Annotated in this window: 113 protein-coding genes, 1 tRNA gene, 1 pseudogene and 1 riboswitch; of the genes and pseudogenes, 38 read left to right on the forward strand and 77 right to left on the reverse strand. The window is 69.8% G+C overall.

All coding sequences use genetic code 11. The annotated features are described in order from the left end of the window. Positions 1-126: 126 nt before the first annotated feature. Positions 127-2,046: a translational GTPase TypA gene (gene typA / locus LV79_RS00820; RefSeq protein WP_253831256.1), complete on the forward strand. Its 1,920-nt coding sequence runs from the start codon at positions 127-129 to the stop codon at positions 2,044-2,046. Positions 2,047-2,138: 92 nt separating this feature from the next. Here typA and LV79_RS00825 read toward each other — a convergent pair whose 3' ends face one another. From LV79_RS00825 to LV79_RS00865, 9 genes are all read right to left on the reverse strand, one after another. Next, the gene (locus LV79_RS00825) at positions 2,139-2,972 is read right to left on the reverse strand and encodes a phosphoribosyltransferase (RefSeq protein ID WP_253831257.1); all 834 of its coding nucleotides are present in this window, start codon (positions 2,970-2,972) and stop codon (positions 2,139-2,141) included. 11 nt (positions 2,973-2,983) lie between these two features. After that, complete coding sequence (locus tag LV79_RS00830; protein ID WP_253831258.1) at positions 2,984-3,856, reverse strand: DNA-processing protein DprA; 873 nt, start codon at positions 3,854-3,856, stop codon at positions 2,984-2,986. 112 nt (positions 3,857-3,968) lie between these two features. After that, positions 3,969-4,139: a hypothetical protein gene (locus tag LV79_RS00835; protein WP_253831259.1), complete on the reverse strand. Its 171-nt coding sequence runs from the start codon at positions 4,137-4,139 to the stop codon at positions 3,969-3,971. Between the two features lie 61 nt (positions 4,140-4,200). After that, positions 4,201-4,398: a hypothetical protein gene (locus LV79_RS00840; RefSeq protein ID WP_253831260.1), complete on the reverse strand. Its 198-nt coding sequence runs from the start codon at positions 4,396-4,398 to the stop codon at positions 4,201-4,203. After that, positions 4,395-7,544, reverse strand: a complete 3,150-nt coding sequence (locus LV79_RS00845) for an RHS repeat-associated core domain-containing protein (protein ID WP_253831261.1) — start codon at positions 7,542-7,544, stop codon at positions 4,395-4,397. Before LV79_RS00845 ends, LV79_RS00840 begins: the two co-directional genes overlap by 4 nt. Before the next feature lie 182 nt (positions 7,545-7,726). Beyond that, complete coding sequence (locus LV79_RS00850) at positions 7,727-8,350, reverse strand: Fic family protein (protein WP_253831262.1); 624 nt, start codon at positions 8,348-8,350, stop codon at positions 7,727-7,729. Continuing rightward, on the reverse strand, positions 8,347-9,045 hold the full coding sequence (locus LV79_RS34315; protein WP_253831263.1) for a hypothetical protein: 699 nt from the start codon (positions 9,043-9,045) through the stop codon (positions 8,347-8,349). The genes LV79_RS00850 and LV79_RS34315 overlap by 4 nt, the downstream gene beginning before the upstream one ends. Before the next feature lie 27 nt (positions 9,046-9,072). Beyond that, positions 9,073-9,252: a DUF397 domain-containing protein gene (locus LV79_RS00860; RefSeq protein ID WP_253831264.1), complete on the reverse strand. Its 180-nt coding sequence runs from the start codon at positions 9,250-9,252 to the stop codon at positions 9,073-9,075. Continuing rightward, positions 9,249-10,124 (reverse strand): helix-turn-helix domain-containing protein, encoded by an 876-nt coding sequence (locus tag LV79_RS00865; RefSeq protein WP_253831265.1) that lies wholly within the window; start codon positions 10,122-10,124, stop codon positions 9,249-9,251. The genes LV79_RS00860 and LV79_RS00865 overlap by 4 nt, the downstream gene beginning before the upstream one ends. Positions 10,125-10,331: 207 nt before the next feature. Between LV79_RS00865 and LV79_RS00870 the strand changes: the two genes are divergently transcribed. Beyond that, the gene (locus LV79_RS00870; RefSeq protein ID WP_253831266.1) at positions 10,332-10,526 is read left to right on the forward strand and encodes a hypothetical protein; all 195 of its coding nucleotides are present in this window, start codon (positions 10,332-10,334) and stop codon (positions 10,524-10,526) included. Positions 10,527-11,122: 596 nt separating this feature from the next. On the opposite strand, the gene LV79_RS00875 is transcribed toward LV79_RS00870, so the two are convergent. From LV79_RS00875 to LV79_RS00930, 12 genes are all read right to left on the reverse strand, one after another. Further along, the gene (locus LV79_RS00875; RefSeq protein WP_253831267.1) at positions 11,123-11,371 is read right to left on the reverse strand and encodes a DUF6881 domain-containing protein; all 249 of its coding nucleotides are present in this window, start codon (positions 11,369-11,371) and stop codon (positions 11,123-11,125) included. Positions 11,372-11,407: 36 nt separating this feature from the next. Next, positions 11,408-11,830, reverse strand: a complete 423-nt coding sequence (locus LV79_RS00880; protein ID WP_253831268.1) for a DUF4240 domain-containing protein — start codon at positions 11,828-11,830, stop codon at positions 11,408-11,410. Between the two features lie 210 nt (positions 11,831-12,040). Then, entirely contained in the window at positions 12,041-12,463 is a 423-nt protein-coding gene (locus LV79_RS00885) for a DUF4240 domain-containing protein (protein WP_253831269.1), read from the reverse strand. 176 nt (positions 12,464-12,639) lie between these two features. After that, positions 12,640-13,026 (reverse strand): Hint domain-containing protein, encoded by a 387-nt coding sequence (locus tag LV79_RS00890; protein ID WP_253831270.1) that lies wholly within the window; start codon positions 13,024-13,026, stop codon positions 12,640-12,642. A 127-nt stretch (positions 13,027-13,153) separates the two neighbouring features. After that, the gene (locus LV79_RS00895) at positions 13,154-13,396 is read right to left on the reverse strand and encodes a hypothetical protein (RefSeq protein ID WP_253831271.1); all 243 of its coding nucleotides are present in this window, start codon (positions 13,394-13,396) and stop codon (positions 13,154-13,156) included. 359 nt (positions 13,397-13,755) lie between these two features. Further along, positions 13,756-14,247, reverse strand: coding sequence for a DUF4240 domain-containing protein (locus LV79_RS00900; RefSeq protein WP_253831272.1), 492 nt, complete (start codon positions 14,245-14,247; stop codon positions 13,756-13,758). Positions 14,248-14,270: 23 nt separating this feature from the next. After that, positions 14,271-14,909 carry an SMI1/KNR4 family protein gene (locus tag LV79_RS00905; RefSeq protein WP_253831273.1) on the reverse strand — a complete coding sequence of 213 codons (639 nt, stop codon included), beginning with the start codon at positions 14,907-14,909 and terminating at the stop codon, positions 14,271-14,273. A gap of 32 nt (positions 14,910-14,941) precedes the next feature. Then, positions 14,942-15,169: a hypothetical protein gene (locus LV79_RS00910; protein ID WP_253831274.1), complete on the reverse strand. Its 228-nt coding sequence runs from the start codon at positions 15,167-15,169 to the stop codon at positions 14,942-14,944. Between the two features lie 166 nt (positions 15,170-15,335). Further along, positions 15,336-15,911 (reverse strand): SMI1/KNR4 family protein, encoded by a 576-nt coding sequence (locus tag LV79_RS00915; protein WP_253831275.1) that lies wholly within the window; start codon positions 15,909-15,911, stop codon positions 15,336-15,338. A 106-nt stretch (positions 15,912-16,017) separates the two neighbouring features. Further along, positions 16,018-16,401 (reverse strand): (deoxy)nucleoside triphosphate pyrophosphohydrolase, encoded by a 384-nt coding sequence (locus tag LV79_RS00920; RefSeq protein ID WP_253831276.1) that lies wholly within the window; start codon positions 16,399-16,401, stop codon positions 16,018-16,020. 13 nt (positions 16,402-16,414) lie between these two features. Continuing rightward, the gene (locus LV79_RS00925; RefSeq protein ID WP_253831277.1) at positions 16,415-17,719 is read right to left on the reverse strand and encodes a sensor histidine kinase; all 1,305 of its coding nucleotides are present in this window, start codon (positions 17,717-17,719) and stop codon (positions 16,415-16,417) included. A 26-nt stretch (positions 17,720-17,745) separates the two neighbouring features. After that, a complete protein-coding gene (locus LV79_RS00930) occupies positions 17,746-18,480 on the reverse strand; it encodes a response regulator transcription factor (protein WP_253831278.1) in 735 nt (244 codons plus the stop codon). A 132-nt stretch (positions 18,481-18,612) separates the two neighbouring features. Between LV79_RS00930 and LV79_RS00935 the strand changes: the two genes are divergently transcribed. Genes LV79_RS00935 through LV79_RS00945 form a run of 3 tightly spaced genes read left to right on the forward strand, consistent with a single transcriptional unit; the run spans position 18,613 to position 21,555 of the window. Beyond that, positions 18,613-19,680 carry a LolA family protein gene (locus LV79_RS00935; RefSeq protein WP_253831279.1) on the forward strand — a complete coding sequence of 356 codons (1,068 nt, stop codon included), beginning with the start codon at positions 18,613-18,615 and terminating at the stop codon, positions 19,678-19,680. Positions 19,681-19,685: 5 nt separating this feature from the next. Continuing rightward, positions 19,686-20,675, forward strand: a complete 990-nt coding sequence (locus LV79_RS00940) for an ABC transporter ATP-binding protein (protein WP_301320371.1) — start codon at positions 19,686-19,688, stop codon at positions 20,673-20,675. Between the two features lie 40 nt (positions 20,676-20,715). Further along, on the forward strand, positions 20,716-21,555 hold the full coding sequence (locus tag LV79_RS00945) for an ABC transporter permease (RefSeq protein ID WP_253831281.1): 840 nt from the start codon (positions 20,716-20,718) through the stop codon (positions 21,553-21,555). A gap of 533 nt (positions 21,556-22,088) precedes the next feature. On the opposite strand, the gene LV79_RS00950 is transcribed toward LV79_RS00945, so the two are convergent. Then, positions 22,089-23,117 carry an ABC transporter ATP-binding protein gene (locus LV79_RS00950; RefSeq protein WP_253831282.1) on the reverse strand — a complete coding sequence of 343 codons (1,029 nt, stop codon included), beginning with the start codon at positions 23,115-23,117 and terminating at the stop codon, positions 22,089-22,091. 25 nt (positions 23,118-23,142) lie between these two features. Between LV79_RS00950 and LV79_RS00955 the strand changes: the two genes are divergently transcribed. Further along, positions 23,143-23,643: a hypothetical protein gene (locus LV79_RS00955; RefSeq protein WP_253831283.1), complete on the forward strand. Its 501-nt coding sequence runs from the start codon at positions 23,143-23,145 to the stop codon at positions 23,641-23,643. On the opposite strand, the gene LV79_RS00960 is transcribed toward LV79_RS00955, so the two are convergent. Next, complete coding sequence (locus LV79_RS00960) at positions 23,640-25,238, reverse strand: ABC transporter permease (protein ID WP_253831284.1); 1,599 nt, start codon at positions 25,236-25,238, stop codon at positions 23,640-23,642. The two genes, LV79_RS00955 and LV79_RS00960, sit on opposite strands and share 4 nt — an antisense overlap. After that, entirely contained in the window at positions 25,202-26,239 is a 1,038-nt protein-coding gene (locus LV79_RS00965) for a thiamine ABC transporter substrate-binding protein (protein WP_253831285.1), read from the reverse strand. The genes LV79_RS00960 and LV79_RS00965 overlap by 37 nt, the downstream gene beginning before the upstream one ends. A 19-nt stretch (positions 26,240-26,258) precedes the next feature. Continuing rightward, a riboswitch (TPP riboswitch) is annotated at positions 26,259-26,369 on the reverse strand. A gap of 34 nt (positions 26,370-26,403) precedes the next feature. Between LV79_RS00965 and LV79_RS00970 the strand changes: the two genes are divergently transcribed. The 3 genes from LV79_RS00970 to LV79_RS00980 all read left to right on the forward strand — a co-directional run bounded on the left by LV79_RS00970 (position 26,404) and on the right by LV79_RS00980 (position 30,088). Next, entirely contained in the window at positions 26,404-26,697 is a 294-nt protein-coding gene (locus LV79_RS00970; protein WP_253831286.1) for a 4a-hydroxytetrahydrobiopterin dehydratase, read from the forward strand. 662 nt (positions 26,698-27,359) lie between these two features. Then, positions 27,360-29,036, forward strand: a complete 1,677-nt coding sequence (locus tag LV79_RS00975; protein ID WP_253831287.1) for a hypothetical protein — start codon at positions 27,360-27,362, stop codon at positions 29,034-29,036. Beyond that, positions 29,033-30,088: a hypothetical protein gene (locus LV79_RS00980; protein ID WP_253831288.1), complete on the forward strand. Its 1,056-nt coding sequence runs from the start codon at positions 29,033-29,035 to the stop codon at positions 30,086-30,088. The genes LV79_RS00975 and LV79_RS00980 overlap by 4 nt, the downstream gene beginning before the upstream one ends. Here the strand turns inward: LV79_RS00980 and LV79_RS00985 are convergent. From LV79_RS00985 to LV79_RS01010, 7 genes and pseudogenes are all read right to left on the reverse strand, one after another. Next, positions 30,065-30,712, reverse strand: a complete 648-nt coding sequence (locus LV79_RS00985; protein WP_253831289.1) for a Clp protease N-terminal domain-containing protein — start codon at positions 30,710-30,712, stop codon at positions 30,065-30,067. The two genes, LV79_RS00980 and LV79_RS00985, sit on opposite strands and share 24 nt — an antisense overlap. A gap of 73 nt (positions 30,713-30,785) precedes the next feature. Further along, positions 30,786-31,595: an ATP-grasp domain-containing protein gene (locus LV79_RS00990; protein WP_308208915.1), complete on the reverse strand. Its 810-nt coding sequence runs from the start codon at positions 31,593-31,595 to the stop codon at positions 30,786-30,788. Between the two features lie 74 nt (positions 31,596-31,669). Further along, positions 31,670-31,831: pseudogene (locus LV79_RS34755) on the reverse strand (Imm1 family immunity protein); the annotation flags it as partial. 80 nt (positions 31,832-31,911) lie between these two features. After that, on the reverse strand, positions 31,912-32,787 hold the full coding sequence (locus tag LV79_RS00995) for a hypothetical protein (RefSeq protein WP_253831291.1): 876 nt from the start codon (positions 32,785-32,787) through the stop codon (positions 31,912-31,914). 20 nt (positions 32,788-32,807) lie between these two features. Beyond that, the gene (amcA, locus tag LV79_RS01000) at positions 32,808-32,969 is read right to left on the reverse strand and encodes a multiple cyclophane-containing RiPP AmcA (RefSeq protein ID WP_253831292.1); all 162 of its coding nucleotides are present in this window, start codon (positions 32,967-32,969) and stop codon (positions 32,808-32,810) included. Then, the gene (gene amcB, locus LV79_RS01005) at positions 32,966-34,093 is read right to left on the reverse strand and encodes a cyclophane-forming radical SAM peptide maturase AmcB (protein WP_253831293.1); all 1,128 of its coding nucleotides are present in this window, start codon (positions 34,091-34,093) and stop codon (positions 32,966-32,968) included. Before amcB ends, amcA begins: the two co-directional genes overlap by 4 nt. A 58-nt stretch (positions 34,094-34,151) precedes the next feature. After that, a complete protein-coding gene (locus tag LV79_RS01010; RefSeq protein ID WP_253831294.1) occupies positions 34,152-35,345 on the reverse strand; it encodes a helix-turn-helix domain-containing protein in 1,194 nt (397 codons plus the stop codon). A 95-nt stretch (positions 35,346-35,440) separates the two neighbouring features. On the opposite strand from LV79_RS01010, the gene LV79_RS01015 reads away from it, so the two are divergent. After that, complete coding sequence (locus tag LV79_RS01015; RefSeq protein WP_253831295.1) at positions 35,441-36,112, forward strand: haloacid dehalogenase-like hydrolase; 672 nt, start codon at positions 35,441-35,443, stop codon at positions 36,110-36,112. On the opposite strand, the gene ychF is transcribed toward LV79_RS01015, so the two are convergent. Continuing rightward, positions 36,102-37,175: a redox-regulated ATPase YchF gene (gene ychF, locus LV79_RS01020; RefSeq protein ID WP_253831296.1), complete on the reverse strand. Its 1,074-nt coding sequence runs from the start codon at positions 37,173-37,175 to the stop codon at positions 36,102-36,104. The two genes, LV79_RS01015 and ychF, sit on opposite strands and share 11 nt — an antisense overlap. Before the next feature lie 340 nt (positions 37,176-37,515). Between ychF and LV79_RS01025 the strand changes: the two genes are divergently transcribed. Together LV79_RS01025 and LV79_RS01030 are read left to right on the forward strand one after the other, a co-directional pair. After that, complete coding sequence (locus LV79_RS01025) at positions 37,516-40,737, forward strand: S8 family serine peptidase (RefSeq protein WP_253831297.1); 3,222 nt, start codon at positions 37,516-37,518, stop codon at positions 40,735-40,737. A gap of 134 nt (positions 40,738-40,871) precedes the next feature. After that, positions 40,872-42,335, forward strand: coding sequence for an AlkA N-terminal domain-containing protein (locus LV79_RS01030; protein ID WP_253831298.1), 1,464 nt, complete (start codon positions 40,872-40,874; stop codon positions 42,333-42,335). A 491-nt stretch (positions 42,336-42,826) separates the two neighbouring features. Here LV79_RS01030 and LV79_RS01035 read toward each other — a convergent pair whose 3' ends face one another. Both LV79_RS01035 and LV79_RS01040 read right to left on the reverse strand, forming a co-directional pair. Continuing rightward, positions 42,827-45,790 (reverse strand): AAA family ATPase, encoded by a 2,964-nt coding sequence (locus LV79_RS01035; protein WP_253831299.1) that lies wholly within the window; start codon positions 45,788-45,790, stop codon positions 42,827-42,829. Continuing rightward, a complete protein-coding gene (locus LV79_RS01040) occupies positions 45,787-46,929 on the reverse strand; it encodes an exonuclease SbcCD subunit D (RefSeq protein WP_253831300.1) in 1,143 nt (380 codons plus the stop codon). Before LV79_RS01040 ends, LV79_RS01035 begins: the two co-directional genes overlap by 4 nt. A 124-nt stretch (positions 46,930-47,053) precedes the next feature. Here LV79_RS01040 and rmuC point away from each other — a divergent pair, with 124 nt between their 5' ends. Together rmuC and LV79_RS01050 are read left to right on the forward strand one after the other, a co-directional pair. After that, the gene (gene rmuC / locus LV79_RS01045; RefSeq protein WP_253831301.1) at positions 47,054-47,989 is read left to right on the forward strand and encodes a DNA recombination protein RmuC; all 936 of its coding nucleotides are present in this window, start codon (positions 47,054-47,056) and stop codon (positions 47,987-47,989) included. A 104-nt stretch (positions 47,990-48,093) separates the two neighbouring features. Beyond that, the gene (locus tag LV79_RS01050; RefSeq protein ID WP_253831302.1) at positions 48,094-48,756 is read left to right on the forward strand and encodes a DUF6542 domain-containing protein; all 663 of its coding nucleotides are present in this window, start codon (positions 48,094-48,096) and stop codon (positions 48,754-48,756) included. A gap of 498 nt (positions 48,757-49,254) precedes the next feature. Here LV79_RS01050 and phoH2 read toward each other — a convergent pair whose 3' ends face one another. Both phoH2 and LV79_RS01060 read right to left on the reverse strand, forming a co-directional pair. Continuing rightward, the gene (gene phoH2, locus LV79_RS01055) at positions 49,255-50,622 is read right to left on the reverse strand and encodes an RNA 5'-3' helicase PhoH2 (protein WP_285470548.1); all 1,368 of its coding nucleotides are present in this window, start codon (positions 50,620-50,622) and stop codon (positions 49,255-49,257) included. A gap of 494 nt (positions 50,623-51,116) precedes the next feature. After that, complete coding sequence (locus LV79_RS01060) at positions 51,117-51,893, reverse strand: isoprenyl transferase (RefSeq protein WP_177215635.1); 777 nt, start codon at positions 51,891-51,893, stop codon at positions 51,117-51,119. Between the two features lie 49 nt (positions 51,894-51,942). Here LV79_RS01060 and LV79_RS01065 point away from each other — a divergent pair, with 49 nt between their 5' ends. Both LV79_RS01065 and trhA read left to right on the forward strand, forming a co-directional pair. Beyond that, a complete protein-coding gene (locus LV79_RS01065) occupies positions 51,943-52,380 on the forward strand; it encodes a CoA-binding protein (RefSeq protein WP_253831303.1) in 438 nt (145 codons plus the stop codon). Positions 52,381-52,496: 116 nt separating this feature from the next. Beyond that, the gene (gene trhA / locus LV79_RS01070; RefSeq protein ID WP_253835655.1) at positions 52,497-53,120 is read left to right on the forward strand and encodes a PAQR family membrane homeostasis protein TrhA; all 624 of its coding nucleotides are present in this window, start codon (positions 52,497-52,499) and stop codon (positions 53,118-53,120) included. A 1-nt stretch (position 53,121) separates the two neighbouring features. On the opposite strand, the gene LV79_RS01075 is transcribed toward trhA, so the two are convergent. The 7 genes from LV79_RS01075 to LV79_RS01105 form a co-directional block, all read right to left on the reverse strand. Beyond that, positions 53,122-53,328: a helix-turn-helix domain-containing protein gene (locus tag LV79_RS01075; RefSeq protein WP_253831304.1), complete on the reverse strand. Its 207-nt coding sequence runs from the start codon at positions 53,326-53,328 to the stop codon at positions 53,122-53,124. Then, positions 53,328-53,807 carry a DUF2975 domain-containing protein gene (locus tag LV79_RS01080; RefSeq protein WP_253831305.1) on the reverse strand — a complete coding sequence of 160 codons (480 nt, stop codon included), beginning with the start codon at positions 53,805-53,807 and terminating at the stop codon, positions 53,328-53,330. The genes LV79_RS01075 and LV79_RS01080 overlap by 1 nt, the downstream gene beginning before the upstream one ends. 64 nt (positions 53,808-53,871) lie before the next feature. After that, complete coding sequence (locus LV79_RS01085; protein ID WP_253831306.1) at positions 53,872-54,420, reverse strand: hypothetical protein; 549 nt, start codon at positions 54,418-54,420, stop codon at positions 53,872-53,874. Positions 54,421-54,521: 101 nt separating this feature from the next. Further along, complete coding sequence (locus LV79_RS01090; RefSeq protein ID WP_253831307.1) at positions 54,522-55,304, reverse strand: ABC transporter permease; 783 nt, start codon at positions 55,302-55,304, stop codon at positions 54,522-54,524. Next, positions 55,301-56,362 carry an ABC transporter ATP-binding protein gene (locus LV79_RS01095; RefSeq protein ID WP_253831308.1) on the reverse strand — a complete coding sequence of 354 codons (1,062 nt, stop codon included), beginning with the start codon at positions 56,360-56,362 and terminating at the stop codon, positions 55,301-55,303. Before LV79_RS01095 ends, LV79_RS01090 begins: the two co-directional genes overlap by 4 nt. Positions 56,363-56,430: 68 nt before the next feature. Next, on the reverse strand, positions 56,431-57,867 hold the full coding sequence (guaB1, locus tag LV79_RS01100; protein WP_253835657.1) for a GMP reductase: 1,437 nt from the start codon (positions 57,865-57,867) through the stop codon (positions 56,431-56,433). Between the two features lie 5 nt (positions 57,868-57,872). Further along, positions 57,873-58,826: a hypothetical protein gene (locus LV79_RS01105; protein ID WP_253831309.1), complete on the reverse strand. Its 954-nt coding sequence runs from the start codon at positions 58,824-58,826 to the stop codon at positions 57,873-57,875. Between the two features lie 185 nt (positions 58,827-59,011). On the opposite strand from LV79_RS01105, the gene LV79_RS01110 reads away from it, so the two are divergent. Both LV79_RS01110 and LV79_RS01115 read left to right on the forward strand, forming a co-directional pair. Next, the gene (locus tag LV79_RS01110) at positions 59,012-59,575 is read left to right on the forward strand and encodes a papain-like cysteine protease family protein (protein WP_253831310.1); all 564 of its coding nucleotides are present in this window, start codon (positions 59,012-59,014) and stop codon (positions 59,573-59,575) included. 5 nt (positions 59,576-59,580) lie between these two features. Continuing rightward, positions 59,581-60,321: a hypothetical protein gene (locus LV79_RS01115; protein WP_253831311.1), complete on the forward strand. Its 741-nt coding sequence runs from the start codon at positions 59,581-59,583 to the stop codon at positions 60,319-60,321. Positions 60,322-60,578: 257 nt separating this feature from the next. Here LV79_RS01115 and LV79_RS01120 read toward each other — a convergent pair whose 3' ends face one another. The 4 genes from LV79_RS01120 to LV79_RS01135 are packed head-to-tail and all read right to left on the reverse strand — an operon-like array spanning position 60,579 to position 62,996. Further along, positions 60,579-60,782 carry an exodeoxyribonuclease VII small subunit gene (locus tag LV79_RS01120; protein WP_253831312.1) on the reverse strand — a complete coding sequence of 68 codons (204 nt, stop codon included), beginning with the start codon at positions 60,780-60,782 and terminating at the stop codon, positions 60,579-60,581. After that, positions 60,779-61,171, reverse strand: coding sequence for a sugar ABC transporter substrate-binding protein (locus LV79_RS01125; protein WP_253831313.1), 393 nt, complete (start codon positions 61,169-61,171; stop codon positions 60,779-60,781). The genes LV79_RS01120 and LV79_RS01125 overlap by 4 nt, the downstream gene beginning before the upstream one ends. Positions 61,172-61,179: 8 nt before the next feature. Continuing rightward, on the reverse strand, positions 61,180-62,418 hold the full coding sequence (gene xseA, locus LV79_RS01130) for an exodeoxyribonuclease VII large subunit (RefSeq protein WP_253831314.1): 1,239 nt from the start codon (positions 62,416-62,418) through the stop codon (positions 61,180-61,182). Continuing rightward, positions 62,415-62,996: a lipid droplet-associated protein gene (locus LV79_RS01135; protein WP_253831315.1), complete on the reverse strand. Its 582-nt coding sequence runs from the start codon at positions 62,994-62,996 to the stop codon at positions 62,415-62,417. The genes xseA and LV79_RS01135 overlap by 4 nt, the downstream gene beginning before the upstream one ends. Before the next feature lie 124 nt (positions 62,997-63,120). Between LV79_RS01135 and LV79_RS01140 the strand changes: the two genes are divergently transcribed. Then, positions 63,121-64,083 (forward strand): 4-hydroxy-3-methylbut-2-enyl diphosphate reductase, encoded by a 963-nt coding sequence (locus LV79_RS01140; RefSeq protein ID WP_253831316.1) that lies wholly within the window; start codon positions 63,121-63,123, stop codon positions 64,081-64,083. Between the two features lie 8 nt (positions 64,084-64,091). On the opposite strand, the gene LV79_RS01145 is transcribed toward LV79_RS01140, so the two are convergent. Continuing rightward, positions 64,092-64,631 (reverse strand): DUF4245 family protein, encoded by a 540-nt coding sequence (locus tag LV79_RS01145; RefSeq protein ID WP_253831317.1) that lies wholly within the window; start codon positions 64,629-64,631, stop codon positions 64,092-64,094. 154 nt (positions 64,632-64,785) lie between these two features. Between LV79_RS01145 and glpX the strand changes: the two genes are divergently transcribed. Both glpX and LV79_RS01155 read left to right on the forward strand, forming a co-directional pair. Further along, on the forward strand, positions 64,786-65,847 hold the full coding sequence (gene glpX / locus LV79_RS01150) for a class II fructose-bisphosphatase (protein WP_253831318.1): 1,062 nt from the start codon (positions 64,786-64,788) through the stop codon (positions 65,845-65,847). Between the two features lie 188 nt (positions 65,848-66,035). Further along, the gene (locus LV79_RS01155) at positions 66,036-66,689 is read left to right on the forward strand and encodes a L,D-transpeptidase (RefSeq protein ID WP_253831319.1); all 654 of its coding nucleotides are present in this window, start codon (positions 66,036-66,038) and stop codon (positions 66,687-66,689) included. A 63-nt stretch (positions 66,690-66,752) separates the two neighbouring features. Here the strand turns inward: LV79_RS01155 and LV79_RS01160 are convergent, their stop codons facing one another. Continuing rightward, a complete protein-coding gene (locus tag LV79_RS01160; RefSeq protein ID WP_253831320.1) occupies positions 66,753-67,727 on the reverse strand; it encodes an NAD(P)/FAD-dependent oxidoreductase in 975 nt (324 codons plus the stop codon). 113 nt (positions 67,728-67,840) lie between these two features. On the opposite strand from LV79_RS01160, the gene LV79_RS01165 reads away from it, so the two are divergent. Beyond that, positions 67,841-69,232 (forward strand): class II fumarate hydratase, encoded by a 1,392-nt coding sequence (locus tag LV79_RS01165; protein ID WP_253831321.1) that lies wholly within the window; start codon positions 67,841-67,843, stop codon positions 69,230-69,232. Here the strand turns inward: LV79_RS01165 and LV79_RS01170 are convergent. Next, positions 69,138-70,076 (reverse strand): DMT family transporter, encoded by a 939-nt coding sequence (locus LV79_RS01170; protein WP_253831322.1) that lies wholly within the window; start codon positions 70,074-70,076, stop codon positions 69,138-69,140. The genes LV79_RS01165 and LV79_RS01170 overlap by 95 nt on opposite strands. 99 nt (positions 70,077-70,175) lie before the next feature. Here LV79_RS01170 and pdxR point away from each other — a divergent pair, with 99 nt between their 5' ends. Continuing rightward, complete coding sequence (gene pdxR, locus LV79_RS01175; RefSeq protein ID WP_253831323.1) at positions 70,176-71,558, forward strand: MocR-like pyridoxine biosynthesis transcription factor PdxR; 1,383 nt, start codon at positions 70,176-70,178, stop codon at positions 71,556-71,558. Here pdxR and LV79_RS01180 read toward each other — a convergent pair. Next, a complete protein-coding gene (locus tag LV79_RS01180) occupies positions 71,545-71,730 on the reverse strand; it encodes a hypothetical protein (RefSeq protein WP_253831324.1) in 186 nt (61 codons plus the stop codon). The two genes, pdxR and LV79_RS01180, sit on opposite strands and share 14 nt — an antisense overlap. Before the next feature lie 119 nt (positions 71,731-71,849). Here LV79_RS01180 and LV79_RS01185 point away from each other — a divergent pair, with 119 nt between their 5' ends. Then, positions 71,850-73,367 carry an ATP-dependent DNA ligase gene (locus LV79_RS01185; protein ID WP_253831325.1) on the forward strand — a complete coding sequence of 506 codons (1,518 nt, stop codon included), beginning with the start codon at positions 71,850-71,852 and terminating at the stop codon, positions 73,365-73,367. A gap of 392 nt (positions 73,368-73,759) precedes the next feature. Here LV79_RS01185 and LV79_RS01190 read toward each other — a convergent pair whose 3' ends face one another. Then, complete coding sequence (locus LV79_RS01190; RefSeq protein WP_253831326.1) at positions 73,760-74,299, reverse strand: GNAT family N-acetyltransferase; 540 nt, start codon at positions 74,297-74,299, stop codon at positions 73,760-73,762. 76 nt (positions 74,300-74,375) lie between these two features. On the opposite strand from LV79_RS01190, the gene abmR reads away from it, so the two are divergent. Then, on the forward strand, positions 74,376-74,879 hold the full coding sequence (abmR, locus tag LV79_RS01195; protein WP_253831327.1) for an ATP-binding transcription factor AbmR: 504 nt from the start codon (positions 74,376-74,378) through the stop codon (positions 74,877-74,879). On the opposite strand, the gene LV79_RS01200 is transcribed toward abmR, so the two are convergent. Beyond that, complete coding sequence (locus LV79_RS01200; protein WP_253831328.1) at positions 74,876-75,172, reverse strand: hypothetical protein; 297 nt, start codon at positions 75,170-75,172, stop codon at positions 74,876-74,878. The two genes, abmR and LV79_RS01200, sit on opposite strands and share 4 nt — an antisense overlap. Positions 75,173-75,714: 542 nt before the next feature. Between LV79_RS01200 and LV79_RS01205 the strand changes: the two genes are divergently transcribed. Beyond that, on the forward strand, positions 75,715-77,046 hold the full coding sequence (locus LV79_RS01205) for a 3' terminal RNA ribose 2'-O-methyltransferase Hen1 (protein WP_253831329.1): 1,332 nt from the start codon (positions 75,715-75,717) through the stop codon (positions 77,044-77,046). Further along, the gene (locus LV79_RS01210) at positions 77,047-79,557 is read left to right on the forward strand and encodes a polynucleotide kinase-phosphatase (RefSeq protein WP_253831330.1); all 2,511 of its coding nucleotides are present in this window, start codon (positions 77,047-77,049) and stop codon (positions 79,555-79,557) included. 12 nt (positions 79,558-79,569) lie between these two features. Here the strand turns inward: LV79_RS01210 and LV79_RS01215 are convergent, their stop codons facing one another. Together LV79_RS01215 and mca are read right to left on the reverse strand one after the other, a co-directional pair. Then, positions 79,570-79,842: a hypothetical protein gene (locus tag LV79_RS01215; RefSeq protein ID WP_301320510.1), complete on the reverse strand. Its 273-nt coding sequence runs from the start codon at positions 79,840-79,842 to the stop codon at positions 79,570-79,572. 5 nt (positions 79,843-79,847) lie between these two features. Next, positions 79,848-80,729, reverse strand: coding sequence for a mycothiol conjugate amidase Mca (gene mca, locus LV79_RS01220; protein WP_253831331.1), 882 nt, complete (start codon positions 80,727-80,729; stop codon positions 79,848-79,850). 127 nt (positions 80,730-80,856) lie between these two features. On the opposite strand from mca, the gene LV79_RS01225 reads away from it, so the two are divergent. Beyond that, complete coding sequence (locus LV79_RS01225) at positions 80,857-81,297, forward strand: DUF4307 domain-containing protein (protein WP_253831332.1); 441 nt, start codon at positions 80,857-80,859, stop codon at positions 81,295-81,297. 175 nt (positions 81,298-81,472) lie between these two features. Further along, a complete protein-coding gene (gene greA / locus LV79_RS01230; RefSeq protein WP_253835661.1) occupies positions 81,473-81,967 on the forward strand; it encodes a transcription elongation factor GreA in 495 nt (164 codons plus the stop codon). Positions 81,968-82,122: 155 nt separating this feature from the next. On the opposite strand, the gene LV79_RS01235 is transcribed toward greA, so the two are convergent. Together LV79_RS01235 and LV79_RS01240 are read right to left on the reverse strand one after the other, a co-directional pair. Next, positions 82,123-83,343, reverse strand: a complete 1,221-nt coding sequence (locus tag LV79_RS01235) for an acetyl-CoA C-acetyltransferase (protein WP_253831333.1) — start codon at positions 83,341-83,343, stop codon at positions 82,123-82,125. An 83-nt stretch (positions 83,344-83,426) separates the two neighbouring features. Then, complete coding sequence (locus LV79_RS01240) at positions 83,427-84,239, reverse strand: SGNH/GDSL hydrolase family protein (protein ID WP_253831334.1); 813 nt, start codon at positions 84,237-84,239, stop codon at positions 83,427-83,429. Positions 84,240-84,408: 169 nt separating this feature from the next. Between LV79_RS01240 and LV79_RS01245 the strand changes: the two genes are divergently transcribed. The 4 genes from LV79_RS01245 to LV79_RS01260 all read left to right on the forward strand — a co-directional run bounded on the left by LV79_RS01245 (position 84,409) and on the right by LV79_RS01260 (position 89,526). Next, positions 84,409-85,788 carry a cystathionine beta-synthase gene (locus LV79_RS01245; protein WP_253831335.1) on the forward strand — a complete coding sequence of 460 codons (1,380 nt, stop codon included), beginning with the start codon at positions 84,409-84,411 and terminating at the stop codon, positions 85,786-85,788. A 119-nt stretch (positions 85,789-85,907) separates the two neighbouring features. Continuing rightward, entirely contained in the window at positions 85,908-87,179 is a 1,272-nt protein-coding gene (locus LV79_RS01250) for a hypothetical protein (protein ID WP_253831336.1), read from the forward strand. Positions 87,180-87,261: 82 nt separating this feature from the next. Beyond that, entirely contained in the window at positions 87,262-87,765 is a 504-nt protein-coding gene (locus tag LV79_RS01255) for a hypothetical protein (protein ID WP_253831337.1), read from the forward strand. A gap of 603 nt (positions 87,766-88,368) precedes the next feature. Further along, on the forward strand, positions 88,369-89,526 hold the full coding sequence (locus LV79_RS01260; RefSeq protein WP_253831338.1) for a cystathionine gamma-synthase: 1,158 nt from the start codon (positions 88,369-88,371) through the stop codon (positions 89,524-89,526). A 75-nt stretch (positions 89,527-89,601) separates the two neighbouring features. On the opposite strand, the gene LV79_RS01265 is transcribed toward LV79_RS01260, so the two are convergent. Beyond that, entirely contained in the window at positions 89,602-89,853 is a 252-nt protein-coding gene (locus LV79_RS01265; protein WP_253831339.1) for a hypothetical protein, read from the reverse strand. Between the two features lie 124 nt (positions 89,854-89,977). Further along, on the reverse strand, positions 89,978-91,180 hold the full coding sequence (gene hppD, locus LV79_RS01270; protein ID WP_253831340.1) for a 4-hydroxyphenylpyruvate dioxygenase: 1,203 nt from the start codon (positions 91,178-91,180) through the stop codon (positions 89,978-89,980). A gap of 154 nt (positions 91,181-91,334) precedes the next feature. Between hppD and LV79_RS01275 the strand changes: the two genes are divergently transcribed. Continuing rightward, on the forward strand, positions 91,335-91,823 hold the full coding sequence (locus LV79_RS01275; protein ID WP_253831341.1) for an Lrp/AsnC family transcriptional regulator: 489 nt from the start codon (positions 91,335-91,337) through the stop codon (positions 91,821-91,823). A 76-nt stretch (positions 91,824-91,899) separates the two neighbouring features. Here LV79_RS01275 and LV79_RS01280 read toward each other — a convergent pair whose 3' ends face one another. Then, positions 91,900-92,973, reverse strand: a complete 1,074-nt coding sequence (locus LV79_RS01280; protein ID WP_253831342.1) for a terpene synthase family protein — start codon at positions 92,971-92,973, stop codon at positions 91,900-91,902. Between the two features lie 401 nt (positions 92,974-93,374). Between LV79_RS01280 and LV79_RS01285 the strand changes: the two genes are divergently transcribed. Then, entirely contained in the window at positions 93,375-94,385 is a 1,011-nt protein-coding gene (locus tag LV79_RS01285) for a polyprenyl synthetase family protein (protein ID WP_253831343.1), read from the forward strand. 753 nt (positions 94,386-95,138) lie between these two features. Here the strand turns inward: LV79_RS01285 and LV79_RS01290 are convergent. The 5 genes from LV79_RS01290 to LV79_RS01310 form a co-directional block, all read right to left on the reverse strand. Then, positions 95,139-96,011: a coiled-coil domain-containing protein gene (locus LV79_RS01290; protein WP_253831344.1), complete on the reverse strand. Its 873-nt coding sequence runs from the start codon at positions 96,009-96,011 to the stop codon at positions 95,139-95,141. A gap of 145 nt (positions 96,012-96,156) precedes the next feature. Then, a complete protein-coding gene (locus LV79_RS01295; RefSeq protein ID WP_253831345.1) occupies positions 96,157-97,116 on the reverse strand; it encodes an ATP-binding protein in 960 nt (319 codons plus the stop codon). Positions 97,117-97,203: 87 nt separating this feature from the next. Beyond that, entirely contained in the window at positions 97,204-98,331 is a 1,128-nt protein-coding gene (locus tag LV79_RS01300) for a polysaccharide deacetylase family protein (protein WP_253831346.1), read from the reverse strand. Positions 98,332-98,470: 139 nt separating this feature from the next. Beyond that, positions 98,471-99,232, reverse strand: coding sequence for a class F sortase (locus LV79_RS01305; RefSeq protein WP_253831347.1), 762 nt, complete (start codon positions 99,230-99,232; stop codon positions 98,471-98,473). 6 nt (positions 99,233-99,238) lie between these two features. Further along, positions 99,239-100,711, reverse strand: coding sequence for an MSCRAMM family protein (locus tag LV79_RS01310; protein ID WP_253831348.1), 1,473 nt, complete (start codon positions 100,709-100,711; stop codon positions 99,239-99,241). Positions 100,712-101,121: 410 nt separating this feature from the next. Between LV79_RS01310 and LV79_RS01315 the strand changes: the two genes are divergently transcribed. Continuing rightward, entirely contained in the window at positions 101,122-101,931 is an 810-nt protein-coding gene (locus tag LV79_RS01315) for a Bax inhibitor-1/YccA family protein (RefSeq protein ID WP_253831349.1), read from the forward strand. A 72-nt stretch (positions 101,932-102,003) separates the two neighbouring features. Then, on the forward strand, positions 102,004-102,390 hold the full coding sequence (locus LV79_RS01320; RefSeq protein ID WP_253831350.1) for a hypothetical protein: 387 nt from the start codon (positions 102,004-102,006) through the stop codon (positions 102,388-102,390). A 4-nt stretch (positions 102,391-102,394) separates the two neighbouring features. On the opposite strand, the gene LV79_RS01325 is transcribed toward LV79_RS01320, so the two are convergent. The 10 genes from LV79_RS01325 to LV79_RS01370 form a co-directional block, all read right to left on the reverse strand. Beyond that, positions 102,395-104,149, reverse strand: coding sequence for an SDR family oxidoreductase (locus tag LV79_RS01325; protein WP_253831351.1), 1,755 nt, complete (start codon positions 104,147-104,149; stop codon positions 102,395-102,397). A 72-nt stretch (positions 104,150-104,221) separates the two neighbouring features. After that, positions 104,222-104,971 (reverse strand): MerR family transcriptional regulator, encoded by a 750-nt coding sequence (locus LV79_RS01330; RefSeq protein ID WP_253831352.1) that lies wholly within the window; start codon positions 104,969-104,971, stop codon positions 104,222-104,224. 434 nt (positions 104,972-105,405) lie between these two features. Beyond that, positions 105,406-105,482: transfer RNA gene (locus LV79_RS01335), tRNA-Leu, on the reverse strand. A 90-nt stretch (positions 105,483-105,572) separates the two neighbouring features. Next, positions 105,573-106,898, reverse strand: a complete 1,326-nt coding sequence (locus tag LV79_RS01340) for an NAD(P)/FAD-dependent oxidoreductase (RefSeq protein WP_253831353.1) — start codon at positions 106,896-106,898, stop codon at positions 105,573-105,575. Between the two features lie 102 nt (positions 106,899-107,000). Then, positions 107,001-107,510, reverse strand: a complete 510-nt coding sequence (locus LV79_RS01345; protein WP_253831354.1) for a hypothetical protein — start codon at positions 107,508-107,510, stop codon at positions 107,001-107,003. After that, complete coding sequence (locus tag LV79_RS01350) at positions 107,507-108,832, reverse strand: DUF58 domain-containing protein (RefSeq protein ID WP_253831355.1); 1,326 nt, start codon at positions 108,830-108,832, stop codon at positions 107,507-107,509. Before LV79_RS01350 ends, LV79_RS01345 begins: the two co-directional genes overlap by 4 nt. Continuing rightward, a complete protein-coding gene (locus LV79_RS01355) occupies positions 108,829-109,776 on the reverse strand; it encodes an AAA family ATPase (protein ID WP_253831356.1) in 948 nt (315 codons plus the stop codon). The genes LV79_RS01350 and LV79_RS01355 overlap by 4 nt, the downstream gene beginning before the upstream one ends. Positions 109,777-109,810: 34 nt before the next feature. Then, positions 109,811-110,290, reverse strand: coding sequence for a hypothetical protein (locus LV79_RS01360; RefSeq protein WP_253831357.1), 480 nt, complete (start codon positions 110,288-110,290; stop codon positions 109,811-109,813). Then, entirely contained in the window at positions 110,287-110,964 is a 678-nt protein-coding gene (locus LV79_RS01365; RefSeq protein WP_253831358.1) for a DUF4129 domain-containing protein, read from the reverse strand. The genes LV79_RS01360 and LV79_RS01365 overlap by 4 nt, the downstream gene beginning before the upstream one ends. Before the next feature lie 44 nt (positions 110,965-111,008). Continuing rightward, entirely contained in the window at positions 111,009-111,182 is a 174-nt protein-coding gene (locus tag LV79_RS01370; RefSeq protein WP_253831359.1) for a DUF397 domain-containing protein, read from the reverse strand. Positions 111,183-111,558: 376 nt separating this feature from the next. Here LV79_RS01370 and LV79_RS01375 point away from each other — a divergent pair, with 376 nt between their 5' ends. Beyond that, the gene (locus LV79_RS01375; protein ID WP_253831360.1) at positions 111,559-112,404 is read left to right on the forward strand and encodes a helix-turn-helix domain-containing protein; all 846 of its coding nucleotides are present in this window, start codon (positions 111,559-111,561) and stop codon (positions 112,402-112,404) included. A 78-nt stretch (positions 112,405-112,482) separates the two neighbouring features. Here LV79_RS01375 and LV79_RS01380 read toward each other — a convergent pair whose 3' ends face one another. Further along, on the reverse strand, positions 112,483-112,737 hold the full coding sequence (locus LV79_RS01380; RefSeq protein WP_253831361.1) for a hypothetical protein: 255 nt from the start codon (positions 112,735-112,737) through the stop codon (positions 112,483-112,485). A gap of 45 nt (positions 112,738-112,782) precedes the next feature. After that, positions 112,783-113,478: a uracil-DNA glycosylase gene (locus tag LV79_RS01385; RefSeq protein ID WP_253831362.1), complete on the reverse strand. Its 696-nt coding sequence runs from the start codon at positions 113,476-113,478 to the stop codon at positions 112,783-112,785. Between the last annotated feature and the right edge of the window lie 7 nt (positions 113,479-113,485).

Consider the following 113,485-nt stretch of genomic DNA (forward strand, 5'->3'; position numbering starts at 1 on the left):
TCACACCACCCGACGGGGTATCCTGGTGTACGCCATCAGCAGCTGATCAGCTGCGCGGGCGCCCTGCCACGTGACACATGCCCGGGCCGCCCTCAACCGCCAGAGCAAGGAACCGGGAGCACGCGCGTGCCCACAGCGACCGCATCCGCCGAGCAGGCCACCGCAGGCCTGCGCCGCAACGACCTGCGCAACGTCGCCATCGTCGCGCACGTCGACCACGGCAAGACGACCCTGGTCGACGCCATGCTGCGCCAGTCAGGCGCCTTCGCCGCACGCGCCGAGCTCGTCGACCGGGTCATGGACTCCGGCGAGCTGGAGCGGGAGAAGGGCATCACGATCCTGGCGAAGAACACCGCCGTGCGCCGCCAGACGCCGGACGGGCCGATCGTGATCAACGTCGTCGACACCCCCGGCCACGCCGACTTCGGCGGCGAGGTCGAACGTGGACTGGCCATGGTCGACGGTGTCCTGCTGCTGGTCGACGCCTCCGAGGGCCCGCTGCCGCAGACCCGGTTCGTGCTGCGCAAGGCGCTGGCCTCGAACCTGCCGGTCGTGCTCGTGGTCAACAAGGTCGACCGCCCGGACGCGCGCATCGCCGAGATCGTGGAGGAGACCCACGACCTGCTGCTCGAGCTGGCCTCCGAGCTGGACAACGTGGACGAGTCCGTGCTGGACCTGCCGGTCGTCTACGCCTCCGCCCGCGCGGGCATGGCCAGCCTCAACCAGCCCGAGGACGGCGGCCTGCCCGACAGCGAGAACCTCGACCCGCTGTTCGACCTGCTGATGGACAAGGTGCCCGCGCCGCTGGCCGACGCAGGAGGCCCGCTGCGCGCCCTGGTCACCAACCTCGACGCGTCCAGCTTCCTCGGCCGCATCGCGCTGTGCCGGATCCACTCGGGTCGGCTGCGCAAGGGCCAGACCGTGGCCTGGATGCGCGAGGACGGCACCACCGCCAACGTCCGCATCACCGAGCTGCTGGTCACCGAGGCGCTCGACCGGGTCCCTGCCGAGGAGGCCTCCGCCGGTGAGCTCGTCGCCATCGCGGGCATCCCGGACATCACCATCGGCGACACCCTCGCCGACCTGGACAACCCCGAGGCACTGCCCCGGCTGACCGTCGACCTGCCCGCCATCTCGATGACCATCGGGGTCAACACCTCCCCGCTGGCCGGGCGCAACGGCGGCAACAAGCTCACCGCGCGGATGGTCAAGGCCCGGCTCGACGCCGAGCTGGTCGGCAACGTCAGCGTGCGCGTGCTGCCCACCGAGCGCCCCGACGCCTGGGAGGTGCAGGGCCGCGGCGAGCTGGCGCTGGCCATCCTGGTCGAGCAGATGCGCCGCGAGGGCTTCGAGCTGACCGTCGGCAAGCCCGAGGTCGTCACCCGCACCATCGACGGCAAGCTGTGCGAGCCGTTCGAGCGGCTGACCGTGGACGCCCCCGAGGAGCACCTCGGCGCCATCACCCAGCTGCTGGCCAACCGCAAGGGCCGCCTGGAGCACATGGGCGGGCACGGCACCGGCCGGATCAAGGTCGAGTACGTCGTCCCGTCGCGCGGCCTGATCGGCTTCCGCACCGACTTCCTCACCGAGACCCGCGGCACCGGCATCGCCAACGCCATCTTCGAGGGCTACTTCCCGTGGGCCGGTGAGATCCGCAGCCGCCACACCGGCTCGCTGGTCGCCGACCGCCAGGGCCCGACCACCGCGTACGCCATGCTCCAGCTCGCCGACCGCGGCACGTTCTTCGTCGACCCGGGCGCCGACGTCTACGAGGGCATGGTCGTCGGCGAGAACCCCCGCGCCGAGGACCTGGACGTCAACGTCACCAAGGAGAAGAAGCTCACCAACATGCGCTCCTCCTCCGCCGACGTCTTCGAGACCCTGGCGCGGCCGCGCAAGCTGAGCCTGGAAGAGGCCCTCGAGTTCTGCGCCAACGACGAGTGCGTCGAGGTCGCCCCCGAGGTCGTCCGCGTCCGCAAGGTCATCCTCGACGCCACCACCCGAGGCCGCCAGCGCTCCCGCGACAAGGCCCGCGACCAGCGCTGACCCTGTCTTCGGCGGGTTTCACACTTCGGGCTTGGGTCACCGACTGTGGTCGGTGACCCAAGCCCGAAGTCGCTGCCGTGCGTGCGTGGCTGTCAGGCGCGGGTCGTCGGCCCCATCTGGCACATCCCGTCCGCCACTGGGCAGATCGCCGGATCGTATGGCTCGGTGAGGTCGGTGTAGAACGCTCGCGCGTCAGCAGGGCCGTCCTCGCGAAGCCAGCGGGCCAGGCACAGGATCGTCACCGCTGTCGCACCGCTGTCCTTGAGCGCCAAAGCTGCTGACTGCGCGCTTCCCCCGGTCACCCACGTGTCCTCGACCAGCAGCACGTGCTTGCCGCGAACCTGGGACGGTTCGCTCACACCGAACAGCCCCTGCCGCACCTCGCGGACATCAGCGGAATCCTGGGCGAGGACGAGGTCCGCGCGCGGGACGTTGATACCGGCGGCGTTGCCGAAGTAGGCGTTCCGACACAGCCTGACCAGCGGATGCTCACCGAGTCGGGAGTGCTTCGCCGAGGGCACTGTGGTCCACGCCTGCCAGGGCAAGCCCGTCTGCGCCTCGGCACAGCGCCGGTGCCACATGGCGGCGACGAAAAGCATCAGTCCGAGATCTGTCGTACAGCCCGGGCCTGGCTGTGGGTTCTTGTACGACCACATGTGCTGCTCTGACTGGTGCCGCCCGATCAGCGAGATCTGCGCACCCGACCTGCGATAGGCATACGCGAGAATTGCCGTGGCGTCCGCGATGTCGCCATTCCACCGGAGGTGGTTCTGTTGGCAGGTGAAACATCGTTCGTAGCCGGAGGTCGGCGTGGCACACACTTTGCAGGTGCGACCAGGCAGCCATTGCGCGTTGCGGAAGACGCTGCCGACTCGTTCTTGGACCGCGATCCGAGCCGGGTTCGACGCGACGTCGTCACGACGCATCGAACCTCCCACTAAGCGCCCGCGCGGAGCAGGTCCCGGATGACGGAGTCCGTGTCCTGCGTGCGTTCGAGGACTCGGAGAACATCGGCCAGACTTGACACAGCGTATACGCCCGGCTTGTCCAGCATTTCCTTCGCCCAGTTCGTGCTCTCGACCACTCGGTCGGCGAGGAGAACCGGTCGACCGTGCTCCACCGCGTTCCTCGCCTGGATCCTGGTCCCACTGCGCTCGGCGGCTTCGATCACCACAGTCGCGGCCACATAGCCCGACATGACGGCGTTCCGCATCGGGAAGCTGGCCTTGCTGGGCGCGGACTCCGGCCAGAACTGCGACATGATCATGCCGCTGTCGGCGATTCTTTCGTGGAGCTGTTTGTTCTCCGGTGGGTAGTGATTGTCGAGTCCCGTACCGATGACGGCGACAGTGCGAGCGCCACAGGCCAGGGCGGCTGTGTGGGCGGCGCTATCGATACCTGCGGCGCCGCCACTCACGATCGTGTAACCACGTTCCCCGAGCCCTGTTGCCAGCCGGGCGGCATTGAAAAGTCCTTCGGTCGACGCCTGACGGGATCCCACGATGGCGACCGCGCGAGCGTCATTCACCAAAGTGCCACGGGTGAACACAATGGGCGGCATGTGCAACACATCGCGCAGTTGAGGGGGGTAGGTCGCGTCCAACATCGTGTGGACCCCGTACCCCTTGCCCTCCCAGGCGTCGATTTCGCCGAGCGCTCGCTCAAAGCGTTGGTCCTGGTCAGCTCCGTGGTCGAAGAGGTCGGTCGGCTGCAACCGCCGGTACACCTCGACGGCCCCGCCCTGGTCGGCCACGAGATCCGCGATCTTCCTCCAGGTGACGTCACCGGGCCGATCCCGCAGCAGGGCCACGAGTGCTCCCCGCTCAGTTCGGCTCGTCATAGTCACACAGTATCTGCCTGGGCCGACAGGTCCGCCAGGGTGCGTCGCCGCAACTGGGCAAGGCCTAAGTGGATCAACTCGATCAACAGGGGAGTTGGTCACCGGAGATGCCGCACAGGAGGACCAGGTCGGCTTCGACGGCGTTGTTCGGTGTGGCCCCCGCGTCGCCGGTGATGATCTCCACGTCGAGGCCCTGGGCAGCGGCTGCGGCGAGGCAGCGGTCCTGGGGCGCTCCCGCGGCGATTGAGGACAACGGGCCGAGGGGCTGGAGCCGCCGGTCAGCGGGTCCAGCCCCTCAGCGCGCGGTGGGTGGTTCAGTCAGCGCGGTTCCGGCGCTTGGTGAGGTCGAGGATGGCGTTGAGGATGAAGCCGCCAACGAACGGGCCGGAGAGCACCAGGAGCCAGGGGGCGCGGTCGATGAGGGTGATGGCGACCACGAGCACCACCGCCAGCACCGTCCCGGAGATCAGGTAGTACCGCTTGCCCCTGGCGGGGTGGTCCGGTGAGGTCACGAGAAGAGCTTCCCGATCGGGCCGCGCAGCTTGCCCAGGCCCTTCACCAGACCGCCCGCCACGCCGAGCAGGCCGTCGTCGCGGACCTCGCTCCGGCTGCCACCGCCGATCGTCGACCCGAGGCCCGCACCAGCGCCCGCGGTGAGGCCGCCGACGACCGCGACCGCTCCCGCACACCCGAGGCCCGCTGTTGCCGGGCAGCTGGCGACGAGCGCGCCGCCGATCACGGTGCCTGCGAGACCACCGAGGAACGCGCCCACCGACGACCCCGTGCTGGCGCCGGTCGGGTCGCTGTTGTTGATCGGGTCGGATTGGGCGTACGCGTAGGCGTTGCGCTCCTGGCTCGTCGGGTCGGGACTGGTGAACCGGGCCCAGCTGGAGTTGTAGTACCGGTAGCCGAGCAGCGTCAGACCGCCGTCGAGGGTGTAGCCGCTGAGGTAGCGGAAGGGGTTGGCGGTAGCGGCCGCGCCGCTGGGCGACACACCGCCGTACGGGGTGTAGGTGTAGCTGCCCGCGAGGGTTCCGCTCGTGTCGACCAAGCCGAGGACGGAACCCTGCGGGTCCACGACGACGTTGTAGCGGGCGGTGCCGACCTTCTCGGTGACGAGCTTGCCGTCTGGGTCGCGGGACACGCTGGTGCGGGTTCCGTTGCGGGTCGCGGTTGTCACACCGAGCGCGGTCTGGGTGAACACGTGCGCGGTGGTCGTGGCGCCGTTGGTCTCCGTGATGGTGCGCGGTTGGGCTTGTGTGGTGGTGTCGTAGCCCGCGGCGAAGGTCTGCGTGCCGCTGGTCGTGCCGCGCACTAGTTGGTTGGTCGTGGAGTACTCCCACGTAGTGGTGGGGTTGGCCGACGCGGTGACGTTGCCCGCGTTGTCGTAGGACAGGGTGGTGGCACCGATCGCGGTGTGCTGGTTCGCGGCGTTGGTCGGCTGGGCCGTGCCGTTGTTGCTCGTGATGTTGTCGGCCTTGTCGACGGTGTAGGTCACCGCACCCGCCTTGGTGAGGTGGCGCTGCGCGTCGTAGGTGTACGCGGTGGTGACACCGGCGATCGTCTTGGACTGCAGGAGGTCGCTGTCCGCGCCGCCGGAGGTGGTGTAGCTGTAGGTGGCCTTGAGCAGTTCGGTACCACCGGTGTTCTTGGCCACCAGGCTCGTCTGCCGCCCGGCGTTGTCGTAGGTGTTGGTCTGGGTCCCGCCCCCGGGCCACGCGGTGCCGGTGCGGCGATCAGCGTTGTCGTAGGTGAACGTGGTCGTCTGGCCGAACGCGTCGGCCAGCGTGAGCAGCCGGTTCGCCGCGTCGTACCCGTAGGTGGTGGTGCCGGACGGGTCGGTCAGCGTCTTGAGGTTGCCCGATTTGTCATAGGTGTAGGTGACCGTCTCGGACGTGCCGCCTTGGGTGCGCTTGACGCTGGTGGGCTGGCTCCCGAAGGTGAAGACGTCGTAGGTGAGGGTCGTGGTGACCGTCGGCGTGGCACGGGTGAGCAGGTTGCCGAGCGCGTCGTAAGTGTTGGTCTGCGACACAGTGCCGCCGGAGCTGATGGCCACGACGCGGTCGAGTTTGTCGTAGGCGTAGTCGACCTTCTTGCCCGCGCCGTCGGTGATGCTGGTGACGCGCGAGAGCGAGTCGTAGCCGTAGCGGGTCACCCCGAGTGGGGACGGCGGCGTCACGGAGGTGAGGTTCCCCGGGCCGTCGTAGCCGAATCGGGTCACGGTGCCGTTGGCGTCCTTCTGCGTGGCCAGCAGGCGCTTGGGGCTGGTGTAGGTGCGGACGTCGAGGTCGGCGGCCAGCGGGGTGGACCGGATCTTGGTGAGGTTGCCCGCCGCGTCGTACTCGTGGGTCAGCTCGTTGCCCGCCGGGTCCTTGATCGAGGTCGGCAGGCTCGGCAGCGCGGTGTTGGTGTACCCGACGGTGGACTCGGCGCCGGTGGGCAGCTTCGTCGAGATCAGGTTGTCCGCCGTGTCGAAGGTGGCGGTGGTCGAGTTGGTCAGTCCGTCGGCCACCGACTGCACCTGGCTGCTCGCCGTCCAGGTCTGCGCCTTGCTGTGCCCGAGCGCGTCCTTGGCCGAGAGCTGCCTGCCCTGGGTGTCGAAGGTGTAGGTCGTGGTGTTGCCGTTCGGGTCGGTCTCGGTGCCCGTGCGGGTGTCCCAGTCGTTGGTGAACCGGGTGTCGATCACGCCTGCCTGCCGGGGCGTGACGACCTTGGTGATGTCGCCCGTGCTCGCGTCGTACTCGAAAGACCACTGCCTGCCCAGGGGGTCAACCAACGCGCTCGCCTGGTAGAAGTTGCCGGTCAGGGTGATCTGGTAGGTCTTGCCGTCGCGGTCGGTGATGGTGGCGTTCGCGGTGCCGAGGCCGTCGTAGCGGGCGGCCACCGTGCCGGTCGGGTCGATCACCTGCGCGACGTCGCCGTTGCTGTCGTTGACGAACGTGGTGACCCGGCCCTGGGTGTCGGTGAGCGAGGCGAGGCTGCCGTCACCGTTGTAGTAGTAGGTGATGGAGTTGCCGTTGCGGTCGGTCCGGTTCAGCGGCCAGCCGAACGCGTCGTAGGACCAGGTCTCACCGCTGTCCTGGTAGCGGGCGGTGAAGGAGCCACCCGGGTTCTTGGTCAGCTTCACCCGGACACCGCGGCCCTCGGTGCGGTAGCTGCCGTCGGCGTTCTTGCGGAACGTGACGCACCCGCCGGAGTCGACGCGCATGATCACGGTGTCGAGGAAGGACAGGTCGAGCGCCATGTCCCGGCCCGCGTTGAACAGCCACTGGTCGCCGTACGGCGCGCTGTGGGTGTAGACGTAGCCGAGGTCGAGGTTCAGGCCGGTGCCGCGCACGGTCAACCCGCGGTGCCGGAACCACAGGTAGCCGCGGTGGAGCTCGACCGCGGCCTGGAACCGGTCGCTGACCTTGAACCGCTCGAACGGCTGGTCCGGCAGGACCCCTTCCGGCGACGAGATGCACGACGCCCGCGCGACCGATGCCGCGGTGGCGGGCGGAGCACCGCCGCTGGGTGTCCGGTCGACCGTCGCGGGTGCGGCCCACGCGGTCGCCGGGAGCTTGGGCGCGGCCACCGCTTGGGGGTTCGCCACGATCATCGAGCTCACGACGGCGGCGGCCACGGCGCACGCGCGCAGCCTTCTTCCAGTGTTGCTCAAGGTATTCCTCCCCAGGAACTTCCCCAGTGACGCGACACGGCGTCGAGGACATCAGACCAGTTCGCGCGGCTGCGGCGCGTCCGCCGGGGGATGGTGAGGAGGGTCATCGACGACCACCCCGTTGCGTGGTTTGGCCACGGTGTGCTGCTCGTCGCCGCGGCAAACGCCAACGATGAGGTGGACTAGCACCCGCGGCGTTGGGTGCTTTCGATCAGCGTGACAACGAGGTCGGCCAGTCCCCTGGCGCTGTCCGGGTCGTCGGCGGAGCGGTGGATGGCGAGCGGGCCGACCTGGTCCAGCACGATGTTCGCCTTGGCGAGTACGAAGGCGAGTGCCAGGAGGGCCGAGCGGGCGTTGCCGTCGGTGAAGGGGTGGAAGAAGCAGACGTCGAGGTAGGCGCGGGCGGCGCGTGAGGCGATGGGCAGTGTGTGGTCCTCGGTGCCCGCGAGGCAGATGTCGAACCGCGCCGGGGTGTCGCTGTCGAGGCCGTAGTGCTCACGGCCGCCCTTGGCGAATGCCGGGCCGCTGCGGAACGGCGCGTGGTCCACGGCCAGGACGGTCCGCTGCCATTGTGCGAGCAGCGCGAAGTCGAGAGGACCGGCGGTACCGGTGCGCACTTGGTCGTAAGCGGCCAGGAAACGCCGTGCCCGCACGGGGTCACGGGCGTGTTCCACCGTCGTGATCCGGTGGACCAACCCGTCGCGACGCCCCAGGACCCGGCCGTGCGGCCAGCCGGGACCGTGGCGGATGTCGTGCCAGGGAACCTGTTCACGGACCTCGCACCAGATGCGCAGGTGGTCGATCACGGGCTGGGGTTGGCGGCGGTGGCAGCGCGGGCGATGTGCTCGGCGACGTCGTCGACCAGCGTGTCGGCGGGCACGATCCAACTGTCGAACCTGCCACCGATCGCCCCGTCGACCATCCCCGCCGCGACGTCGCCCGCCACGCCCCAGCGCGCCAGGAACCAGGTCAGCACCTGTGCGCAGTGCCGGTACCAGGCGTCGCCCGCGGCGGTGCGCTCCACGACGTGGTGCACCAGTCGGACCGCGCCGCGTTCCCATGCCTGGAGCCGTTCCGGTTCGGGGAGGTCCGCCAACGGGTACTGGTCGAAGCACTCGGCGAGTTCTTCCAGCCAGCCGCGCCACTCGACCAGCGCGTCGGCCACCCTGGCCACGGTGTCCTCGGTGCTGGCGAGGGAATGCCGCGCACAGCACCAACTCCCCACCGGGCCGCCGCCGAAGTCGCCCTCGTCCTTGGCCCAGCGCCACCCGGCGGCCCAGGACCCGTAGCGGTCCATCAGGCTCGCGGTGACGGAATCCGCCCACGCCTCGCCCGGATGGTCCCACCAGTCGCGCGCCTCTTCTTCCGCGGCGGTGAGCCGCGCGGGCACAGTCGGGGCAATGCCTCGGACGAAGTCGCGCACCGGGCCGCCGTCGAACGGGTGGTGGCCCGGATCGACCTCGTCCCAGCGCAACACCCACGGCGACACGGTGTGGTCCACGCCGCCGAGGATGCCACGCCTTCCCGGTCAGCGGGTGAGCGAGGAGAGCAGGGGGCGCAGGGTGGGGATGGAGAGGGTGGCGGTGGGGTTCTTCGAGTCGCGGATGGCGACTGGGTTTCCTTGGGTGAAGCGGACTTCCACGCAGTTGTCGTTGGAGGTGTTGCTGAAGCTGCTCTTGAACCAGCCGGTATCGCGGGGACCGTTCATGGTGTGCCAAACCCTTCCTGTTTCGCGGCGATCAGCCTCTGGGACTCGTCGCGGGTGAGCGTGAGATCCCGCAACCGATCGAACGCGCGCGCCATGCGCGCGGTGTCTTCATCCTTGTCCAGGTAGGTCGATGGTCCATACTGGACGGACTGGAAGCCGATCGGGCGGAGCCACTCTCCGAAGCCGAACAGGATGAGGCTGTTCGTCAAAGGGTTGTCCCAGCTGGGACTCGGGATGATGCGGATCTCCAGGTTCGCGTGGGTCTCCAGCAGCGAGATCATGTGCGCGCACTGGGCACCCATGACTTCCTTGCTGCCCAGCCCGGCGTTGAAGGTGTCCTCGTTGAAGAAGACGCTCACCGTCTTCGTGCGGGGATCTTCGAACACCCGCCGCTGGCGCTCCAGCCGAGCCGCGACCGTGCTCGCCCGCGCGCGATCATCCATCGGATCGAGCCAGACACCGTCGTTCACCAGCGTCTGCGCCGTGATGTACTCGCCGCTCTGCACGAGGCCGGGGAACACACCGTTCTCGTAGGCCTGGATCGAAGTCGCGCCCGCCTCCAGGTACGCCACCCGGCGCCAGGACTCCGGGCCGATGTCGGTGTACGGGTCGCCGGTCGGAGACTTACGGGCCTCGGCGCCCAGAGCTTCCAGCTCGGCCAGGCGTTCACCGGTGGCGCCCAGGTACTTGGCCAGCTCGCTCAGTTCGTGCTCGGTGAAGGTGGCGCGGCCCTCGAGCAGGTTCATCAGGCGCTGGCGGGGCTTGCCGACGTGCTTGGCCGCCGCTTCCAGGGAGATCCCCGCATCGGCGCGCAGTTGGGCCAGGGCCACGCCGAGGAAGACGCGGGGCATGGTGGCCGCGCCCTTCGCCATCACGTTCTCCTGTCGTCGCGGGCACGGCTGCAGCCATCCCACCATGGTGTTGAGCCCGGGGAAACTTCCCCCGATCGGGGGTCTGCCACGGGATGCATGTACCCCCTATCGTATGGGATACATGTAACCCACAACCCCGAGGTCGCCTCCGCAGCGTAGCCAGGCATCACCGGAGCGCGATCTTGACCCCACTAACCAGGAGAAACCATGCGCCAGGGCCCCGTCATCGTCGACACCTTCGTCACCATCACCACCGACTGCCCCATGCGCCTCGAGACCGACCCTGAGGGCATCGACGTCCACTTCAACGAGTCCATCACCGGCCAGGACCTCACCCTCCGCTTCACCCACGACGCCCTGGAAGCCCTCATCACCCTCGTCAAGACCGAACTCTCGGCATGACCCCGGTCCACCGCAGCCCACCCCCACCGCTGCGGTGGACCTCCCTAAGCCGTGTCCCCCGCGGCCCACACAGCCCAGAACACCGGCCCACCCACTCCCCCGATCGCGCCCCCAACCCCGGCACCACATCCCCCAACATCACCGCCACCGCCACCACGACATGCACCCCCACCGCCACAACCATCCGCCCCCACCGCCGCCCCCGAGGCACCACCCGCTGGTAGACCCACGCTGCGAGAACCGCAACCCCACCACACGCCAGCGCGACCGCACCCGCCATCAACCAGGGCACCGACCGGAACAACAACACCGCCGCCACCACATACCCGACAACGCCCGCGCCCCCAGCCCACACCCACCATCCCCGCATGATCACCAAGTGCCCCGCCACCCCCACCCCCACACCTGGCGGCATCCCGACGAACAAGGTCACCCAGGCACCCTCAAGCCGACCTGGGCCCCAGCGCGACTCGCCCCCGCCATCCCAGGATCACCAGGTGCCCCACCCAGCTACCACGTCACCTCGACCCGACCGCCTTTATCGAGGCCGCCCAACCTCATACCGCCCACTCTCCTTCGCCGCCTGCCACACCACCTCAAAATCCTCCGACGAACCGTACCAGGCCCTGAACTCCGCTTGCTCGTTTAATGAATTCCAATGACGGCACTGCCACCTCCCCCAGCCCGATCTCGTCCGTCTCATGCCCACCATCCGCCCACGCCGCACGACCATCGCGGTAAACCTGAACCTTTCGCACCTCGTGACGGTCCCCATCCAATTCACTGATCAACAAAACCGGCTCCTTCGCTTCGTCATGAATCCACTCGGCCCATAGATAAAGCACCCCCACCTCCTCTCGCGACCTAGAACCCCTTGATCGTTACTTGGGCACCGGAACACCTCTCATCGCCTTCCCAGTACGACGTCGATACTCCGCCCGGGCCAAATACAACAACTCTTCAGCCGACAGCATTGCGGAGTCGACAAAAACAGCAAACCGCTCAGGCTCCGAGAAAACCCGCCGAGACTCCTCCTTCCCCGCGAGCATGCACGCACATCTGGCATAAAGAAAGCCGTCGATCGACTGCTCCCAAACCTCACCCCCCGGGCGCCGGACCGGCATGGAGGCCAGTTCATCGCGGTCCAGCAACTCCAACTTGACAACAAGCTGACGATGAAACATGACAAGTTCTTCCGGACTCAGCGACCGCAACCGACCTTCAATGCCCCGCAGAGCGGCATCAACGCCAGCCTCATCAAACGTCTCACACGCACCGATCACCTTCCAGAAATCGAGCCTCACAAGTAACCCCATCTCTCCGCGCCTGGCCACATCGGCTGACAACGCCTTTGAAGAATACTCTTACCTGGAGAGGCTATTCGATTAGAGATTGGAACGCCTTGTCGCAAAGCTTCCATGCGAAGATACTCAGCGCTCCCTGGAGCCGGACACGGGTTGCGACAACGAGATGGCTGCCCAATTCGAGCTTGCAGCCTGTTCAACTAGCTCTTCTCAGTCCGGCATTTGCACGACCTTCATCGCCTCACCAGCCTGCAGTTCATATTCTCTATCAGCCAGGTACATCAACTTTTCAGACGACTGAAGATTAGGCACAACGAACGCAGCAAACCACTCAGGCTCGCCAACAACTCGACGAACAGCCTCCTGTCCAGCAAGTAAACAAGCACACCTAGCGTAGAGAAAATGGTCTTCAGTTTGCCAGTAAATTGCCCCGCCCCGCGCCTCAATGGGGAGAGCCGCCAAATCATCGCGACCGAGCCTCTCCAACTGTATAGCGAGCTGCTCTTGGAATGCGACCAGGTCCGCAAGATCAAGCGACTGTAGACGAGCTCCGACCTCACTCAATGCGACATGCACGTCGGATGCGTCTCTCATAGGAGATGAGCCAATAACCGACCAAAAATCGAATGTCATGCCAAACACCCCATCCCTCGGCGCCTGGCAACATCGGCTAACTACGCCTCTCGTAAATAGCCTTCCCCGGCGACTCGATCTTATTCGACAATGAGACACCTTGACTTCGCGATTTCTCATACGAAGGTACTCGACCTCCAAGACGTCATTTTTACATCCACATACGTGGGTCACCTCTACATCAACTGTAAGGTCATAGACAGGCCCGACGGAAACCTCATCTTGTCTGGCAGAGACCTTAGCCTGTTCGCCGCTGGCGGCAAGTAGGCGAGTGCCGGGGGTGATGTCGCCGAGGTTGATCCAGCGGTTCTGGTCGACTGACCAGATGGGTGCCAGTTGGTGCCGGTGAGGGTGGCGCCGTTGGTGAAGGTCAGTTGGGTACGTTCGGGTTCGTCGTCGTGGACCCAGGTGGCGACGACCTTGCGGGCGGCGGACTGGCCGGTGGCGGGATCAGCGGCCAGGACCTCATCGCCGAGGCGGATGTCTTCGATGGGTTTGCTGGTGCCGTCGGCGAGCAGGACGCGGGTGCCGGGAACGAAGCTGTGGGTCGGTTGCCGTCGCAAAAGTACCCGGGTACGCCGGGCAGTGGTGCAACCATTCGCTCCGCAGGTACAACGCCACCCCGACGGGCTCGACCGCCGGTTGGATCAGCTGTTCGACGATCCGACCCAACCGGCGGGTGAATCATGGTCAGACCGAGCCCAGATAGATCTCGACGAAATCCGGGAACTTGCCCGAATCAGCGAAAACGGTGACCGTCAGGTCGCCGAGTGGGCGCCGGAAGGACAGCTGAACCTCCTCGTTCGGATCATGCAGGATGATCTTCCTGGCCGAGATGGGCAGAGAAGCGGTGAAATAATGGATACCACTGGGACCATTCGGTTCCCCGTCGAACACGCTGACGTGCACGGGACCGTCGACCGCCGCATTCACAGCGAAGATCAAGGAGTCATCGATTACTTCGAAGGGCGCGGCGCCAGGGTCCCATCTACCGTGGCCTGTCTGCGTATCCCCGTCTCGAAGTATCAGGCACCCGTGGTGGATTGGCGCCACGAATGACGCGAGGAAATTATCATCTTGACTCATCAGTCCACCCTTGGTTGACAGCGTTCACTTGTCCACCCTGCCTGCGAGCACACTGCAGGCAGTGAGGATATGCGGTTTGCGGCGTACACTACGCGATCCCCATAGCGGCTGCGGACTTCTCTGGACGACCAGTTCGAAGCAAAGTATCCAACATCACACGCGACAGCTTTGAGACGCGCGAGGTCCGCGACGTCCCAGCCCGCGTACTAATCAGGCAACAGCACGGCCTGCATCGCCCCGCCGGTGCGCCGCTTGTATTCATAGCCAGCCAGGTACATCAACTCTTCCGCTTGGACACCCGGGGAAACAAATTTGGCAAACCGCTCAGGCTTCGCCATGACTCGACGGACCGCCTCCTGGCCCGCGAGCAAACATGCGCACCTCGCGTAGAGAAAATGGTCATCGCTTTGCCCGTAAACCACACCCTTGATCTCGACAGGAATAGAAGCCAGGTCGTCGCGATAAAGTGCCCCCAGCTGGATCGCGAGCTGCTCTTGGAACGCAACCAACTCTGCCGGTTCCAACAGCCGCAGACGACTCTCAACACCGGCCAATGCGGCACGCGCATCGGACGAGTTCGACATCGGAGATGAGCCCAGGATCTCCCAGAACTTGAGCACCACATCAGGCACCCACCGCTCCGCGCCCGGCAACATCGGCTGGACCACGTCCTCCTCCGAGGCCATGTCACCTGCCATCGAAACCCCCATCGTCGCGCGTTTTACTCGATCTGGAATTCGATTCGAGCACCATCCGGCAGGTCTTTGATCTGAACCGCTATGCTCCCCCGGGCTCGCATCCCGGTGACGGCGTCGCTGGCGTACAGGTTCTCGATTTCGTACTTACCGCCCGCGAAGAACGGCAGTTTGGGGAACAGCCGGGTGCCTGCGGCGAGGGCACCATTGCGCTCCTGCCAGGCTCGTGCCAACGGGAAACCGGTCCGGTACTCGGGCTCCTCCAGGATCACCTCCGCCCAGCCATCAAGGCTGTCGGCGACCTCCTCGACCTGACCCGTTTCCGAGTCGAACGCCACCACAGCCTCCCCACCCGCCGCGATCGCGAACTGGAACCCGAATACGTCCTCCGCGAAGTACAGGCGCCCATCAGCGAGACCAGCAAACGTCTCCCGCCAACACCCCGCCGAGTTCCACCCCACCAACCCCGCCGGCGTCTCCCCACCGAGCCCCCGCAGGTGCAACGCCGACAAGAACCCATAGAACCCGTTCCGCCACCCAAGCAACGAGGCCAGCTCCCCACCGACCCGCCCCCACTCGGACAGCAGCTCCGCTAGATCGTCACCCGACGCAGCTGGGCAAGTCGGCCCACTGGCCGCACGGAGAAGCTTCTCAAGATGGTCCACCCCGCCACCCTATAACCGCATCGAGCGGTCGACTAAAAGTCGACCTCCCGCCTGCGCGTCGACTCACCAGGCTCGCCGTACCTCAGGACGGCATGCCCGGAGTAGGAGGAATCACGGCGCAGTATCGGCTCGACGACGGCGAACAACTTGTCGGCATCGGCTCCGTACATGAAGAGGACCACTTTGCCGCCACCAAACTCATCCCCGTCGAACTCCCCAACACCAGCTGACTCGACCGCTTGCCGAATATCCTCCTCCAACGCACGAACCTTGCTCCTGTCATCATCCGTACCGAAATTCCCACCACTCAGCACAAGGGTGACAACACCGCATACTCACTCAACCCAATGCCCTTTCTCGAAACTTCAAGATCCACGAAACAACTCGGCCGATAGTCCCCTAATTGGGACTGGTCACCGACAAGGTTTATGCCGTCCGGAAATTGTCGGATGCGGACCACTCCCAGGCAATGCCTGCCAACCGGGAGATCCACAACAACGCGGGCGGCTCAGGTTCATCGAACAGGACGTGGAGCACTCCCCGGTCAACGCTCGACGTGATCCAGTCGACGATCTGGAATGATCCACAGTCGCGTAGAATACCCAAGAACTCGGCGAAGGTGTCGGCGACTCTGCGGGGGACCCGGTCCTCGTCGACATAGACCACCGCAGGTTCACCGCCCGGGCCGCACTCCCGATAGTCGAGCATGACCATGTCATGTCCACCAGAGGGCAGGTCGCAGATCACGATGCCTACGTTGGGGTACTCCCATTCTTCGATCATGTACTTGCTGCCGAATCGCGTGTCTATCCCGCGTTCGCCGCCGATGCCGACTAGCGATCGGATTTCGAAGTGATCCGGCGCCCAGGAGGTCGGAAAGGTGACAGGGCAGCACCGGCGCTTGAACAGTCCGCCGTTCGTCTGTCTGATCAACTCGACGTACGAACGTGGCAGGACATAGCCGAGTTCGGCTTCGGCTGCCAAGACCATCTCGTCATCCACAGGCGGACCTGTGCGAAAGTCCACACCCTCGAAATGGCTGTTCATTGAGCCTCTCCCACTGCCTGCGGCGCCTGCGCCAGCTCCCCAGGGATCCGCACGCTATCGGTTACGGGAGTAGGGCGCGGAGGGCGGGGAGTAGGGCGCGGTCGGCGGGGAGCCAGTTGACGGTGGGGAGGTCGGTGGCAGTTAGCCAACGGAGGGTTCGGTGTTCGCGGGGTTCGGGGGTGCCCGAGAGGACTTGGGCGGCGTAGACGCGGAGGACCAGGTTTTCGCGTAGGGGGATGTCGGGGCCTACGCGGGGGCCTACGGTGACGGTGATGCCTAGTTCTTCTTGGCACTCGCGGCGGACGGCCTCTTGCTCTGTCTCCCCAGGTTCTACGCGGCCGCCGGGGACTTCCCACATGCCGGCTTGCTCTGGGGGGAACGCGCGCTCTTGGGCCAAGAGGCCTTGGGGACCGATGATGGCGGTTCCCACTACGACGGAAGTCACGGCTGGCAATCTGTCACGTCAGAGTCGTAGTGCGCCAACTAACCAAGAAGCGCGCCCCACCTTCCGGCGACTCCGACACCCGCACGGTCCCCCCACGCCGACGGACCACCTCTGCCACTAGAGCCAATCCAAGCCCGGTACCCCCACTGCTGCGCGCGCGGTCGTCCTGCACCCGATAGAACCGGTCGAACACGCGCCGACGGTGCCCGGGAGGGATACCTGCGCCGTCGTCGTCGACCACGAGGCGTGTAACCGTCGTGCCCGCGATAACCGTGACCGTGATCAGTGAGCTGGCATGCCTAACAGCGTTGCGCAGCAGGTTGTCCAAGACCAGGTCCACCTCGCTGTGCGCCGCCCACACCCAGCACAACCCAGCCGGGGTGTGCACCACGACCTCGGGCCCGTCCTCAGACGAGCACCGAGTGGCGGCAGCGTGAGCGGCGGCAAATAGGTCTACCGGCTCTGCTGGCGGTACCTCTCCCGCGTCGGACCGGGCGAGCGTGAGGAGGCCGTCGACAAGAGACGACAGGCGCTCGGACTCGTGGACTACCTCAGTCAGCACCTCTTGCGACAGTTCTGGGTCTGGGTGCCGGACCGCGACCTCCGCCTGCACCCGGATCGACGCGACTGGGGACCTCAGCTCGTGCGCCGCGTCGCCGGTGAAGCGGCGCAATCGGTCAGCAGCCTCGTCGCGGCGGGCCAGCAGGTCGTTAAGCGCGCCAGCCAAATCGCGCAGCTCATCGTGCGACGGTGGCAGGGGCAAACGTTTGCCTGCACCTAGCCGGGTCGCCGCGGCGCGCATTCGTTGCACGGGCCGAAGCGCCGATCGCACCGCGAACCACGTGGCCAGAGCCCCAGCCGCGGCGACGATGATCGCGGCGACCAAGAGCCACTGGAGAGCGCTACCGTGCGCGGCCGCGTAACCGGGCAAGCCAGCACCGACGACCACCAGACGCTGCGACCCGTCCGGGCTGGTCGCGATAGTCCCCTGCCAGCGCGTAGGCGGGGTGTCCGACAGCCGCAAGACTGGCGTACCGGCCTTGAGGACCCTCACGTCAGCAGGTGAGAGCACCGGCGCCGGACGGTCATCCACCGGCGTCCCTGCGGTGTCGAGTACGTGCACGTTGATGTTCGGCGTACCGGACGAGGGCGCCTTACCTTCCGCGACCGCCGTAAGAGCAGCAGACAGCACTGGTGCGAGCTCGTCGTCGGTCGACTTGACCAGCAACGGGCCGATCATCCGGCTGGTCAGCAGCGCTAGCACTACCAGCACCGCGAGGGTGACGGCCGTGGCGACGGTCGTGACTCGGAAGCGCATAGAGCGGCGCCGCCACAGCAGGCCGATCACCGGGGCGGAGCCGCGGCCGGGTCTATGGCGGCGTCCAGCTCGGTCGTCGAGGCCAGGTAGCCGTGTCCGCGGACCGTGCGCACGATGCCGTCCGCACCCGCGGCGTCGAGCTTGCGCCGCAGGTAGCCGACATAGACCTCCACGGCGTTGCGCGTCGCGGCCTGCTCGTCGCCCCACACCGCGCGCAGCAGCTCGTCCTTGGTGACCACCGACCCTGCGCGCCCGGCCAGCGTGTCCAGCACCGCGAACTCCCGCGGGCTCAGCGACACCTGCACCCCGTCGAACCGCACCTGGCGAGTCCCCCGGTCGACCTCCAGCCTGCCCAGCCGCAGCGTCCGCCCGCTCCCCTCGTCCGACCCGCGCCGCAGCACGGCCCTGACCTGGGCGACCAGCACGACGAAGGAGAACGGCTTGACCAGGTACCCGTCGGCGCCGAGGTCGAGGCCGTCGGCCTGGTCGACCTCGCCGTCCTTGGCCGACACCAGCAGCACCGGGGTCCGCACGCCGTCGGCGCGCAGCCGCTCCAGCACCCGGTAGCCCGAGAGGCCGGGCAGCATGATGTCGAGCAGGATCACGTCGAACGCGCCGGTCAGCGCCACCCGCAGGGCACTGGGCCCGTCGGCGGCGACGACCACGTCCATGCCCTCGGCGGTCAACCCGCGTTGCAGGGCGCGCCGCACACCCAGCTCGTCGTCGACCACCAGCACCCGAGGCTTCACAGGTGCCATCATGGCGCTACCGACCCACCAGGGGCGCGGACTCTCAGCCGACTCTCAGCAGGCAGGCCGCTCTCAGCGCCATCTCAGCGGCCGTGGCGCAGTGTTCTCGGTGCGGGAACGACAACCCGAACAGGGGAGAGAGCAATGGACAGGAAGAGGACGGCGCTGACCGTCGCGGCGGCGGGGACGGCGGCGGGGGTCGCCGGGTTGGTGCTGATCGCCAGCCCGGCCGGGGCCAACGAGGCGCCGCCCGTGCTGCCGCCGGTGAGCGCGGAGGCGCTCGTGCAGTCGGTCATCGACGCCGACACCCCGGCGCTGGCCGGTGCGGTGGAGCTGCGCAACAACATCGGCCTGCCCATCCCGGGCCTGCCCGCGGGGTCGAGCGACGAGGAGCTGGCCCGGGTCTACACCGACGGCCAGGGCCGCGGCCGGATCGCGCTCAAGCAGGGCGGCGGTGAGCGGACCTTCGTCCAGGACGGCACCACGACCTGGCTGTGGAACTCCGCGGACAAGTCCGTCACCAAGTACACCAGCGAGGGCAAGGACGACGCCGAGGAGAAGCTGGCCGACCCGGCGACCGCGGCCCGCGACCTGGTCGAGCTGATCAAGAAGGACAGCACGGTCACCGTCGACGGGACCGCGCGGGTGGCCGACCGGGCCGCCTACCAGCTGGTGCTGACCCCGAAGCCGACCGAGCGGACACTGCTGCGCGAGGTCCGGATCGCCATCGACGCGCAGACCAGGGTGCCGCTGCGGCTGGAGGTGCTGGCCAACGGCCAGTCCGACCCGGCGCTGCGGATCGGGTTCACCGAGTTCAGCACCGGCGCGCAGGACCCGGCGCTGTTCACCTTCACCCCGCCGCCCGGCGCGAAGGTGATCGAGGGCAAGAAGGACGACACGAACAAGGAAGAGCACGAGGAGCTGTTCAGGTCGGCCGACCTGAAGGTCGTCGGCGAGGGCTGGGACGTGGTCGCGACCGGTCGGGTGCCCGCGGCGCTGCTGTCGGCGCAGATCCCGCAGTCCGGTGAGCGCGGCGGTCCGCTGGACGCCACCAGCATCCTCAAGAAGCTGGGCAAGGAGGTCTCCGGGTCCTTCGGCACCGGGTACGTGATCTCGACCAAGGTCGGCACCGCGCTGGTGACCACCGACGGCCGGGTCGCGGTCGGTGCCGTGCCGCAGCAGGTCCTCGTCGACGCCCTCGGGCAGAAGTGAGCGGCTTGACCGAGCAGGGGGCGGCCGCGGTGACCACCGCGGCCGCCCGCACCAAGGGCCTGCGCAAGGTCTACCGGGGAACGGTCGCCGTGGACAACGTCGACCTGGAAGTCCCGACCGGCGCGGTGCTGGGGATGCTCGGCCCCAACGGATCAGGCAAGACGACGACCATCCGGATGCTGCTCGGCCTGGTGACGCCCACTGCCGGTGAGGTGGAACTGCTCGGTCAGCGGATGCCGGACGGGGCGGCGTTGGCGCTACCTGAGGTGGGAGCGCTAGTGGAGGGGCCCGGGTTCTATCCCTTCCTCTCCGGCCGCGAGAACCTGCTGCGATTCGCGGCAGCGGAACCGTTGCTCGCTAGTGCAGACATCCCCAACGCCGTGGGGACGGCGCTGGAGCGGGTAGGGCTAACGGGGGCGGCAGGACGGCGGTTCCGGGGGTACTCGCTGGGCATGAAGCAGCGGCTCGGGTTGGCAGCGGCGCTTCTAGTACCGCGCAAGTTCGTAGTGCTGGACGAGCCGACCAACGGTCTAGACCCGGCCGGCACCCGTGAGATCCGCACGATCATCGCGGACCTGCACGCCGCGGGGACGACGGTGCTGGTGTCGTCGCACCTGCTGACAGAGGTAGAGGCCACCTGCACGCACGTGGCGGTCTTGAACCAGGGGACGGTGGTGGCGCAGGGGGAACTGTCGACACTGCTGGAAGCCGGTAGCGCCAACCTGTTGGTGAGCACGCCGGAGGTCACGCTGGCTGTGGACGCACTACGCGAACAGCGAGTGCCCGCGCGGCCAGTGCCGGAGGGGGTCCGGGTAGACCTAACTGCCACGACGGCGCCTGCCGTGGTGGAGGTACTGGTGCGGGCGGGGGTACCGGTGCATGAGGTCCGACGGCAGCGGACAGGGCTAGAGGATCTGTTCGCGCGGTTGACGGAAGACACGGCTACCGCTGAGTTGGCCGAGCTAGACCCGTTGGTGACGGAGGAAGCGCGATGAGGGCGCGGCTTGGGTTCGACTTGAGCACGGGGGGTGTCCGATGACCACGATGACTGTGCGCCGGGCGCCGATCACGCGGGTCCTGCGGTCCGAGCTGCGGATGGTCCTGCGCAGGCCGCGGACGCTGGTGGGGCTGGGGCTGCTCGGGCTGGTGCCGGTGGTGATGGGCATCGGCATCGCGATCGCGGCGGCGTCGGGGGAGACGGGGGAGGGCGCCGAGGGGATGGCCGCGCTGGTGATGGGCAACGGGATGCTGTTGCCGATCTTCGCGCTGTCCATCGCGGTCGCCATGCTGCTGCCGCTGACCGGGGCGATGCTGGCCGCCGACGCGCTGGCCGGGGAGTCGTCGCACGGGACGCTGCGCGGGATGCTGATGGCCCCGGTGAGCCGGGGTCGCCTGCTGGCGGTGAAGGCGTTCGGGGTGGCGTCGGTGACGCTGCTGGCCGTGGTCCTGATGGCGGTCACCGGCATGATCGCGGGCGTCGCACTGCTCGGCGGCGACGGGATGCTGACCGCGTCGGGGACGTCCCTGCCGTTCGCGGACGCACTCGGCCGGGTACTCATCACGGTGGTCTATGTGACGCTGCAGGTATGGGCGTTGTCGGCTCTAGCGCTGGCCGTGTCCGCTTATACCGAGCACCCGCTGATCGTGGTGGTGGTGACGCTGGGAGTCGTGATCGTGTCGGGCGTGCTGAGCGCGATCCCGGCCCTGGACTGGATCGACCCGGTCCTGATCACCACCAGCTGGGAAGCGGTCGGCGAGGTCATCAGCGACCCGATCTCGTGGAGCCCCTTGGTCGAAGGCGCACTACGCGCCGCCTGCTACATGCTGATCGGTGGCTCTATCGCTTACAGCCGCATGCTCACGCGCGACGGCTGACGCGCTTTGGGGGTAGGAACGGCGACGCTCAGATCTTTGGGCGTCGCCGTTGCTGTCTGTTGTGGATCTTGTCGCCGGGTGTTGCCGGGTGTTGCCGGGCGACTTTTCGTTGGCGGCGATGGGTTGTGTCGCGTGGACGGCGTGAGCTGGGGATCTGGTGATGAGACCTGGTTGAAGTTCATTCTGCTGGGGGACAGGAGTTATCCACATGTGGATCTCTGCGGGGGTCGGTTCAAGATCGAATGTCGGGGGGTCCTTGTAGACTGGACCAGGGCCGCCCCCCGGAGAGGGTGGGGGCTGGGCGGGGGAGGGACCGCGCGCGGGCGCGAAGCGGGCGTTGCGGGGTGGGGGGTGTTGCGAGGCCGGGTGGGCGTTGCGGGGTAGGGACGTTTGCCGGGCGGGGGGGCGTTGCGTGGCCCGGGGGCGCTTCTGCAAAGGGGTTACCTCAGCAGCGGGGGCACTGCGGCGGCGGAAACGCCTCTTGCGCGTAGGAGCTCCGACGCGCGGGGCTGTGATGGGACGAGGAATGCGGCCTAGAGGACGTCGTGGGCTCGTGGGGTTTTCGGGGTTGGGGTGATGATGGCTAGGCCGTCGGGGGCTAGGGAGAGGGTGGTGGGGGTGCCGGGGGTTGGGGGGGTTGTGATGCTGGTGATGGCGTCCACTTGGCCTGCGGATGTGGTGACCGTGAGGCGGATGTGGTCGCGGCGGTGGACGGCCGTGAGGATGGTTGCGGGGGTGGGGCCGGGGCCAGCGTGGAGGGCTGTGGGGCGGAGGCCCAGGCGGACAGGGCCGTCGGGGGCGGTGAGGGGAGCGGGGCCGAAGGGGGTCTGGATGGTGCCGTTCAGGGCGGTGCCATCCATAAAGGTGGTGCAGCCCAGGAAACGGGCAGTGTCCTCGTCCGTCGGATAGCGCCAAACCTGTTCAGGGGTACCGGTCTGGACGATCCGACCAGCGCGCATCACGGCCACGCGACTGGCCAGGGTGAAGGCTTCGTCGTGGTCGTGGGTGACGACCAGTGCCGTCGTACCGGAGTCGCGCAGGAGTCGGGAAAGGTCGATGGCCAGCTGCTCCCGGAGCGATCTGTCCAAAGCAGACAATGGCTCATCCAGCAGCAGCAACCGAGGCCGGGGAGCCAAAGCGCGAGCCAAGGCGACGCGTTGTTGTTCGCCGCCTGAAAGTTCCGTCACCCGCCGCGGGCCGAAACCCTCAAGGCCGACCAGCTCCAGCAGCTCATCCACCCGACCTTCGACGCGCCGCTCCCCCGCCATGCGCAGCCCGAAGGCGACGTTCCCGGCGACCGTCCGGTGCGGGAACAGTTGCCCATCCTGGAAAACCAGCCCGAAACCACGGCGGTGCACCGGAACGCCACTCAGATCGACCCCGTCCCACGAGATCACCCCGTCCGCCGGTTCCAGGCCCGCGACCGCGCGCAGCAGCGTCGACTTACCGCAGCCGGACGGCCCCAGCAGCGCCAGCACCTCACCGTCGGCGATCTCCATGTCCACAGAGGACACAGCAGGCACCCTGCCGTACCGCACGGTCACGCCCTCAACGCGGAGCATCGGACTTCCCTCCATACTGGGTGGCGTGCTGACCTTGCTGCTCCCCGGCCACGGCTACACCGCGACCATGCCCCTGCTGGACTACCTCCGCGAGGCGACCACCCGCCGGGGCGCTGACGTCATGCCGGTGACCTGGCCCGACGGGTTCACGCCGGAACGAGTCCCCGCGCACGTGGCCGCCATCCTCGACGGCCTTGCCGAGCCGCCCTTGGTGATCGCGAAGTCGCTGGGGACGTTCAGCGCCGGGGTGGTCGCCGAGCGCGGGCTCACGGCGGTCTGGCTGACGCCTGTGCTGACCGACGCCGCCGTGGTCGCCGGGATCAGGGCCAACCCGGCGCCCGCGTTGCTGGTGGGTGGCACGGCGGACCGGTTCTGGGACGGCGAGCTGGCGAGGAGCCTGTCCCCGCACGTGCTGGAGGTCGACGGCGCCGACCACTCGATGCTGGTGCCCGGCCCGATGGCCCGCTCGGCAGCCGTGCTCGGCCAGGTCTGCACGGCGGTCGAGGAGTTCTTGGACGGGCACTAGAACTCCCCGACCGAGCCGACGCGCAGCCGGTCGACGGTGATCACGATGGCCACCGTGACCAGCATCAACAGCGTGCAGGATGCGTACGCCAGCTGGTTGTTCAGCTCACCCGGCCTGGCCACGAGCCGCCCGATGACCACCGGCAGCGTCGCCGACTCTGGTCGCGCCAGGAAGCTGGTCGCGCCGAACTCCCCCAGGGCGACGGCGTAGGCGAAGGCGGTCGCGGCGAGGAACGACCGGGCGGCCAGCGGGATGTCGACCTCGCGCCAGACCTGCCACGGCGCGGCGCCCAGGGTGGCGGCGGCCTGGCGGAGGCGGTCGTCGATCGACCGCAGCACCGGCAGCAGGGTGCGGATGACCAGCGGCGTCACCACCAGCGCCTGCGCGAGCGGGACCAGCAACGGGGACGTGCGCAGGTCGCCGGGCAGCGCGTCCAGGGTGATCAGGTACCCGAAGCCGACCGTCACGGCGGACACGCCCAGCGGCAGCATCATCGCGGTGTCGATGGTCTCGATGAGGCTCGGCCGGGCCCTGGTGCGACCCAACGTCACCAGTGCGACGCAGGTCAGCACGCCGAGCACCAGTGCGAGCCAGGTCGCATCGGTGGCGGCGCGCAGCGAGTTGAGCACCGCTTCCCAGCCCGTGACCTGCAACGACCCGCGAAAGCCGGTGCCGCCGATCGCACGGTAGCCGTCCAGGCCCGACTCGAACGACTTCGCGACCAGCGACACGATCGGCACCATCAACGCCACAACGACGCCCCATGCCGCCGCAACGATGCCCCACTCGCCCCCCACCGGACGCCGCGCGGTGTCGGCCCGGCCCCGCAGTCGCAACGCCGTCGACCGGCGGCGCAAAATTGCCCCGATCACCAGTACCGCAACAACCGAGGCCAGCTGCAACATCGACAACGCCGCCGCACCGGTGAGGTCGAACAGCTGCACGGTGCGCAGGTAGATCTCAGTCTCCAGCGTCGCGTACTCCCCGCCCCCGAGCAGCAGGACGACACCGAAGCTGGTGGCGCAGAACAAGAACACGACCGCGGCCGACGACGAGATCGCGGGCCGCAACACCGGCAGCGTCACCGAGAAGAACGTCCGCCACCGCGAAGCCCCGAGCGACCGCGCCGCGTCCTCCGCCCGTCTGTCCACATGCGACCACAACGCCGCCACCGTGCGCGCGACGACGGCCACGTTGAAGAACGCGTTCGCCAGGATGATCGCCAGCGGCCCGCCGTCACCGAACAGCGACCGGAACGCGAGGCCAACGACCACCGTCGGCAGCACGAACGGCACCATCACCGCAGCGCGAACGAACCCGTTTCCCCACAACGACGTCCGCGCCAGCAAGAACGCCACCGGCAACCCGGTCAGCACCGCGACAGCGGTAGCGGCCGCCGCCTGGCCGAGGGTGAAGCCGACGATGGACCAGGTGTCCGGACTGGACAAGACCGCGCCGACGCCGGGGCCCAGGCCGAGGCGGACGATCGCCACCACCGGCCACAGGAAGAAGACAGCGAGGAACCCCAGCGGCAGCGCGGCCGTGGCCAGCGCGCCGGTCAGGCCCGGACGGCCGTGCGCCACTGCTCGATCCACCGCTCCCGGTTCGCCTGGATGTCGTCGGCGGGCAGCGTCGACGGCGCCTCCGGCCGGGGCGAGGCCTGCTGCCAGGCCGTGGGCAGCTCGACGCCGTCGCGCACCGGGTAGACGTACATGGCCTCCGGCACCAGCTTCTGGAACGTCTCGGAGATCAGGAAGTCGACCACCTTGCGGGCGTCGTCCGGGTTCTTCGCGCCGTTGAGCACACCGGCGTACTCCACCTGGCGGAAGCAGGTGTCGAGCAGCGCGGAGGTGCGGGGCTTGCCGTCGTCACCGATCTCGGCCGACGGGGACGACGCGTAGGACACGACCAGCGGCCGCGGCCCCTTGCCGGAGGACCCGGAGAACTCCTGGGTGTAGGCCTCCTCCCAGCCGCTGACGACCTTGACGCCGTTGTCCTTGAGGCGCTTCCAGTAGTTCGCCCAGTCCTTGGTGCCGTAGTGCGCCACGGTGGCCATCAGGAACGCGAGGCCGGGCGAGCTGGTCGCCGGGTCCTCCACGACCAGCAGGTCCTTGTAGCGCGGGTCGGCGAGGTCCTCGAAGGTCGCCGGGGTGGCCAGCTCGCGACCGGCCAGGGCGCCGAGGTCGACGTTGACGCACACGTCGCCGACGTCCACCGCCGTGAGCCTGCCCGAGTTGTCCACCGCGTACTTCTGCGGACCCTTGTCGGCGTCGGCGGGCTTGTACTCGGCGAAGACACCCTCCGTGAGCGCGCGTGCGGCGAACGTGGTGTCCACTCCGAACGCCGCGTCCCCGATCGGCGCGGCCTTGGTGAGCACGAGCTGGGCGGTCAGCGCGCCCGCGTCCCCGCTCTTGCGCACGTCGATCTTGATCCCGGTGTCGGCCTTGAACTTGTCCAGCACCGACTGCTCGACGGAGAACGAGTCGTGCGTGACGAGGACCACCGTGCGCTCGGCGTTGTCCTGGGTGCTGGTGGTGCACCCCGCGACCAGCGGGATGGTCATGGCGGCGGCCAGCAGGAGACTGCGTCTGCGCATGGGAGTCCTTCCTCGGGCGAGCGCGCCACGAGCACCTCCCTGCGCGGGCATGATCCCGATCAGGTGTGGACGGTCGAGGGCCGCGTGCCCTCCTCTCAGCCCGGCGTGCCGGACTCCCGTGGCGAGATGAGCGTACGCCTGCGGTTGGGGCCAGGATGGGGACCATGGCGCAACTGCTGAGCGACCCCGAGATCGGCAAGGCCCTGGGCAGGCTGCCCAAGTGGCGACTGGTGGAGGGCGGGCTGGTCCTGGTGGCCCAGTTCGCCGACTTCGCCCAGGCGATCCAGGCGGTGAACCGGGTGGCCGAGATCGCCGAGAACGACAACCACCACCCGGACATCGACATCCGGTGGAACAAGGTCACCTTCCGCTGCTCCACGCACTCCGCGGGCGGGGTGACCGCGCTGGACACCAGCCTGGCCACGGAGATCGACGGCATCGTCTCCGCCATCGGCTGACCGAGGGGGCGGCGCCCACCAGCGCCGCCTCCCCCGCCGTCACCCCCGGAACGGGCCGGTGACCTGGTAGGTGATGCCGCCGTGGATCGTGCCCGCGGTGCCGAGGAGCGCTGGGCCTGGGGCCAAGCGACCACCTGTGACAGAGAGTGGCCGCTGACCTGCGGGAGCGGGGCGATCACACCCGCCAGGGTGACCACGTCGACCCCCATGACAGCGTCGGCCACCGGGACGGACAGGTCCCCGCCCACCACCCCGCGGCGCCTTTGGCCACGGTGGTCGTCGACGCGCCCGCGTCGGGGCCCTCATGCGGTGGCGAACCAGCAGGTGCCCGCCGCGACGCCCCGGTCCACCGGGTTCACCACACGACCGCGCCGGACCACAGCACTCTGTCCCCGCGCTGTTGGACACTTGAGTCCGCTGCGGGGTCTACAGCTGTGAAAATCAGATCGCGGTATCCATTTCCCGGTCACCTTGGATTGGCCGAAAATAGCGAGATACCTGGTTCGGGTGACGATCTCGCGAATACCACGGGGTGGATGAGCACGGACGTTGTAACGATCCCCCGGGGTGCGGTGACTACCTGGGTAGGTGATCCGGAATGTGCTGGCGTTGTCAGGGAATCGTCGTCGACCATTTCCTGTTCGAGAACCGGGGGGACCGCGATGGGTCCGGGGACGACGTGCCCGGTGTGCCTGCTCGCCGACCCGGTCGGTGCGCACTGCCCCGAGTGCGGGTGGGTGCTGTCGGCGGGGCCGTGGGCGGGCGTCCCCTCACCAGCGCGGGCGGAGTCCTACGCCACGGCGTTCGCGCGGGCTTGCCGCAGGTGGGACCTGGCGGTGGCGGCGCGGGCCGCGGGGTACCCGGGGGCAGGTGAGCCGGACCGGCTGGACCGGTTGCTGGCCTTTGTGCGCGGTCCTCGTCCAGAGCGTGGCGATGTGGTCGCTGCCGTCGAAGCCTTGACGGTCGAGGGTGTTGAGGCGATCGACGAGGTGATCACGCCAGCGCTGCTGTCGGGCGCCACGGTCGTGGACATCCATCCGGCGGGGGTGACCCTTGTGCGACTTGGAGTCGACGACCTAGGGCGACCACGAGTGTCCACACCGGAGTTTCTTGACTGGCACTCGCTCGGGCTCTCAGCGGATGAGGACAGCGCGCGGTTCGACTTGGCGGGTGGGACGAGCGTGGTCACGTTGCCGGAATGGCCTGAGGACGCCGTGGTGCTGAACCGGCTCGCGGGGTGGCCCGGGATCGATGTGCCGGGCGCTCACCTCATCAGCGGCGATGAACCGGCGGTGGACGACGACCTGGTCTTGGCGCTGGCCGGTGGCGTACCGCAGCGGCACGGATGTGGGCTGATCCTCGTGGATGTGGCGGCGAACGGGCGCACGAGCGTGGTCGTTCACCCGTTGTTCCCGGCGGGGGCCACCGCGCTCGACAGCCCGGAGGCGGTGGTGCGGATCGCCGCGCCGCCGCAGGACGATCCACTGTTGCTCGCGGTCGTCGCTGGTCCGGCGGGTACGCCGCCGTGGCACCGCACGCTGATCCGCACCGCCATGGTCGAACTCGCACCGGACGAGCAGCACACTGTCCGATTCCGACTGACCGGGCCGGGCACCGTCGAGATCACGTCGCCGGACACGGAGGCTGTTGAGGTCGACTGCTTGGCAGACGTGGTCAAGCAGGTCCCGACGCGGTATCGGCGGCGGGACAGTGCAGCCGATCTGGCCGTTGCCGTCGAACTTGGTGGCGCCGCGTTCGCGAAGCGGCAGGAGTTGGCCTTGGCGCTGTTCGACTCGATCGAGCGTGGGCATCCGGCGCCGTCGTCGGTCCGGGTCGCGGTGCTGGCGTATTCAGACCACAAAGGACGTGCTCCGCAGCAGGTTCTGACCGTGCACGAGTTCAGCGGTCTCGTTGCGGCTAGGGGGTTTGTCGCCGGTTTGCATGCCGCCCCGCTGATTGGTTCTGTCGCGGCGCCGGTGGAGGACGCGTTGTGGGCGGCGGCGAGTCTGCCGTGGCGTTCGGTCGCGCGCACGTTGGTGCTGCTGGGAAGTCGTCCACCGCACTCCGCCGAACACGGTTGCCCCAACGGACACCGCTGGGACGACCTGGTGCGCAGGCTCGAACGCGACGAGGTGCACCGGGTCGTGGTGTGGGACCAGTTCGGCGACGAGCCGATCCCCGCGGTCTGGTCGGCGCTGAGCAGACCGCACACCCCGTTGCGCGCGGACTGGGTGGCCGCCGACCGGCTCGCCGCCGACGCCCGCGCGTTGGGCCGCACCGGCGCGGCCACCGCGCTGCCGTTCCCGCTCACCAGGCTCCCGCAGCAGGAGACCCGATGAACCGGGAGCGGGCGGTCGGGATCGACATGGGCACGGCACGGACGAAGATCGCAACGGCCGGGTCGGTGCACGAGTGCGCAAGCCCACCGCTGTCAGCCGGGTCGGCGACGGGGATCGCCGAGCACGTCGCCACTCGGACGGCCGCGCGCCAGTTGGCCGAGTTCCTCAGCGCGCTGTTCACAGACCTGGTGCCGGTGGTGCCGGAGAAGGCGAGTGTGGTGCTGGCGGTGCCGGACCGCTGGGCGGTTTTCAGTGCGGACAAGGTGATCCCGCCAGCGAGCAGCCGGACGGGCCGGGTGCTGTCCCGGGTGCTGATCGACTCGGTCGGGTTCGCCTCCGCGCGGTTGGTTCCGGGATTGCAGTGCGTCGCGGCGGCGCAGAGCAGGCCGGGGCGACAGGCCGGATCGTTGCTGGTGCTGGACGTTGGGGCGTCCACTGTGGATGCTGCGGTCTACGTCCTCGACGGGCCGACCACTCGGCTGATCGATGTCGCGCACGGGGACCTGACCAGTGCGGGGTGGCGCGACTCGCCGAGCGAGGTCGCCGCGGCGGCGGTTGGTCGGTTGTTGGCGCGGGTCGACGGCCCGCTGGTGCCGCACGCCGTCGTGACCGGGGGCAACGCGACGGCTGCAGTGCTGGAGGCGGTCCGGAGTGCGGCGGCCGGGCGGATCACATCGGTGCGGTGGGCGGATCCGACGGAGACAGCTCGGGGTGCACTGCTGATCGCCCGAAGAGAGTCGACGGCCCTGGCGGAGTACCCGCACAACGTTGGCGTTTCGGCACACCTGATCCGCGACGGTCTACTTGAGACTTTGGTACTGCCGCTTACCGCCTCTCCCATGCGGCTGACGGTCACGGATGATCACATGGGCCCGTTGCCGGTCGTGATCCAGCTCGACCGCTCGGGTTCGTGGCTTCCCGCCGGCCTGGCAGCTGATGTGGCACCGGGCGAGCATGAAATCGCCCTGCTGCCCCGAAATGGCACCCACGGCGCGATCCGGATCGGTTCTGAAGTCCACCGGATCGCGTTAGTCGCGAGCGCGGAGAGCTGATTCCACGTCCGCCCGGGTGAGACCGAAGTGGACGGAGTCGGTGAGCACGCCGAGGAGCAGGTGCTCCGGCCAGATCTTCTCGCCGCCGAGCCGCAGAGCCTCGCGGTGGCCCAGTTCCAGGGCCTTCTTGGCGGCGGCGGAGAACGGGATGGGGCCTTCGGTGGGTGACTCGCCGGTGCCGAGGTGGGACTTGGTGGTGGACTCGACGGCGGCCAGGTCCGGGACGAGCGCAGCGACATCGGGGTCCTGCAGGAGAGCCAGGAGCAGGTGACCGGGCTGGATCTCGGGCAGAGCGGTGGCGCGAGCCTGCTCCTGGGAGCGGATGACGACCTGGCGGGCGCCGTCGGTGTAGCGGGCGAAGATCCGGATGTCGGCCTCGCCGGTCGCGGGTTCGTTGGGCACGAACCGCTTCTGCGCGGCCTGCTTGGTGACGCCGAGGCTGTCGCCGATGGTGGTCCACGACGCGCCGGAGCGGCGGGCGCGGTCGACGAAGTGGCCGATCAGGTGGTCGGTCACCTCGTCGAGGTGGCGGCCGAGCAGCGCGGCCTCGCTGAGCCGCTCGAGCGGGTCGTCGGCGCGGGCCTCGATGGCGGCGATCAGGTCGTCGAGCCGGGGTGCGTTCATGTCGTCAACTCTAGGTTGACGTTATACCGATCGTCAACCTTCAGTTGACGCTGCCGCTAGTTAGGGTCGGCCGCTAGTTGACGCTGGCCGCGACCGCCCTGGCGTAGACGTCACCGGCGAGCGCCGAGTACTCGCGGCTGTGCCTGCTGAACCGCTCGAGCGACACCCCGCTGTTGACCTCCATGACCAGGTGCTCACCGTCGACCACCACGACGTCCACGGTGGCGAACCGGAGCCCGAGCGCGGCCATCGCGTCGCCGCCGACCTGGGTCAACTTGTCCACAGTGGAGGGATCGACGCAGACCTCGGGGGTGGCGCCGAGGTGCAGGTTGTGCCGCCACTCGCCGGTGTCGGTGCGCACCTTGCGGAAGGCCAGCAGCAGCTCGCCGTCGAGGAACACCGTGCGGTACTCGTCGTCGACCTCGAGGAACGGCGACCACGCCAACGCCCGGTACCGCTGGCTCAACTCCCGCACCGCCGCGTCGAGCTCGGAGGTGGTGTGCGCCAACAACACGCCGCGCCCCCCGGACTCCACATTGGGCTTCACCACGACCGGCAACTCCCGATCCCAGTTCACCGCGGGCGACCCGGTCCACCCCGGCCGCACCAACCGGTGCTCGACACACCCGATCTTCGCGGCCCGCAACAACACCGTCGTCGCAACCTTGTCATCCGCAGCCTTAGCCGACGCAACGTTGTTCAACGGGAACGAGTACCCAATGATCAACCCCCGCGCCGCCCCCCGGCACAACTCCCCGATCCAATGCCCGCTGTGCCACGCGACCACCCCACCCAACTCAGCGATCGCCCGCTCCACATGCCGAACAAAGTGCCGATCAGTAATACTGGTCGACCCGGCCACATCGTCGAGAAAATCCTTCACCCACGCACCCCGTGTCCAATACGCCCCTCACCGGACATCTTACCTCCCGAACCCCCGCCACGACTCGGCCCCCATCAAGCACCAGACCGCGTCTTCCACCCCACCGACACAGGACGATCCCCACCTTCAACGAATTCATCCACCGCGCGCACTACCGCCCGGTACGAGATCACGCTACGTGCGGGAATCAGCGTTTCGCCACCCTGGTAGTCGTAACTCAATACCTCATCAGCGGTGCCCTCCTGAGTTCGGCGTTGGGATTGCTGGGGAGTGTCCTCAGCCCCTACGTCGGTGGCCCGTCCTCGTTGCGGAAGTCCTAGATCCTGCTCAGCGCAGCTTCGCCGATCTCGCGTAGCGAAGTCTGCAACGCGTCGACGTCGCTGCCGCTGCCGTAGTTGGCCAGGTACCGCACGGCTACCGAGAGCAGTGCGAACTGGCCGGTACTGGTGTCGAGCACGTCAGCGAACGTGTCGTGCACACGGTCCGCGATGGCCGGCACGAGCAGGCTGTTGCAGTACAGCGTGGCGGCGTCGTAGCCCGCTGGGGCCCGGCGCCAGGATTCCCAGTCGAGGAAGGTGAGGTCGGGGCCGGTCAGGTTGCCCCAGTGCAGGTCCGCGTGAGCGGTCGTCCACGTCAGGTCGTCGAACTGGTCGAGGTCGAGTCGGTGATCGAACTCCCGCTCGACCCCGCGCACCGCGAAGCCGATCGAGTCGACTGGATCGCCCTGCGGCGCAGGGTGCGCGGCCAAGGCCATGAGCCCGGTCCGCAGGTCGGACCACCACTGGTCCGGCAGGACCGGTTCAGCGAAGAGCACCCCGTCCGCAGCGATGGTGGAACCACTGGCCAGGGTCATGACCTCAGCTCGGAGACGGCGGCCGTTGAGGTAGTCGTCCCGGTTCTGCCAGTCCTGCCAGCGCAGGACATGTGGCTTGGGAACGCCTCTGATGGCGTTCGCCTCCACGTTGCCGTCCCACCGGCAGGCGGGCAGGTAGTCCGGATCCTCCAGCACGACACGCAGCCACACGTCGGTGTCTCCGTCGCGGGCCACCGTTCCCGCCGAACGCATGTCGTAGGTGTTCACCACGTCACCGTTCGAGGGTTCGACGCCGACCAGTCGAGCCGCGGCCTGGAGTTGTCCGGCCAGCCACAACCGGCGTTCCTCCACGGCCAGCTCTACTTCTTCGTCGGTCAACACCGATCACCTTCCGCAGGCTAGTTCTTGGTGAACTGCCCGTCCTTGTAGTGGCTCTGGCCCCGTCGGCCCCACTCTGTCATCCGCGTTCCGGTGGCGCTTCCCGGCACCTGGTGCCGGGCGATCAGCCGTGCGAGCGCGGGCGGCTTGGGCCTGCGCAGGAGTTCGTCAAGAACGGTCATGGGGTGTCCTCCCGTAGTAACTCGGCAAGCGCCAGGGCAGGCGCTTGGAAAGCCACCTGGCAGTGGCTCGTTTCTGTGGCGGTGAAGGTCTGGTGCTCGAAGTACCGGTTTCCGGCGTGAGCACCCTGGCAGTAGTCCCAGAACTGGCAGGACTGCTTGCAGGCGTCCAGCCCGTCAAGGAACTCCCGCACGTACGGGACCCGCGTCACGTCTTCCAGCAGCGTTGACAACGGCGTGTCGACGACATTGCCCACGATGAAGTCGTTGTACCGCTTGTCGTGAACACCGAGCAGTTCCGGCGACAGCAGCACGACGTCGCCGTTCCAACTGATCGTCGGGATCAAGTCGTGTCGGCCGTCAGCCTTGCGAATCTCGGTGTCGTAGGACAGGAACTTGGCCATGTTGTCGACTTCCCGGATCGTCATATCCGGGTGCTCCGCAGTCCACTCGAACGCATCTCGCCAGAAGCGCTGGGCTTGGTCGATCTCCGGTGTGGTGCCGCTGACGTTGGCCGCTTCCTTCGCCTCGACGTTGAGCCCGACCCAGTGGCAGCCGAGATCAGCGAAGAAGTCCAGGGTCTCCACCGCCCGGGTCGTTCCCTCGATCGTGACGACCGCGAGCGTGGTGAACGGCAGGCCGTGTTCTTTCAGCTTCTCAATGCCCCTGATGATCCGGGAGAACACAGGCCGCCCACCGCGATCGACGCGGTTGTGGTTCGTGTGTTCCGGGCCGTCGATGCTGACGCCGACGTCGATCTCGTAGCGCCTGAACAGGTCGCACCACGCGTCGTTGATGAGTATCGCGCCGGTCTGGACTCGCTGGACGACTTTGCCAGCCGCCCGCAACGGCTCGAACGGCTGTAGCAACTCCTCGAACTTGTCGACACCGACCGCCAGCGGCTCCCCACCGTGCCACACGATCTCGACCGGCTTGTCCGTGAACCAGTCGTCGGCCATGCCGCGGACGATTGCCTCCACGGTGTCGACCGACAGGTCTTTCTTGCGGTGGCGGTTCGGCAGATAGCAATACCCGCAGTCCATCGGGCAGAAGGTGGTCGGCTGCAAGATCATCGTGTTCGGGCTGGGAGTCAGCCAGGTCTTGGCCAACCTCCGGTAGTCGGTCATACCCTGAACCTAAGGCCGCTACCGGTCGGTATTCCGGTCTCTCAGACCGAGTTGTCCGTCAGACCGGGATGCCGAGCTGCTCGGCGAGCGCAGCTCCTTGACGGGCGGCGTTGGCGCGGCCCTGTCGCACGATCGCGTGCACGACCGCGTGCGCTGCCGGGCGGTGCAGCACGTCTTCCGGTGCGGTGCCGTTCGCGGTCTGCACCGCGACCAGGGCACCGTGGTAGTCCCTCCGCTGCACGTAGCCCCGGGCTTGATCGAGGAGAAACGCGACCCTCCGCTCAATCGACATGCCGCCCGGGGGATCAACGGTTTCAGCCAGTCGCAACGCTTGCGCTACCTCGCCGCTCTCGAGTTCAAGGCTGACCACGTGCATGGCGACGCTGGTCGGGCCGAAAGCGGTCCACGCGGTGTTTCGCTCGCCGGTAACGGACGCGATCTTCGCGGCCTCGCTCAACTGCTCGCGCGCGAGCCAGGGGTTTCCAGCGCGCGCCTGTACCACCGACCCGACAGACAACAGCGCACCTTGAATCGCGAGCCCATCCAGGGTCGCTGCCTGGTCGCTCTCGCGTATCGCCGCGATGGCGTGGGCGACCACGGTTTCGGCGCCGTCAGCCTGCTTGTCCGCGAGCAGGACGTGCGCCATGTTCCACGCCGCCGCAGCCCTCAGCGTGGGGCTCCCGGCGTTCTCTGACGCCCGTACCGCCCGGTCCGCGGCCAGCAGTGCGGAGTCCAGGCGACCGATCCGCTTCGAGACCGTGCGCACCAGGCCGTACAACTCGACGGCACACGCGTTGGAGCGGTTCCCGGGCTGCTCTCGTAGGACGTGTTCGGCATCGGCGATGAGACCGGGCAGGACCCCGGTCAAGTCGGTGTACCTGCTGGGCGACCGTTGCCACGTACGCCAGGCTTCTCGGATTCGCCTGCCGATCTCCAGCCCGTTGACGGGTTCAGCGGGCCTGGTGATCGGCACCGTGAGCGCCCGGTGGATCTCTGTGGAGCCCGGCCGAGCTACCAACCTCCGCGCTGGTCGGACCGTGGCAGGCGGCAGCAGATCACTGGCTGGTCGACGCAGTGACCGGGCAAGAGCGAGCAGGACCGGGAGCGTGGGGAGCTTCCGACCACGCTCGACCTGGTACAGGTAGTCAGCGGTGATGCCGCTCAGACCAGCGACAACCTCACGCGTCTGCCGGTTGGCCAGGCGGATCTGCCGCACCCGGTTGCCGACCTCGTGCGCCAGTTCGTCATCCACCACAACCCCCGCACACCACGTAGCCGTGGGTACACGGTGGCAGAATCCCGGGCATGTCGGGTACCGGTTCCGCCTCATCCACACCGCGCTACCTGGTGCTCTGGGACGTCGACCACACGTTGATCGAGACCCGTGGAGCGGGACGCCGGTTCTTCGAGCAGGCGTTCCAGGCCGCGACCGGTCGTCCGCTCGCCAACCGGGCGAACATCTCCGGTCGCACCGAACTCGACATCATCAGGGAAAGCCTGAACGTCAACGGCATCGAGCCGAATGAAGACCGGGTGGCGGAAGTTGCCACCGCACTAGTGCGCCAATACGAGCATGGGCGCGACGAACTGGCCGACACCGGGCGAGCACTACCAGGCGCACGGGAAGCGCTTCAAGCGCTCGGAGGCGACCCGGCGGTCTTCCAAACAGTACTGACCGGCAACCTGCCAGAAGCCGCCAGAGTGAAGCTCGAAGTGTTCGACCTGGCGAAGTACCTGGACCTCAGCTCAGGCGCTTACGGTGCGGACCATGAGGAACGCGCCGCATTGGTCGCCGTAGCACGGGAGCGGGCCGCAGCGCGGTTCGGCTCCGGCTTCGACGGCCACGACACCGTGCTCATCGGCGACACACCGGGCGACGTAGCGGCGGCAACCGCCACCGGCGCGCGGGTCATCGGGGTCACCACCGGCAAGTTCGACGCCGCCGCGCTACGGGGCGCGGACACCGTGATCGGCTCACTGGAGGAGTTCAGTCCGAACCTGATTCCGCCTAGACGTTAAACCTGAACTCGACTACGTCGCCGTCGGACATTGTGTAGTCCTTGCCTTCGATGCGGACTTTGCCCGCGGACTTGGCGGCGGCCATGGAGCCCGCGTCGACGAGGTCGGTGAAGGAGACCACTTCGGCTTTGATGAAGCCGCGTTCGAAGTCGGTGTGGATGACGCCCGCGGCTTGGGGGGCGGTGGCGCCTTGGGGGATGGTCCAGGCTCGGGCTTCCTTGGGGCCTGCGGTGAGGTAGGTCTGCAGGCCGAGGGTGTGGAAACCGGCGCGGGCGAGGGCGTTGAGGCCGGGTTCGGTCTGGCCGACGGACTCGAGGAGTTCGCGGCGGGACTCGTCGTCGAGTTCGAGGAGTTCGGCCTCGACCTTGGCGTCGAGGAAGACCGCGTCGGCGGGGGCGACGAGCCCGGCCAGTTCGGCGCGGCGGGACTCGTCGGTCAGCACGGCCTCGTCGGCGTTGAAGACGTAGAGGAACGGCTTGGTGGTGAGCAGCGACAGCTCGCGCAGCAGGGCGGTGTCCACACCGGCCGAGAACAGGGTGCGGCCACTGTCCAGGATGTCCCTGGCGGCGAGCGCGGCCTCGAGCAGGGGGCGCGCCTCCTTGCGGGTGCGGGCCTCCTTCTCCAGCCTCGGCAGCGCCTTCTCCAGGGTCTGCATGTCGGCGAGGATCAGCTCGGTGTTGATCGTCTCGATGTCGGCCAGCGGGTCGACCGCGCCGTCGACGTGCACCACGTCGGGGTCGTCGAACACCCGGATGACCTGGCAGATGGCGTTGGCCTCGCGGATGTTGGCGAGGAACTTGTTGCCCAGCCCCGCACCCTCCGAGGCGCCCTTCACGATGCCCGCGATGTCCACGAACGACACCACGGCGGGCACGATCCGCTCGCTGCTGAACACCTCGGCCAGCCGGTCGAGCCGGGGGTCGGGCAGCGCGACGATGCCGACGTTGGGCTCGATGGTGGCGAACGGGTAGTTCGCGGCGAGCACGTCGTTGTTGGTCAGGGCGTTGAACAGGGTGGACTTGCCCACGTTGGGCAGGCCGACGATCCCGAGGGTCAAACTCACGGTTGCTGAGTCTACGGACCGCCCCGGAGGATGCCCGACCGCCCGGTCGTGTGCGAAATAGTTACCAACACCGTTCACAGATTTGACTACTAAACGATGTATGTCCGGGGCTCTTCATACGCAGCAAAGCCCCCGTTCGCCTGGTAACGAGCTGGCCACTTGCGACGATGCGAGCACACTGCGTGCCAAAACGTCTAGACCCACTCGACCGGATTAGCCCAAATGGACGCTAGTCACCGAGACGGTCGCGAAGAACACTCCGTGAGCGCCCCCGCGCTCGTCCACCGACCGGAGGTCAAGGGGCGCGCCCAGCTCACCCGCTGAGGAAGAAGGAAGTGGGATGATTCAACCCCCCAGGCGACGGCGTGGCCGGATCGCACTCGGGATGGCGTTCACCACCGCGGTGGCAGGCGCTGTGCTGACGACGATCCCCACTGCCAACGCGGCGCCCGCCCAGGTCCCCACCGAAGAGGGCCCCGGCATCGGCAAGCACGACCAAGAACTGCTGGCGAAGGCGCAGCAGGCCGGTGAGAAGACCGTCAAGGTCCTCATCGCGACGAAGGACGGCGACGCCGCCCGGCACGTCGACGAGCTCACCAAGGCTGGCGCCAAGGTCGAGTACCGCGAGGACGAGATCGGCTACGTCCGCGCCGAGGTCGCGGTGGACAAGGTCACCAAGCTGGCCAAGCTGCCCGGCGTGCAGGCGCTCGACCTGGACGAGAACATCGCGCTCGACGACCCGCGCCCCACCGGCCAGGTCGACCCGACCCCGCAGCCCGCCCCCGGTCCGAGCACCCCGCGGGTCAACCCGTACATGCCGATCGGCGACATCAACGCGGCGCAGTTCGTCAACGAGCACCCCACCTGGGACGGCCGCGGCACCACCGTCGCCATCGTCGACAGCGGCATCGACCTCGACCACCCGGCGCTGAACAAGACCAGCACCGGCGAGCGCAAGGTCACCGACTGGGTCACCTACACCGACCCGACCTTCACCGACGGCGTCAACAACGACGACGACCCGACGTGGATCCAGATGTCCACGCCGACCACCGGCCCGGAGAACGGCCTGCCCAACGAGTCGGGCGCGCTGCGCTACGGCGTGTTCAACGAGCGCGACGCCCGCCTCGGCGGCGAGGTCGGCTCGGACGTCAACCGCGACGGCAACCCCGCGGGCAGCAACGGCCTGTTCGGCGTGCTGTGGAACCCGGCCACCGGGACCGTCTGGGTGGACACCAACCAGAACAAGAACTTCGGTGACGACCAGGCCCTGACCGACTACAAGGTCAAGTACGACATCGGCACCTTCGGCAAGGACAACCCGGCCACCCCGGTCAAGGAGTCCATGCCGTTCGTCGTGCAGACCGACGTGGCCAACAACGTGGTCAACATCGGCATCGTCTCCGGCGCGCACGGCTCGCACGTCGCGGGCATCGTCGCCGGTAACCGCCTCTTCGGCGGCACCGTCAACGGCGCGGCCCCCGGCGCGAAGCTCGTCTCCGTCCGGGTCTGCCTGTTCGTCACCGGCTGCACCAACCACGCGCTGCTCGAGGGCATGATCTACTCCGCCCGCGACGCCGGTGCCGACGTGATCAACATGTCGATCGGCGGCCTGCCCGCCCTCAACGACGCCAACAACGCGCGCGCCGAGCTCTACGACCGGCTCATCGACACCTACAACGTCCAGATGTTCATCTCCGCTGGCAACTCCGGCGCGGGCGTGAACACCGTGGGCGACCCGTCGGTGGCCACCAAGGTCCTCTCCGTGGGCTCCTACATCACCAAGGAGACCTGGAAGAGCAACTACGGCTCGGACCTGGGTCGCGCGGAGAGCCTGCACGGCTTCTCCTCCCGCGGTCCGCGCGAGGACGGCGGCTTCAAGCCCGACATCATCGCGCCCGGCTCGGCGATCTCCACCGTGCCGACCTGGCAGGCGGGCCAGCCGGTCCCCGGCACCTACACCCTGCCCCCCGGCTACGCGCAGTTCAACGGCACCTCGATGGCCTCGCCGCAGGCAGCCGGTGCCGCCGCGCTGCTGGTGAGCGCCGCGAAGGCGAAGAACGTCTCGCACACCGCCGCGCAGATCCGCACCGCGTTCCGCTCGACGGCCCGCTTCGTCGACGGCCTGGGCGCCTACGAGCAGGGCAACGGCCTGATCGACACCAAGAAGGCCTGGAACCTGCTCAAGGACAACCCCAAGCAGACCGACATCTCGGCCAAGGTCCCGGTCAACACCGCCCTGTCCCCGCTGCTCAAGACCCCGGGCATCGGCACGGGCATCTACGACCGCGAGGGCGTCAAGACCGGTGACCGCTACACCCGGACCTACACCTTCAAGCGCACCACCGGTTCGGACTACCCGGTGACCTACCAGGTCAAGTGGGTCGGCAACGACGGCACCTTCAGCTCGCTGCCGGTCGTCACGCTGCCGAAGAACGCCGACGTCAAGTTCACCGTGACGATCAACCCGCGCTCGGCGGGCATCCACTCGGCGATCCTGAACCTGGACAGCCCGCTCACCTCGGGCATCGAGGCGCAGACGCTGAACACCGTGATCGCGGCCGAGGACTTCACCTCGGCCAACGGCTACTCCGTGCGCAAGGGCGGCCAGCTGGGTCGCAACGAGGTCGCGAAGTTCTACTACCGCGTCCCCGCCAACACCCCGGCGTTCAAGGTCGACCTGCAGGGCGGCGGCACCGGTGCCGGTGCGGGCCAGCTGCGCTTCCTGCGCTTCCACCCGTACGGCGTGGGCATCGAGGCCAACTCCTCGACCAACTGCTACAACCCGCCGGTCGCGGGCTGTGACGCGGGTAGCCCCACCAGCCGCACGGTGACCAACCCGCAGGCCGGTGTCTGGGAGGTCGTGGTCGAGGCCCGGCGCACCTCGGACACCGCGTTCGCGCCGTTCACGCTGACCACCTCGGTCCTCGGCGCGTCGGTCACCCCGAACCCCGACACGATCGCCTCGGCGACCAAGGGGACCCCGGTTGTGCGCAGCTACACGCTGAAGAACCTGTTCGGCGCGTTCACCGGCAAGGCGAACGGCACCGCGCTGGGCAGCGCGAAGCTGGGTCAGCTGAGCATCACCGACGGGCAGAACCAGCAGTACCCCGTGGTGGTCCCGGCAGGCTCGACCTCGCTGCGGGCCAAGATCGGCAAGACCTCCGACGTGGGTGCGGACCTGGACCTCGCGGTCTACAACTGCACCTCGGGCAGCTGCGTCCTCGCGGGCCAGCAGGCCGACGGTGACTCGGAGGAAGAGGTGACCATCGCCAACCCGGCGGCGGGCACCTGGATCGTCCTGGTGCAGGGTTACGCGGTGCCCGCGGGCACCACGACCTACGACTACCTGGACGTCTTCGCGAACCCGGCGTTCGGCACCGTCGCGGTGACCGACGCCAACGCGACCCGCGCCGCCGGTGCCCAGTGGACGGTCTCCGGCTCCGTGACCGCGAACCAGGCCCCGGCCGCTGGCCGCGTGCTCCTGGGCAACGTGGAGGTCCGCAACGACGCGAACGTGCTCATCGGCACGGGTGACGTCGTGGTCCAATCGGTGTCGTAACCGAGCCTGATTCCCAGCGGTAAGCCGAGTGGGACCCGCCGTTCGCGGCGGGTCCCACTTGTTTTGTGGGCCGTACGGATGCAGATGTCTCTTTCCTGCCAGCCCTTGCGCTTGCACGCCGGCAGCATGGTCGGGTGTTGATCGACCCGGAGTTGGGATACCGCGCGGTCGTCTCCCGCGACGCGCGCTTCGACGGTCAGTTCTTCCTGGCCGTGCGCCCGACCGGGCTCTACTGCCGACCATCGTGCCCAACCATCGCGCCCCGCAGGCGCAACGCGGAGTTCTTCGCGACCGCGGCCGCCGCGCAGCAGGCCGGATACCGGTCCTGTAGGCGCTGCCTGCCCGACATCGTGCCCGGCTCCCCGGAGTGGGACACCCGGGGTGACCTGGCCGGACGCGCGATGCGGCTCATCGTCGACGGAGTCGTGGAACGCGAAGGCGTCCCAGGTCTCGCGCGCCGGGTGGGCTATTCGGAGCGGCACCTGACCCGGGTGCTGACCGCCGAACTCGGCGCGGGACCACTGGCTTTGGCCAGGGCCCACCGCGCCCACACGGCCCGGCTGCTGATCGAGACCACCACGATGTCGGTGTCGGACGTGGCCATCGCGTCCGGTTTCGCCAGCGTGCGCCAGTTCAACGACACGATCCGTTCGGTGTTCGCGACAACACCGTCCGAACTGCGGGTCGCCGCCCAGCGCGCGGGACGGGGCAGGCAGCACGCGGGCGCGGGACGGGTCCGACTGCGGCTGCCGGTCCGAACCCCGTTCGACGCGGCCGGGATCCTGGCATTCCTGTCGGCCAGAGCCATCCCCGGCGTCGAATCCGCCCGCCCCGGCCGATACGCGAGAACCCTTCGCCTGCCCCACGGTTCAGCGACCGCGCACATGCGCCCGGCAGGCACCCACGTCGAATGCACACTGCGTCTGGCAGACCTACGCGACCTGAGCACAGCGGTCTCCCGCTTGCGCCGACTGTTCGACCTGGACGCCGACCCCGCGGCCGTAGACGGGGTCCTAGTCACCGACCCGGCGTTGGCGGTATCTGTCGCGGGGATACCCGGGATCCGCGTGCCAGGCAGCGTAGACGGCACCGAGACGGTCGTACGGGCCTTGCTGGGACAGCAGGTAAGCGTCGCCGCCGCCCGAACCGCCGCGCGTCGACTGACGGAGGCTGTAGGGGAGCAACTCTTAGCCCCACAGGGCGAATTGACGACCCTGTTCCCATCAGCAGCGGCTGTCGCCGAACGCGCCTCCGAAATCCTCACCGGCCCCGCCCGCCGCGTAGAGACCATCCGAACCATCTGCGCCGCCATCGCCTCCGGCGACATAGAACTCCACGTCGGCGTCGACGGAGAGGCATTACGCAGCCGCCTCCAGTCCTACCCCGGGATCGGCCCCTGGACCGCCAGCTACGTAGTAATGCGCCTCCTAGGCGACCCAGATGTCCTACTCCCCCAAGACCTAGCCCTACGCAACGGCGCCCGCGCCCTCGGCCTGCCCTCTAGCATCGAAGCCCTCACCGAACACGGCCGCCGCTGGCGCCCCTGGCGCTCCTACGCCGCCATGCACCTCCTCCGCGCCGCAGGCCCCACCGTCTAACCCCTCCCCCACCCTTCCTCGAATCACGCTGCCCACCCGCGCCCCACCCCAAGCCCGGACAGCCTGACCACCCCACGCCCCCACCAAGCCCCCACACTCAGTCCCAACCCACCAGGTACGACTGGCTAGGCCTCCGACCGCCTTGCCCGGGACGCCCGCCGACAACGTCGGCCCCCCAAGCACCCGCCGACGACGTTGGCCACCCACCGCTCCACGAAGGCGCTGGTGCCAACTGCTCGATGGGGCGGACTTGTTTTGTGTGGGGGGACGGTACCTGTAGCGTCGGTAGCGGACAGGGCCATGCTTTTCGGCCCCTGCTTTGCGGTCCTGCCACGGGTGTCGTAGGGGCCCCGCGCAAAACAAGTTCGCCCCATCGAGCTCTTCACATTCTCGCGTCAGTTCGATGCCGCAGGCGAGGCGTTTCCCGCAGCGAAGCGAAGGCACGAGACCCGGACTTCCCCAGCTCAACGCCTACTCAGCCACAGCCACCCTCACACCGACAGCCGCAGCGTCGACCCACCCCTCCCCTTCAAAACCTTCACCCGAGTAGGAATCCGCTGCCGCAGCTCGTCCACATGCGACACGATCCCCACCACCCGCCCCCCATCCCGCAACTCGTCCAAGATCGCCATGACCTCGTCCAGTGTCCCAGCGTCCAACGTCCCGAACCCCTCATCCACGAACAGGGTGTCCAGCAACGCACCCCCGCCGCTCTCCGCCGCGACCACATCCGCCAGCCCCAACGCAAGCGCCAGGGAAGCCACAAACGACTCCCCACCGGACAGGGTCTTCGCAGGCCGCGTCATACCCGAGTAGTCATCCAGCACGTCCAACCCAAGCCCACCCCGGGTCCCCCGAGCCCCAGCCTGGTCAGAGTGCTCGAACGAGTACCGCCCCTGCGTCATCTTGCGCAACCGCTGGCTCGCAGCAGTGGCAACTTCCTCAAGGCGCGCAGCAAGCACGTAAGACCGCAGCGACATCTTCGTGCTGTTCTGCCCCCGACCGTTCACTACGTCAGTCAGCGCGTCCAACTCAGCGAACTCAGCCTCTATGGGCGCTAGCTCAGCCCAAGCCTTCTGCAGCAACGCCCCCAACCCAGCGAGTTGCTCTAGCCGCATTGAGGTCTCGCGGGCCACAGCAACAGCGTTCTCCGCGGACTCACGCGCTGCCGTGGCGGCTTCCAACAGAGGTGCCAAGTCGACGTCTAGGTCTGCCTCAATGCCAAACAGGTCAGGGTCGGACAAGGTAGCCCGGTGCTGCTGCTCAGCCTCGGTAGCCTCAACGAGCCTGCTGCGGAGCTTGTCGATGATCGGCTCAGTGCGAGCGGCGGCAAGAGCCTCCGCAAGCTCAAGGAAGCCGGCAACGGAGACCTGGTCTGCGAGAGCGTCGCGCTGCTCGCGGACGCGGTCGTGTGCGGTTAGTGCCTTCGCGTGGGCTTCGATGAGGGTGTCGATGGCGGTGACCGTGTCTAGGACGTGCTGGCGGCGCTCTACGACCGAGGTGTGCTCGCCGCGTGCTTCGTCCACGATGGACTCGCGGCGGAGGATGGCCGACTTCAGCTCAACGCCCTCTGCGGAGAGCCTGCCAGCCTCAACCTCTTGCTTGGCGTGTTCATTGCGCAGAGCCTCGTGATCGCGCTCTACGTTCCGGAGCGTGCGCTCTAGCGTCGGGTAGCGCGAAGCGAGTTCGTTAGAGGCAACGAACGCCTTGTCAGCTTCGGCGTAGGCGGCGGCGATGTCCTGGCCCTCCCAGGGGGTCAGCCGCTCCAAGAGAGTGTCGACGGCTGAACGGGCCCGAGTGAGGGCAATGCCTGCCTGCTCGCGAACTCGCAGTGCCGCTACCTCAGCCGTTTGCGCCCTCTGCTCGTCAGCTGCGGTAGCGGCACCGGTCGGAGTCGACGCTGGGTGCGGATGTTCGTGACCGCCGCAGACAGGGCAAGGGTCGCCGTCGGACAGTCCTGCGGCTAGCTCTGCGGCCATGCCGTCGAGTCGGAGTTGCCGGAGGCGCTGGACTTCCTCACGCGCGGCTTGGTGCTTGTCGGTCGCTGCCCGCGCGGCGTCTTCAGCGCCTACGACAGCCTTCCGCGCAGCTGGCAACGCCTTCTGGTTCCCTAGAGCGGCATCGATCTCCGAGCGCCGAGCACGTAGGCCGACCAACTCAGCGCGCGCGGTCGTCGCGGCGGTAAGAGCCTCGCGGGCCTTTACGAGCTGATCGGGATAAGACGTCAGCCGACGCTCGATCTGCACTAGGTCAGCACGGATCGCCTCTTCGCGCTCCACGAGCGCACTCAGCCGCCGCTTGTCAGCGCGCTGGTGTTCGGCCTCGGCGACCAGCTTCGCCAGTCCGCCGGCCTCTTCCCGGAGCTTGCCTACCGCCTCGCGCAAGGTCGGTAGCGCGGCGTCGGCCTCTTCAACGCCCCGCGCGGCCACCTTCTCGGCGCAGTCAGTCACCACGGCGTCCGCGTCATCGGCGCGCCGCTCGAGGGTCATCAGCTGCTCGGTAGCCGTGACGACCGGGACCGCGCGCTCGGCGGCCGCCAGTTCATCCCGCCACGCGATCCGCTCAGCGGCCTGGTGCGCCAGCTCGGCGAGCCCGTTGACGGCCCGGTGCACACGCTTCACGCGCCCCTGGAGGTCCCGACCGTCGAGCAACGCGTCCTCTGCCCGGACCCGGCGCTTCGCGGTCGCAGCGGCGGCCTCAGCGGCCTTCTCGGCGGCTTGCTCGGCGTCAGTCAGGATCCCGTCGAGCCACGGCAGGTCGGACCGCTCGGGCGGCTCGATGCCCGCGGCCTGGGCGAACCGGGCCAGCAGCACGGTCGACGCCGCCTGGCGCTCGTCACGTTCGCGGCCGAGTTCCCGGCGCTGGTCGCGGAACCACTGCTCGACCCGCTCGAAGTGCTCGGTGCCGAACAGCTTCTCCAGCAGCTTCTCGCGCTCCTCGGTGGAGGACCGGAGGAACCTCGCGAACTCGCCCTGCGGCAGCAGCACGACCTGGAAGAACTGCTCCTTCGTCATCCCGAGCAGCCGCTCGACCACGCGGGCGACCTCGTCGATGCGGGTCACGCCCTCGGGCCGGTGTCCGGACGGGGCGGCGCCAACCCAGGTCAGCGACGCCTTGGCCTGCTGCTTGGTCGTGCCGCCGCCGCGCCTCTTAGGGCGCTCGTACTCCGGGCTGCGGGTGATGCGGAGCCGGTGGTGCTGGACGGTCAGCTCCAGCGTCACCTCGGTGTGTGTGTCCGGGTCGGCATAGTCGCAACGCAGACGCTTAGCCTCCGCGCGAGCGCCTGGCACAGCACCGAAGAGCGCGAAGGCGACCGCGTCGAGCAGGGTCGTCTTACCGGCGCCAGTATCGCCGTGCAGGAGGAACAGGCCGTCGGCGCCTAGAGCGTCGAAGTCGACCTTCTCGGTCCCCACGAACGGCCCGAACCCGGTCAACTCCAGGAAGTGCAGCCTCACTCGCGCTCCTTACCAGCGACGGCAGCAAGAGCCTCCCGCAGTAGCGCGCGCTCGGAGTCGTTCGGCGGGCTGTTGCGGGTGTCCTCAACGAAGCAACAAGCGACTTCCTCGTCCGTGCGCCCCTTCACCGTCTCGGTGTACCGGCGGACACGCGGCTTGCCGCCCTCCGGTTGCCAGTCCAGGTGCAGCGCGTGGGGGAACCGTTCCCGCAACCGGCGCATGGCGTCTAGAGGACGGACCTGGTCGGTCAGCTCTACCGTCAGGAACTTCTCGACCTCGAACTCGTGCGCGGGGTCGGTCAGCAGGTCTTGGATCTGTCCGCGCAGACGCCCCAAAGCGCGCGGCACGGGCAGTTCGCGGCGCTCGACCCCGGCCAAACCGTTGGCGTCGAACTCAACGAGCCACACGGACTTGTGGTGGTTCGCCTCGGAGAACGAGTACGCCATAGGGCTTCCCGAGTAGCGCAAGTGCTCGGCGATGGTCTGCGGGCCGTGGAGGTGGCCGAGCGCGGCGTAGTCGATCCCGTCGAATAGAGCGCCCGGTACGTGGGGGACGCCACCGACAGCGATGGTGCGCTCGGAGTCGCTAGCCTCACCGCCGATCACGAAGGCGTGCGCGAGAACGACGGACCTAGTCCCGCGCACGGCCAAGTCGGCCTTGATCCGGCGCATAGCCTCACCGAGCACGGCAGCGTGACCGCGTAGCTCGGGGTCTCCTAGGGCGTGGCGAGCGAGCTCTGGTTCCAGGTAAGGGATGCCGTAGAAGGCAACAGGCCCGTGCGAGTCCTCTAGGAGCACCGGCTCGTGCAGATCCGCGATCGCGGTGCGCAGGTGCAGGCCGCCTGCCTTCGCGAACGCCGCGAACGCGCCGAGGCGGGGGGCCGAGTCGTGATTGCCCGGGGTGATGATGATCCGCGCACCCGCCGCCGCGATCCGGTGCAGCACGCGGGCGCACGCATCGACCGCCTCGGCTGAGGGCACCGCACGGTCATAGAGGTCACCGGAGACCACTACGACGTCCACGCGCTCGGTGTCGACGAGATCGGCGAGGCCGCCGAGCACCGATTCCTGCTCCGCGAGCAGGTCGCGGCCGTGGAACGTGCGTCCCACGTGCCAGTCGGAGGTGTGCAGGACCCGCATGGCGGGCCACGGTAGGCCGATCTTGCCCCCGATCGGGGGAGGCTCGCCGGTCGAACGCCCGTTCGAGTCTGGTTCTGTCGGGGCAATACGGTAGGGATCACTGCTGTACGAAGGAGGTGTTGCCGTGACCGCCGTGCTCGGCACGATCGTCGCCGTGCTCGTCCTGCTGCTGGTCGGGGCGGGCGGGCTGTTCTGGCGGCTCTACACCGACGCGCTGCGCCGGGCCGATGCCGCGCGCGCCGAGGTGGCCGCCGAGCGCAGCCGCTCGGACGGGCACCAGTCCGCGCTGCGCCGCTACGAGGTCGCCTTCGCGTCCATCAGCGGTCGCGGGGAACTCGGCGAGCAGGTGCTGGTGGAGACGGCGCGGTCGCTGGGGTTGCGCGAGGGCCTGCACTACACGCTGCAGACCGACGTGGCCGGTGGCGGCTCCGCGCGGCCGGACCTGCTGCTCGTGGTCGGCGACGACCGCCGCGTCCCGGTCGACGCCAAGATGAGCATGGCCACGTGGGCCGAGGCGGTGGAGACCGACGACGCCGAGGAGCGGCTCGACGCGCTGCGCGTGCACGTCCGCAACATCCGCTCGCGCGCGGCCGAGCTGGCGGGCAAGGGCTACCAGCGCTGGGCGGACGCGATCTACGGGACCGTCATGTTCGTCCCGTCGGACGCCGCCGTGGTCTCCGCGCTCGACACCGACCCGACGCTGCTGCGCTGGCTGCTGGACCGCCGGGTGTTCCTGTGCGGGCCGACGGGGTTCGCGGTGCTGGCCTCCGCCGCGCTGTTCGCCGCGACCGAGCGCACCCTGGCCGCCGACGTCGACGCGGTCCGCGCGGGTGCGGCCGCCGCCCACCGAAACGCGACCGCCGCGGTCGAGGCGGTCAACCTGTCCAGCACCCACCTGCAGCGGTTCCTGTCCGCGCGGCGGCGGGAACTGGACGCGCTGGAGCAGTTCCGCTCGACGGTGACCCCGCTGACCGACGCGTCCGGATCGCCGTCCCCGGTGCCGGACCTGCGCCGGGTCGAGGAGTTGGTGGCGGGGGGCGAGGAGGAGCTCACCGGGTGAACCAGGCATTTCGGACCTCGTGCGCGCGATAACGAGTGGACCCGGGGATCGGTTACGGCCAAGTCACGGCGCGTCATCGGCGGGACGGTCTAACGTGTGCGGGTGTGACCGCGACCCGCGATCGCCGAAGCGATCTTGACGACTCCCCCGCCGCGCCCGCGTGGGACGAACGGCCCATCCTCGGCCGCTCGCGCGGGCTGCCCTGGTGGGGCGCGATCCTGCTCGCCTGGGGCCTCACCGCCGTCGCCGCGGTGATCGACATGCAGGCGCAGGGCACCCTCGGCAAGATCTTCCAGGCGACCTACGTGATCAGCTGCGTCGCCGCGATCTGCCTGGTCCGCCGCGCGAACCTGTTCGGCCCCATGGTGCAACCGCCGCTGGTGTTCGCCATCGTCGCGGTCGTGGCCAACCTGGCCCTCGCCCCGACCGACGCGGGCGGCGGCAAGCGGACGCTGCTGATCACCATCGGCTTCCCCCTCACCAGCAACTTCCCCACGATGGCCATCACCACGGGCATCACCCTGGGGCTGGGCATCCTGCGGCTGTTCATGCAGCGCGACCCGGACCGGGTCTCGGGCTCTCGCTCCGGTTCCAGTTCGCGTTCAGGTTCTGGCTCGGGTTCCGGTGAGTCCGCGCGCGCCAAGGCCTCCGCGGCGTCCGCACGGCCCAAGTCGACCCGTGAGCGCCCCTCCGCCGAGCGCGGCTCCACCCGCACGACCGACCGCAAGCCCCCGCGCAAACCCCGCGACCGCGAAGACCGCGCCTGACTCTTCTCTTCCTGGCTGTCCAGTTGAGCTTCGGCGCGGCATTGTCGGCGCCTGATTCGGGGCGCCCGTGCGGCCGCTGGCAGGGTTTTCCGCCCGCCTGAAGCCCTGGATGTCCCGCCCCTATCGAGTGGATCTCACCCGCCCTGGTCCCATTCGCCCAGGTCGGTTTGTCCACAATGGGTCGAGTTATCCACAGGTTTTCGCCGTCACCCCTTCGAGCGAGGGGGTCCTTGTAGACTGAGCCTGGGGACGCCCCCCGGGACAGGGTGGGGGCCGGGGTTCGCGGGGGCAGCCTCCGGAACGGCGGCGCGGGGTGAGCCGAGGCGGCTGGATTTGGGGCTGTGGCCGGGATTTGTGCGGTTGTGGTGACCGGTGGCCGGGTTTTCGGGTGGCGGTAAGGGTTTCGGGCGAAGGTCCGGGTGTGGGACCGCAGGAAATGGGACTGCCGGTGACAGCGCTGGCGGGGGTCGCCAGGCTGCCACCGGCAGTTGGTGGGGGTTAGCCCGTGTGGTCTTCCAGCATCTCGGTCACCAGGGCCGCGATCGGGGAGCGTTCCGAGCGGGTCAGGGTGACGTGGGCGAAGAGCGGGTGGCCCTTGAGCTTCTCGATGACGGCGGCGACGCCGTCGTGGCGGCCCACGCGGAGGTTGTCGCGCTGGGCGACGTCGTGGGTGAGGACGACGCGGGAGCCGGAGCCGAGGCGGGAGAGCACCGTGAGCAGGACGTTGCGCTCCAGGGACTGGGCCTCGTCGACGATGACGAAGGTGTCGTGCAGGGAGCGGCCGCGGATGTGGGTCAGCGGCAGGACTTCCAGCATGCCCCGGTCCAGGACCTCGTCGATGACCGGCTTGCCGACCAGGGCGCCGAGGGTGTCGAACACCGCCTGCGCCCAGGGGAGCATCTTCTCGCTCTCGGTGCCCGGCAGGTAGCCGAGGTCCTGGCCGCCGACCGCGTACATCGGGCGGAACACGACGACCCGCTTGTGCAGGCCGCGCTCCATGACCGCCTCCAGCCCGGCGCACAGCGCGAGCGCGGACTTGCCGGTGCCCGCCCGGCCGCCGAGGGAGACGATGCCGATCTCGGGGTCGAGCAGCAGGTCCAGGGCGATGCGCTGCTCGGCGGAGCGGCCGTGCAGGCCGAAGGCCTCCCGGTCGCCGCGGACCAGGCGCACCTGCTTGTCGGCCGTGACCCGGCCCAGCGCGCTGGAGGACCCGGCCAATAAGCGCAGCCCGGTGTTGGTCGGGAGTTCGGCCGCCGCCGGGACGCCGTAGTCGGCGGGGTCGATGGCGCCGGACTCGAACAGCGCGTCGACCGCCTCCAGGGGCACGTCCAGGTCGGCCATGCCGTTCCACCCAGACGGGCTGACCTCCCCGGCGCGGTACTCGTCGGCGTCGAGGCCGACCGCGCCCGCCTTGACCCGCAGCGGGATGTCCTTGGTGACCAGGGTGACCGCGAGGCCCTCCGCGGCCAGGTTGAGCGCGCAGGCGAGGATCCTGGCGTCGTTGCCGTCGGTGCGGAAGCCGGGCGGCAGCACCGAGGGGTCGGAGTGGTTGAGCTCGATGTGCAGGGTGCCGTCACCGATCGGGATCGGCTTGTCGAGCCTGCCGTGCTGGCGCCGCAGGTCGTCGAGCAACCGGAGCGTCTCCCTGGCGAACCACCCCAGTTCCGGGTGGTGCCGCTTGCCCTCCAACTCGCTGATGACCACCAGCGGGACGACCACCGAGTGCTCGGCGAACCGGGTCAACGCCCAGGGGTCCGCCAGCAGTACGGAGGTGTCGAGGACGTAGGTGCGCCTGGCTGGGTCCGCCTCCTGGGGGGAACTCGACTGACGTGAGGAAAGGCCTGTGGACGAACGCGAAGCAGTCACGGCAACTCCCTCGCGAGCGCGGCACCCGCGCCCGCTTCCTCGGTGGGCCGGGCAACCGGCCCTGGCTGGGTTGCGATAGCGACGCACGGTCTTACCGGCGTCCACCTCGCTCCCCGCGGGAGCCGGGCGCCGGCCCCCTCGCGATCGTCACTCTCACGACCAGGGCCTCCCGGGACGGACCGCAGTGGACACGGCCCGACACTTCGAAAGCTACCTGCGAAGTCCGACAATCGGCACGCTGCCAGGCAGGTGATTTTCCATTTCGTCATCACCGTGACATCCCGGGTCTACGCGAACGCGCAGCGTTATCGACCCGGCACGCAGGTAGCACAACCGGTCACAGTTGGCAGCGGCCGAACGTGTCGTGGCATCCACACCCGGCCGGTAGGGGTACCGCCCCTAGCTCGCTTGACGCTGCGTATCGGACCGCCCCCGCGACCACCGGTACGGCGGTAAAACCCGCACCAAACCGGCGAAATGGTCGCTAGAGGTGATCAGGAGCCGAAACGCCGGTGGCGTATTCCGTACGCCCGGAGCGCGCGCAGGAAATCGGTGCGCCGGAAATCCGGCCAGTAGGCCTCGCAGAAGTGGAATTCCGAGTGCGCGGACTGCCAGAGCAGGAAGCCGGAGAGCCGCTGCTCGCCGGAGGTCCTGATCACCAGGTCCGGGTCGGGCTGGCCGGAGGTGTAGAGGTGCTCGGAGATGTGGTCGACGTCGAGCACCTCGGCGAGCGCCTCGATGCTGGTGCCCGCCTCGGCGTGCTGCTGCAGCAGCTTGCGCACCGCGTCGGCGATCTCCTGCCTGCCGCCGTAGCCGACCGCGATGTTGACCTCGACGCCCTCGCGGCCCGCCGCCCGGCCCGCGGCGGCCTTGAGCCTGGTCGCGGTCTCCACCGGCAGCACGTCCAACGCGCCGATGATGCGCAGCCGCCACGGCGCACCCGGCTCGGCCAGCTCGTCGACCACGTCGCCGATGATCTCCAGCAGCGGCTGCAGCTCGGCGGCGTCGCGGTTGAGGTTGTCGGTGGACAGCAGCCACAGGGTCACCACCTCGACCCCGGCTTCCTCGCACCAGCCGAGCAGGTCGGCGATGCGCCTGGCGCCCACCCGGTGGCCGTCGTTGACGTCGGTGAAGCCCGCCTCCCGCGCCCACCGCCGGTTCCCGTCGAGCATCACCCCGACGTGCCGGGGGGTACGCCCACCCGCCTGCTGGACGAGTCGCTTCTCGTAGATGCCATAGACGATGTCGGCCACGCGCCGCCGCAGACTCACGGCCGACAAGGTTACGCCGCACCGGGCCGCCACGGGGGACACTGGGGACGTGCACCGTACCGAGATCGATCCGATATGGCAGGACCTCGCCGTGCTGGAACGGCTGGTCAGGGAGTCGCGCACCATCGCGGTGGTCGGGCTGAGCGCCGACGAGCGCAGGCCGAGCCACGGCGTGGCGTCCTACCTGGTGGCCAGCGGCCTGACCCTCTTTCCGGTGAACCCGGCGCTGACCGAGTGGCAGGGGCTGCGCGCGTACCCGTCGCTGGCCGACGTGCCGGGCCCGATCGACGTGGTCGACGTGTTCCGCAGGCCCGAGCACGCCGTCGCCGTGGCGCACGAGGCCGTGGCGGTCGGCGCGGGGGCGCTGTGGCTGCAGCTCGGGGTCATCAGCCAGGAGGCGGCTGAGGTGGCCGCCGCGGGTGGGCTGGACGTGGTGGTGGACCGCTGCTTCGCGGTGGAGCACCGCGAGGTGGTGGGCTGGTCGTGAGGCCGGTTGTGGCCCGGCGCACACAACCCCGGCGGAAGAACCTACGGTCCCGTAACCTCGGTGGGGTGACGGCAGCGACCCCGACCGCGCCCGCCCAGCGGCACGCGAAGCCCCGCATGCGCGGTGTCATCCACATGTGGTCGTTCTTCCTGTCGTTCGCCACCGGCGGCACGCTGGTCTCGATGGCGGCGACCGTCTCGGCGACCGCCGCGCTGGCCACCGCCATCTACGGCGCCACCGTGCTCGGCCTCTTCGGCGTCAGCGCGCTCTACCACCGCCGCTGGTGGGTGACCAAGCGCGCGCACACCATGATGAAGCGGCTCGACCACTCGATGATCTTCCTGTTCATCGCGGGCACCTACACGCCGTTCAGCCTCCTGGCGATGGACCAGCCGACCGGCTACATCGTGCTCGCCGTGGTCTGGGGCGGCGCGGTCCTCGGCGTCGGCCTCAAGCTGCTCTGGCCGCACGCCCCGCGCTGGCTCGGCACCCCGATCTACATCGCCCTCGGCTGGGTCGCGGTGTTCGTACTGCCCCAACTGCTCGCACACGCCGGTGTCGCCGCCCTGGTGCTCCTACTGGTCGGCGGCCTCTTCTACACCGTCGGCGCCGTCTTCTACGCCACGAAGTGGCCGAACCCGTGGCCCGGCACCTTCGGCCACCACGAGTTCTTCCACGCCGCCACCGTCCTCGCCGCCATCTGCCACTACGTGGCGATCTGGCTGGCGATATACCCGTAGGTCAGTCCTCGACCCACTCGAGCAGGTCGCCCGGTTGGCACTCCAGGACGCGGCACATGGCCTCCAGGGTGCTGAAGCGGACGGCTTTGGCGCGGCCGTTCTTGAGGACCGCGACGTTGGCGGGGGTGAGGCCGACGCGTTCGGCGAACTCGCCGACGCTCATCTTGCGCTTGGCCAACTCGACGTCGATGCGGACCACGATCGGCATCAGATCACCGAGTCCAGGTCGGCGCGCAGCGCGGAGGCCTGGCGGAGCAGGGCGCGCAGGACGACCACGAGCAGCCCGACGACGGTGACGCCGACCGACAGCAAGAACAGCACGAGCGGGAGCCCCGGGTCGTTCGCGTTGAGCCCGACGTAGCCGAGCACCGCGAGCAGCACGGCGCCACCGGCGGCGATGGCCCACACGATGGCGTCCACCCACACCAGCGAGTCCTCGCTGAAGATCCGGTCGGTCTTGACCAGGGTGAGCAGCTTCCAGGTCGACACGATCACGACCTGCACGCACAGCACCCAGAACACCGTCACCCCGGTCGCGGGCCACCGCAGGTAGGCGAACTCGGGGTCCTCGCGCGCCATGTGCGCGAACTGCCCGGGCAGCGACATGGTCTGGAACAGGACCAGGACGCCGAAGAGCACGACCAGCAGGAACCGGAGCGGCAGGACCGCTCGATGCGCAGCAACCATGCATCGAGTGTCGCGGGGAATCTATCGAAAGTCAATCACTAGCTATCGCCTGTCGACCGAGTGCTCACCCGGTCAGCACGAAGCTGTCGACCACGCCGGTGGTGTTGCTGATGGGGGTGCCGAGCAGGCAGCCCACGACGCTGCCGAGGTAGCTGATGCCGGAGGTGACCTTGGTGGCGGACGCGTTCAGGTGCCTGCCCGCGGTGACCTCCCCCGTGAGGACGACGGTCTGGCCGACGACGGTGGAGTTCGTCCACCCGACCGTGCTCGTGGCACCGGTCCCGTCGAGCCAGGTGACGACCTCGGTCTCCGGCGGCAAACCGGGCACCACCGGCACGCAGGACAGGGTGGCGCTGTTGACCGCGGTGCCGGTCGCTGTGGGACCGACCAGGCAGGTGCCGTAGGTGTAGGTGGCCGCGGCGGTCACGGTCTGCGGGGTGGTGGTGACCGGCGGGGTGAACACCCGGCTGAACCCCCCGAGGCACTGCGCGTCGACCAGGCTGGCGACCGCTGGGGGCGCCGCGGCGGCCGGTGTCCAACTCGCACTCGTCACGGCCGCAGCCAAGACCGCGGCGACGACCAGCGCACGGCGGAGGACTCTGGGCGTCGTCATCTGGTTACCGCCTCGTTCGTCGAGTGGTTCGCCTGACGTCGCTGATCTTGCTCCAGCGGGGAACCCCCGGACAATGCGCCATCCCGGGGTTCACCGTTGGCTCAGTCCAAGGCGCGCCGCAGGAAGCCGCGGATGCCCAGGGTCCCGAAGCCCGCGCAGGCGGCGAGCATGACCAGGAGGCTGATCCAGACCGGGATGTGCGGCACGTGCGGGACCAGTTCGGCGCGCATGCCCTCGCTGACGTAGGTGAGCGGGTTGAGCGCGCACAGCACCTGGAACCAGCGGACGCTGTCGAGGCCCATCCACGGGAACTGGGTGGAGCCGGTGAACATCAGCGGCACCAGGATCACCGCGAACAGGATGTTGATCTGCCGGGGCTGCACCGAGGTGCCGATGGTCATCCCGATCGCGGCGCCGACCAGCGAGCCGAGGACGACGATCAGCATCACCGGCAGCCAGGCGGAGGCGGGCCAGGTGACGCCGTCGAGGATCAGGAAGCCGATGGGGATCATCAGCACCGCGGCCACCACCCCGCGCAGCGCGCCGAAGAGCATCTTCTCCACCGCGACCCAGGCGATCGGGATCGGCGCGAGCAGCCGGTCCTCGATCTCCCTGGTCCAGGAGAAGTCCATGATCAGCGGCATGGTGGTGTTCTGCAGCGCGCCGAGGAAGCCGTTGAGCGCGACGATGCCGGGCAGCAGGATGGCCGCGTAGTCCGGGCCGACGTAGCCGAGGTTGGCCAGCACCTTGCCGAAGATGAACAGCGTGAAGAACGGCTGGATGATCACCTGGGCCAGGAACGGCACCAGTTCCCGGCCGGTGACGAAGATGTCGCGCCACAGCACCGAGCCGAAGGTGCGCACGGGCGAACTGGCGGTGGTCATCGCAACTCCCGGCCGGTGAGGTGGATGAAGACGTCTTCGAGGCTGGGGGTGCCGATCGACAGGTCGGTGACCTCGCAGGCGGTGTCCCCTAGAACCCGCAGCACGGCCGGTAGGACTACCGCCGCCTCTTGTCCGGTGTAGAGCCGGAACTGGCCGGTGGTTGGGGTCGCCGCCGGGCCTTGGGCTTGGGCCTTTGCCGCGATGGCTGCTAGAGCGCCTGGCGGCAGACCGGGAGGTAGCGCTGACGGCACGGCGGGGCCGCCTGCGGCGATGCGCTCGACCCGTTCCACGCCTTCGATTCCGGTCAGGGCCTTCTCGACTAGCTCTGCCGGGGTGCTCACCAAGTTGACCGTGACGCTCACGGTGGTACTACCGGGCAGGCCACGGGTAAGAGCCGCTGGCGTGTCCAAGGCGAGGAGCTTGCCGTGGTCGACGATGCCGACCCGGTCGCACAGCTTGGCCGCCTCGTCCATGTCGTGCGTCGTGAGCACCACGGTGACGCCCTCGGCCCGCAGGTCCTTGACCCGGTCGTGCACGAACAGCCGCGCCTGCGGGTCCAACCCGGTCGACGGCTCGTCCAGGAACATCACCTTCGGCTGGTGCATCAGCGCCCGCGCGATCATCACCCGCTGCGCCTGCCCGCCGGAAACGATGTCGATGCGGTCCTTGGCCCGGTCGGCCAGCCCCATCCGCTCCAGGATCTCGTCGGCCCGCGCGGTGCGCTCGGCCCGCGGCACCCCGTGGTAGGCGGCGTGGAACAGCAGGTTCTGCCGGATGTTGAGCGATCTGTCCAAGTTGTTGCGCTGCGGCACCACGGCGAGCAACTGCCGCGCCCGCCGCGCGTCCCGGACGACGTCCACCCCGTGCACCGACACCTGTCCCGACGTCGGCAGCACCCGGGTGGTCAACACCCCGACGGTGGTGGTCTTCCCGGCTCCGTTGGGCCCCAACAAGCCGAACACCTCGCCCGCCTCGACGCCGAAACTCAGGCCGTCCACCGCGGGCTTGGGGTTCTTCTTGTACAGCTTGACAAGGTCACTGACCTCGACTGCTCTCACCGGGCAACCATATGCCCGTCGTCAAACGACTTGGGGCTGTGTTCGCTGTGGAGTGAACGACAAAACCCTCACCAACCGGACGGAAGGGGCCTACCCTCCGCGAAACCGGCAGCTGATTGGACGCCGACCGCGGCGCGGGCGTGGAACTCGGCCAAGTTCCCCGCACCCGCGTACGTGCACGCGGAGCGGACACCGGAGCAGATGGCGTCCAAGAGGTCCTCGACGCCGGGGGCCTTGGGGTCCAAGCGCATGCGGGACGACGAGATGCCTTCCTCGAACAGGGCCTTCCTGGCGCGGTCGAACCCGCTGTCGGCGCGGGTCCTGGCCGACACGGCGCGCTTGGACGCCATGCCGAAGGATTCCTTGTACGGGCGACCTTGTTCGTCGCGCAGCAGGTCGCCGGGGGACTCGTAGGTGCCCGCGAACCACGAACCGACCATCACCGACGACGCGCCCGCCGCCAGCGCCAACGCGACGTCGCGCGGGTGCCGGACACCGCCGTCGGCCCAGACGTGCTTGCCGAGGGAACGGGCCTCGGCAGCGCACTCCAGGACGGCGGAGAACTGGGGACGACCGACGCCGGTCATCATCCGCGTGGTGCACATCGCGCCGGGGCCGACACCGACCTTGATCACGTCGGCGCCCGCGTCCACCAGGTCACGCACGCCTTGCGCCGTCACGACATTGCCCGCGACCACGGGGATCGACGGGTTCAACGCGCGCACGCTCTTGAGCGCCGACAGCATCTTCTCCTGGTGCCCGTGCGCGGTGTCCACCACCAACGTGTCCACACCGGACTCCAGCAGCGCTGCCGCCTTCGCTGCGACATCGCCGTTGACACCCACGGCGGCGGCGATCCGCAACCTGCCGGACGCGTCCTGCGCAGGCGAGTAGATGTCCGCCCGCAACGCGCCGACACCGGTCAACACACCCGCGAGCCTGCCCTGCGGGTCCACCGCCAGCGCCACCCGCGCGGAGTGGTCGTGCAGGGAGTCGAAAACGGCCCGGGGCGGGCTGTCCACCGGCAGGATCACGATCGCGCGGTCCGCGACCTCACCCACCCTGGTGAACCGGTCCACGCCCAGGCACGCGGCCTCGTCGACCACGCCGACTGGACGACCCTCACCGTCGACGACGACCACCGCGCCGTGCGCCCGCTTCGGCAGCAGGTTCAACGCGTCGGCAACCGAGTCGCCAGCCGTCAGCACCAACGGCGTGTCCCACACCAAGTGCCGCGACTTCACCCAGGCCACGATGTCGCCGACGGCGGCAGGGTCAACATCCTGCGGTAGCACTACCAGGCCACCGCGGCGAGCGACCGTCTCGGCCATCCTGCGGCCCGCGACGGCGGTCATGTTCGCGACCACGATCGGGATGGTCGCCCCAGTGCCGTCGGAGGTCCCCAGGTCGACGTCGAACCGGCTGGTGACCGCGGAGCGGCCGGGCACCAGGAAGACGTCGTCGTAGGTCAGGTCATGGGCGGGCTCGCCGTTGAGGAAGCGCACCCCGGTCACGGTACGGGGTGCACCACGGGTTCTGCCGGATTCTCCGACCACTCCAGGGTGATACCGGCTATTCCGCTGTCGACCCCTGGGTAGTACGCACTCACGACGTACCCCCGATCGCAGTAGAGGTCAGCGGAGACCAAGGGCGGGCGCATGTCGTTGGTCCGCACCTCTTGCACGCAACGGGCAGGCAAGTCGTCCGGCGGTAGCTCTAACTGGAGCAGGAAGGGCCCACTGGGCTCGCGGAAGATCCGGTAGTAGCCGGGGCACTCCAGCTCCGAGTTGTCGTCCAGCGAGTAGCTGAGCACGACGGTGTCGCCCTCGGCGAGCCTGCGGTCGAACATCAGCTCGAACGCCACGCAGATCCCCTTGCGCCGCACCCGCCCCAACCGGCACCCGTCCCCGGCCACGATCCGCACCCGGGCGACGTCGCAGTCAGGCTCACCGTGGTAGACCGCGATGTAGCGGTCGATCCCCGGTTCGCGCGCGACGCTCACCAGCCGGGTCTGGATGCGGCCCTGGGTGCGGTCGGCGGCGATGCTGACCCGCTCGTGGGTCATCCGCAGCTCCATGCCCGCGTTGCAGCGCTCGGGGTCCACGCCGAGTTGGGCCAGCAGCTCCCTGGTCGTCGGGCCCGCCACCACCAGCTCCGAGAACGACGCCGACGGCTTGCGCGGCCTGCTGCCGCGCTGGCGGGGTCCGATGAGCACCACGAGCGAGTCGACTGGCAGGCCGAGCACGATCTCCAGCCCGCGCACGGCCGACATCGCGTGCGGCATGTCCGGGTGACGGAGGCCGCGCTGCCAGTAACTGAGCGTGGACTCCGCGACGGTCACCTCGATCCGGGCCAGGTGCGCCCGCAACCGCGCCAGGGACAGCCCCCGGTGCTCGATCGCCGTGCGCAGGGCCACGTGGAACGGGCCGCGGCGCAGTGCGTCGGCCAGCGCGTCTGCGGTCACGGCGACTCCGGGACGTTCTCGAACGGGTGAACGGTGGTGAATGTTCACAGTAGCCACGCACTACCGGTCGGTAAAGGTGCGCCGTCGCCCTGGAACGGTCCGGGGCCCCTTGTCCGGCCCTTGTCGCCCGAAACGCGGTGATCGCACCCTTCCGTGCACTCCACCCTGCGTCTTCAGGAGGCACCATGTCCCGCCCCGCGACCCGCTCGGCGCTGGCGGCCACCCTCGTGGCCGTCCTCGCCTGGCTGGTCAGCTCACCGGCGACGGCCCAAGCCGCCGCCGCGTTCACCATGCAGGCCCAGCAGCAGAGCAACTGGTGCTGGGCCGCGTCCGGCACGTCGATCGCCGCGTCCCACGGCGTGACCGTGTCCCAGAACAACTTCTGCGCGCTGGCCAAGAACCGCAACACCGGCACGCAGTGCCCGAACGACCAGGCCGACCTGGCCCAGGTCCGCAACGGCTTCTCCCGCTTGGGCTTCAGCAACCCGGGTTCCTACGTCTACAACACGATCAGCTACTCGGCGGTGCAGTCCCAGATCAACGCCGCGCAGCCGGTCGAGACCCGGATCCTGTGGAAGTCCGGCGGCGGCCACATGCACGTGCTCTACGGCGTCGACACGTCCAAGAGCTGGGTGTACTGGGGCGACCCGTGGCCCGACAACTACCGCTACAACTGGGCCACCTACAGCTACTACGTCAACAACTCCAGCTTCTCGTGGACCCACACCCTGACCGGAATCCGGCGGTGAACGGCATGCGCAAGATCCTCACAACCCTCGCACTCACCGCTATCGGTGTCCTGAGCCTGTCCAGCCATGCGGGCGCCGACCCGGTCGAAGGCACGGTCACGGCCGCCGACAGCGCCAAGGCCCAAGCGGCCGCCAGCGCTCCGGACGTCACGGCGACCGTGGGCAAGTTCCTCGGCACCACGGGCTTCGCGGCTCCCCAGGTCGGGGGCTCGTCGGTCGCGGTCTACGAACTCAGCCCCGACTTCGTGTCCGGCCGCTCCCCCAAGGTCGGCCGCCTCGCCTACGTCGCCGTCCCCGCGACCGCGGGTGGCGCTACCGCCTCGGTGTGGACCGTGCGCTCGCCCTCCGGCGCGTGGACGGTCGCCAACATCGCGGCGGGCGACCTGGAGTTCCGCAACGCGGGCAAGATCCCCGCGGGCGCGCTCCTGCTCCGCGAACCGCAGACCAACACCTGGTACGCGGTCACGGGCAACGCCATCCGCTCCCTCACCACCGGGAAGTCCCAAACGCTGGCCCAGTACCAGCGCGACGTCGCCACCCGCTACGCCGACAAACTCCCCGGCTCCGCCTACGACCGCTCCGGCATGGCGGGCGGCTTCGCCTCCCCGAGCACGGGCACGGTCAGCCCCACCGGTACCGGAACACCCGGTAGCGCGACCGCGCCCTGGGCAGTACTCGGGATCCTGGTGCTCGGCGTCGCCGCGGTGGTCTTGACCACCACCGCCCCTGCACTGCGACGACGCTGACACCCGCGGGTGGCGGCGGCCCTGGCTTGAGGAGGTCTCGGGCCGCCGCCACCCGCACCAGTCCACCCCGGACCCACGCCAGTCCACTCCGGACACAGCGCGGGTCCGTTCACGACAGGGACGCAAATCTGCCGGTACTGGCGCCAGAACCCCCGCTGGCCAAGATCAAACGGCGCTGAGCAGCCCCCGATATACAGCTTACCGAGAGGGGCTGACAGGTTGGCCGTGGTGACGCGGCGCCTGTGGACAACTCCGGGTTAGCGGTCCTCGGCTTCGGCGGCGGCGAGGGCTGTTTCGACGCGTTCGCGGGCGCCTGCCAGGTGGCGGTCGCAGGTTTTGGCGAGGGATTCGCCGCGTTCCCAGAGGGTGAGGGATTCCTCCAGGGGGAGGCCACCGGCTTCCAGTTTGGCGACTACCGCGGCTAGTTCGTCTCGGGCTTGTTCGTAGCCGGGTTCGGTCACCGTGTTGGGCTTTCCTGTCGGGTGTGGGCTCGGGCGATGGCGGCGGCGATGGCTTGGTCGTAGCCGATGAAGGCCTCGGCGAAGTCCTCGCCGTCGCGGTCGGCGACGGCTTCCTCGATGCGGCAGCGGGCCTCGTCGATGCGGCCGCGGTTGCCGTCGGTGGCGTAGGTCGCGGCGGCGGCGGCGAGTTCGCGCAGGCGGGTGGGGAGCTGGTGGCGGCCGGGGGCGTCGCAGCCCGCGAGCAGGGCGGCCCAGCACTCGGCGGCCGCGGAGTCGGCGCGGCGCGCGGTGGCCTGGACCACCTGGGCGGCTGGGCCGTGGGTGGCGCAGGCGGTCCTGGCCGTGGACAGGGTGAGCGGGAGGAACGTGGGTTCGCGGCAGGTCCGCATGGTCTCGATCAGCTCCCTTCGCCCTCCGGGCCGCCGGTGACGACCGCGTGCAGTGCGCCGTCGGCGAGCCGGATCCGGACCTCGGTGCCCTCGCCCGCGTCCTCGGTGGAGCGGAGGACGCGGGGAGTCCCGTCGGCGTCGGTGTGCTGTACGACCGCGTACCCCCGGGCAAGGGTGGCGGCTGGCCCCAAGGTCGTCAAGCGGGCTTTCGTCGCGTTCAGCGCCGCGCGCTCCTCGGCCAGCCGCGCCAGCAGTGCCCGGCGACCCCGCTCGACCAGCGAATCGACCTGCTCCGCGCGCCGCAGCAGCGGCGTGATCGGGTCGGCGAGCACCGGCCTGCTGCGCAGCTGGGTGAGCAGCCGGACCTCGCGATCCACCCATCCGTGCAACGCCCGGCGGGCGCGGTCGCGCAGCTGGCGGACCCTGGCGACCTCCTCGGCCACGTCCGGGACCACCCGTTTGCCCGCGTCGGTCGGCGTGGAGCAGCGCAGGTCGGCGACGTGGTCGAGCAGCGGGGTGTCCGGCTCGTGCCCGATCGCGCTGAGCACCGGGGTGCGGCAGTCGGCGACCGCGCGGCACAGCGCCTCGTCGGAGAACGGCAGCAGGTCCTCGACGCTGCCGCCGCCGCGGGCGATCACGATGACCTCGACCTCGGGGTCGCGGTCGAGCACCCGCAGCGCGTCCAGGATCTGCGGCACCGCCAGCGAGCCCTGCACGGCGACGTTCTCCACCCGGAACCGGACCGCGGGCCACCGGGCGGTCGCGTTGGCCAGCACGTCGCGCTCCGCGGCCGACGCCCGACCGGTGATCAGGCCGACCTTGGCGGGCAGGAACGGCGGGCGGCGCTTGCGGCGCGGGTCGAACATGCCCTCGGCGGCCAGCAGCCTGCGCAGCCGCTCGACCCGGGCCAGCAGCTCACCGATGCCGACCGAGCGGATCTCGTCGGCGCGCAGGCTCAGCGTGCCGCGGTTGAGGTAGAAGGTCGGCTTGGCGTGCACGACGACCCGCGCGCCGTCGGACAGCGGCGGTTCGTGCGCGCGCAGCAGCTGCGTCGAGCAGGTCACCGTCATCGACACGTCCGCGGCGGGGTCGCGCAGGGTGAGGAACGCGGTACCGGTGCCCGGCCGGGCCGAGATCTGGGTGACCTGGCCCTCCACCCACACGGTGCCCAGCTTGTGCACCCAGTCGGCGATCTTGCGGGCGACCGTGCGGACCGGCCACGGCTCCTCGGCGGTGGGCGCGCTCACGTGGCGGGGGTGTCCCGCAGCGCGGCCAACCTGCGGGTGAGCATGCCCACGTACGACGGGCGGTTGCCGGTGGCCCGCTCGTGCGCCAGCAGCTCCTCCAGCGCGGCGACGTCGAACCCGCGCAGCCTGGCCCGCAGCTGGGCCAGCGACAGCTCCCCGTAGTTGGGCACCGACGCGGGACCGGCCACCGGCGCGACCGGCTCGTCCTCGACCAGCACCGGCTCAACAGCGTCGACGACCTCGGCGTCGGCCACGACCGGCACAGGAGCGGCCTTGACCGGCCCGGGGGCGTCGTCGTCGGCCAGGTCGAAGGTGGCGGGCTGGTCGTCGTCGGCCAGGTCCTCGTCGAAGGTCGCCCACTCCGGCTCGTCCTCCACCGGGCGCAGCGCGGCCAGCGCCTCGTCGCCCTTGACGGCCAGCTCGGTGACGTGCTGCTGCACCCGCATGGACACCTGCAGCGCCTGGCTGGCCACCGTGACCGGCAGCCCGGCGATCCGGGTGGGCAGGTCGCGGGCGTGCTCAAGCGCGGTGGCGGCGAGCCCCGCCGCGACCCGCAGCGGCAGCGGGAGTGACTTCATGGTTCCTAGCCTGCCCGAGTCCGCCGGATCTGCACAGCGACCCGGCCGGGGGCGCACGGCGTGTGACAGCTCCGACACCCGGCCGAACAGGAGCGCGCCGGTCAGCGCCCGTACCCTGGACGGTATGAGCGCCACCACGAAACGCGTCCTGCTCGCCAAGCCGCGCGGCTACTGCGCGGGCGTCGACCGCGCGGTCATCACCGTGGAGCAGGCGCTGGAGACCTACGGGCCACCGGTGTACGTGCGCAAGGAGATCGTCCACAACAAGCACGTCGTGGAGACCCTGCGCGACCGCGGCGCCATCTTCGTCGACGAGGCCGACGAGGTGCCCGAGGGCGCGCTCGTCGTGTTCTCCGCGCACGGCGTGTCACCCGCGGTGCACGAGCAGGCGGCCGAGCGCAACCTGCGCACCATCGACGCGACCTGCCCGCTGGTCACCAAGGTCCACTTCGAGGCCAAGCGGTTCGCCAAGGACGACTACGACATCCTGCTCATCGGCCACGAGGGCCACGAGGAGGTCGAGGGCACCGCGGGCGAGGCGCCCGACCACGTGCAGCTGGTGGACACCGCCGAGGACGTGGACAAGGTCGTGGTGCGCGACCCGTCGAAGGTCATCTGGCTCTCGCAGACCACGCTGTCGGTCGACGAGACCCTGGAGCGGGTCGACCAGCTGCGGGAGCGCTTCCCCGACCTGCAGAACCCGCCGAGCGACGACATCTGCTACGCCACCTCGAACCGGCAGACCGCCGTCAAGGCCATGGCGCCGCAGTGCGAGCTGGTGATCGTGGTCGGCTCGCAGAACTCGTCGAACTCCAAGCGGCTCGTCGAGGTCGCGCTGCAGGCGGGCGCGAACGCCTCGTACCTGGTCGACTTCGCCAAGGAGGTCGACGAGTCGTGGTTGGACGGTGTCACCACGGTCGGCGTCACCAGCGGCGCCTCGGTGCCCGACATCCTGGTGATGGACCTGGTCGCGTGGCTGGCCGAGCGCGGCTACGGCGAGGTCGAGGAGATCACCACGGCTGAGGAGAAGGTCACCTTCTCGCTGCCCGCCGAGCTGCGCAAGGCCCGCAAGGCCGCCGCCAACTAGCGGTCCGACTAGCCCGTGGCGGCCGCGGCGAGCAGCCGGAAGTCCGCGTCGGTGGCGTTGCCGGTGATCAGCAACCGCACGCCGGAGACGTCGGCGACCCAGGCGAGCTCGTCGCGGCGGCCGGGGAACACCGTCCACTGTGTCCCGTCGACGGTCACCGCCTCCTTGGCCAGCCCGAGGGTGCCGACCTCGGCGGACACCAGGTCGGTCAGCTCCGCGTCGGACTGGCTGAGCTGGATGAAGTGCTCCGGGGTCAGCCAGCCCGCGCGCACCACTCGGCCGTTCGGGTCGACCCGGCCGCTGCTGTAGGAGTTGCCCTGCCAGGCCGCGGGCACCGACGGCACCCGCACCCGGAACGGCGCCTGCGCGCGGGAGAGCCCCGCGGTGACGTCGACCCGCGGCGCCGACGCCGGGTCGGCCTGCGGTGCGCCGGGGCTGAACGTGCACGCCCTGGTCAGCAGCAGCGGGGTGCCGACGATGAGCAGCAGCGCCAGCAGCGACAGCAGGATGTCGCGCGGGCCGTGGGTCAGCCGGTTGCCGGGAGCCATTGCCCAATAGTCGCAACCCGGGTACCCCGTCCTCGCACCAGCACCGCGTGACGAGCAGCACGGCCGTCGACGTAGGCAGGTACACACCGTGGTCTGGGAGGATGCGGATTGGTCTGCACAGCTGCAGGCTGCCCGCGCCGATCCGGGAGGCAGTATGAGCACTCCGACCACCACTTCGACCGCCGCGCGACGCCGGGAGGCACCCGACCGCAACCTGGCGATGGAGTTGGTCAGGGTCACCGAGGCCGCCGCGATGGCGGCGGGCCGCTGGGTGGGCCGCGGCGACAAGAACGGCGGTGACCAGGCGGCCGTCGACGCGATGCGGATGCTGATCGGCACGGTCACCATGCGCGGTGTCGTGGTCATCGGCGAGGGCGAGAAGGACGAGGCGCCCATGCTGTTCAACGGCGAGGAGGTCGGCAACGGCGAAGGCCCCGACTGCGACGTCGCGGTCGACCCGATCGACGGCACCACGCTGATGTCCAAGGGCATGCCGAACGCGATCGCGGTGCTGGCCGTCGCCGAGCGCGGCGCCATGTTCGACCCGTCGGCGGTGTTCTACATGGAGAAGCTCGCGGTCGGCCCCGAGGCGGCCGACGTGGTCGACATCACCGCGCCGGTCGCGGAGAACATCCGCCGGGTCGCCAAGGCCAAGCACACCGACGTCTCCGACGTCACCGTGTGCATCCTGGACCGGCCGCGGCACGAGCACCTGGTCAAGGAGGTCCGCGAGGCGGGCGCCCGGATCCACTTCATCTCCGACGGCGACGTGGCAGGCGCGATCTCCGCCGCCCGGCCCAACACCGGCGTCGACCTGCTGCTGGGCATCGGCGGCACCCCGGAGGGCATCATCGCCGCCGCCGCGCTCAAGTGCATGGGCGGCGCCATCCAGGGCAAGCTGTGGCCCAAGGACGACGCCGAGCGCGGCCGGGCCATCGACGCGGGCCACGACCTGGACCGGGTGCTGCTGACCGACGACCTGGTGCGCGGCGACAACGTGTTCTTCTGCGCCACCGGCATCACCGACGGTGACCTGCTGCGCGGCGTGCACTACCGCTCGGGCGGCTGCACCACCCAGTCGATCGTGATGCGCTCCAAGTCCGGCACCGTGCGGATGATCGACGGCTTCCACCGGCTGACCAAGCTGCGCGAGTACTCGTCGGTCGACTTCGACATCGACACCGCGGACGGCGACGCGATCCCGCCGCTGCCGTAGGCGGCGAGTCGTAGTCGGCGGTCGACTAGCCGAGTCGGGGGGAGTGCGGGACGGTCGCAGGGGCGGCGGAAACCTGCCGCTCGGGTAACGGATCGGTCGCGGCGGACAACCCCACGCGCTCCCCGGTCGTCACCTCTGTCGACGGGGCGTCTACCCAGATGCCCGCTGGGGTAGTCGAGGAGCGAGCCATGAAGGTCAACCGGCTGATCGCGGGTGCCGCGGTCGCCGCGGGCGCACTGCTGGCCACGGCGTGCGGCACGGGTGACGCCGCGCCCGCCGCCCAGCAGGTCCAGGCCGCGACGACGACCAGCACGACCAGCCCCACGACGACCACCACGACCACGGTGGCGCCGACCACGACCACCACCACGGTCGCGCCGACCACGACGGTGGCGCCGACGACCACCACGAAGAAGCCGGTCCCCACGACCACGACCACCAAGAAGCCGAAGCCGTCGACGACGGCCAAGCCCGCCCCCGCCCCGGTGGAGGGCGTGCCGTGCGCGGCGACGGTGTCGGCGTGCATCGACCTGTCGGCGAACAAGTCGTGGCTGCTCAAGGACGGCAAGGTCGTGCTCGGCCCGGTGCCGATCACCCACGGGCGCCCCGGCTTCCGGACCCCCGTCGGCACCTTCAAGGTGGGCTGGAAGGACATCGACCACAAGAGCAGCGAGTTCAACAACGCCCCGATGCCGTACTCGGTGTTCTTCAACGGCGGCATCGCGTTCCACCAGGGCAGCCTGAAGGTGCAGAGCCACGGCTGCATCCACCTGTCGGCGTCGGCGGCGAAGGCCTTCTTCAACGGCCTCGCGGTCGGGAACACGGTGCAGGTAGTCGCGTAGATCTTTGCGAGAAGGGCGGCGGAGAGAGATCTCCGCCGCCCTTTCCGCTGTTCGGGGCCAGTGCTATTCGGCGTTGCTGGAATGCCCGGGGAACAGGTGCGCGTCGGGGTCGAGCGCGACGGCGATGTTGTTCACGGCGGTCGCGGCCTCTCCGAAACCGGTCGCGATCAGCTTTACCTTGCCGGGGTAGGCGGCGACGTCACCTGCGGCGTAGATCTTGTCGCGGGCGGTACGCATAGTGGTGTCGACCATGATCGAGCGGTGGTCGACCTCTAGGCCCCATGAGTCGATCGGCCCGAGGTCCGCGGTGAAGCCAAGAGCGGCAACGACGGCTTGCGCCGGTAGCACTACCGACTCCCCGCCGACCGATAGCTCAACCTCGTGCAGGCCATCGTCATCGCCGCGGAGGTCGGTGACCTGGGCGTCGGTGATGATGCGGACGCCGAGGGCCTCGACCTGCCGGACGGTGGCGGGCATGGCGCGGAACTTGGCCCGCCGGTGCACCAGGGTCACGGAGGTGGCGATGGGGTGCAGGGCCAGCGCCCAGTCGAACGCGGAGTCGCCGCCGCCGACGATCACCACGTCCTGGCCGCGGTGCACCTCCAGGCTGGGCACGAAGTGCACCATGCCCCGGCCGAGCCAGCCGTTGCCCGCGGGCAGCGGGCGCGGGGTGAACTCGCCGATGCCCGCGGTGATCAGCACGGCGCCCGCGTCGACGACGGCGCCGCCGTCGAGCTCGACGTGGAACCGGTCGTCCACTTCGGACAGGGTGAGCGCGCGGCGGCCGAGCAGGTAGGTGGGCTTCCACTGGTCGGCTTGCTCGACCAGCGCGGTCACCAGGTCCCGGCCGCGCACCGACGGGAACCCGGCGACGTCGAAGATCTGCTTCTCCGGGTACATCGCGGTGATCTGCCCGCCAGCCTCGGGCAGCGAGTCGACGACGGCGGTGCGCAGGTCCCGGAAACCGGCGTAGTAGGCGGCGAACAGACCGGTGGGTCCGGCGCCGATGATGAGGAGGTCGACTTCGGTGGTGGTCATCGTCGTACCTGCCCTTCCACGGGGTGTGGGCGTCGGCCCCACCCTATTGCCGCAGGCCCGGTTGTGGGGAAGCTGACCGTGCCCCCGGCGGCGGACCGGACGAGACTTGCCGCATGGCTGAGTTCCGCATCGAGCACGACACCATGGGTGAGGTCAGGGTTCCGGCCGAGGCGCTGTGGCGGGCGCAGACGCAACGGGCCGTGGAGAACTTCCCGATCTCCGGGCGCGGCCTGGAGCGGGCGCAGATCCGGGCGCTCGGCCTGCTCAAGGCCGCCACCGCGCGGGTCAACGGCCGGTTGGGGGTGCTCCCGGCCGAGGTCGCCGACGCGATCGTGGCCGCCGCAACCGAGGTCGCCGACGGCGCGCACGACGCGCACTTCCCGATCGACGTGTTCCAGACCGGGTCGGGCACCTCGTCGAACATGAACGCCAACGAGGTCATCGCGACCCTGGCGAGCCGGGCGCTCGGCCGCGACGTGCACCCCAACGACCACGTCAACGCCTCGCAGTCGTCCAACGACACCTTCCCGACCACGCTGCACCTGGCCGCGACCGAGGCCGTGGTCACCGACGTCATCCCGGCGCTCGAGCAGCTCGCGGCGGCCATCGCCGAGCGCGCGGCGCAGTGGGGCGGGGTGGTCAAGTCCGGCCGCACGCACCTGATGGACGCGGTGCCGATCACCCTGGGCCAGGAGGCCGGGGCGTGGGCGGCGCAGGTCCGCTACGGGGTCGAGCGGCTCCAGTCGGTGCTGCCCCGGTTGGGTGAGCTGCCGATCGGTGGGACCGCGGTGGGCAGCGGGCTCAACGCACCGCCCGGGTTCGGCGCGGCGGTGTCGGCGGAGCTGGCCGCGGTGACCGGGCTGCCGGTGACCGAGGCCCGCGACCACTTCGAGGCACAGGCGACACAGGACTCCGTGGTGGAGGCCTCCGGGCAGCTGCGGACGGTCGCGGTGTCGCTGTTCAAGATCGCCAATGACCTGCGCTGGCTGGGGTCCGGGCCGCGCACCGGGCTGGCCGAGCTGGCGCTGCCGGACCTGCAGCCGGGCTCGTCGATCATGCCGGGCAAGGTGAACCCGGTCATCCCCGAGGCGACGATGATGGTGGTCGCCCAGGTCATCGGCAACGACGCGGCGGTGGCGTTCGCGGGCAGCCAGGGCAACTTCCAGCTCAACGTGATGCTGCCGGTGATCGCCCGCAACGTGCTGGAGTCGGCGCGGCTGCTGGCGGCGGTGGCCAGGCTGCTGGCCGAGAAGGTCATCGCCGGGGTCGAGCCGGACGTGGCGCGGCTGCGCGAGTACGCCGAGAGCTCGCCGTCGATCGTGACGCCGTTGAACTCCGCGATCGGCTACGAGGAGGCGGCGGCGATCGCCAAGCAGTCGCTCAAGGAGCGCAAGACCATCCGCGAGGTGGTCATCGAACGGGGTCACGTGGCGTCGGGGAAGCTGACGGAGCAGCGGCTGGACGAGGCCCTCGACGTGCTGCGGATGGCCAAGGGGAACGGCTGAGCAGGCCGATCACGCACCCGGCGCCGACCACAGCGACACCGGCGACCCCGGTCAGCGTCAACCCCTGGGAGCCGACCGCGACGGACACGACCAGTCCCGCCGCGGGCATCACGCCGATGAGCACCCCAGCGCGGTCGGCTCCTAGGACCCCAACGGCCTGGTACCAGATCACGAACGCAACGACGGTCAGCACCGCGACGACAGATAGCGCTGTCCACTCGCGAGCGGTTGGAGCGCGCCACGGCTCTAGGACTACCGCCAGGCAGGCACCGGCAACTGTCGCGATGACGTGACACCACAACGCGACGGACAGTCCGCCGATTCTCCTGACCACACCTACCGCGAAGAGGGTGAACCCGGCTTCGCACAGCATGGTCAGCACCGCTAGCAGCAGACCTGGGCCCTCCCAGCTTCCGCCGCCGGACAGGACGACCACACCTGCGACGACTACAGACGCGCCTAGGAGAGTTCGTACGGCTGGCCTGCGCTTGGCCATAAGGGGGGCGATCGCGGCTAAGACGAGCGGGCTGCCGCCGAGGACAGCGGCGACCAGGCCCGGATCGGCGTGGCGCTGGGCGGTGATCATGAAGGCGTTGAAGCCGAGCATCCCGACGGCGACGATCGCGAGGAGCGCGGGGGCGTCGCGGAGCTTGGGAGCGGTGATCGGGATCCGCCGGGCGGTCGCCCACGCCACGAGCAGGACGGCGCCGACGCCGTAGCGCATGGACTGGCCGGTGAGCAGCGGGTAGTCGACGAGCATGCCGGACAGCGGGACGGAGCCGCCGATCATGGCCGAGGTGAGCAGGCCTGCGCCGATGGCGAGGCGGTGGCGGGAGGTGGGCACCCGCCCAGCGTGACCGGGAAGTGGACCTGACAACAGCTCCACTTCAGTGGGTGCACACTGGTCCACTTGGTCGAACCAGGGGGCCCGTAGGCTGGGGACATGTCCTCCTTCCGCGAGCTGCTCGTGCCCGGCATGGCCGAGGTTGGGCGCGGTCAGCGTGGTCGCGCGCTAGAGGCAGCGGTACGGGCAGCGATCCGGGACGGGCGGCTGCCGCAAGGGACTCGGTTGCCGTCCACTCGCGACCTGGCTGTGCAGCTCGGGTTGTCGCGGGGCACGGTTAGTGCTGTCTACGCGCAGCTCGTCGCCGAGGGATACCTGCGCGCGAAGCACGGCTCAGGCACGACTGTCGCCACTACGCCCGTGAGTTCGGAGGTTGCGTCACCTCCGCCGGTGAAGACCGCTCCCCGGTGGCGCTATGACCTACGGCCAGGTGTTCCGGCTCTATCAGCGTTTCCCCGGGCAGAGTGGCAGGCCGCTACGCGAGCAGGACTGGCGACGCTGACCGACGACGACTTGGGCTATCCAGACCCGGCAGGTCTACCGGCATTGCGCACCGAGCTAGCCGCGTACCTGGGGCGCGCGCGGGCAGTGGAAGCGGCTGATGTCGTCGTCACCCACGGCGTCGCGGAGAGCCAGTCGCTGATGGCGCAGATCCTGCGGGCCGACGGGCACCGGACCATCGCGGTCGAGGACCCGACCCACCCGGGGTCCGCGGAGGCGCTGGCCGCGCACGGGTTGCGGCCGGTACCGGTGCCGGTCGACGAAGACGGCATGCGGGTGGACCTGTTGCCGCGCACGGGGTGTCGAGCCGTGCTGGTCACCTCGGCCCACCAGTTCCCGTTGGGCGTCGTCCTGAGCCCTCAGCGGCGCAGGGCCTTGGTGAGCTGGGCACGCGAACGCGACGGGTACGTTCTAGAGGACGACTACGACGCCGAGCACCGGTACGACCGGCCAGCGGTAGGGACAACGCAGGTTCTTGACCGTGATCGGGTGGTCTACCTCGGGAGCGTTAGCAAGGTCTTGGCGCCCGCGATCCGGCTGGGGTGGATGGTGGTGCCCGCCGCGCTACGAGACCGGGTGGTCGACCACAAGAGGCTGTCCGACCTCGGCTGCTCCCCCATGCCCCAAGCCGCGCTGGCTCACTTGCTGCGCACCGGCGGGTACGACCGGCACCTTCGACGCAGCCGTCAGCTCTACCGGCGCCGTAGGGACGCTCTACTCGCTGCCGTCGCTGGCGAGCTCCCCGACTGGCAGCCGCACGGGGTCGCCGCAGGCCTGCATCTGGTGTTACGGCTACCGGAAGGCACTGACGACCGGGCGTTGCAGATAGAGCTCGCACAACGCGGGATCAACGCACCGGCGTTGTCCGGGTACGCGCTGTCGACCAGTCCGTTCCCGGGGTTGGTGCTGGGGTACGCGGCGCTGTCGGTGGACCGGCTGCGCGCCGCCGTCGCGGAGATCGCCTCGGTCAGCGCGCTCTGACCATCCACTGTGGAGGGCGCATCGGGTGCGCCTCGGTGGCCTGGTGCACCGGGGGCGCCATCGGGATCGCGATCCGGCTGCTGGGTTCCGCGCTGGGGGGTGTGCGGTCGGCACACCCGGCCACCACCGCGGCGGTCATCGTGAGGACTGCGGCGAGGACTAGACGCTTCAAGGAGGGCTCCACTGGTACGAGGGGCTCATCCAGGTAGACGCGCGGACCGGACCGGGGTTGAGTCCGATTCCGATCTTCTTTCGGCTGCGGTTGTCAGTCCCTGCGGGCACCATGGCCCCATGCTCACCCTGACCGATGTGGTCGCCGCCTCCGCCGAGGTCGGCGGCACCCGGTCGCGCCTGGCCAAAGTCGACACCCTCGGCGCGGTGCTGCGCCGCGCCGAGCAGGCCGAGATCGCCCCGCTGGTCGGGTTCCTCACCGGCTCACCGGTCCAGGGCCGCATCGGCACCGGCTGGCGCACGCTGGTCGCGGTCGACCTCCCACCCGCGACCGCGCCGACGCTGACCGTCTCCCAGGTCGACGCTGCCCTGACCGGGTTGTCCCAGACTGCGGGAAAGGGCTCGGTCGCCACGCGCAGGCAGCTGCTCGACGACCTGTTCGGCGCCGCGACCGAACCGGAGCGCCGGTTCCTCGTCGCCCTGCTGACCGGCGAACTCCGCCAGGGCGCGCTGGAAGGGGTCATGCTCGACGCGGTCGCCAAGGCCGCCGGGACGCCGATCGCCGCCGTCCGCCGCGCGTTCATGCTTTCGGGACGCCTGCCCGCCACGGCGGTGGTCGCTCTCACCGGCGGTGACCTTGCCGCGATCGGCCTTGAGCTGCACCGCCCGGTCCGCCCGATGCTGGCCGCCCCCGGGGACTCCCTCGCCGACGCGCTGGCCCAGCTGACACCGTGCGCCGTCGAGTACAAACTGGACGGCGCCCGGATCCAGGTGCACAAAACCCCCGACCGGGTGACGGTCTACACCCGGTCGTTGCGCGAGATCACCGACAGCGTCCCCGAGCTGGTCGCCCTCGTGCGCGCCCTGCCCTGCGCCACGGCGGTCCTCGACGGCGAGACCCTCGCGATCACCGACGACGGCAGGCCCCGCCGGTTCCAGGACACGATGAGCCGCTTCGGCAGCACGGCCGAGGAACAGGTCAAGGCGCTGATGCTGCACCCGTTCTTCTTCGACTGCCTGCACCTCGACGGCGAGGACCTCATCGACCGGCCCCTGCGCGACCGGATCGAGGCGCTGCGCCGGGCCGTCGGTCCGCACGTGATCCCGGGCTTGGTCGACCCGTCGGCCGAGGAGGCGGAGGAGTTGGCGGCGCGTGCGCTGGCGGAGGGCCACGAGGGGGTGATGGTGAAGGACCTGTCGTCGCCCTACGCGGCCGGGCGGCGGGGGAAGGCGTGGCAGAAGGTCAAGCCCGTCCACACCGTCGACCTGATCGTCATCGGCGCCGAATGGGGCCACGGCCGCCGCACCGGCTTCCTCTCCAACCTCCACCTGGCCGCCCGAGACCCCGACGGCGGCCCCCCGATCATGGTCGGCAAGACCTTCAAGGGCCTCACGGATGAACTGCTGCGCTGGCAAACCGACCACTTCCCGCAGTACCAGGTCGCGGCCGATTCCTGGTCGATCCAACTCCGCCCAGCACTCGTCGTCGAAATAGCCCTCGACGGCGTCCAATCCAGCACCCGCTACCCCGGCGGCCTAGCCCTCCGCTTCGCCCGGGTGATCCGCTACCGCCCCGACAAGTCCCCCACCGACGCCGACACCCTCACCACCCTGCAACGGATGCTCGGCTCCCCCTGACCCTGGGCCTCAACTCCGCCACGGCCACTCGCCTTGAGCGGTCTCGTCCGCGGCTCTGCTTTGCCGCCGCCCTGCTTTGCCGCCGCCCAGCCATGTGCCGCGCCCTCACCCTGCCGCTGGCGAACATTCGTTCCCAGCCAGAACCCCCGCGCGGACCAAACCAGCGCCCCACCCAGCCCCTCAGCGCGACTCGAACCAGCCCCGAGCCGCCGTTCCGGAGGCTGCCCCCGCGAACCCCAGCCCCCACCCTGTCCCGGGGGGCGTCCCCAGGCCCAGTCTACAAGGACCCCCTCCCCCGAAGGGGTGACGGCGAAAACCTGTGGATAACTCGACCCCTTGTGGACAACGCGACCTGGGCAGAGTCGGGGGCAGGAAGAGCGAGCAAGCGGGATTCACCCGGTGGAGGCGGCGAACTCGGTGGCCAGGAGGCTCATGACGTACATGTCGTGTAGTCGGCCGTCGCGGCGGTGGACCTCGCGGAGGCGGCCCTCTTCGACGAAGCCGAGCTTGCGGTAGAGGTGGATGGCGGCCTCGTTGTCGACGACCACGGAGAGCTGGATGGCGTGCAGCCGCATGTCCTCGAAGCCCCAGTGGCACATGAGCCGCAGCGCCTCGGTGGCGTAGCCCTTGTTCCAGGTGTCGGGGTCGCCGAGGTAGATGTCGAGTTCGGCGCGGCCGCTCTCGGGGTGCGCGTCGCGCAGGGCGATGTAGCCGACCAGCCGGGACTCGGCGGTGGTCTCGATCGCGAACCGGCAGCGCTCGTAGCTGTTCGGTGCGAAGTCCGCGAAGCGCTTGCGCAGCTGGGCGCGAGACTCGGGGTACGAGGTCCCCATCCAGCGCATGGCGTGCTCGTCGTGGTGCCAGCGCCAGAACGCGTCGGCGTCTTCCGGCTCGATCGCCCGCAACCGCACCCGCTCACCGATGAGGGTCATACCCGTCACCCTAGAACCGCGCCACCACCGGATTTACAGGTGTAACGTTGTAATCAGGTAATCGAGAGGAATGGTCATGTCCGACGACGTCACCGCCTGGTTCTCCGGGCGGCTGCCCGACACCTGGTTCACCGAGAAGCCCGTCATCACCGTCGACCGGGAGGAGATCCTGCTGGTCGGAACCCTGCCCGCGCTGGCGGAGGAGTTCCCCGACGAGGCCGCGACCGCCGCGGCGGAGTCCGGCCGCATCGCGCGGTGGCGGGAGGAGACCAGGGAACACCGCATCGAGATCGCCCGGCAGGCCGAACACCGCTACGGCCGCAAGGTCGCCTGGGGCGCGCGGCTCGGCGGCACCGAGGAACTGTTCACCACGCTCTCGGTCCCCGTCATGACCCGCCTGCGCCAGCCGGAACGCCGCACCCTCGACACCCTCGTCGACGCCGGTGTCGCCCGCTCCCGCTCCGACGCCCTCGCCTGGGCCGTCCGCCTCGTCGGCAAGCACGCCGAGGAGTGGCTAGCGGACCTGCGCACCGCGATGACCACGGTGGAGGACCTGCGCACCAAGGGCCCGAACCTCTAGTCGGCCCACCGGAACCAGGCCTCAGCCCCATCGATGTGCAAGAGGAAGTGGCTCACCGGCCCGTCCGGCGACACCAACGCCAACGGCCCGGTGACCTTCTCGTACACCGACTCCCACTCCTCGTGCCCGTCATCGGCACTGAGCAACTCAAGCTCCCGGTCGAACAACGGCTTGAACTCGCCAAACCCCGCCTGAGCCTCGAAATCCCCGTAGAGCCACGGGAAGTCCCGATCGGTGATCGTGATCTCCCCGATCAACCCGTCCCCGCGCACCAACCGCCACACCTCAGGCACGTACCCTCCGCTCCCGTCCACACCAGACACACCCCCCCCACACCGCCTACCAGCCCGGCACCGGCGACCCGCCGCCGCCCCCGCCCGCCAAGCCCCCTGCGATGTCAACCTCGCGACCTCGGCTCGCCAGGCCCACCCCTGCGGGTGCCGACCTCGCGACCTCCACACCAGCGCCCGTCACACCTTCGGGCGAAGCCCCTTGACGTTCCCGGGGGCCACCCCCAAGCCTGGCCCGGCCCCCACCCTCTCCGGGGGGCGTCCCTGGGCCAGTCTACCGGGACCCCCCGACAGTGGATCTTGGAAGCACCCCCGCAGAGATCCACATGTGGATAACTTCTGTCACCCAGAAGAGGGGAATCGAGGGGGTGGCGATGGGAGAAACCGCTGGTCGGAGGGCATGTAGGTCGCACAGAGAGCGCCGGAGAGGGCAGGTTGCCGGGCGGGTGATCATCATGGCGGGGAATCGGCGTCAAAGTGTCCATAGTGGACTCAAAGTGCAAACCGGGTGTCAGGGGGTGGGGTGGTTTGCCAGACTCGGGGGTGTGCTGCTGACCGTCTCGACTTCGACATGTCCGGCTACTGATTTGGGCTATTTGCTGTTCAAGCATCCTGACCGGGCGCAGGTGTTCTCGGTGGCGTCTGGGGTTGCGCATGTGTTCTACCCGCGAGCGGACGAGGCGGTGTGTACGGCGGCGTTGTTGCTAGAGGTGGATCCGATCACGCTGGCTAAGAGCCGGCCGGGTAGCACCTATGTCGACGATCGTCCCTATGCGTCTGGGTCGTTGATGGCAGTTGCGATCGGGACGGTGTTTCGGACCGCGATGAACGGGCGTTGCGATGCGCGGCCGGAGTTGGCGCAAACGGCGATCCCGTTGAGCATCCACCTGCCCTCGGTGGCCATCCAGGGTGCCGATGACCTCGCCGAGCGGTTGTTCGGGCCGTTGGGGTGGCACGTTGAGTGCGCTCCCGTGGCGTTGGACCCGGAGTTCCCCGCGTGGGGCAATTCGCGGTTCGTCAGCCTGCGGTTGACCGGCGAGCACCGGTTGGCCGACGCGTTGCGGCACCTCTACGTGATGTTGCCGGTGCTCGACGACACGAAGCATTACTGGGTCGGCGAGGAGGAAGTTGCGAAGTTGGTCCGCGCGGGTGGCGAGTGGTTGACCACCCACCCCGAGCGGGAGTTCGTGAGCCGCCGGTACCTCGCCCACCAGCGCGGGTACGTGCGCAGCGCGCTGTCCGCCCTCGACGGGACCATCCCCGACGAGGAGCCCCGGACGAACCGGCCGCTGGCGGTGGTTCGGGCCGAGGCCGTGGTCGCCGCGTTGCGCGAGGTCGGGGCCCGCCGGGTGCTCGACCTGGGGTGCGGCGGCGGCGCGTTGCTGGAGCGACTGGTCGCGGACACCTCGTTCACCGAGATCGTCGGCACCGACGTCTCGGCGGGAGCGTTGGACGCGGCCGAGCGCAGGCTCGCCAAGCTGCCGGACCGAGCCAGGTCGCGCGTCGCGTTGCGGCACTCGTCGTTGACCTACACCGATCCCGAGTTGGCCGGGTTCGACGCGGCCGTCCTGATGGAGGTCGTCGAGCACGTCGACCCGCCGCGACTGCCCGCGGTGGAACGGGTCGTGTTCGGTGTCGCCAAACCCACGCATGTCGTCGTGACCACGCCGAACGTCGAGTACAACCCTTTGCTGGGCGAGCAGAAGTCCCGGCACCCGGACCACCGTTTCGAATGGACCCGGGCGGAGTTCCAGGACTGGGCCAACGCCGTGGCCGAGCGCAACGACTACACCGTCCGATTTGGACCCGTCGGACCCGTCGACCCCGACCTGGGACCAGCGACCCAGCTGGCCGTGTTCAGCAAGAAGGAGGCGTAGATGGACCTCACCATCCCCGACATGGCCTTGGTGGTGCTGATCGGCGCCTCCGGCTCGGGCAAGTCGACCTTCGCGCGCAAGCACTTCGCGGGCACCCAGGTGCTCTCCAGCGACTTCTTCCGCGGCCTGGTCAGCGACGACGAGAACAACCAGGCCGCCTCGGCTGAGGCGTTCGACGCGTTGCACTACATCGCAGGCAAACGGCTGCGGGCAGGCCTGGTCACCGTGGTCGACGCGACCAACACCCAGCGCGGCCCACGGGCGGAGCTGGTGCGACTGGCCAAGGCGCACGACGTGCTGCCGGTCGCGATCGTGTTGGACCTGCCGGAGCAGGTTTGCTTGCGGCGCAACGAGGCCAGGCCGGACCGCGACTTCGGGGCGCACGTGGTCAAGCGGCACGTGGACGAGCTGCGCCGTTCGGTGCGGTCGCTCAACAAGGAGGGCTTCCGCCGGGTGCACGTGCTGCGCGGCGAGTCCGAAGTGGACGAGGCGCGCATCGTCGTCGAGCCGCTGCGCAACGACCTGCGTGGCGAGACCGGTCCGTTCGACGTGATCGGTGACGTGCATGGCTGCCGCGCGGAGCTGGAGGAGTTGCTCGGCGAACTGGGTTACGCCATCGACCGCGACGAGCAGGGACGAGCGGTCGGCGCGGCGCACCCGGCTGGGCGGCGCGCGGTCTTCGTCGGCGACCTGGTCGACCGCGGACCGGACACCCCCGGGGTGCTGCGGCTGGCGATGGGCATGGTCGAGTCCGGTTCGGCGATGGCCGTGTCCGGCAACCACGAGAACAAGCTGCTGCGGGCGTTGCGCGGCAAGCAGGTCACGATGCGGCACGGGCTGGCCGAGTCGCTGGAGCAGTTGGCGGCCGAGCCACCGGAGTTCGTCGAGCGCGCGACAGCGTTCTGCGACAGCCTGATCGGGCACTACGTGCTCGACGGTGGCGCGCTGGTCGTCGCCCACGCCGGTCTGCCGGAGCAGTTCCACGGTCGGGCGTCGGGTCGCGTTCGGTCGTTCGCGCTCTACGGCGAGACGACCGGCGAGACCGACGAGTACGGCCTCCCGGTCCGCTACCCGTGGGCGCAGGACTACCGGGGCCGCGCGATTGTCCTGTATGGACACACACCCGTCCCCGAGGCGGAGTGGATCAACTCGACCATGTGCCTGGACACCGGCTGCGTCTTCGGCGGCAAGCTCACCGCGTTGCGCTACCCCGAGCGCGAGCTGGTTTCCGTTGCCGCGCACAAGGTCTGGTACGAACCGGTGCGCCCGCTGGTGGCACCGCTGCCGGACCGGGAGCCGACCGCGTTGGCGCTGGACGACGTCATGGGCCGCCGGGTCATCGAGACATGGGCGCAGGGCATGGTGACGGTGCGCGGCGAGCAGTCGGCCGCGGCGCTGGAGGTGATGAGCCGGTTCGCCGTCGACCCGCGCTGGCTGGTGTACCTGCCGCCGACGATGGCGCCCGCCGAGACGCACCGCGACGGCGATCTCCTGGAGCACCCCAGGGAGGCGTTCGCCGGGTTCGGGTCGTTGCCGGTGCTGTGCGAGGAGAAGCACATGGGCTCGCGGGCCGTCGTACTGGTGACCCGCTCGGCATCCGTCGGCCCGCGCCGGTTCGCGATCGAGGGCGACGGCGCCGTGTACACCCGCACGGGCCGCCCGTTCTTCGACGAGGAGTCGACGACGACCCTGCTGCACCGGGTCCGCGCGGCGGTCGAGGGCCTGTGGGACGAGCTGGACACCGACTGGCTCTTGCTCGACGCGGAGTTGTTGCCGTGGAACGCCAAGGCGATGAAGCTGATCACCGGTCAGTTCGCCGCCGTCGGCGCGTCGGCGCACGCCGCGCTACCGAGTGCCTTGTCCGCACTGGGTTCCGCACTCGACCGGGGTGTGCCGGTGGGCGACCTGTTGTCCCGCACCGAATCGCGGCTGGCCAACGCCTCGGCCTTCCGCGACGCCTACCGCCGCTACTGCTGGCCGACGGAGGGCCTGGACGGCGTGCGACTGGCGCCGTTCCAGCTGCTGGCAACCGAAGGAGCGACCTACCACGACAAGCCGCACGCGTGGCACCTCGCGATCGCCGATCGCCTGCACCAGGCCGACCCCGGCCTGTTCACCCGCACCAAGCGCCTCGCGGTCGACCCGACCGACGCGGACTCGGTCGCGGCCGGTGTGGCGTGGTGGGAGTCGATGACCGCGGAGGGCGGCGAGGGCATGGTGGTCAAACCGGCCGCCAACTTCGTCCGGACCGGCCGCAAGCTGACGCTACCCGGCCTCAAGGTGCGCGGCCGGGACTACCTGCGGGTGGTCTACGGCCCCGACTACACCGACCACCTCGACCGGCTGCGCGACCGCAAGATCGGTCCGAAGCGCTCCCTAGCCCTGCGCGAGTACGCGTTGGGCCTGGAAGCGCTGGACCGGCTGTCCAGGGCGGAGCCGCTCTGGCGGGTGCACGAGGCGGTGTTCGGCGTCCTGGCGCTGGAGTCCGAGCCCGTCGACCCCAGGCTCTGAACCGAGGACGACCTAGCCCGCCGCGGGCTTCGCCGGGGGTTCCGCACCCTCAGCGCCCTCGGCGGGCTTGTCGGCGGGCTCGTCGAACGACTCCGGCAACCGCTTGAGGTGCTTGGTCATCGAGCGGACCAGGAACGCGACCGCGACGAAGAACAGCACCAGGATCAGGAAGCCCAGCGGTGAGGACTTGCCGAAGTCCTCACCCTGGCCGCCGGGGTCGGCAGGCTTGGGCGGCTCGGTCTGCACCTGGGCGAGGGTGACCGGGAAGTCCGGCCCGAGCGTCAACGCGGTCACAGCGCGGCCTTCTCCCGCAGCCCGGAGAACAGGTCGTCCTCCGGCAGCGTGCTGTCGACCAGGGACCGGACCAGCTCGTACTCCTCGTACGGCCACACCGTGCGCTGCAGGTCGAGCGGCACGGCGAACCAGCGGCTGTTCGGGTCGATCTGGGTGGCGTGCGCGAGCAGGGCGGCGTCGCGGACCTCGAAGTACTCCGCGCACTCGACCCGGCTGGTGACCCGGTGGGCGAGGTCGCCGCGCTCGGCTGGCCAGTTCTCCAGCCACTCCGCGTACGGCGACTCCAGGCCGCGCTCGAGCAGCGCCTCGTGGATGGCGACCAGCCGGGCGCGGCTGAACCCGTGCGAGTAGTAGAGCTTCAGCGGCTGCCACGGCTCACCCGCCTCCGGGTGCAGGTCCGGCTCACCGGCGGCGTCGAACGCGGCGATGGAGACCTCGTGGCAGCGGATGTGGTCGGGGTGCGGGTAGCCGCCGTTCTCGTCGTAGGTGATGACGACGTGCGGGCGGAACTCGCGGATCGCCTTGACCAGCGGCGGCACCGACTCCTCCAGCGGCACCAGGGCGAAGCAGCCCTCGGGCAGCGGCGGCAGCGGGTCGCCCTCGGGCAGACCGGAGTCGACGAAGCCGAGCCAGCGGTGCTCGACGCCGAGGATCTCGGCGGCCTTGGCCATCTCGGCGCGGCGGACACCGGCGATGTCGGCGGTGACCTCGGGCCGGTCCATGGCCGGGTTGAGGATGTCCCCGCGCTCCCCGCCGGTGCAGGTGACCACCATGACCTCGTGCCCCTCGGCGACGTACTTGGCCATGGTGGCCGCGCCCTTGCTCGACTCGTCGTCGGGGTGGGCGTGCACGGCCATCAAACGCAGCTTCTCGGACATGGTCCTCCTCGGCCCCTCCTGGAACGTGGTCCCGCTCACGGCGGATACTCGACCCGAACAGCGCAACGCGCCGGGCCGGGACCATTGTTCCCGCCTGCTGGACCACCCGGGTGAGGAGGCCCCCGCTATGACCGCTGCCGGTCGCACACCGCCAGAGGGCCGCTACGGCGCGCGCAAGGCGCCGCGCTCCAAGCGCACGGCCGTGGTGCTGGTGGTCCTGGGCCTCGCGGCGGGCATCGTGGTGGCGTTCCTCGGCTACCAGAACCTGGGCACCGCGCCCATCGAGGCCGAGCGCACGGCGTTCAACGGGGAGCCCGGCAACCGGATGCGGATGACCTTCGACGTGACCAGGACCACCCCGGAGCGGGCGGCGGTGTGCGTGGTGCGGGTGCGCGGCATCGACGGGTCGGAGACCGGGCGCAAGGAGGTCTACATCGCGCCGGGGCAAGACTCCGTGCGGATGACGACCACCATCGCGAGCAGCGGCGAACCGGTCACCGCGGACGTTTTCGGCTGCTCGTACCAGGTGCCCGCTTACCTGTCCACAGCCCAGCCGCCAACGGGGTGAACTCCACCCAGGATCAGGGCATATCAGGCAATTCAGACGTTATAGCACGTGTGTTCGTGGTACGCTGGTAGACCTGCACGGCCCCTAGGAGGGCCGTGTTTTTTCCATTCCAGGCGCACCACGAGGCCTGGTTTGCCGGCCTGTGACCACGGGCCCGGAGTACGACGAGGAGTTGGTGACCGTGAGCGACACCCAGGTGACCTGGTTGACCCAGGAGGCCTACAACCGGCTCAAGAACGAGCTCGACGAGCTGATTGAGAACCGCCCGGTCATCGCGCAGAAGATCAACACCAGCCGCGAGGAGGGTGACCTCAAGGAGAACGGCGGGTACCACGCCGCTCGCGAGGAGCAGGGCCAGCAGGAGGCCCGCATCCGCCACCTCCAGGAGCTGCTGCGCGGCGCGAAGGTCGGCGAGGCGCCCGCCAACGACGGCATCGCCGAGCCCGGGATGGTGCTGACCGTCCGCTACGACGGCGACGACGACGAAGAGGTCTTCCTGCTGGCGACCCGCGAGGAGGGCGGCGAGGGCGAGCTGGAGGTCTACTCCCCCGAGTCCCCGCTCGGCCGCGCGCTGCTCGGTGCCAAGGAGGGCGAGACCCGCGAGTACGAGCTCCCCAACGGCAAGACCCAGAAGGTCACCCTGACCAGGGCGGTCCCGTACGGCGGCTGACACAAGCCACAGCAACAGCGAGACGGCCACCCCACGTGCCGATGGGGTGGCCGTCTTGTTGTGTCAGGGCAACCGCTCGGACCCGACGGTGCCAAGCCGGGAACGATGCCGGGCGGCGACGAGGGGGCGGGCGGCGGGAGGGGAGTTAGACAGATTTAGCTCAACCGCTCCAGGACCATGGCCATGCCCTGGCCGCCGCCGACGCACATGGTCTCCAGGCCGAACTGCTTGTCGTGCCACTGCAGCGAGTTGATCAGGGTGGTGGCGATCCTGGCGCCGGTCATGCCGAACGGGTGGCCGACCGCGATGGCGCCGCCGTTGACGTTGAGCCGGTCCTCGTCCACGCCCAGTTCCCGCGCCGACGGGATGACCTGGGCGGCGAACGCCTCGTTGATCTCGACCAGGTCGATGTCCGAGATGGACAGCCCGGCGCGCGCGAGCGCCTGCCGGGACGCCTCGACCGGCCCGAGGCCCATGATCTCCGGGGACAGCCCGGACACCCCGGTGGACACGATGCGCGCCAGCGGCGTCAACCCCAGCTCGGCGGCCTTGCGGTCGGACATGATCACCAGCGCCGCCGCGCCGTCGTTGAGCGGGCAGCAGTTGCCCGCGGTGACCCGGCCGTCGGGGCGGAACACCGGCTTGAGGGTGGCCGTCTTCTCGTAGGTGATCCCGGCGCGCGGACCGTCGTCGGTCTCCACGACGCGACCGTCCGGGAGGGTCACCGGGGTGATCTCCCTGGCCCAGAAGCCGCTCTCGATGGCCTGCTCGGCGCGGTTCTGCGAGCGAACGCCGAAGTGGTCCATCTCCTCGCGGGTGATCCCCTTGGCCAGCGCCAGGTTCTCCGCGGTCTGGCCCATGGCGATGTAGGCGTTGGGCACCCGGCCGTCGAGCCGGGGGTCGTGCCACTCGTCGGCGCCGGACTCGGCGACCGCGGCGGTGCGCGCCTCGGCCTCGGCGAAGATCGGGTTGTGCGTGTCGGGCCAGGAGTCGGAGCTGCCCTTGGCGAAGCGCGAGACGGCTTCCACGCCCGCGGAGATGAAGACCTCGCCCTCGCCCGCCTTGATCGCGTGCAGCGCCATCCGCGTGGTCTGCAGCGAGGAGGCGCAGTAGCGGGTGACGGTGCAGGCGGGCAGCGAGTCGTAGCCGAGCAGCACCGCGACGACGCGGCCCATGTTGTTGCCCTGCTCGCCGCCGGGCAGGCCGCAGCCGAGCATGAGGTCGTCGATGTCCGCGGGGTCGAGCGCGGGCACCCGGTCCAGGGCGGCGCGGACCATCTGCGCGGTCAGGTCGTCGGGTCGGATGTCGACCAGCGAACCCTTGCCCGCCCGGCCGATCGGCGAGCGGACAGCGGAGACGATGACTGCCTCTGGCATGGCGGGTGCTCCTTCGCGGTAGGTCGTCCAGCACGACACCGCTGAGGTTACCCACAGGTAACTCACCCGTGGAGCCACGCTGCTCAGCCGGGTGTCACCGCACTGTGGCACACCCCGGCCACCGCGCACAGTGGGGCGAGGATCACGCTCGCCGCCAGGCCGTACCCGGCGCCGTTGGGGTGGAACCGGTCCGGGCTGAACAGCTCGTCCGGCCTGCGCGCGAAGTGCCGCGACACCAGCGTCATGGGCACCACCGCCGCGCCGCTGCCCGCCAGCTCGCGGGCCTGGGCCCGGCCGAGCGCCAGGCTCCAGCGCTGGGCGAGCGAGCGCAGCGGCTGCGGGATCGGGCGGACCGCGCCCAGGTCGGGGCAGGTGCCGACGACGACCCCGGTACCGGCCGCGACCAGCCGCCGGACCTGCTGGCCGAGGAGCTCCGCGCACGCGTTGACGCCGAGCCGGGCTGTCACGTCGTTGCCGCCGACCATGACCACCGCGGCCTTCGGCGGGTCTAACAGTGCGCGATCGATCTGATCGGCGAGGTGGGTACTACGGGAACCGACGACGGCGTAGGTCGTGAGCTGCACCGGTCGGTTGGACTCTTCAGCCAATCCCTTCGCGAGCTGCACGCCGGGTAGAGCTTCCGGTGACTCCGCACCCAGCCCCGCGGCGGTGGAGTCACCGAAGATTCCGAAGGTAAGAGGGTCGGTGACGGTTAGAGGGCCAGAGCCGTCGGGTAGGTAACCGCCGTCCGCGTTGAAAGGCAGGTCCCGGGGTACACCGATGACGCTGCGCGCCTGCCGGGACTGCGACTGCAGCAGCGTGTACGCCGCGCCGGACAGGCCGCCCACGGAGCCCGCCGCGACAGCGGCCACCCAGAGCCCACGGATCCACAACATCGCCTGCCCCCCTCCGACCAAAGGTGACTGTCTTAGACCTATCGCCGTCTTCGACCTCCTCTTTACCAAACGCGGCGATTACTTCGCCGCCGCTGGAGCCGGGATACGCTCCCCCACGAGCAGGTCAACGACGCGAACCCCCAACGCGACCCCACGAAGGAGCCCCTCGGTGGAGTACGTCGAGCACATCATCGATCTCGTCGGCGACACGCCCCTGGTGAAGCTGAACTCGCTGGCCGACGGGCTCGCCCCGACCGTGCTGGCGAAGGTCGAGTACTTCAACCCGGGCGGCAGCGTCAAGGACCGGATCGCGCTGCGCATGGTCGAGGCGGCCGAGGCCTCCGGTGAGCTGCGCCCCGGCGGCACGATCGTCGAGCCCACATCGGGCAACACCGGCGTCGGCCTGGCCCTGGTCGCCCAGCGCAAGGGCTACAAGTGCGTGTTCGTCTGCCCGGACAAGGTCAGCGAGGACAAGCGCAACGTGCTCAAGGCCTACGGCGCCGAGGTCGTGGTCTGCCCGACCGCCGTCGCCCCGGAGCACCCGGACTCCTACTACAACGTGTCCGACCGGCTGGTCCGCGAGATCGACGGCGCGTGGAAGCCCAACCAGTACGCCAACCCGGAGAACCCGGAGAGCCACTACCGCTCCACCGGCCCGGAGCTGTGGCAGCAGACCGACGGCAAGATCACCCACTTCGTGGCGGGCGTCGGCACCGGCGGCACCATCTCCGGCACCGGCCGCTACCTCAAGGAGGTCTCCGGCGGGAAGGTCCAGGTCATCGGCGCCGACCCGGAGGGCTCCGTCTACTCGGGCGGCACCGGTCGGCCGTACCTGGTCGAGGGCGTCGGCGAGGACTTCTGGCCGGAGACCTACGACCGCTCGGTGGCCGACGAGATCATCGCGGTGTCGGACTCCGAGTCGTTCGAGGTCACCCGCAGGCTCGCCCGCGAGGAGGGCCTGCTGGTCGGCGGGTCGTGCGGGATGGCGGCCGCGGCGGCGCTGCGGCTGGCCAAGCGGCTGGGCCCGGACGACGTCGTGGTCGTGCTGCTGCCCGACGGCGGCCGCGGCTACCTGTCCAAGGTGTTCAACGACTCGTGGATGGCGCAGTACGGGTTCCTGCCGCCCGAGCACTCCGGTGCCACCGTCGGTGACGTGCTGCGGCGCAAGAGCGCCTCCGGCACCACCATCCCCGACTTCGTGCACGCCCACCCGACCGAGACGGTCGCCGACGCGGTGGCCATCCTGCGCGAGTTCGGCGTCAGCCAGATGCCGGTGGTCAACGCCGAGCCGCCGGTGATGGCCGCCGAGGTGGTCGGCGCGGTCAACGAGCGCGACCTGCTCGACGCGCTGTTCACCGGCAAGGCCGCGCTGGCCGACCGGCTCGACCGGCACATGTCCGGCCCGCTGCCCACCATCGGCGCCGGTGAGCAGGTGTCGGTGGCGATGAAGGCGCTGACCGACGCCGACGGCGCGCTGGTGCTCGTGGACGGCAAGCCCGCGGGTGTGGTCACCAGGCAAGATCTCCTGGGCTTCCTGGCCGGGCGGTGACGCCCTATGGTCACCCCGCATGCCGCGAACCGCGCACCGATATCGCGTCCGATAGCGTTACCCGCAGAGTTGTCTGTTTCGCCAACTGATAGTCCAGGTCAAAAGGGGTGGGAAACCCGATGAGTGCTCCCCAACCGCCGAACCAGCCATGGCAGGGCGGTCAGCCCCAGCAGTGGCCTGGTCAACCCGGTCAGGACCAGCAGCCGTACGGCCAGCAGCCGGGCGGGTACCCCCCGCCGCAGCCGCACTACGCGCCACCGCCCGGTGACACCACCGGCGCCGACGGCGTCGAGCGGACGCAGGCCATCCGCCCGGGTCAGACCCCGCCCGGTGGCGAGGAGGAGGGCGTCGACCGCACCCAGGTCGTGCGCCCAGGTCAGGGTGACGCGACCCAGATGGTGCCGCCCGGCTCCGTCCCGCAGTCGCCGCCGTACGCCCCGCCGCCCAGCGCCGCCGACCAGGCGTCGCCCCCCGGTGGGTTCCACCAGCCCTACGGCCAGCAGCCGCCGCCCCAGCAGCAGTACGGCCAGCCCGGTGGGTTCGGCCAGCAGCAGGGTTACGGCCAGCAGCAGCCCGGCGGCTACCCCGGTCAGCCGGGTGGCTTCGCCCAGCAGCCCGGTCTCGGCGGCGCTCCCGGCGCGGGCGGTCAGGGCCAGAACACCGGCATGATCGCGCTGATCGTGCTCGGCGCCGTCGCGGTGCTCGGCCTGATCGCGCTGATCATGAGCATCTCGCTGATGTCCAACCTCTCCACCATCAGCGGCCTCTGCGGCGACGTGAGCGGGCTCGGCGGGCTGGCCTCGAGCTACTGCCCGAGCGGCTTCAACACGTTCCTGGCGTTCGTCCAGATCGCGGGCGCGGGCGTGGCGATCGCGGGCGCGGTCCTGCTGGCGCTGAAGAAGAACCTGAACATCGCCCACCTGCTCGTCGTGGGCGGCGGTGGCGCCCTGGTGGTCGCCGCGATCATCAACGGCGCGACCTTCAGCTTCGTCGGCCAGATCATGACCCCGCTGGTGTTCGGCCTGCTCATCGCCGGTGCCGGTGCGCTGGCGTTCTTCCCGCAGACCAAGGACTACCTGCTCGGCAGCTCCCCGCTCAGCTCGCTCAGCGGCGGCGGTGGCCACGGTGGTCCTGGTGGTCCCGGCAGCTCGGGTGGCCCCGGCGGGTTCGGCCAGCAGCAGGGCTTCGGTCAGCCGCAGCAACAGCAGCAGTACGGCCAGCCGGGTGGGTACGGCCAGCAGCAGCCCCCGCAGCAGCAGGGCTACGGCCAGCCCGGTGGGTACGGCCAGCAGCAGCAGCCGGGATACGGGCAGCAGCCCCCGCCGCCCCCGCCCGGTGGTGGTTTCGGCCAGCAGCCCCCCGGAGGGCAGCAGCCACCGCAGCAGTGGTGACGAACTGAGTTGATAGGCCCCGGCAACCCGCCGGGGCCTATCCGCGTCTTTGGGGTCGATAACACAGACGCGAGGGGGAAACATGAACTACCAGGCTCAGGGCTACTACCCGCAATTCCAGCAGACGTCCCCGGGAAGCCCCGGAACATCGGTGCTCGCGGGCATCGGCGCGCTCGGCATCGCCGCCGGAATGGGCGGCGCCTCGGCGTACTTCCTCGCCGAAGTCCCCACCGCGCGCGACATCTTCGCCCTCCCCGCGGGCCTCCAGTCCCTGCTCATCGGCCGCATGGTGCTCGCCGCCCTGGCCTTGATCGGCGCCATCCTGCTGTTCACCCGCCGCCGAGCAGGCGTCCCCCTGGTCGCCCTGACCGCGGTGGCGAGCGTCGCGTCCCTGCCCCTGGAACCCCTGATCTCCGAATTGCTCCGCGGCATCGGAATCACCGTCAGCGGCTACTTCGAAGCACTCCTCGAGTTCAACGACACCTACACAATCCTGTTGGCCGTCGGCGCCGCAACCGGCCTGATCGCCTTCCTCTTCGCGATCCTCCCCGCCACCAGCCGCTGGCTCCGCACCCCGCGCTACTGACCCGCGTTGCTGGGCACCCAGGTGTCGCACACTCCGCCACCTGACCCGCCGTACCGGCGCCGCTTGCTCACCGGATCCGCGCCCACCAGCCAGCCTTCAACCGCGAACCCCACAACCGCACTCAAACGGGGCCAACCCCAGCCAAACCCGTTGTCCCCCAACGAAAACACGCCCCACAACGCCAGCCTCGCGCGCGCGAAAAGCGAGTGCCCGGCCCGCACCCTCTCCGGGGGGCGTCCCTGGGCCAGTCTACCGACACCCCCCGACAGTCGATCTTGAAACAGGCCCCGCAGAGATCCACATGTGGATAACTTCTGTCACCCAGAAGCATGGATATTGGGGGCGGGACAAGGGCAGATCCGCAGGTCACAGCACCAAGGGGTCAGCGTCGACGCCAAGAGCGACCAAGTCGCTCGGCGAGTGATCATCCGGCCGGCCAGAATGTCCACAGTGGACACAACACCCCACCAGGGGGCGCGACGGGCGGGTGGGTTCTACTACACCAACGCCCGTTCTGGGATCGCTCGATCAGTGAAATATTCCTAATAGTGGGAACGGTCCCACATGGTGGTCGGATCGGCTGTTCCCCGTAACCTTGGGGACATGGCTGACGAGACGTCCCGTTGGGGTTTTGAGACCAGGGCGATCCACGCTGGGCAGGAGCCCGATCCGCGCACCGGTGCGGTGATCGTGCCGATCTACGCGACCTCCACCTTCGTCCAGGACGGGGTTGGCGGGGTGCGGGACGGCGGGTACGAGTACTCGCGCAGCGCGAACCCGACCAGGACGGCGCTGGAGCAGGCGCTGGCCGCGCTGGAGGGGGGCAAGCACGGGTTGGCCTTCGCCTCCGGGTTGGCCGCCTCCGATGTCGCGCTGCGGTCGATGACCAGGCCGGGCGACCACGTCATCCTCGGCAACGACGCGTACGGCGGGACGTTCCGGCTGCTCGACAAGGTCCTCACCCAGTGGGGCGTCGAGTACACCTCAGTCGACCTGGCCGACCTGACCGCGACCCGGGCCGCGCTGCGCCCGACCACCAAGGTCATCTGGTCGGAGACGCCGACCAACCCGCTGCTCGGGGTCGCCGACATCGCCGCGCTGGCCGCCGTCGCCGCCGAGGGTGGCGCGAAGCTGGTCATCGACAACACCTTCGCCACCCCGTACCTGCAGTCGCCGCTGGGTCTCGGCGCGGACGTGGTGCTGCACTCGACCACCAAGTACCTCGGCGGCCACTCCGATGTCGTCGGCGGCGCGCTGATCACCTCGGACGACGAGCTGCGCGACAAGTTCACCTTCCTGCGCAACGCCGCGGGCGCGGTGCCCAGCCCGTTCGACGCCTGGCTGGTGCTGCGCGGCGCGAAGACGCTGGCGCTGCGCATGGAGCGGCACAGCGACAACGCGGAGCGGATCGTCGAGGTGCTGCTCGGGCACCAGAAGGTCACCAAGGTCTACTACCCCGGTCTGCCGGAGCACCCCGGGCACGAGATCGCCGCCAAGCAGATGCGCCGCTTCGGCGGGATGGTGTCGTTCTCGGTCGCCGGTGGCGAGGAGGCCGCGCTCGCGATCGCCGCCAGGACCAAGCTGTTCCTGCTCGCGGAGTCGCTCGGCGGCATCGAGTCGCTGATCGAGCACCCCGGCAAGATGACGCACGCCAGCACCACCGGGTCGCCGCTGCAGATCGCGGGCGACATCCTGCGCCTGTCGGTCGGCATCGAGGACGGCACCGACCTGGTCAACGACCTGCTCAAGGCCCTCGACTAGCACCGGCCGGACCCGCTCGAACGCCGAGAGGCCCGATCCCGCGAACCGGGGATCGGGCCTCTCGCGTTGCCAAGATCAGGGGCTGGTCTGGTGGAACCGCTCCACGGCGCTGCCCGGGTTGGTGCCCACCGTCGGCGTGCTCGGCGCCGCGGGCAGGTCGGCCGGGTCGACGCAGCCGCCGACGAGCTCGAGGCCCTGGCCGCGCTGCACGAACTCCCCCGCGCTGGCGCACCCGGCGTTGCTCACCGTGAAGACGGCCACCCCGGCGAGCACCAGTGCCGCTGCGGCGGCGCCAGCCAGCGGCATCGTCCTGCGTGAGGTGGCCATGGTTCTCCCCGAGTGGATATCGCCCTGGGGCGAGCGTACCCGCCCGTCCGCCACCGCACCTGAGCAGTAGCTGAGTGTGGCCCCCGCCCGGGATCCGGACGGGGGCCACACCACGGGCTCTGGGTTACAGGTTGCCCCGGCGGTCCTGCTCGCGCTCGATCGCCTCGAACAGGGCCTTGAAGTTGCCCTTGCCGAAGCCGAGGGAGCCGTGCCGCTCGATCATCTCGTAGAAGACCGTCGGCCGGTCGCCGGTGGGCTTGGTGAAGATCTGCAGCAGGTAGCCGTCCTCGTCCCGGTCGACCAGGATGGCGTGCTCCTTGAGCTGCTCGATCGGCACCCGCACGTTGCCGATGCGCTCGCGCAGCTCCGGGTCCTCGTAGTAGGAGTCCGGCACGTCGAGGAACTCGACACCGGCGGCGCGCATGGCGGTCACGGTGGCGATGATGTCGTTGGTGGCCAGCGCGATGTGCTGGCAGCCTGGGCCGCCGTAGAACTCCAGGTACTCGTCGATCTGCGACTTCTTCTTCGCGATCGCGGGCTCGTTGAGCGGGAACTTCACCCGGTGGTTGCCGTTGGCGACCACCTTGCTCATCAGCGCCGAGTACTCGGTGGCGATGTCGTCGCCGACGAACTCCGCCATGTTCACGAAGCCCATGACGCGGTTGTACCAGTCGACCCAGTAGTCCATCTTGCCGAGCTCGACGTTGCCGACGCAGTGGTCGACGGCCTGGAAGATGCGCTTCGGGGCACCCTCGGGCTTCTTGTACGAGCCCGCCTTCTCGACGTAGCCGGGCAGGTAGACGCCGTTGTAGCGGGAGCGGTCGACCAGGGTGTGCCGGGTCTTGCCGTAGGTCGCGATGGCGCCGACGCGGATGGTGCCGTGCTCGTCGGTGACGTCGTGCGCCTCTTCGAGCACGATCGCACCCTGGGCGCGGGCGTGCGCCAGGCACTTGTCCACGTCGGTGACCTCGAGCGCGAGGTCGACGACGCCGTCGCCGTGCGCGCGCTGGTGGTCGAGCAGCGGGCTCTTGGGGTCGACGCCGCCCTTGATGACGAAGCGGGCCGAGCCGGACTTGAGCACGTAGGCCTTGTGGTCGCGGTTGCCGGTCTCGGGACCGGAGTACGCGACCTGGGTCATGCCGAACGCCGACTGGTAGAACAGCGCGGTCTGGGTGGCGTTGCCGACGACGAAGACGACGGCGTCCATGGCCCGCACCGGGAACGGGTCCTTGCTCTCGTCGTACTCCACGAGGCCGACGAGCTGGCGGAGCTGGTCGAAGCTCACCTCGTCCATGCCCTGGTCACCGCGGTTCAGCGTGCCCGTCATGGCGTTCCTCCTGCGTTCGCGTCCTGCACCTGCCCCACGAGCATGGGTACTTCCGAGCATCCTGCGCAACACTTAGGAAGATCACTGGACAACATGACTAGGTATTAACGGGGCGTGTCTGGCAAACTGAACACTCTGCTCAGGGAGGGGCTCGATGACCGAGGAGAGTCCGGGGATCGACGACCTGGACGCGCGGCTGCTGTTGCTGCTCACCGACGAGCCGCGACTGGGGGTGCTGGAGTGCTCGCGCAGGCTCGGCGTCGCGCGCGGCACGGTGCAGGCGCGGATGGACCGGCTCGACCGGCGGGGGGTGCTGACCGGCTTCCCGCCCGCCGTCGACCTCGCCGCGATGGGCTACGGCCTCACCGCGTTCGCCGTCTTGGAGATCGCCCAGGGCAAGCGCGGGGAAGTCGCCACCCGGCTGCACGCCATCCCCGAGGTGTGCGAGGTGCACGCCACCACCGGCGAGGGCGACCTGCTGGTGCGGATGGTCGCCCAGAACAACGCCGACCTGCAGCGGGTGATCGACCGGGTGGTCAACGTCGAGTGGGTGCGCCGCACATCGACCTCGATCGCGCTGTCCACGCCGATCCCGCCCCGGGTCCGGCCGCTGCTGGAACGCGCGGTCCGGCAGTCCGGCTGAGTGGCGGACCCGGGGGCGCGCGTGCGCTCGGTCAGGCCGCGGGACGCCCTCGTCGACGTGTGCGTGGCGGTTCTCGCTAGTCGACCAGGGGTTCGTGCACGGTGCCGATGCGGTGCAGGGTGCGGTGCTCGGCGGAGGTGTTGCCCGCCAGGTCGTCGTCGATCCGGCGGCCGTCGCCGTGGTAGCGGCTGCTCTCCCTGGCGTGCCGGAGGTTGCCGGAGATCATGTGGCCGACCTCGACCAGGAACCGGGCGACGTCGTCGCGGTGGCGCAGCGGACCGGTGGCGACCCGGTCGCGGGTGGCGATGAACCGCTCCTCGGTCGCCACGGCGCGGGCGGCGATGGCGTCGAGCGCCTCCTGCAGCGGCGCGCCTTGTCCTAAGAGGACCCACACGGCGTTGATCTTCTCGCCCTCCTCGATCTCCTTGGCGAAGGAGTAGAGGTCGTTGACCAGCACCCAGTGGTCGATGGCGAGGGTACAAGCCTTGTGCACCAACGGGTCTTGGCTGGCCAGCCCGTCGAGGTCGATGCCGAGCGCCCACTCGGCGAGGGCCAGGATCCAGAACCCGTAGGCGTTCACCCGGCGGCTGGAGCCGAGGTAGGCGTCCAGGTCGTCGAACTCCTCGACGGTGTTCTGGTTCGCGTTGTCGATCACCACGGTCTTGCCGACGTCGATGAGGCGTTGCCGCAGCGAGCCGCTGTCGGGCAGCAGCAGGGCGTGCACGTCGCTGAGCAGCCTGGCCAGCGGGGTCGCGCCGCCGGGGGCCGCCTCGACGGCCGCGCACAACTGCCGGGCGAGCAGGTCCCGCGCGGGTTGCTCGCGCAGCCACGGCGCGGAGAAGGCGTCGTCGAGCAGCGCGGCGGCGTTCATCCACAGCTGTTGCGCGAAGAACCGGTCCGGCCTGGTGTGCGGCATGCACAGGGCGCCCCAGCGGTGCAGGTCCTGGCGGAGGTACCGGTCGGTGATCGGACTGTCCTGTTCGGACTCGCCGAAGTAGTCGACCAGGTGCGGCCGCAGCCAGGCCAGCACCCGCGGCGCGGTGGCGGTGAACTCCGGGTGCAGCGCGAGCGGGGACCGGGTGGGCAGCGCGGGCAGCCGGTAGGTCATCCCGTAACGGAGTCCGGCGCCGGGATGGGAAGAATTTTTCACACCAACTCCTCCATTTTATTGTTCAATTGTAAACGCGGTGGATTGTTTCGCTCCATCCGGCTCATGCGGATGCCGCAGCGGTTCACCTGTGCGGACGCACGGTCGTCACGGTGTGCACGGCGTCGATGCTCCACACCGGTGATCTTGACCGGTACCCGCCGAACGGGTTCAACCGGGGCGTGGTCGTCGCTTCCTTAATCACGAACGGGTGACGGCCACATCACCCGAGTGTGAATGGCTTTCACCTGTGCGGCAGCGCTCCCGGCACCCAGTGCGGCCGGGCTTGCGCCATGCGGGGGAAGGTTCGGCCGGAGATCACCCGAAAAGATCACCGTCGGTCGTGCAGGTGCACGGGATCATTCAAGGAGCGCCATCGGCCGTCGACGGAGGAAGCACCAGGCATGGGTCCCGGTACCGAGCAGCTGCTTGCCACCAGCCGGGCCGCGGTACTGCCTGCGCTGCGTGCCGCCGTCGACTCGCTGCCGCCTGCCATGCGGCGGATAGCGTGCTACCACTTCGGATGGGTCGACGCCTGCGGCGCCCCGATCGAGGCGGATAGCGGCAAGATGGTCCGCTCCGCGCTGACCCTGTTGTCGGCGGAGGCGGTCGGCGGCGACCCGGCGGACGCCGTCCCAGCGGCGGTGGCGATCGAACTCGTGCACAACTTCTCACTGCTGCACGACGACATCATGGACGGCGACCGGACCAGGCGGCACCGGGGCACGGCGTGGGCGGTGTTCGGCGTCCCGGCCGCCCTGCTCGCTGGCGACGCCTTGTGGGCACTGGCGTTGCGGGTGCTCGCCGCCGGACCGCACGCGGACCGAGCGCTTCCCTTGCTCACCGAGGCTTTGTGGCGGCTCATGGACGGCCAGAGCGCCGACGCCGACTTCCCGCACCGGCACTCGGTGACCCTCGCCGAGTGCGAGGCCATGGCCGCGGGCAAGACCGGCGCCGTCATGGCCTGCGCCACCGCCCTCGGCGCCCTCTTCGGCGGCGCCACCCCCGACCAACTCGCCCTCCTGCGCGACATGGGCGAACACCTCGGCCTGGCCTTCCAACTGGTCGACGACCTGCTCGGCATCTGGGGCGACCCCACAACAACGGGCAAACCCGGCGCCGACCTGGTCCACCGCAAGCGCTCCCTGCCCGTGGTCGCCGCCCTCACTTCGAACACCCCCGCGGGCGCCGAACTGGCCACCCTCTACCTGGCCACCGACCACCCCATGACCACCCCGGAACAAACCCGCGCCGCCACCCTCATCACCACCGCGGGCGGCCGCACCTGGGCCACCACCCAGGCCGAACTCCACCTGGCCCAAGCCACCACTGCCCTGCGCCGCACCAACCCACCCGCCCCCGCCCTGGCCAACCTCCTGGCCCTGGCCGACCACTTCGCCCACCGCACCAGCTGATCCCACGATCGTCCACACAGGACTCTTTTGCCTCGCAACGGCTTCAATGGCCTCCAATGGCGCCAATAGTCCACATCGGACTTTCACCTGCGAGAGCAAACCCCGCTGCTCGCCGCACCCGGCCCCACCAGCCGCCACAACCGGAGGCCGCCCCCGCAAACCCCGGCCCCCACCCTGTCCCGGGGGGCGTCCCCAGGCCCAGTGTACCGGGCCCCTATCGCCCGAAGGGGTGACGGCGAAAACCTGTGGACAACTGGGGGGCCTGTGGACAACTTGATCTGGGGAGATGGTCGGCGGCGAGAAGTGGGCTGGGGGAAATCACCCGGTGGAGGGGCTCCGGGGAGGGGCGGCCTGCTGGTCGAAACGCAAGGGCGACCAGGGTTCGGTGCACGTGGGCGGACGCTGGCCCGGGGTGCGGGAGAGGCGCGGGCAGAACGAAGCCCAGCTCGCGCGACACCGGGCGGCCAGGGCGGGCATAGGGCCGAGGGTTGGGCGCCTACGGCTCGCGGCAGGGCACGCCCAGGAGGGGCGCGCGCCCGGTGAGGGCACGAGACCACAGCGCCGCGGGTGTGCAGGAAGCACCCGAAGCGCCAGGCGCGGCAGGAACCGCCCGAAGGTCCGCGCACCACAGGAACGGCCCGAAGGTCCGGGCGCGGCAGGAACCGCCTGAGGTGCCGGGCGCAGCAGGAACCGCCGAAGTGCCGCCGGGCGGCGGGCGGCGGGCGGCGGGCGACCCAGGAAACCCAGGAAGAGCTAGCTGGTCGTCTGTGGCAGCGGCAGGTTCTTGGCCGTTGGCGCGTTGGCGGTGGTTTCGTCCAGTTCGGACTCGGCTTCGAGGGGTTGGAGGAGTTGGGAGCTCTGCGTCAGCAGCTCCGAGGTGCCCCGCAACCGCCCGGCCAACTGCTCGCGCAGGGCTGTCAGCCGCTCCACCTGGCTGGTGGCCGTGGCGATGCGCTTGTCGGCTTCGTCGGTCGCGGCCTGGACGAGCGCGGCGGCCTCGGCGGTGGCCGTGGCGCGGGCGGTGGTGACCTCGGTGTCGAGGTCGGAGCGGCGGGTGGCGAGTTCCTGCTGGAAGGCCTGCTCGAGCCGCTGGCGGTCGCGTTCGGCTTGGTCGTCGGTGGTGCGCTGGCGGGCCGTGGCGGCGGTGGTCATGTCGTCGACCTTGGTGCGGGTCTCGGCCATGAACTCGGCGTGCGCGGTGTGCAGTTCGGCGTGGCGCTTCTCGGCGTCGGCCATCAGGGCGCGGTAGCGGTCGCGCAGGGCCACGGAGGCGGCCTCGGCGGCGGACCACGCGGTGTCGGCGGCGGCCTCGGCGCGGGCGGTGATCTCCCTGGCCTGCGCCTCGGCGGTGGCGATGGTGCGGGCGGCCCGCTCGGCGGCGTTGGGGGCCGAGGACGCGGCGGCGGCGTTGCCGATCTTGTCGAGGCGCTCGGTGAGGGCGGCGATCTCGCGGCGGGCCAGCTGGAGCTGGCCGTCGACCTCCTCGGCGCGCGCCAGTGCCTCGTCCCGCTCGGCGGTGATCGCGGCGTGCTGGTCGGCGAGGGTGCCGAGGTAGCGCTTCACCTGGGTCCGGTCGTAGCCGTGCCGCGACACGCCGAACTCGGGGTGATCCTGCTGGGGGCCCATGGCGACGACCGTACCCGCGAGGCCACCGGCGGCAACATGAAGGCCGCTCGACCGGGTGACACATCACCCCGCAGAGGGGGTCCAACAGCCCCGGGATGCCGCAGCGGCACCTGCCTGCCGGGAGCCGTTGACCACCGGGACCCCCTCAGCCAGCCAGCGACACCGGACCGGGCACGAACCCCGGGTCGACCTGCTCGGCCAGGTCGCGGCCCGCGCGCCCGTTGGCCCACGCGGAAGCGTTGCGCAGGTGGAACTCCACGGTCTGCCGGTGGAACTTCGGCCAGTCCTGCTCGACCCCGTCGACCAGGGCGCGCATCGCGCGCAACGCCTCGCGGTTGGCCGGTTCGAGCCGCTCGACCGGCCGGATGTCACCGCGCTCGGCGGCCCGGACGTGGTCGGAGCGGCCGATCCAGGTGAGCAGGTCGGCACCGACGTGCTGGCGCAGGAACGCCACGTCATCGGCATCGATGACCTTGTTGCCGACCACCGCGACCCGCACGTCGAAGTCCCGCGCGTAGTCCAGGTACTGCCGGTAGACGCCGACGCTGCGCAGCGTGGGCTCGCACACCAGGAAGGTGACATCGAATCGGGTGAACAGGCCGGAAGCGAATGAATCGGCGCCCGCGGTCATGTCGACCACCGCGTACTCGCCTGCGCCGTCGACCATGTGGTTGAGCAGCAGCTCGACCGCGCCGACCTTCGAGTGGTAGCAGGACACCCCGAGGTCGGACTCGGCGAACGGGCCGGTCGCGGCCAGCCGGACGCCGTCGACCCGGCGGACGAACCGGGCGTAGAGCGGGTTGTCGTCGTCGATGCCGATCAGCCGGGAGCCCCGGCCGGGCGGGGTCGTCTTGATCATGTCGGCGGCCGAGTGCACCAGCGGGTTGTCCCCGCGCAGGTGGTCCTTGATGGCCGTCAGGTGCTCACCGAGGGTGGGCTGGGTGTGGTCGTCGGCGGCGCCGAGGGCGGCGGCGAGGTGCTGGTTGATGTCGGCGTCGATGCCGAGCAGCGGCGGTGTGGGGGTCTCTGCGGCCAGGTGGCGCAGGAACAGCGACGCCAGCGTGGTCTTGCCGCTGCCGCCCTTGCCTACGAAGGCGATCTTCACGGGGGTCTCCGGTGGTGCTGGTGGATCGGACCCCACTACTGGTATCGGTTATCATTATCCAAAGCAAGCGGGATCACCCGAATGTGATCAGCTCGGTTGGGCGATCTGCGCGTTGGGCATTGCCCGGAACGCGTCGAGCACCGCCGGGTCCTGCAAGGCGAGCCATTCCACGACCTCCGAGTAGGTGGCGCACACCGTCTCGGGTTTCGCGCACACCGAACCCATGAACTTCTCCGTCGCCGCGGTGAACGCGCCGCCGGACCAGTTGTTGAAGTGGTTGCCCACCACCATCGGCGCCCGGTTCCCGTCGAACGCGGCCTGGTAGGCGCGTTCATAGGTCTCCTGGACGACGGCGGTGAACTCGGGCGCCCGACTCGGGTCGTCCTTCGCCTTGTTCAGCAGGTACCAGAAGTTGTAGTCCATCATGATTGTCTTCTTGTACTTCAGCCCTGGCACCCGAACCGAGGGCATGGCAAATTCCCACACCCCGTGCTGTGTCGTGGGCCAGGCGAGTCCGTCGCTGACCTGGCTGGTGTCGTAGGTCATCCCGCGGCTGGCGAGCACCGGCAGCAGCACGTCGAACTGGCCCTCCAGGCACGGTGTCCGACCGCCCTTGATGGCCTTCGGGTCGACCTTGAGGCCCTGCGCCCTGCCCCGGTCCACGAAGGCGAAGAACTGGTCCAGCTCGGAGTTCCACTGCGCGGCGTCCCACCGGCCGACGCCGGGCTCGGCGCCCTGGCAGAAGTGCCCGTTGTAGTGGGTGCCGACCTCGTTGCCCTGGTCGACGGCGGCGTTGAGGTCGCCGATGAGCGCCTGGACGTCCTGCTGCGTGCCGCCGAACCCGATCGACGCGCGGCCGGGTTTGTGGCCGGGGCCGGTGTACTCGGCTTTCTGCTCGTCGGTCAGCAGGTAGATACCGGACAAGAAGCCCGAGAAATGCGCGTTCACACTTCTCGCCAATGGCAAGAACTTCTGCCAGTGCTCGTGCGAGCCCGCGCCGTCGAAGGAGAACAGGACGAACTGCGGTGGTTTCTCACCCGGGTTCAGCTTCCGCATCCACTTCGGCGGACCGGCGGATGCCTGCGGGTGTGGTTCCGCTTCGAGCACGCGCGTTTGCGGTTGCGGACGCACGGTACCGACGACGACCAGAATGACGAATGCCAACGCCAGTGCCACCCCGACGGCGACGATCTCCCAACGCCTTCTCGTTGTCATCCGCGTTCCCTCCCCGGTTGTCCGCCGCTCCCCACCGGAATAGACGCGCGACGGGATGACTCGTTGCCACCGGTGATTCGCCGTCCCCCGGACGTGACCGATCGCCCCGGTTCAGGGACACCCAGCCGGGGGGACGACCTCAGGCGGGTACGGCGATGACCACCCGGTTGGACTCGTAGCCGTCCGACCCGCCGACCCACTGGCCACCGCAGGTGACCAGGACGACCCGGTGCGGACCGGTCTGCCCGAAGAACTCCTCGGCCCTGGCAGGCAGGTCGTGCTTGCTGACCGTCTCCACCCGGGTCACCCGGTAGCGCCACTGGGTGCCCTTGTCGTCGACGACCGAGACGAGGTCACCGACCCGCGAGCTCCACAGCTCGGAGAACGGCCCCGTGGCGCCCTTCCAGTTGACGTGCCCGGCGAACACGGAGGCGCCCGTGGGCGCGTCGAGCCCCGCGCCCCACCAGGTGGCCTCCTTGACCCCGCTCGGGACCGGCAGCGTGGCGTCCGGGCCGAGTTCCTTGCGCACCAGGGTCGCGGTGCCGCCCTTGGCGAGCCGCAGCGTGCCGGGGCGCTGCCCGGCCACCGGCTGGCGCGGCGGCGGGGGTGCTTCGGCGGCGGGCGGCGTGGTGGTCGAGGTCGGTGGTGGCGCGCTCGGCTCCACCGACGGCGCGGGTTCGGCCGGCTTCGGCTTGATCTGGGACCGCAGACCGGCCAGTGCCGCGTCGCTCTCGTTGGCGGCCTTGCGGATGGCGGTGAGCTGCAGACCCGGTTGGGCGGGCAGCGGCAACCCCTGGACCGGGGTCGGCGACGCGAAGGTCAACCCGCAGACCAGGAGCACGAGCACGCCCGCCCCACCCGCGACGGCGGGTGGGGCGAGCGTCGAGCTACGGCGAGCCATGCCCGGTCAGTGCCCCCAGTCCTTGCGCATCCGGCGGCCGACCACGATCGGCCCGCGGCCCTTGCGCACCAGGGCGGTGCCGGCACCGGCGGCGAACAGCAGCAGCGCGCCGAGGGCGACCAGCAGCCCGGTGGACGGGCCACCGGCGTCGAGCACGGCGGCGGCGTTGGCCGGGCCGTCACCGGCCGGGATGGTCTGCGGGACGGTGGGCACGTTCGGCTTGTTGACCAGCCGCAGTTCCACCGTCTTGCCCGGTTCGAGCTTCCCGCACGCGGACGGCGGGTTGTTCGGGTCGTAGGACTGCTCGTAGCCCGGCGGCGCCGCGACCTCGGTGACGCAGACCTCCTGCGGGGTGCGCAGGTTGGGCACGGTGGCCTTGCCGTCGGCGCCGGTCACCACGACCAGCGGCTTGCCGTCCGCGCCGACCAGGGGTTTGCCGTCCTGGTCGACCGCGGGGGTCGTCTTGTCGGCGCCGGTGACCTTCAGCGACACCGAGGCGATGCCCTGCCCGGTCTTCTCGTCGACCTTGGCCACCGCGACCTGGCCGGGCGCGGTGACGGCGGTGGTGTCGGCCGCCGCCTTGAGCTCCTTCTCGCCGCCGGTGGACACCACGCTCTGCGTGCCGTCCTCGACGGCGTGCTGGACGACCGGCTGGTCGGCCGGGGCGAGCAGCGAGATCGACACCGATGGCTTCGGCCCGGTCGGCACGACCTCCAGCGCGATGGGGCCGCCGTTGTCCTTGGTGGTCGCGGTCAGCTCGGTCTTGCCACCCGAGGTGGCGTCGGTCAGCACGACCTTGACCGGGACCTTGCCGACGCCGCTGCCGCCCGCGCCGCGCACCTCGATGGGCCAGGTGTCCGGGGTGCCGATGACCTGCGGCTTGGTCGGCTTGGTCAGCAGCGGGGTCCACGGGCCGTGGTTGGCGGTGGCGTCGGCCCTGAGCTTGGCGACGGTCCGCATCGCGCCGGGGAGCTTCTCCTCCAGCGCACGCTCGTGGAAGGGAACGTTGTAGGCGATCGTGCGGAATCCGTTGGTGGCCGGGTCGAGGTCGGCCGGGGTGCGCGGGGCCGCCGTCCACTGGTGCAGCAGGTGCGCCAGGGCGGCCGACTCGGCGGTGTCCTTGGTGTCGGCGTAGCGCAGCAGCAGGTAGGAGATGTCGGCGGCGTGGACCGGGTCGAGCGCGGCGCCGTACTTGGTCTTGAGCACGTCACTGGGCTGGTAGACCTCGTTGGTGTCGGGCTCCTTGAACGCGAACTTGACGCACCAGACCTGCTTGCCGTTCACGAGGTAGGACCCGAGCCAGTCCTCGGTGGCTTCCCTCGGCGGGTCCTTGTAGGGCTGCAGGGCCACCCCGATGCCGGGGCCCTTCTTGTACTCGGCGGCGGCGGGTGGGGCGCCGACGACGAGTAACGCCGCCGACAGGGTGGCCACCGTCGCCACCGCAGAGCTCAGCCGGGCACCGAGTGTGGATCGCCGCATGGGTCGTCGGCTCCTTGCCGCGCCGGGGCAGCGCACGGCCGTCGGCGCTTGAAGTGCGGGACTTTCCTGGCGGTGCGGCCCGCCAAGGGAGACGGTTGGGGACCGGGGGGCGCACCTCGTGCGAGCCTGCTAGGCGGGCGGGGGGCCGGGCAATCCGCCCAACGGGTGGAGATGATCATGGTTACCCTGCGGCGTTCCCCCAGGTCGGTGCCAGGTCCGGACCAGGGTGGGGGTATCGGACGGCGTAGGGTGCACCTCGGCCGGTCACGCACGGTGTGGTGCGCGGGAATCGACGGTGCCCGCACTGCGTTGCTCCGAATGTGGGTAAAGTGGGTTTTACCCAGCGGGAACCGGTCGGCCGGGTCGATCGTTGACCGTCAGCAGGCGCCATCCAGGCCCAGGAGGATCAGGTGCGTTCTACCAGCAACCCCGCGTTCCGTAACCTGCCGCAGGGCGGTTACGCGGGCTTCCAGCCCCAGGCCCAGGGCTACCAGGACCAGGGCTACCCGCCCGGGTACGGCAGCCCGAGCGCGCCAGCGGGCACCGGCGACCGGCCGATGACCGTCGACGACGTCGTCACCAAGACCGCGGCCACCCTCGGCGTCGCCCTCGTGGTGGGCATCATCACCGCGGTGCTCGTGCTCGGCAAGGACATCAGCCCGTACCCGCCGATGATCATCGGCGCCATCGTCGGCCTGGTCATCTCGCTCGTCATCATCTTCAAGAAGACCCCGAGCCCCGCGCTCGTGCTGACCTACTCGGCGGCCGAGGGCCTGTTCCTCGGTGCCATCACCGGTGTCTTCGAGATGTTCGTCCCCGGCATCGCCTTCCAGGCGATCCTGGGCACCGCGCTGGTGTTCATCACCATGCTGGTGGTCTACAAGACCGGCGCCATCAAGGTCACCCCGAAGCTGACCAAGTGGATCATCGGTGCCACCGTCGGCGCCGCTGGCCTGATGCTGGTCAACCTGGTGCTCTCGATGTTCGGCGTGAACATGGGAATCCGCGACGCCGGACCGCTGGGCATCGGCATCAGCCTGCTGTTCATCGGCATCGCCGCGTTCAACTTCCTGCTCGACTTCGACATGGCCGACCAGATGATCCGCTCCGGCACCCCGTCGAAGTTCGCCTGGTACGTCGCCTTCGGCCTGATGACCACCCTGGTCTGGCTGTACCTGGAGATCCTGCGCCTGCTCTACATGCTGCAGAGCAGCGACTGATCGCACTGACTCGTGAGGGGCGCCCGACCGGCTGGTTGGGCGCCCCTTCCGTTTGGCCTTAGAGTCGATCTCGTGCGCGCACTCATCTCGTGGCTGCTGTGCCTGGCCGGGGTCGCCGTGGTCGGGTTCGGGGCGTTCCGGCCGTGGTACGAGGGCCGGGCGGGCAACACGCTGCCGTTGTCGGACCTGTTCAGCGGGGTCAGCCGGGAGAGCGCGCCGGTGTTGGGGTCGTTGACGCTGCCGTTGGCCATCGGGGTGCTGCTGGCGGTGGTGGGGATGTTCCGCGCCAAGGGGATCCTGCAGCTGGGTGGGGTCATCCTGGCGGCGACGATGATCGGGTGGGTCGTGCAGGCGCGCGAGGTCGTGGACCTGGGTGACCTGCAACTGGGGGCGTGGAACGCGCTGTTCGGCAGCCTGCTGGTGCTGGCCTCCGGGATCATGCGCCCCGGGCGGGTCTGACGGCTCAGCCGAGCACCCTGGCCACGCGGCGCATCAGGCCGGGGAAGAACCGGGCGCCTGCGCGGGCGAGCTTGGCCTCCGGGGTGACCGCGACGACCGGGGTGCCGCGTTCGACGGCGCGGACGATCTCCTCGGCGACCCGGTCCGGGGTGAACCCGCGGCGCGCGTAGGCCTTGGTGGCCTGCTGCCGCATCCGTTGCTGCCCGAGGTCATCGGTGCCGGTGAACGTCGTCGTGTTGGTGATGTCGGTGGCCACCACACCCGGGCAGATCGCGGTGACGCCGATGCCGTGGTCGGCGAACTCGGCGCGAACGCAGTCAGACAGTGCTAACACCGCCGCTTTGCTTGCTGCGTAAGCGGAGAGGGAGCGGCTGGGGGTGTACGCGGCCGCCGACGAGATGTTGACGATGTGGCCGCCCTCCCCCGCTTCAGCCATCAGCGCGCCGAACTCGCGGCAGCCGTTGACGACGCCGAGCAGGTTGACGTCCGTGACGCGGCGCCAGTCCTGCGCGGTGGTGGCCAGGAACGGCCCCGCCATGCCGATCCCGGCGTTGTTGACCACGATGTCGGGGGCGCCGTGCTGGTCGGTGATGTCCTCGGCGAACGCGCGAACGGCATCGGCGTCGGACACGTCAACCGGGTGCGGATAGGCGGCTGGCCCGATCTCGGCGGCGGTGCGGCGTGCGGCCTCTATGTCGATGTCAGCGACCACGACCTCCGCTCCCCTAGCGGCGAACGCGAGCGCGGTAGCCCTACCGATGCCCTTGCCCGCCCCGGTGACGACGACCAGGCGGTTGGTGAAGCCCTCGTCCCGGCCCGCACGGGCGCGTTGCAGGCTGCGGGTCATCGGGGCGCCGGAGACGTGCTCGACGAAGTCCTCGACCACGCGGGCCAGCGCCTCGGGGTGCGACAGCGGCACCCAGTGCCCGGCGACGAGCCTGCGCCGCCACAGCCGGGGGATCCAGCGCTCCAGGTCCTCGGCGAGGGCCGCGGTGACGAACCGGTCCCTGGTCGGGAGCACGACCTGAATCGGCACCTCGGCGGGGCTGGGCGCTGGGCGGGACCGGCGGCTGAGCATGTTGGCCCGGTACAGCCGCACGCCGTTGGCCGCGTCGGTGCCGATCGTCGGCGCGGGGGTGGCCTCGACGCCCTCCATGCGGCGCAGGAGGTGGCCCCAGCGGGGTCCGACGACCGTGCGCCAAGCGAGGCCGGGCAGGACGGGGATGTGGAACAGCGCGATGTACCAGGAGTGGGTGAGCTGCGCGACGACCTGGCGCAGGTTCGCCGGGGTCGGCCGGGTGACCCGGCGGCGCACCCACTGCCCGACGTGGTCCAGGTTCGGGCCGGAGACCGAGGTGAACGACGCGATCCTGGCCTTGGCGCGCGGCGCGGTGACCGCCGCCCAGGCCTGGATCGAGCCCCAGTCGTGCGCGACGACGTGCACGGGCCGGTTCGGGCTGACCGCGTCGGCGACGGCGAACAGGTCCTCGGCCAGCAGTTCGGTGCGGTACTCAGCGGTCTTGCGCGGGGCCGTGGAGGCTCCCGCGCCGCGCACGTCGTAGCGGACCACGTGGTAGTCGCCGATCAGGCGCTCGGCGAGGCCGTCCCAGAGGCGGTGCGTGTCGGGGAAGCCGTGCACCAGCAGGATCGTCGGCGAGGCGGGGTCGCCCTCGCTGAACACAGCCAGCTCGACGCCGTCGTTGCTTACGGTGCGGCGGCGCGGCCCAGTGGCGGGCAGTGGGCGCGGTTCGCTGACCATGGCGGCTCCTGCCCTACCGGGTTACGCGACAATGACGAACGTTACAATCGCCATTGTCACAGTGCAAGGGTGTCACTCGGCCCGCTCCCTGGCCCGCTCGGCCAGCGCGATCAGCCGGTCCCCGAGCACCTCGGGGATGACCCGGCGCGCGGAGCGGTCCACCGCCGCGCCCACCGCGGACATCACCAGCGGGTGCAGCCGGGAGATGACGTCGGCGAAGTGCGGCAGCTCCTCGCCGCTGGGCAGCCAGTCCGGGCCCTTGGGGTCGAGCACGTACCGGCGGACCAGGCCGATCAGCAGCGCGGTGATCCGGTCGGTCTCCGACTGCAGCTCGGCGGCCAGCGCGAGCGCCTCGGCCAGCGGCACGTCGAGCTTGACCAGCTCGTGGCCCGCCTCCAGCAGCTTCATGCTCGGCGCGACCAGCTGCGCGCCGCGCCGGACCAGCACGCCCAGCTCCAGCGCCGTGCGGATGGTCGACGGTGTCACCTGGGTGCCGAACATCCGCACCAGCTGGGCCATGGACACCACTCGCGGCTGCTCGTGCGACCAGGCGGCGCCTGCGGCCTCCTCCAGTCCGAGCACGTCAGCGAGGCTGTGCCCGGCCTGCCAGGCGTCGAGCATCTCCTTGATCTGGGCGAACGCGTAGCCCCGGTCGAGCATGTTGAGGATCAGCCGCAGCCGGGACAGGTGCGCGTCGGAGTAGACCGCCGTCCTGCCGCGGCGGCTGGGCGGCGGCAGCAGCTCGCGGTCCTGGTAGACCCGCACGTTGCGCACCGAGGTGCCCGCCGCGCGCGCCAGGTCGTCGATCCGGTACTCGGCCACCCGGCCGAGCCTAGGCGCTGTCCTGCAAGTCCGGCACGCGCTATCCGCGCCCGCGCGGCCCCTGGCCGCACGGCCGGAAAACCCGAGTACAACCCGGTACGAGCGGCTTCCCGTCCGCGCACCCAGGAACCACGCGGATCACGAATCCCACCCACCGGACTTGCGGGACAGCGCCTAGCCGCCCGAGCCACCGCTCCACAGTGGACACTGCGCCGCGACCGGGCCTGACGTGGTACGACAGCGCGCCCGGCGGGACCGGGGTCGCACCCCGCCCGCCGCTCGGGGCGGACAGCGGCGCACGACACCCGGACACCACCGGGCACACCTGTGTGGACGGACAGCACGACCGCGCGCGCAACGGTGATTCACCACCGCGACTGTGGTCCAGTGGACGATCGCCGAATGGACGTCCCTAGCGGACTGCTGTCCTGCTTTGGTGCCCCCGACCGGATTCGAACCGGCACTCGACCCCTTTTAAGGGGGCTGCCTCTGCCTGTTGGGCTACGGGGGCAGCGGCAGCCTAAGGTGCGACAGGCGGCCTCGGGACGGGTTTGTGACAACTCCGGCCGGGTGGCCCAACCGGAGTTGGGCCGTTTGCCCCTCAGCCCTTGGAGACCCTGGCGAACTCCGCCTTGGGGTCGTTGATCTGGCCCATCGAGATCACCTCACGCCGGAACAGGCCGCCAGTTAACCAGTCCAGCGTGATGCGGACCTTGCGGTTGAAGGTCGGCATCGCCTTGACGTGGTAGGCGCGGTGCATGGCCCAGGCCAGGAAGCCCTTGGCCTTGATGTTGAACACGTCGCCGACGCCCTTGTGCAGGCCGAGGCTGGCCACCGAGCCGATGTTCTTGTGGAAGTAGTCCTTGGGCTCGTCGCCGCGCAGCGCGGTGACGATGTTGCGGGCCAGCAGCCTGGCCTGGCGCACCGCGTTCTGGGCGTTGGGCGCGCAGATCGCGGTGGGGTCCTCGTCGGTGCGCGACAGGTCGGGCACCGCGGCGCAGTCACCGGCGGTCCAGGCGTCGGGCAGGCCCTCGACGCGCATCGCGGCGGTGGCGCGCAGGCGGCCCTGCTTGGTCAGCGGCAGGTCCGACGCGGCGAGCACCGGGTTCGACTTGACCCCGGCGGTCCAGACGATGGTGTCGCTGTCGAACTCGGTGCCGTCCGACAGCACGACGTGGCCGTTCTCGAACGACTTGGCCAGCGTGGACAGGTACACCTCGATGCCGCGCTTCTCCAGCTGCATCACCGTGTAGACGCCCAGGCTCTCGCGGACCTCGGGCAGCACCCGGCCAGCCGCCTCGACCATGACGAAGCGCAGGTCCTCGGGGCTGATGTTCTTGTAGTACTGGGTGGCGAAGCGGGCCATGTCCTCGAGCTCGCCGAGCGCCTCGATGCCCGCGAAGCCGCCGCCGACGAAGGTGAAGGTGAGCAACCGCTTGCGCAGCTCGGGGTCCAGCGTGCTGTCGGCCTCGTCGAGCTTGCTCATCACGTGGTTGCGCAGGTAGATCGCCTCGCCGATGGTCTTGAACGAGATGCCGTGCTCGATCAGGCCGGGGATGGGCAGCAACCGGGCCACCGAGCCGAGCGCGACGACGAGGACGTCGTAGCCCAGCTCCTCGGTGTGGCCGTCGGGCGCCTCGATGGTGACGACCTTGCGGGCGTGCTCGATGCCGCGGGCGCGGGCGGTGATCACGTGGCAGCGCTTGAGGGCGCGGCGCAGCGGCACGACCACGTGCCGGGGCTCGATCGCGCCAGCGGCCGCCTCCGGCAGGAACGGCTGGTAGGTCATGTGCGGCTGCGGGTCGACGACGGTGACCGACGCCTCGCCGGAGCGCAGCTTGCGCTGCAGGCCGAGCGCGGTGTACAGCCCCACGTAGCCGCCACCGAGGATGAGGATCCGGGTGGGCTCCGACTTTCCATGCGCCATGTCCTCATGGTGGCACTGGTGTGGGGTCACCGCGAGGCGCCCCTGTGTTGGTGTGACCCCGGTCGCTGGGGAGTTTCCGCAGGTGTGACGGCCGTCGCGGGCCTATCGGCGCCCCCGACGAGCGGTGATCACGAGCAGTGCGAGACCGGCGATCGACAGTAACGCGATCAACTCCACCGGTTCGGGTGTACGGGTGGTGGGCGACACAGCCGCGATGAGCGCCAAGCCGAGCGCGACGGCCTGGACACCGAGCGCCCGGCGCAGCGGCTGGCGCAACGCCGCCGGGTCGAACCGGGCGCCCTTGGGCAGCAGCCCGGCCAGCGCGCAGCTCAGGTGCAGGGCGTGGACCAGCGGGATCAGCACCAGCACGGCCGGTCGGAGCGGGTCGTCACCGGAGAGCGCGACGCTGAGCGCGGCGCAGCAGATGAGCACCAGCGGGGCCGGTGACGCGGGCAGCAGCACGGACGCGGTCGCGAGGAGGGCGGCGATGGCGAACATGACGGTGGACACACCGCTGAGCCCGAGGTCGAGCAGGATCCCCGCGCACGCCACCCCGGCCGCTCCGCGCAGCCACCACGCCGACCAGCCGCGACCGACGTCGACGGCGCTCACGACCGCACCCGGCGCAGGGTCGCGGCAACGGCCTCCGGGCTGTCGACGACCGCGACCCCGTTGGCGCGCAAGGCCTCGCGCCGCGCCTGGTGCTCGGCGGTCATGACCAGGCGCACCACCTCGCCCCACGGCGTGCCGGGGTCGGCGACCAGCGGCGAGGGCAGCATGTCGACGGCGATCACCAGGTGCCTGCGGGCGGTCGTGGTCGCGGCGGTGACGGTGGCGTCGTCCAGGAACGGGGAGAGGAACACGACCACCGCGCCGGGCGGGACCTGCCGGGGCAGCAGCACCGGTCGCGACGCCCACCCGGCGGCGCGGGAGCAGGCGACCAGCTGGTGGCGCAGGCGGGTGAGCTGGCGCAGGCCGACCCCGGGCGGGAGGGAGAGCTGCGGGTGGCCCAGGTCGATCAGGCCGACGCGGTCGCCTTGGCGCAGGTAGCCCGCGGCGAGCGCGGCCGCGGCGCGGACGGAGTTGTCCAGGCTGCCGCCGGGTCGAACGGTGACACCGGGGGCGGCGGTCGACCAGTCGGCGAGCTCGGCGCTGACGTCGGCCAGCGAGTCGAGCACCAGCACCAGGTCCGCGTCGACCTCGGCATGCTGCTCCCGCACGTGCGGGACGGCCAGCGGGTCACCGGTCGCCGCGCCCGCGCGCAGGGTCACCCGCCAGTCGACCCTGCGCAGCCGGTCCCCCGGCTGGAAGGGCCGCACGGTGCGGAGTTCGACGCCGTCGCCCGGGCGGCGCGAGCGGTGCGCCCCGACCAGGCCGGACGCCCTCGGTGGCAGCGGTCCCGCGATGAGCGGGACGACCGGCGGCAGCACGGTGCGCCTGGTCTCGACGCCGACGACCGGGCCGCTGATGAGCAGCGCGTCGCGGCTGGCGGCTAGGTGATCGGGCCGCAAGTCGACGCCCTCGCCCCAAGCGTTCCAGCGCAGGGTGGCGCGCAGCGTGGTGGCGCGGCCGGAGAGCAGGTGGACGGGGCCGAGCGAGGCCGTGCCGGGGGTGGGCAGGCGGATGGCGAGGAACTCGACGCCGGGGTCGGCCGCGGTGGTGATGGCTGCCTTGGCCCCGTCACCCGCCTCGACGGTGCGGGGCAGCGGTTCGAGGCGCGGGACCGGCGGGCGACCGACCGGCACGGCGAGCGCGGCGATGGTGGCCAGCAGCAGGGGCGCGCCGATCACGACGAGGTCGACCCGGTGCAGGACAACACCGACGCCGACCAGCCCGAGACCGCCGACGGCGCCGCGGAACAGCGCGTCGGTGACCCGCCAGCCCGCGCGGCCCGCGCTCTGGCGCGCGGTGAGGAACGCCAGGACTCGGCTCATGCGCGGGCGGCGGCGGGACCGGGGACCGTGCGCAGCACCTCGGTGACGACCTCGACCGTGCTGGCGCCGGAACTCCAGGTCTCCGGCCGCAGCGTCAGCCGGTGCGCGAGGGCGGGGACGGCGCACTCCTTGACGTCCTCGGGGAGCACGAAGTCCCGGCCGTCGATGACCGCCAGCGCGCGGGCGACGAGCAGGAGCGCCTGGGAGCCGCGCGGGGAGGCGCCAACGTCGACGCTGGGGTGTTCGCGGGTGGCCCGGGCGAGGTCCACGCAGTAGCGGAGGATGTCGGGGTCCACGTCGACCTGCTCGACGGCGGCTTGCAGACCCGCCAACTCGTCGGCGCTGACGACCGGGGCGACGGAGGTCTCCTCCCTGCGGCGGGCCAAGCGGCGGCGGAGCACTTCGACCTCGTCGTCGGCGGTCGGGTAGCCGATGTCGATGCGCAGGAGGAAGCGGTCGAGTTGGGCCTCGGGGAGCGGGTAGGTGCCTTCGTACTCCACGGGATTCGCGGTGGCGAGCACGTGGAACGGCCGGGGCAAGGGGAAAGTGCGCCCCTCTACGGTGACTTGCCGCTCCTGCATGGCTTCCAACAACGCCGACTGCGTCTTGGGCGGCGTCCGGTTGATCTCGTCGGCGAGCAGCAACCCGGTGAACACCGGCCCCGGCCGGAAAGCGAACTCCCGCTCCGCCGGGTCGAACACGAACGACCCGGTGACATCGGCGGGCTGGAGATCAGGCGTGCACTGCAACCGCGCGAACCCCAACCCGATCGCCCCGGCCAAACTCCGCGCCAACAACGTCTTCCCCAACCCCGGCACGTCCTCCACCAACACGTGCCCACCCGCCAGCACCGCGGCCAACGCCAACCGCACCGCCCGGTCACTCCCGACGACAACCGCACCGACCGCCTTGGCGATCGCCTCAGCCGACTCGCTGACGGACATGACTCCTCCACAGTGGACCAGAGCGGATCGCGCTCTACTCGACAACTCTCGATGGCGGGTCCACTTGTGGTGAACCCTCCACAACGGACTTGAGCAACGCCGCGAGGTGGGCCGGGTCAGGCAGGGTGGCGTTGGGGTTGGTGGCCAAGGTGTGCAGTTCCGGGCCGAGGCGGGCGCGGGCGGTGGGGGTGTTGAGGGGTTCGCCGATGGTGTGGGTCAGGGCTGCGGCGAGGCGGGGCTGGATGCGGGTGCGGAAGCGGTGTTGGTCCTCGGCGGCCTCGGTGAGGCGGGCGGCGAGGGTGGCGGGTTGGGGGTGGGTGGCGGAACCGGTCTCGTCGGGGAGCGCGGTCCAGATGGGTTCCAGCGGGCCGGAGAGGCGGACCACCACGGCGGTGACCGCCATGGCGGGGATCGCGATGGCGATGGCCCAGAACAGCGGGATGCCGCCCGGCCAGGTGCCGACCACGACGACCAGGGCGCCTGCCAGCAGACCGAGGGTGAGCTCCTTGATCACGGGCCCACCAGGGAGCGTTCGAGCCGGGCGAGGGCGTCAGCGGCGGCGGTGACGTCCGCGGTGGTGATCACGGCGGACGGGCTGAACCGGGCGCGCTGGTAGGTGCGGCGGAGCGCGCCGAGGGCCTGGGGGTCGGCGGCGTGGGCGACCAGGACGTGTTTGGTGAACTCGGTCGGCGTCTCGTGCGGGGCGCGGGGCGTGCCGAGCTGGGCCGCGCCGTGCTCCAGGGCCAGCCACGCGGCGATGACGGCGTTGCCGGGGTCACCGGCGACGTTGGCGGTGAGCCCCAGGCGAGCGGTGCGCGCGGCGGCGGCGAGGTGCGGCACGGCCGTCACCCCCGCGCCGTCGGCCCGGTCGAGCGACCAGTCGAGCTCGGGCAGCACCGGGCGGGCGCGGCGGCGGCGGACGAACAGGTTCGCCAGCACGCCGACCAGGCCGAAGAGCAGCATCGCGGCGACCGCGAGCAGCAGCAGCCCGGTGCTGATGCCGCTGATGAGGTCGAGCACCGGGTCCGGGTCGGTCGCGGCGGTGGCCGCCGGGGACGCGGTGGGGTCCGGGTCGGTCGGCGCGGTGGTCCCCGGCCCCGCCGGGATCGCCGACCCGCCGCGGGCGGCGACGACCGCGAGCAGCAGCAACGCGGTCGCGACCAGCGGCGGTGCCAGGCGCGGGGACATGGGCGCCAGCTTGCCCCACCGGCGCCCCCCGGACCAGTGCCCGCCTACGCGCGCACGAAGGCGAGCAGCCTGCGCACCGAGCCGCGCGACACCTCCAATTTACGCCCGGGATTCTTCGAATCGCGCACCGAATTCCCGCCGGACCACCTGGCGAGTTCGACGCAATTATGGCTTTCGCTGTAAGAACTCTTTCGCCACTCCGAAAGCACCACGTTCATCAAAGCCCCTCCGCGGTCGGCACCCCCGCCGGGGGCGCAATACCCGGGCATTATTCCGCGATTGTCGGCGAGCCGTGAATCCGCCGCGCGGGTAGCACCACTGCACCGAACGCAGGGCACGCGGCCGCGCACACCACTGACCAGAATATCGACGGAGAGTGACTATCGGCGGTGCTGGAGCTCTCCCCACCGAGTGGCCGAAGTCGGCGAAACGGCGTCCCCGAAGGGGCAGCGGAACCAGGTCGGGGCGTGCTACCTTGCCAAACGCGCCCGAACACGTAGCGCGGTGGCGGACAGCCAAGTAGCACTCTGCCGGGTGACACTCGCTCTATAGTATGACGCCCCGTAGCCGATCGTCCCCCCTCGGAGTCGCACCATGCCAAGACAACGAGACCCCCGCTTCTCCAAGCGCCAGCTCGGCAGGCTCCTGCGGACATTCCGCGAGCAGGCGGGCAAGACCCAGCCCGAGGTCGCCACCACCATGGACTGGTCGGTGTCGAAACTGATTCGCATCGAGAAGGCGGCGGTGGGCGTCTCGACCACCGATCTGCGCGCGCTGCTCGCCGAGTACGGGATGCACGACCAGGAGGTGGTCGCCGACCTCGTCGAGGTGGCCAAGGAGTCGCGCGAGCAGCCCTGGTACGCCCGCTACGACGCGGTCACCAGCGAGCCGTTCCGCCGGCTGCTGGCCTACGAGGGCTCCACCGCCGCGATCCACCAGTTCCACCCGGTGCTGGTGCCGGGGCACCTGCAGACCGCCGACTACGCGCGGGCCGTGCTCGCCACCGTCTACTCCGGCGTGGAGCTGGACCTCGCGGTCGAGTGCAGGCTGCAGCGGCAGTACCGGTTCGAGAGCGACCGGCCGAAGCTGGTCGCGCTGGTCGACGAGGCGGCGGTGCGCCGGACCATCGGCGGCCCCGAGGTGCTGCGCGGCCAGCTGCGGCACCTGCTCGCGCGGTCGGCCGAGGACTGCACGACGCTGCGGGTCGTGCCGTTCACCTCTGGCGCGCACCCGGGAATCGGCGGCGCTTTCATGTTGCTGGAACTGGACGACGAGATCGGCGACACCGTCTTGTTCGAAGAGGCGGCCGGTAAGGACTACCTCGCCACCGGCGACAACGAGGTCGTCACCGGCGCCTGGGAACGGTTCCTCGCGATCGAGCAGTTAGCGCTGTCCGAGGCCGACACCACCACCCTGCTTCGGCAGCTTGTCGAAAGCTGACAGTCCCAACTCGACCGCGCGGTGGCGGTCCGATGTGGGCCGCCACCACCGCCCGTCGACCATGATCGACACCGAGCGTCACCGCCGGGGAATAGCCGTTCCCGTTTTCCCGGAATCGGCATTCGCCAGCACCACGAGGTCGAGCTCGGGCACCGGCAACACCCGAACACGGAGCCTGATCTCCCGCACGGGTTTGTCCAACAGCCTGTCCAGCGCCAGGAAAACAAACCCCCACGACACGAGCACGCCGAGCACCACGACCAGTGCTGTCACAGTGGATACCTCACCAACACCCCGCCTGGACAAATCCCCCACAGCGCGGCGGTAGCGCATGAAGCGAGCATAGCGACACGTGTCAACGCCGCTGTTCGGCCCAGATCAGTCGCCCGACCGGGCGGCCCGGCGCAGGACGTCCTCGACCATGGCCTGGGTGAGCCTGCCGGTGAAGGTGTTCTGCTGGCTGACGTGGTAGCAGCCGAACAGGGTGATGTCCTGGCCGCCGTCGACCGCGGCCAGGCGGTGTTCGGCACCGTGGCCGAAGCGGGGGCGCGGGCTGGGGACCGACCACATCGGGGTCAGCACCGGGAGCAGGGCCTGCCAGCCGAAGGCACCGAGGACGACGATGGCGCGCAGGGTCGGCCGCAGCAGGGCCAACTCCTCGACCAGCCACGGGCGGCAGGTGTCGCGCTCCTGCGGGGTCGGCTTGTTGGCAGGCGGCGCGCACTTCACCGGCGCCGTGATCCGCACACCGCGCAGTTCGAGGCCGTCGCCGATGTGGGTGGCCGTCGGCTGCGACGCCAGGCCGACGGCGTGCATGGCGGCGTAGAGGACGTCACCGGAGCGGTCACCGGTGAACATCCGGCCGGTGCGGTTGGCGCCGTGCGCGGCGGGCGCGAGACCGACGACGGCCACCGAGGCGTCCGGCGGCCCGAAGCCGGGCACCGGGCGGCCCCAGTACTCCTGGTCGCGGAAGGCGGCCCGCTTGGTGGCGGCGACCTCCTCGCGCCAGGCGACCAGGCGCGGGCAGGCACGGCAGCCGGTGACCCGGCGGTCCAGGTCGGCGAGGGTGCTCACAACCGGC

Source organism: Actinokineospora globicatena, from assembly GCF_024171945.1.
Taxonomy (GTDB): domain Bacteria; phylum Actinomycetota; class Actinomycetes; order Mycobacteriales; family Pseudonocardiaceae; genus Actinokineospora; species Actinokineospora globicatena.

Bases quoted from the DNA above. Each gene is read 5' to 3' on its own strand.
- LV79_RS00825 (WP_253831257.1), bottom strand. From the start codon at position 2,972: ATGCGTCGTGACGACGTCGCGTCGAACCCGGCTCGGATCGCGGTCCAA.
- LV79_RS00860 (WP_253831264.1), bottom strand. From the start codon at position 9,252: ATGAACGGTCCCCGCGATACCGGCTGGTTCAAGAGCAGCTTCAGCAAC.
- LV79_RS00865 (WP_253831265.1), bottom strand. From the start codon at position 10,124: ATGGCGAAGGGCGCGGCCACCATGCCCCGCGTCTTCCTCGGCGTGGCC.
- LV79_RS00870 (WP_253831266.1), top strand. From the start codon at position 10,332: ATGCGCCAGGGCCCCGTCATCGTCGACACCTTCGTCACCATCACCACC.
- LV79_RS00885 (WP_253831269.1), bottom strand. From the start codon at position 12,463: ATGACATTCGATTTTTGGTCGGTTATTGGCTCATCTCCTATGAGAGAC.
- LV79_RS00900 (WP_253831272.1), bottom strand. From the start codon at position 14,247: ATGGCAGGTGACATGGCCTCGGAGGAGGACGTGGTCCAGCCGATGTTG.
- LV79_RS00925 (WP_253831277.1), bottom strand. From the start codon at position 17,719: ATGCGCTTCCGAGTCACGACCGTCGCCACGGCCGTCACCCTCGCGGTG.
- LV79_RS00930 (WP_253831278.1), bottom strand. From the start codon at position 18,480: ATGATGGCACCTGTGAAGCCTCGGGTGCTGGTGGTCGACGACGAGCTG.
- LV79_RS00935 (WP_253831279.1), top strand. From the start codon at position 18,613: ATGGACAGGAAGAGGACGGCGCTGACCGTCGCGGCGGCGGGGACGGCG.
- LV79_RS00945 (WP_253831281.1), top strand. From the start codon at position 20,716: ATGACCACGATGACTGTGCGCCGGGCGCCGATCACGCGGGTCCTGCGG.
- LV79_RS00950 (WP_253831282.1), bottom strand. From the start codon at position 23,117: ATGCTCCGCGTTGAGGGCGTGACCGTGCGGTACGGCAGGGTGCCTGCT.
- LV79_RS00965 (WP_253831285.1), bottom strand. From the start codon at position 26,239: ATGCGCAGACGCAGTCTCCTGCTGGCCGCCGCCATGACCATCCCGCTG.
- LV79_RS00970 (WP_253831286.1), top strand. From the start codon at position 26,404: ATGGCGCAACTGCTGAGCGACCCCGAGATCGGCAAGGCCCTGGGCAGG.
- LV79_RS00975 (WP_253831287.1), top strand. From the start codon at position 27,360: ATGGGTCCGGGGACGACGTGCCCGGTGTGCCTGCTCGCCGACCCGGTC.
- LV79_RS00980 (WP_253831288.1), top strand. From the start codon at position 29,033: ATGAACCGGGAGCGGGCGGTCGGGATCGACATGGGCACGGCACGGACG.
- LV79_RS00985 (WP_253831289.1), bottom strand. From the start codon at position 30,712: ATGAACGCACCCCGGCTCGACGACCTGATCGCCGCCATCGAGGCCCGC.
- amcA (WP_253831292.1), bottom strand. From the start codon at position 32,969: ATGACCGTTCTTGACGAACTCCTGCGCAGGCCCAAGCCGCCCGCGCTC.
- amcB (WP_253831293.1), bottom strand. From the start codon at position 34,093: ATGACCGACTACCGGAGGTTGGCCAAGACCTGGCTGACTCCCAGCCCG.
- LV79_RS01025 (WP_253831297.1), top strand. From the start codon at position 37,516: ATGATTCAACCCCCCAGGCGACGGCGTGGCCGGATCGCACTCGGGATG.
- LV79_RS01040 (WP_253831300.1), bottom strand. From the start codon at position 46,929: ATGCGGGTCCTGCACACCTCCGACTGGCACGTGGGACGCACGTTCCAC.
- trhA (WP_253835655.1), top strand. From the start codon at position 52,497: ATGCGCGGTGTCATCCACATGTGGTCGTTCTTCCTGTCGTTCGCCACC.
- LV79_RS01075 (WP_253831304.1), bottom strand. From the start codon at position 53,328: ATGCCGATCGTGGTCCGCATCGACGTCGAGTTGGCCAAGCGCAAGATG.
- LV79_RS01080 (WP_253831305.1), bottom strand. From the start codon at position 53,807: ATGGTTGCTGCGCATCGAGCGGTCCTGCCGCTCCGGTTCCTGCTGGTC.
- LV79_RS01085 (WP_253831306.1), bottom strand. From the start codon at position 54,420: ATGACGACGCCCAGAGTCCTCCGCCGTGCGCTGGTCGTCGCCGCGGTC.
- LV79_RS01090 (WP_253831307.1), bottom strand. From the start codon at position 55,304: ATGACCACCGCCAGTTCGCCCGTGCGCACCTTCGGCTCGGTGCTGTGG.
- LV79_RS01110 (WP_253831310.1), top strand. From the start codon at position 59,012: ATGTCCCGCCCCGCGACCCGCTCGGCGCTGGCGGCCACCCTCGTGGCC.
- LV79_RS01115 (WP_253831311.1), top strand. From the start codon at position 59,581: ATGCGCAAGATCCTCACAACCCTCGCACTCACCGCTATCGGTGTCCTG.
- LV79_RS01125 (WP_253831313.1), bottom strand. From the start codon at position 61,171: ATGCGGACCTGCCGCGAACCCACGTTCCTCCCGCTCACCCTGTCCACG.
- LV79_RS01135 (WP_253831315.1), bottom strand. From the start codon at position 62,996: ATGAAGTCACTCCCGCTGCCGCTGCGGGTCGCGGCGGGGCTCGCCGCC.
- LV79_RS01140 (WP_253831316.1), top strand. From the start codon at position 63,121: ATGAGCGCCACCACGAAACGCGTCCTGCTCGCCAAGCCGCGCGGCTAC.
- LV79_RS01145 (WP_253831317.1), bottom strand. From the start codon at position 64,631: ATGGCTCCCGGCAACCGGCTGACCCACGGCCCGCGCGACATCCTGCTG.
- glpX (WP_253831318.1), top strand. From the start codon at position 64,786: ATGAGCACTCCGACCACCACTTCGACCGCCGCGCGACGCCGGGAGGCA.
- LV79_RS01155 (WP_253831319.1), top strand. From the start codon at position 66,036: ATGAAGGTCAACCGGCTGATCGCGGGTGCCGCGGTCGCCGCGGGCGCA.
- LV79_RS01160 (WP_253831320.1), bottom strand. From the start codon at position 67,727: ATGACCACCACCGAAGTCGACCTCCTCATCATCGGCGCCGGACCCACC.
- LV79_RS01165 (WP_253831321.1), top strand. From the start codon at position 67,841: ATGGCTGAGTTCCGCATCGAGCACGACACCATGGGTGAGGTCAGGGTT.
- pdxR (WP_253831323.1), top strand. From the start codon at position 70,176: ATGTCCTCCTTCCGCGAGCTGCTCGTGCCCGGCATGGCCGAGGTTGGG.
- LV79_RS01185 (WP_253831325.1), top strand. From the start codon at position 71,850: ATGCTCACCCTGACCGATGTGGTCGCCGCCTCCGCCGAGGTCGGCGGC.
- LV79_RS01190 (WP_253831326.1), bottom strand. From the start codon at position 74,299: ATGACCCTCATCGGTGAGCGGGTGCGGTTGCGGGCGATCGAGCCGGAA.
- abmR (WP_253831327.1), top strand. From the start codon at position 74,376: ATGTCCGACGACGTCACCGCCTGGTTCTCCGGGCGGCTGCCCGACACC.
- LV79_RS01210 (WP_253831330.1), top strand. From the start codon at position 77,047: ATGGACCTCACCATCCCCGACATGGCCTTGGTGGTGCTGATCGGCGCC.
- mca (WP_253831331.1), bottom strand. From the start codon at position 80,729: ATGTCCGAGAAGCTGCGTTTGATGGCCGTGCACGCCCACCCCGACGAC.
- LV79_RS01225 (WP_253831332.1), top strand. From the start codon at position 80,857: ATGACCGCTGCCGGTCGCACACCGCCAGAGGGCCGCTACGGCGCGCGC.
- LV79_RS01235 (WP_253831333.1), bottom strand. From the start codon at position 83,343: ATGCCAGAGGCAGTCATCGTCTCCGCTGTCCGCTCGCCGATCGGCCGG.
- LV79_RS01240 (WP_253831334.1), bottom strand. From the start codon at position 84,239: ATGTTGTGGATCCGTGGGCTCTGGGTGGCCGCTGTCGCGGCGGGCTCC.
- LV79_RS01250 (WP_253831336.1), top strand. From the start codon at position 85,908: ATGAGTGCTCCCCAACCGCCGAACCAGCCATGGCAGGGCGGTCAGCCC.
- LV79_RS01255 (WP_253831337.1), top strand. From the start codon at position 87,262: ATGAACTACCAGGCTCAGGGCTACTACCCGCAATTCCAGCAGACGTCC.
- LV79_RS01260 (WP_253831338.1), top strand. From the start codon at position 88,369: ATGGCTGACGAGACGTCCCGTTGGGGTTTTGAGACCAGGGCGATCCAC.
- LV79_RS01265 (WP_253831339.1), bottom strand. From the start codon at position 89,853: ATGGCCACCTCACGCAGGACGATGCCGCTGGCTGGCGCCGCCGCAGCG.
- hppD (WP_253831340.1), bottom strand. From the start codon at position 91,180: ATGACGGGCACGCTGAACCGCGGTGACCAGGGCATGGACGAGGTGAGC.
- LV79_RS01275 (WP_253831341.1), top strand. From the start codon at position 91,335: ATGACCGAGGAGAGTCCGGGGATCGACGACCTGGACGCGCGGCTGCTG.
- LV79_RS01285 (WP_253831343.1), top strand. From the start codon at position 93,375: ATGGGTCCCGGTACCGAGCAGCTGCTTGCCACCAGCCGGGCCGCGGTA.
- LV79_RS01290 (WP_253831344.1), bottom strand. From the start codon at position 96,011: ATGGGCCCCCAGCAGGATCACCCCGAGTTCGGCGTGTCGCGGCACGGC.
- LV79_RS01300 (WP_253831346.1), bottom strand. From the start codon at position 98,331: ATGACAACGAGAAGGCGTTGGGAGATCGTCGCCGTCGGGGTGGCACTG.
- LV79_RS01305 (WP_253831347.1), bottom strand. From the start codon at position 99,232: ATGGCTCGCCGTAGCTCGACGCTCGCCCCACCCGCCGTCGCGGGTGGG.
- LV79_RS01310 (WP_253831348.1), bottom strand. From the start codon at position 100,711: ATGCGGCGATCCACACTCGGTGCCCGGCTGAGCTCTGCGGTGGCGACG.
- LV79_RS01325 (WP_253831351.1), bottom strand. From the start codon at position 104,149: ATGGTCAGCGAACCGCGCCCACTGCCCGCCACTGGGCCGCGCCGCCGC.
- LV79_RS01340 (WP_253831353.1), bottom strand. From the start codon at position 106,898: ATGGCGCATGGAAAGTCGGAGCCCACCCGGATCCTCATCCTCGGTGGC.
- LV79_RS01350 (WP_253831355.1), bottom strand. From the start codon at position 108,832: ATGAGCCGAGTCCTGGCGTTCCTCACCGCGCGCCAGAGCGCGGGCCGC.
- LV79_RS01355 (WP_253831356.1), bottom strand. From the start codon at position 109,776: ATGTCCGTCAGCGAGTCGGCTGAGGCGATCGCCAAGGCGGTCGGTGCG.
- LV79_RS01365 (WP_253831358.1), bottom strand. From the start codon at position 110,964: ATGTCCCCGCGCCTGGCACCGCCGCTGGTCGCGACCGCGTTGCTGCTG.
- LV79_RS01370 (WP_253831359.1), bottom strand. From the start codon at position 111,182: ATGAACGTGGTGCTTTCGGAGTGGCGAAAGAGTTCTTACAGCGAAAGC.
- LV79_RS01375 (WP_253831360.1), top strand. From the start codon at position 111,559: ATGCCAAGACAACGAGACCCCCGCTTCTCCAAGCGCCAGCTCGGCAGG.
- LV79_RS01380 (WP_253831361.1), bottom strand. From the start codon at position 112,737: ATGCGCTACCGCCGCGCTGTGGGGGATTTGTCCAGGCGGGGTGTTGGT.